The following is an 84,320-nucleotide window of genomic DNA, read 5'->3' as shown; positions in this document are numbered from 1 at the left end:
CGGGCTTGAAAACCCCAGTCGCTACCAAACTGCACGGACCGGTCTGGCTGCCTTAAAGGCCGTCAAACTTTACCGCGATGGTCGAAAGGAAGATACAAGGCGCTTCGCGCCTTCCCCCTGAGGGGGACGCACCCAGCGCGGCGGGGCGGCCCTTGCGCGGGTGCGCTGGCATGAGCCTCGCCTGTGCCAACGGCTTGGGCGGTTCTACCAGTCATTGAAATGCAAAAGGCGGCTTGGGCCGCCTTTTTCTTTGCGTGCTGCCGATCAGGCCGCCACAATCCGCCCGCGCCCGCTGACACCTGCCAGCACCTTGAGCGATTTGTCGGTGCTGGCCGTGTAGGTGCGGCTGGTGATGGTGCTGACATACACCCAGTCGGCGCGGCATTCGGTGGCGTTGGCGGTCACCAGCATGTAACCCCGGCGCGAGGTGTCGCAGTATTTGAGCGGGGCAATGAGTTGCTGGAGCGCGCCCGCCAGCATGGCCGGGTTCTCTTTGGGCAGGTATTCCTCAAAACCGGGCGACGACACCGACGAGGTGGCGAACTCCACGCCCACCGCATTGCCGCCCATGTCTGCCAGCTCGTTGGCCCAGGCGTTGTGGGTGTCGCCCGACAGCACCACCAGGTTCTTGCCCAGGCTGCGGGCCGTGCCCAGCACGGTTTCGCGCGCGGCCTGGTAGCCGTCCCATGCGTCGAGGTTGTAGGGAATGGAGGGCTGGGCGAGGATGGCTTTTTCGGCAGCGGTCAGTGTGGCGGGGGCGGTCTGTGCCTTGGCCACGATGGCGGCGTATTGCGATACCGTGACGCCAGCGCCCGGCTGGATGGTCTCGACCAGGATGGGGGCCGGAATGTTCATGCGCCCCATCAGCACCTGCTGGCCCAGCACCTGCCAGGTGGCGGTGGATGCGGCCATCTGCTGCTGCAGCCATTGCGTCTGCGTGCCGCCCATGAGTTGGCGGGCGGGTGCGCCCACGGCGGCGGTGAAACCGGCAGCGTCAAAACCGCTGGCGGTAAAGAAGCGGGTGTAGTCGGCAGGTTCGTCGCGCCCGACGACGCGGGTGTCGAGCATGTGCAGCGCCAGCAGGTTGCCAAAGTTGAAGCTGCGGTAGATCAGGTCGGGCTGGGCGTTGCGTGTGGGCATCCACTCGTGGTAGGCCTGAAGGGCTGCCGCCTTGCGCGCCGCAAAGCTGCCCTCGATGGCGCTTTGGTGGTTTTCGGCGCCGTTGGCCCAGGTGTCGTTGGCGATTTCATGGTCGTCCCACACGGCAATCATGGGTGCGGCGGCATGCAGGGCCTGCAGGTCGGGGTCGGTCTTGTACTGCGCGTGGCGCATGCGGTAGTCGGCCAGTGTGAGAATCTCGGTGGCGGGCAGCGACAGGCGGCCCAGCTGCTCGGCGTTGGCCGAGGCATAGCCACCGCGCGGGTACTCATACAGGTAGTCGCCCAGGTGCACGGTGGCATCGAGGTCGCTGCGGCGTGCGGCTTCGGCATACACGTTGAAGTAACCCGCAGGGTAATTGGCGCACGAGAACACGGCCAGCTTGACCTGTGCCACGCTGCCCGTGGGCAGCGTGCGGGTGCGTGCTGCGGCAGACTGAGCCGCGTAGGCCTTGAAGCGGTAGTGGTAGGCCGTGGCGGGTTTGAGGCCAGTGGCATCGACCTTGACGGTGAAGTCTTTGGCGGCCGTGGCGGTGGCCTGGCCTTTGGCCACCACGGTGGTGAATGCCGCGTCGCTGGCCAGCTCCCACTGCACAGGAATGTCGGCGGTGTGGCCTGCAGGCGGCGTGACGCGGGTCCACAGCATGACGCGGTCGGCGAGCGGGTCGCCACTGGCCACGCCGTGGGCAAACCGCACCTCCGGGTCGTTGTCGCTGCCACCGCAGGCGGCCAGCGGCAAGGTGCCGAGCGCAGTGGCGCCCAGGGCCAGCTGGCGCACGAAGACCCGGCGGCTTTCATCGGCGGGAGCGGCGTCGCGGATGGGGTGGGGCGTGGGACGAACGGGAGTTTTCATGGTTGTGGCGTTCCGTACAAAACCGCCAAGGCTGACAGGCGGATGTGACGGCCTCATGAACGCAGCCCCATGCAAAAAAACCGTGGCAACGTTGTGCGTTGCCACGGGTTCTGAAGAAATGAAATCTGATTGTTTTTAGCCTGTAGCGCTTATCCAATAAGCGCTAATAGCTATTATTTTGTGAGCGATTTAAACACGTCGCGTGCAATGGCGACGGTGTCGGCAATGTCCTGCTCTGTGTGGGCGGCGCTCACAAACCCTGCTTCGTAGAGTGCGGGCGCGATGTACACGCCCCGGTCCAGCAGCCCATGAAAGAGCTGGTTGAAGCGCACGCCATCCGTCTTCAGAACCTGTGCGTAATTTTGTGGCAGCTCGGGCAGCAGGAAAAAGCCGAACATGCCGCCTTCGCAGTCGGCGCTGAAAGGCACGCCCTCGGCGGCTGCGGCAGCTGCCAAGCCATCCACCAGCGAGCGGGTGCGGGCGGAGAGCGCGTCAAAGAAGCCAGGCTTCTTGATTTCGCGCAGCGTGGCCAGGCCGCAGGCTGTGGCCACAGGGTTGCCCGACAGCGTGCCAGCCTGGTACACCGCGCCCAGCGGAGCGAGGTTTTCCATGATCGCGCGCGAAGCGCCAAAAGCCGCCAGCGGCATGCCGCCGCCAATCACCTTGCCCAGCACGGTGATGTCGGGCTTGAAGCCCGGGATGCTTTTTGCATAGACGCTTTGTGCGCTGCCCAGGGCCACGCGAAAACCGGTCATCACTTCGTCCAGAACGAGCAGCGCACCATATTCGGTGCACAGCTCGCGGCAGCGGCGCATGAACGGCACGCTGGCGCGCACCAGGTTCATGTTGCCGGCGATGGGCTCGATCATCAGGCAGGCGAGTTCCTTGCCATGCAGCACGAAGGCTTCTTCGAGTTGGGGGATGTTGTTGTATTCAAGAACAATGGTGTGTTGCACCACCTCGGGCGGCACGCCCGCACTCGTGGCGTTGCCAAAGGTGGCCAGGCCCGAACCGGCCTTGACCAGCAGGGCATCGGCGTGGCCGTGGTAGCAGCCTTCAAACTTGATCAGCTTGCTGCGGCCAGTGGCGCCGCGGGCCAGGCGGATTGCGCTCATGCCGGCTTCGGTGCCCGAGCTGACCAGCCGGATCATCTCCATGGACGGCACCAGGCCCAGGATTTCTTCGGCCAGCTCGATCTCGCGCTCGGTGGGGGCGCCAAAGCTGAAGCCTTCCAGTGCAGCCTTTTGCACGGCTTCGAGCACGGCCGGGTGACCGTGGCCCAGGATCATCGGGCCCCAGGAGCCGATGTAGTCAATGAAGCGCTGGTCGTTGGCGTCCCAGAAGTAAGCTCCTTGCGCACGCTTCACAAAGCGCGGCGTGCCGCCCACGGCCTTGAAGGCCCGCACAGGCGAGTTCACGCCACCGGGGATGAGCGCCTTGGCGCGTTCGAACAGAGGGATGTTGAGGTCAGTGTTTGGTGTCATGAGGGGGCATCACAAAGCCTTCGATGGCCAGTGTTTCGTCAAGGGGTTCGTCTTCATCGTCATCTTCATCATCGGGCTGGGCCCAGAACATGCGATCGGGAATGATGTGGCCCATTCCTGGGCGGAATCCGGCATCCAGGCAGCGGTCCAGGTAACTGAGCGCCTCGCTCGTGGCTTCGCCGAGATCATTGCCGCTGGCCACCAGGGCCGTGAGGGCCGCCGAGAGCGTGTCGCCCGCGCCCGAAAAGGTGGCGTCAAACAGCTCGAACTTGACACTGCACAGCACGGTCTGGGGCGACGCCAGCACGTTTTCTACAAACTGCTCGGGCAGGGGGATGCCCGTGACCAGGGTGTATGGCACACCCATCTCTGCGGCGGCGCGGGCGATGTCGCGGGCCGTAGGGCTGCGGTCGCTTTTCCAGTCGGGAAGCAGCCAGCGCCACAACGTACTGTGGTTTCCAACCAACACCGAGGTTTGCGGCAACAGCAGCTCGCGAAAAGCGTCCAGGTACTGGTCAATCAGGTCATCCTGCCACCACGAAAGATTGGGCATGTAGGCGATGACCGGCACCTCGTCGTAATCGGTAGTGATCTCTGCAATGGCGCTGATGTTCTCGGGGCTGCCCACAAATCCGACCTTGATGGCCTGCACGGGCAGGTCTTCCAGTACCGCCCGCGCCTGCTCGGTAACGGCCTCGTCGTCAAAGCCAAAGTGGGCGAATATCTCGGCTGTGTCCCGTGCGTAGGCGCCTGTAACGACGGCAATGGGGTGCCCGCCAACCGACGCGATGGTGCTGATATCGGCGGTAAGTCCGCCGGCACCGCTGGGGTCGCTGGCGTTGAAAACCAGCACGCAGGCGGGGCTGGCTTCGTCCATGGCCTCATCGGCAATGTCCGCTATATCAGAAGAAAGGGGGGTGTTTGTTGTCATGGGCCGGATTCGGCGATAAGGGTGGCACAGAAGCTGCAGCCCCGTGAGATGACTAGATACAATCGTTGCATTCTATGTGAAGGCCCATTAAGCTGTGACCGACTCGAAAACTTGGATGTGTCTGATATGCGGTTGGATATATGACGAAGCAAAAGGTTCGCCTGAGCACGGCATTGCACCCAACACCCCATGGGACCAGGTTCCCATGAATTGGACTTGCCCAGAATGCGGCGCGCGCAAAGAAGATTTTGAGCTGGTTCAGATTTGAGGCGCTTTAGCACCCTGTGCTGATGCGTCGTTTGTTTTCTCCATTGGGAGCAGTGACAATTGACTACAACAGGCGCATCTTTCAAAGTGCTCGTGGTGGATGACAGCAATACCATTCGCCGAAGCGCCGAGATTTTTCTCAAGCAGGGAGGGCACGAAGTCCTGCTGGCAGATGACGGTTTTGATGCATTGGCTAAGGTAAACGATTACCAGCCACAGCTTATTTTCTGCGACATTCTGATGCCCAAGCTTGATGGGTATCAAACCTGCGCCATCATCAAGCGCAACGCCCGTTTTGCGGATACTCCGGTTGTCATGCTGTCGTCCAAGGATGGCGTGTTTGACAAGGCGCGCGGTCGCATGGTCGGCTGCCAGGAATATCTCACCAAACCTTTCACCAAAGACCAGTTGTTGCAGGCAGTGCAGCAATTTGGCAATTCCCAACAAGGAGCCATGTAATGCCTATCCAGAAAGTGCTGGTCGTTGACGACTCGAAGACCGAGTTGATGTTTCTGACCGACTTGCTGCAGAAAAAAGGCATGCAAGTGCGTACCGCTGAAAATGCCGAAGAGGCTTTTCGTCGGCTGGCCGAAGAAAAGCCTGATTTGATATTGATGGATGTGGTGATGCCGGGGCAAAACGGATTCCAGTTGACCCGTGCGATCACGCGTGATCCCCTCTATGCCGACGTTCCCATCATCATGTGCACCAGCAAGAATCAAGAGACAGATCGTGTCTGGGGAATGCGGCAAGGCGCACGCGGCTACATTACCAAACCGGTGGATCCGGCCGAGTTGCAGGCCAAGATAGACGCGCTGAACTAAGGCGGTTGCGCGTTCATGGCTAATCGCGAAGCACTGCGAGAACTCCAGACCCGTCTTGCCAGCCGTCTTCAGGCAGCAAGGGGTGAAGGTGTGTCTGTTTCTTCCTGGCTGGCGGTCGAAGCTGCCGGGCAGTCCTATTTATTGCCGCTGGGTCAGTCGGGTGAAATTTTCCCCTGGGTCACGGTGCAGCGGGTTCCCTACACCCAAAAATGGTTTCTGGGTGTAGCCAATCTGCGCGGTGGTCTTGTCGGTGTGGTTGACTTGGCTGGATTGCTGGGATCGACGGTCCCACGCACCGAGCAAACCCTGTCTGACGCCAGCCTGCTTGCTTTCAATGCAGCGCTGGAGGTCAATGCCGCGCTTCTGGTTGACCGGCTGGCGGGTCTGCGAGGCACTGATGCCTTTGTCTCCTCGGAGCCTCCCGCCGATGATGCCCCCGCCTTTTTTGGCACCACCTATGTGGATTCGAGCGGGGCCCGCTGGCAAGAGATCAATCTCCAGATCCTGTCCCAAACCCCTGCTTTTCTGAGTATCAGTGTTTGAGTTTTTCTGTAAGGCTGCACCATGTCCGTTGTGAATCAATTTGGAAAACTGTTCAATCGCAAGCCCGAGGAATCAGACACGGGGCTGGGTGCCGACGTGATCGGCGGTGGTCAGAATGTCCTGACAACGGGATCCATCGAGGGAAATACAATGCGTGAGTCGTATCAGACAGACGCCATGAACAGTGTTCAGGGTGATCCCGATGGCGTGTCGTCCGAGTTGTCCACCACGGACGCGGACGAAGATCTTATTTCTTTGCCATTGCTGGGCAGCAACACGGCGGCTGGCCACCAGCGGAATTTGCTCGCATTGCTGGCCATTGGCGTGGTGCTGCTGGCGCTGATTGCTGGCTGGGTGCTTCGGCAGGCGGATCGTTCCGCCCAGCAGCTGGCTGCTACCGGTCAGTCGCTGATGCAGTCGCAGCGGCTTGCCAAGTCTGTCTCACAGGCGCTGGTGGGTAGCCCGCAGGCCTTTCCCGATGTGGTGGAGAGCTCAGGGGTGCTGGCTCGCAATGTGCGTGCGCTCAACAGCGGCGACAGCGAACTGGGCGTCGAGTCCCTCGGTGAGCAGTTCAAGTCCGACCTGGAGGGTACGACCCCGCTCATGGAGAGCGCGGAACGCAACGCCGGCGTGGTCATGGGCCAGCAGAAAATCCTGATGCAGGTAGGTGACGCGCTGCGCACCATCAACCGCCAGTCGTCTGATCTGCTGGAGATCGCTGAAACCGTGTCTTCGCTCAAGCTGCAGCAGAACGCGCCAGCCGCCGAAATTTCGGCTGCCGGTCAGCTGGTGATGTTGACCCAACGTATCGGTAAATCGGCCAACGAATTCCAGACCATGGAAGGCGTGAGCCCCGAGGCCGTGTTTTTGCTGGGTAAGGACTTGAACTCGTTCAAGGAAATTGCCCAGGGCCTGCTTGATGGCAGCCCTGAGCTGCGCCTGACGGCCACCAAGGATGCGCAGACACGCGAACAGCTCGAAGCGCTGATCAAGCTCTACGAAGAGACCCGCACGCAAGCCAGCGCCATTCTGGGCAACTTGCAGGGGCTGGTTTCTGCCCGTGAAGCCCAGTCCTCGATCATTAGCGACAGCGAGCCACTGCGTCGCCAGCTGGAAGGCATGCAGGACAAGCTTTCTTCGCAAACGGGTCTGGGCGCAGGGCAATTTGCTGCCTTGGCACTGGCTGGCCTGTTCGTTCTGCTTTGCGGTATCGGAATTTCCCGCGTGCAACTGCTGGACAGCCGGGGTCGTCAGGCAGCGGCTGAAGGGCAGCAAAAGGATGCAAAGCGCCAGGAGCAGGAAGCCAAGCGCGTCAATGACGCCAATCAGGCAGCCATTTTGCGTCTGATGAACGAATTGCAATCGGTGGCTGAAGGGGATCTGACACAGGAAGCCACTGTGACGGAAGACATCACCGGCGCCATTGCCGACTCGGTGAACTACACGGTAGAAGAATTGCGCCAGCTGGTGGGAAGCGTTCAGAACACGGCGACCCGCGTGGCGCAGACGACCGCCCAGGTGGACAGCACGTCGACGGAACTCCTTGCCGCGTCCACTGAACAGCTGCGTGAAATTCGTGAAACCGGCCGGTCCGTTCTGGACATGGCAACCCGAATCAATGAAGTGTCCACACAGGCGCAAGAGTCTGCCACGGTGGCTCGCCAATCGCTGCAGGCTGCTGACTCGGGCCTGCAGGCCGTGCAGAACGCCATCGGTGGTATGAATTCGATTCGCGACCAGATTCAGGACACATCCAAGCGGATCAAGCGCCTCGGTGAATCTTCGCAGGAGATCGGTGAAATCACCGAGCTGATTTCCGACATTACCGAACAGACGAACGTGCTGGCCCTGAATGCAGCCATTCAGGCCGCTTCTGCGGGCGATGCAGGTCGAGGTTTCTCGGTGGTGGCGGAAGAAGTGCAGCGACTGGCTGAGCGATCTGCCGATGCCACACGGCAGATTTCGGCCCTGGTGAAAGCCATTCAGACTGACACCCAGGATGCTGTGGCCGCTATGGAGCGTTCCACGCAGGGTGTGGTTGAAGGAGCCCGACTGTCTGACAGTGCAGGTACTGCGCTGACCGAGATCGACCGCGTGTCGCGCCGCCTGGCCGAGCTGATTGAGCAGATTTCGTCTTCGACGTCCCGTGAAGCCGTTCTGGCCAACGAGGTGGCCGACAACATCCAGCACATTTTTGCGGTGACCGAGCAGACGGGTGAAGGTACACGCACGACAGCACAGCAGGTGCGTGAGCTTTCGCACATGGCTGAAGAACTGCGCCAATCGGTGGCACGTTTCAAGATCGCCTAACGCCGCCATCAAGCAGTCATCAACCAGCGGCTCATTTCAGCCGGGGACGAATTCATGTCATCTATTGATGTCAACAATGCACCGGCCACAGATGGAATCCCGGGCGATCAAGACCTGGGTCCTTTGGCGTGGGTGCTTGACGAGCTGCGCAAATCTCTCGATGGCGCAGTCAAGGCGATGCGCCGCTTTGTGCGCGACGCCGAACTGGCACGTGAGTCGGATTTAGCGTCCCTGGATGCGGGTGCTTTGCGCATTGCGCGGCAGCAGCTGCACCAGGCGAGCGGGGCGCTTGAAATGGTGGGCATGGGTTCGCCAGCGCTGGTCCTGCGTGCCATGGAATCGGCTGTTCAAAAATTTGTGCAACGTCCTGAGCAATGCACGGATGAAGCGGCGGCAGTCATCGAGCGTGCCAGTTTCGCGCTCATTGAATACCTTGAAAACGTACTGGGTGGCAAATCCGCGTCTGCAGTAGCCCTGTTCCCTCAGTACCGGGATGCCCAGGCACTGGCGGGTGGCGAGCGTGCTCACCCCGCAGACCTGTGGCCTGCTGAGCGTCGCTTTCGTGAGCCGGAAGACTCTGTAGCCGTTGCTCCGCTGCCCTATGGCCCCGAAGCCCGGGCGCGCCTTGATTCCGCTGTTCTAAAAATCGTCAAATCGGGCGATCTGAGCGCTGCGACCAGCATGCGTGAAACCTGTCTGGGCTTTGTTGCGGCCCAGTCAGACCGACATGCGCGTGCCTTCTGGAAGATTTGTGCCGGCTTTTTCGAAGCCCTTGGCAAGGGCATGCTGGCCCCTGATGTCTATGTGAAGCGGGTAGCGTCCCGCGTGCTGATGCAATACGCCACGCTGGCCAAAGGCGACACCGCGATTGCGGATCGCCTGGTTCAGGATCTGCTTTTCTTCTGTTCACAGGCTAGGCCAGCGGACGGTGAAGAGGACAAGGCTCCGGCGCTGCAAGCAGTGCGAAAGTCGTTTGGCCTGGAGCGGTTCAAACCGGTCGACTATGAAACCGCGCGTTTCGGACGGTTTGATCCTGCCTTGCTGGCGCAGGCCCGCAAGCGCATTGCGTCCGCCACGGAAACCTGGTCGGCGCTCGCCGGTGGTGATCGCAACAAGCTTAAGCCTGCGGCTGATCAGTTCAGCCTGGTTTGCGACTCATTGCGCAAACTGCATCCGGGAAGCGAGAGTCTCGCTGCGGGCCTGACCCGTGCTGTTGAGGCAACGACGCGATCAGGAGAGCCTCCGTCCGCAGCGCTGGCGATGGAGGTGGCGACCTCGGTGCTTTACCTTCAGGCGGCTTTTGAGGAACTGGATGCTGCCGACGACCAGATGGAGGTGCGTGCAGAACGTCTCGCGGAGCGACTGGATGCCGTGGGTGCAGGCGCAGAGCCAGAACCCCTTGAGCTGTGGATGGAAGAGCTGTACCGGCGTGTCAGCGACAACCAGACCATGGGCAGTGTGGTGGACGAGTTGCGCTCCACCCTGGGCGAGGCAGAGAAATCACTAGACCAGTTTTTCCGCAATCCGCAAGACACGGCGGTGCTCGCGGCAGTGCCGGGCCACTTGGCACAGATGCGTGGCGTGCTGTCCGTACTGGGCCTGGACCAGGCGTCGCTGGCGGTGGTGCGCATGCGCGACAACGTCGAGCGGCTGCTCATCAATGAAATTCCAGAAGAAGAGCGCCAGCCCTCATTCGAGAAACTGGGTAACAGTCTGGGTGCGCTCGGGTTCCTGATCGACATGTTGAGCTACCAGCGCACGATGGCGCGTAAGCTCTTTGTCTACGATGAAGAACTGGGTGAGCTGCGCATTCTGGTGGGCAAAGCCCGCGCGCGTGCCACAGATGATGTGGCAGAAGCACCGGAGAAATTGGAGGAGCGCGTCGCTCCGCCGCTGCCCGATGTTGTGCCGCGCTTCCCTGCGCAGGAGGTGCCCGCGTCGACACCGGCCGTTACGGCAACGCCGGCGGACGCCAGCCCTGCTGCTGCATCGGACGAGTTGGCATCCGATATTTTCTTTGACCTGCAAACACCGCAGGAGCCGTTGCCGGTAGCGTCTGACCTGCCACCTGTCGTGGTGCCCTCTGCCGTTCCCGCTTCGCAGCCGGAGGTGGACGATGAGTTGCTGGATGTGTTTCTGGAAGAAGCCCGCGAAGTCGTGGCCACTGGTCTGGCTGCCATCAACGTGCTGGTTGAAGAGCCCGCCAATCTGAGCGAGCAAACCACTTTGCGTCGTGCGTTCCATACGCTCAAGGGCAGCTCACGCATGGTGGGGCTCAATGATTTTGGTGAGGCAGCCTGGTCGATGGAGCAGGTGCTGAACGCTTGGCTGGCTGAGCAAAAACCCATGCAGCCCACTTTGCTGCAGTTGTCTTCCGATTGTTTGCAGGCATTTGACCGTTGGGCTGATGACATTGCTGCAGGGGCTGCATCGGCCTGGTCGCCGGAGGCATTCTGCAAATCTGCTGATGCTATGCGCCTTGACGGCAGCTTGCTGCCGCTCGTGGTGCCTGGGGCTGCAGTGGCATCCGTTGCACCCGATGTGGTGGAGCCGGAGATGCCGCTGGAGGCCGCGCCACGCGCAGCAGATGCGCCCGACACTGGCTTGCAGGCCGTCGAGCCATCGCTGGATGCGTTGTCTTCTGAAAAAGCCGGGGATGCGGGCGCAGTCGATGAGTTTGCGGCATTGATGGCGGATTTTGCTGAAACCGAGATGACGCCGGAATTCGCCGCGGTAGCGCCAGACGCGGTCGCGTCGGCAGCGACGGTGACCGAGGATATCGATTTCTCCGTGTTCTCCGAGGCTCTGAACGAGGCGCAAGCAACACCGGCAACGGTAAGCCAGTTGTTGCCTCTGGACCTGGAGTTGCCAGATCTGGAGCCTGCGTCTTCCGTTGCCATGGATGTCGACCGCACCGAAGCAGCGGCGATTGGTGCAATGCAGGATCAACCGGATGATCTTCCATTGATGGCGGCTGGTGAGCCTGAATTTTTGCCTGAGATTGCCCAGGCACCAGACTTCTCCGATGTGGCGGCGGCAAATTCGCCAGAGATCCTGGAACCGGTCGCGGCTGAAGCTTTTGTGCCCGAAGAAGAAGTTCCGTCTGATGAAGCGGTCAAGGTCATTGAAAGCTTGCGGATCGGTATTCCACTCTACAACGTGTACCTCAACGAGGCCGACGAATGGTCGCGGCGCTTGGTGACGTGTTTGCAGGAGTGGGCGCTGGAATTGCACGAGCCTTTGCCGGACATCGCTGTTGCCCTGGCGCATTCGCTGGCAGGCAGTTCGGCCACCGTGGGATTCACCGCACTGTCAGAGCTGGCGCGGGTGCTTGAGCATGCTCTGCAGCATGTTCAACTGCAGTCGGGCGGCACGGCAGAGCAGGCCGAAGTATTCATGGCGTCGGCAGATGACATTCGTCGTCTCTTGCACCAGTTTGCTGCCGGGTTCCTGAAGGAGCCGAGCGCGGAAGTGCTGCAGCAACTGCGTGAAATCCTGGAGACCGAGGTGGCCAACACCCTGTCGCCTCCTGAGGACGACTTCGATGAGTTCGGCGATTTCGCCGGGACCCCTGAAGCTGATCAGACCGCTGAAATTGAGCCTGAGCCCGTACCAGCCGAGGCACCCACAGTGCAAGCGGCCGAAGTGGTGGCTGCAGGCTATGTCGCGCCGGCCCTGTCTATTGTTGGGAGTGACCGTGACCAGAACATCGGCGATGCGATAGCACACGCAGTATCCGCAGGTTCAGATGTCGATGATGACATTGACGCCATCGATGTCATCGACCCTGATCTGTTCCCCATCTTTGAAGAAGAAGCCGCGGAGTTGCTGCCCCAGCTGGGCGGTGCGTTGCGACAATGGGCATCCCGTCCGGACAACCTCGGTGCACGCAACGAAGTGCTGCGTGCCCTCCACACACTCAAGGGTAGTTCGCGCCTTGCAGGCGCCATGCGCCTCGGGGAAATGTCCCACCGGCTGGAGTCTGCAATCGAGCAGCTCGACATGGAAACCGTCACCGCGGACCAGATCGAGCCGTTGCTTGCGAGTTTCGATGGTCTGCAGGCGAATCTTGAGTTCCTCCGCGTTGTTGGCGGACAAGAACCTGCCGATGCCGTGGCTGCAGTCCCTGCGGCACCAGGCGATCTGGCCGACGCTACCAAAGTGTCGGGCGCAGCAACTGCGCCGGCCGTGCCTGCATCCGCACCAACGGTTCGGCTTCCCGGGGCTTCGCAGCTGGCGCCTGTGCGTGTGGCCGCGAACCAGTCGGTGCGCGTGCGTGCGCAGTTGCTGGACCGTCTGGTGAACCAGGCGGGCGAGGTCATGATCAGCCGTTCGCGCCTCGATGTTCGTCTGGGGCAGTTCCGCAATTCTCTGTCCGACCTGTCCGGCAACCTGGATCGGTTGCGCCAGCAGCTGCGCGACATCGAAATGCAGTCCGAGTCGCAGATGCAGTCACGTCTGGCGCTTTCCAAAGACTCTGCTGCCGGGTTCGATCCGCTCGAGTTTGACCGTTTCACGCGGGTGCAGGAGCTGACGCGCATGATGGCCGAGTCTGTCAACGACGTGGCTACCGTGCAGCGCAACCTGCAGCGCGCCATGGAAGGGGCCGAAGACGATCTGATTGCGCAGGGCCGCCAGGCGCGTGAGCTGCAGCGTGATCTGCTGCGCACCCGCATGGTGGAGTTTGAAGGCATTTCCGAGCGTTTGTATGCGGTAGTGCGCCAGGCTTCCAAGGAAACCGGCAAGCAGATCAAGCTGGACATTACTGGCGGCTCCATTGAAATGGACCGTGGCGTCCTCGATCGCATGACGCCCGCTTTCGAGCATTTGCTGCGCAACTGCGTGGCGCACGGCATCGAGGCGCCCGACGCGCGGGTCGCCGCAGGAAAGCCAGCGTCTGGCACCATCACCGTGGATCTGCGCCATGAAGGCAACGACGTGTCGGTGGAATTCCGGGATGATGGTGCCGGTCTGGACCTTCAGCGTATCCGGGAAAAGGCTCTGGCGCAGGGCATTGTGCAGGCGGGCGAAGAAATCAGCGATGCCGATGCCGCCAACCTGATCTTCACGCCGGGCTTTTCCACAGCCTCCGAACTGACGGGGCTTGCCGGTCGCGGCATTGGCATGGACGTGGTGCGTTCCGAGGTCAATGCATTGGGCGGTCGAATTGAAACCTTCACCGAATCGGGCAAGGGTGCCGCCTTCCGCATGGTGCTGCCGTTGACCACTGCCGTGACGCAGGTGGTGATGCTGCGCGCTGGAGACATGTCGATTGGCGTGCCTGCCAACGTGGTCGAAATTGTGCGTCGCACCTCGGCGGCCGATCTCGAAGAAGCGTATCGCACGGGCTTCTTTGATGACGGCTTCGAGCAATTGCCTTTCTTCTGGGTGGGCGCTTTGCTGCAAGCTTCGACGCGCAGCAATGAAGCCGCAGGCAAGACCCGGCCCGTGGTGATTTTCCGCAGTGCGTCGCAACGCATCGCCATGCACGTGGATGAAGTGCTGGGCAATCAAGAAGTCGTGGTGAAGAACCTGGGGCCTCAGTTGTCGCGCCTGCCGGGCTTGGCCGGGATGTCGGTGCTTGCCTCTGGGGCCGTGGTGTTGATTTACAACCCGGTGGCCTTGTCCACGGTTTATGGCGATCAGGTACGTGCGGCCAGCGCCGGCTTGCCCGTCACGCTGGAAACCGAAGGTGCTGGCACCGGCAAGCCTGCGACGTCGATGCTTGCAGGGCCCACGCAGGTGCCTTTGGTTCTGGTGGTGGATGATTCGATTACGGTACGCCGTGTCACGCAGCGGTTGCTGCAGCGTGAGGGTTACCGGGTGGCCCTCGCTGCCGATGGGCTGCAGGCACTCGAGCGCTTGCAGGAAGAGCGCCCAACGGTCGTGCTGTCCGATATTGAAATGCCGCGCATGGACGGCTTTGACCTGGCGCGCAACATTCGCGCAGACGGTGCGCTGCGGGGCCTGCCCATCATCATGATTACCTCTCGCATTGCAGAAAAGCACCGCGAGCATGCGATGGAGCTCGGTGTGAACCATTACCTGGGCAAACCTTACTCGGATGAAGAGTTGCTCAGTCTCATCCAGCATTACGCCCGGCTGGAGGCAACCGCAGAGGCATGATTCCGGTGGGCTGGCCCGCAAGGGCCGGTCAGCCCGGGCATTCTTGCCGGCACTGCCGGTAAGATGCCTGCATGATCAGGAGGCCTCATGGATTCGCAAACACCTGCGGCAGATGGCCGCCTGCTGTCTTGCCTAGCGCTGATGGTGCGCGAAGGCGCTTCGGACCTTTTTCTTCTGGCGGGTGCACCGCCCACGCTCAAGCGCCAGGGGGCCTTCCTGCCAATCACCAAGGGGTCGGTGACTGCCGAGGACGTCCGGACGATGGTGTATTCGATCATGCGCAAGGCGCAGATCGATGAGTTTGAAGCCTCGAAGGAATGCGATTTTTCGTTCCAGTCGCAGGATCTGTCGCGCTACCGTGTCAATGTGCACCTGCAGCGCGGCAATGTGGGGGTGGTCGTCCGCCATGTCACGGCCAAGATTCCTAGCCTTGACGAACTGGGCTTGCCGCCGGTGCTCAAACAGCTCGCCTTCCTGAAAGGTGGGCTGGTGCTTACCGTCGGTTCTGCCGGGTCGGGCAAGACCACCACACTGGCCGCGATGCTGGACTATCGCAACGAGAACACGGCGGGGCATATTCTCACCGTGGAAGACCCCATCGAGTACCTGCACACCCACAAGAAATCGTTGGTGACACAGCGCGAGGTGGGGCTCGATACCGCGTCGTATGACGAGGCCTTGCGGCGTGCGATGCGGGAGGCGCCGAACGTGATCATGATTGGCGAGATACGCGACCGGGCCTCCATGCAGCATGCGCTGCATTACGCCGAATCCGGGCATCTGTGCGTGTCCACTTTGCACGCCAACAATGCCAACCAGGCGGTGCAGCGGATTGTGAATTTTTTCCCCGAGCAGGCCCATCGCCAGCTGTTGATGGACCTGTCATTGAATCTGCAGGCCGTGGTGGCCCAGCGGCTGGTCAAAAACGTGCACGGATCGGTGGTGCCAGCGATGGAGGTGATGCTGCTCACCCCCTACGTGTCGGAGCTGATTCAGAAGGGCCAGATCGACGAGATCAAGACGGCCATTGCGCGCAGTGGTGAGCAGGGCATGTGCACCTTCGATCAATCGCTGTTTGAGCTGTATGAGCGCGGTGTCATCTCGCCAGCCGAAGCTGTGGCCAATGCCGACAACCGCACCGATGTATCGTTGCGCCTGCGCCTGGCCTCGGGTGCGCCCCTGGGGGTGGATGGAATGCGCATGAGCGACCAGACTGCCGAGGACGCACCACCCGCAGCGTGAACGTCCCGCCGTCTCAACGGCCCAGGCACGATCCACGATCACCCGGCCTTGACCACGGCATAGCGCTGCAGCGTGCGCAGTCTGGCACTGTCATGGTCTACCACGGGATGCGGGTAGGTGTCGCCCAGCACCACCCCGGCCTCTTGCAGCTCCAGGGGGCGGGCACGCCAGGGGGCATGCAGGGCTGCAGTGGGCAGCTTTGCCAGCTGTGGCAGGTAACGACGGATGAATTTGCCCTCCGGGTCAAACTTTTCGCTCTGGCTAACCGGGTTGAAGATGCGAAAGTAGGGCTGGGCGTCGCACCCGCTGGAGCTGGCCCACTGCCAGCCGCCGTTGTTGGCGGCCAGATCAAAATCATTGAGGTGTGTGGCAAAGTAGGCCTCGCCCCGGCGCCAGTCGATGCCCAGATCCTTCACAAGAAAGCTGGCCACCACCATGCGCAGCCGGTTGTGCATGTAGCCCGTCTGGTTGATCTGCGCCATGGCGGCATCCACCAGCGGGTAGCCCGTACGGCCCTCGCACCAGGCGGCAAACAAGGCGTCGGCTTCGGGGCCTGATTCCCACTGAATGGCGTCATACGCCGGCTTGAAGCTGCGGTCCACCACATGGGGATGGTGGTGCAGGATCTGAAAGTAAAAATCCCGCCAGATCAGTTCGCTGAGCCAGGTGGTGGCACCCGGGTTGCCGTCCAGCATCAGCCGATGCGCTGTGCGCGCCAGCAGGCGTGGCGAGATGGTGCCAAAACGCAGGTGCACGCTCAGATAGCTGGGGCCCTTGACCGCCGGAAAGTTGCGCGTGTCGTCGTACCGTTCGATCCGGCCCAGAAAGTCGTCGAACAACTGCTGTGCACCACTGGCGCCAGTGGGCAGCCTGGGCTGTGACAGGGTGGTGGCCTCGAACCCCAGCGACGCCAGCGTGGGGACGGGGTGGCAGTGATCCAGCGGGCGGGGCGCCAGGCGGTGCGCGTGGCGCTCCACCGTATAGCCTTTGAGCTGAAAGGCATCCACCTTCTTGAGCCAGGCGTTCTTGTAGGGCGTGAACACGCTGTAGGGATTGCCGGTCTGCGTCAGCACCTCGCTGCGCTCCAGAATGGTGTGGTCCTTGAAGGTGTGAAATGCCCTTCCGGCAATGGCCAGCCGGGTGCGCACCAGGCTATCGCGCGCCAGGGCCTGGGGCTCGTCGTCGTGGTTGGCAAAAACAGCCTGGGCACCCAGGCTGTGTGCCAGTGCGGGCACCGCCTCTGTGGCCACCGCGTGCAGCACGATCAGTCCGCCGCGTGGGTGGGCGGACAGCGTTCGCAGCACCCCATCAAGCTCTTGCAACGACTCCCGGATGAACTCCACGCGCCGATCGGTCCGCGCCAGCGGGTTCAAAATTTCATGGTCAAAAACAAAGACGCAATGCACCTGCTGGCATTGGGTGAGCGCCCGGTACAGGGCTGCATGATCGGTGGCGCGCAGATCGCGGCGGAACCAGACGAGTCCGGTGGGGTAGGAAGGCTCGGAGGAGGGCGCCATGTTCACCGTTAAAATTAGCCAATGACATCCGATTCTGCGCCCATCAACCTGACGCATCATTTCCTGATCGCGATGCCCGGTCTGGAAGATGAGTCTTTTGCGCGCACTGTGGTTTACCTGTGCGAGCACAGTGAGCGTGGCGCCTTGGGCCTCATCATCAACAAGCCCTCCGACATCACGCTCAAGGGGCTTTTCGACAAGGTGGATTTGTCTTTGCGCCGTGAAGACCTCCGCTCTGAGCCCGTCTTTCAGGGCGGCCCGGTGCAGACCGAGCGCGGTTTTGTGCTGCACGAGCCCATGTTGATGAACCGCGCAGAGACCGACGAGTCTGCCTATGCATCCACCATGACGATTCCGGGCGGCTTGGAGATGACCACCTCCAAGGATGTTCTGGAGGCCCTGTCCACCGGCGCGGGCCCGCGCAGGGTGCTGATCACGCTGGGGTACTCGTCCTGGGGTGAGGGTCAGCTGGAGTCCGAGCTGGCCGAAAACGCCTGGCTTACCGTGGGTGCCGACCTGTCGGTGATCTTTGACACTCCCGTGCCCCAGCGCTACGACAAGGCGCTGGCCCTCTTGGGGCTGCAGGCCTGGATGATCTCGCCGGAAGCGGGGCACGCATGACCGGCTTGCCCGTTCAGCCCGCCGTTCCTGCGCATTTTCAGACCTTTCTTGCTTTCGATTTTGGCCTCAAGCGCACGGGTGTGGCCACGGGCAACCGCATGCTGCGCAGCGCCACGCCGCAAGCCACCATCAAGGCCGAGGGCGACGCACGCTTTGTGCAGGTAGCGCAGCGCATCAAGGAATGGCAACCCGACGCCCTGGTGATCGGCGTGCCCTACCACCCCGACGGCGCGAGCCACGAGAACACCGAGAAAGCGCTCAAATTCGGCCGCCAGCTGCGCGGGCGCTTCGGCCTGCAAGTGTTCGAGGTGGATGAGCGCTACAGCACCACTGAAGCCATCGCGGGCGGTGCCAAGGATGCCGACGCTGCGTCGGCCTGCATCATCCTGGAACAGTTTTTGAGGAATCTTCCATGAGCAACCCCTCCCATCCAGCGGCAGTCGAAGGATTTTCCGCCGGGCCGCCCCAAGGAAAATCAGCGCCCTCGGGGGGCAGCGCAGCACACGCAGTGGCAAGCGTGGGGGCTCTAGCCCTCGATGCCGAGGCGCTGTACCGTGAACTGCTGCGCGGCGTGCGCAGCATGCTCACCCCCACCACACATCTGGCGGGCATTGCCTCAGGTGGCGCCTGGTTGGCCGAGCGCCTGCAAAAGGACCTGGGCCTCGAAGGGCCTGCCGGCGTGCTCTCGTCAGTGATGCACCGCGATGACTTTGCCCAACGTGGCCTGTCGGCCGGGGCGCAGACCTCGCTGCCGTTTGATGTGAACGGCGCCGATGTGCTGGTGCTCGACGACGTGCTCTACACCGGCCGCACCATCCGCGCCGTGCTCAACGAGCTGTTCGACTATGGCCGCCCAGCCAGCGTGCGCCTGGCCGTCCTGGTGGACCGCGGCGGGCGCGAGTTGCCCGTGCAGGCCGACTTTGCGGCTGCCCGCGTGGCGCTGCCGCCCTCGCAGTCGCTTGCGCTGGCGCGCGACGAGCAGGGCCGCTTCCAATTCCAAGTCAAAGAGGTGTGACCGTGCTGCACAAGCGCAACCCCCAACTCAACCACCACGGCGAGCTGATCCACCTGCTTTCCATCGAAGGCCTGCCGCGCGACATCGTCACGCACATCCTCGACACCGCCGCCAACTTCGTCAGCGTGAACGACCGCGAGGTCAAGAAGGTGCCCCTGCTGCGTGGCAAGAGCGTTTTCAACCTGTTCTTCGAGAACAGCACGCGCACGCGCACCACGTTCGAGATCGCGGCCAAGCGCCTGTCGGCCGACGTGCTCAACCTCGACATTGCGCGCAGCTCGGCCAGCAAAGGCGAATCGCTGCTCGACACCATCGCCAACCTCTCGGCCATGGCGGCCGACCTGTTTGTGGTGCGGCACAGCGAGTCGGGTGCTCCCTATCTGATCGCCCAGCATGTGGCGCCGCACGTCCACGTCATCAACGCGGGCGACGGGCGCCATGCCCACCCCACGCAGGGGCTGCTGGATCTCTACACCATCCGGCACTACAAAAAAGACTTCAGCAGCCTCACCGTGGCCATCGTGGGCGACGTGCTGCACTCGCGCGTGGCGCGCTCCGACATCCATGGCCTGACCACGCTGGGCTGCCCCGAGGTGCGCGTGGTGGGCCCGCGCACGCTGGTGCCGTCCGACATGGCGCAGATGGGCGTGCGTGTGTGCCACACGCTCGAAGAAGGCATCAAGGACGCCGATGTGATCATCACCCTGCGCCTGCAGAACGAGCGCATGAGCGGAGCGCTGCTGCCGTCGAGCCAGGAGTATTTCAAGAGTTTCGGCCTCACCCCCGAAAAACTGCGCCTGGCCAAGCCCGACGCCATCGTGATGCATCCTGGCCCCATCAACCGTGGGGTCGAGATCGACTCAGCCGTGGTGGACGGAAAACAAAGCGTGATCCTGCCGCAGGTGACGTTTGGCATCGCGGTGCGCATGGCCGTGATGTCCATCGTCGCAGGGAATGAGGCATGACCTCCCTGAGCCGCTTCGCGTCTTCCCCCCAAGGGGGGACGCCACCCCTGGCCCGGCAAAGCCGGTTCCTCGGTGGCACTCGCATGGCATCTGTTGTGGCGCAAATGCCGTTGTGCATAGATGCGAAGGATGTGTTTGCTCCATATTTCATAGCTGCTTGCGCTTATCCAGTAAGCGCTAGCGGCCAATTTGGCTCGAAATCATGAAGATACTGATTCAGAACGGCCGTGTGATCAACCCCGCCAGCGGGTTCGATCAAACCTGCGACATTGCCCTGGCCGCGGGCCGCATCGTGGGTATCAACCGGGTGCCGCCCGACTTTGCGCCCAACCGCGTGATCGACGCGGCAGGCTGCATCGTGCTGCCCGGCCTGGTGGACCTGGCGGCGCGCCTGCGCGAGCCGGGCCACGAGCACGAAGGCATGCTCGAATCCGAAATGGCCGCCGCCGTGGCCGGTGGCGTGACCAGCCTTGTGTGCCCGCCCGATACCGACCCCGTGCTCGACGAGCCCGGCCTGGTGGAGATGCTCAAGTTTCGCGCCGAAAAGCTGCACCAGTCACGCCTGTTTCCGCTGGGCGCGCTCACGCGCGGCCTTGCGGGCGAGGTGCTCACCGAGATGGCCGAGCTCACCGAATCGGGTTGCGTGGGTTTTGGCCAGGCCGAGGTGCCGCTGGCCAGCACGCAGGTGCTGCAACGCGCGCTGCAATATGCCGCCACTTTTGGCTACACCGTGTGGCTGCGCCCGCAAGAGATGCACTTGGGGCGTGGCGTGGCGGCCAGCGGCCCGCTGGCCACGCGCCTGGGTCTTTCGGGCGTGCCCGTGGCCGCCGAAACCATTGCGCTGCACACCATTTTCGAGCTGCTCAAGACCACCGGCGCCCGCGTGCACCTGTGCCGCCTGAGCAGCGCTGCCGGCGTCGAGCTGCTGCGCCGCGCCAAGGCCGAAGGCCTCAAGGTGACGGCCGATGTAAGCATCAACTCGCTGCACCTCACCGACGTGGACATCGGCTTTTTTGACAGCCGCGCCCGCCTGTCGCCCCCGCTGCGCCAGCAGCGCGACCGCGATGCGCTCAACGCCGCGCTGGCCGACGGCACCATCGACGCGCTGGTGTCCGACCACAACCCGGTCGACGAGGACGCCAAGACCCTGCCGTTTGCCGAAGCCGAGCCCGGCGCCACCGGGCTGGAGCTGCTGCTGTCACTCGCGCTCAAGTGGTCGCAGGACAGCGGCGTCCCACTGCAGCGCGCTCTGGCCACCGTAACTTCTGAGCCCGCGCGCGTGCTGGGCAACGCCCTGGGCACGCTGCAGGCGAGTGTGGGCCAGCTGGTGGAAGGCGGCGTGGGCGATCTGTGCATCCTCGACCCGCAGGCCGCCTGGACGGTGCGGGACGATGCGCTGCGCAGCCAGGGCAAGCACACGCCGTTTTCGGGCTACGAGCTGCCGGGCCAGGTGCGTGCCACGCTGGTCGGCGGGCAAGTGGCGTTCGAGCGCGACTGACCCGTGCACCGCTGTTGTGTGCGGCACGCCCGCTGGCGTTGTGCGGGAGGCGGTGCAGCATGAACAATTTGCGCGCCTGCTGGCGCCTGCTGCGCGTGCTGGGCCACATTCTCAAGGGCCTCGCCATAGTGGCGGTGCGGTTTCCGGCGCTGTCGCCCGACCAGCAACATGCGCGCGTGCAGGCCTGGTCGATGCAGCTGCTGGCCCGTGCGGGCGTGTCGTTGCGCATCCTGGGCACGCCGCCCGTGAATGGGCCGGTGATGCTGGTCGCCAACCACATTTCGTGGCTCGATATTCCGGTCATGCACGCGGCGCGGCATTGCCGTTTTGTCTCCAAATCGGACGTGCAGGCGTGGCCCCTTGTTGGCACGCTGGCTACGGCCGCCGGCACGCTTTACATCGAACGCAACTCGCGCCGCGATGCGCTGCGCATGGTGCGATCGATGCACGAGGCACTGGAGCGCGGCGAGGTGCTGGCGGTGTTTCCTGAAGGCACCACGGGCGACGGGCGGGCCATGCTGCCGTTTCACGCCAACCTGCTGCAGGCGGCGGTGACGGCAGACGCTTTTGTGCAGCCGGTGGGCCTGCACTTTGCCGACAGGGCCACGGGCATGACCAGTTTTGCGCCCAGCTACATCGGCGACGAAACCCTGGTGGGCTCCATCTGGCGCACCCTGCGCGCGCCCGCGATCGAGGCCGTGGTGCACTACGGCGTGCCCGAGCAGGCGCAGGGCCGGGACCGCCGCGCCTGGACGCAGCATCTGCACGACACGGTGGACCGCCTGCGCCAGACGTAAACCGGATTCGCCCTCCACGCGATCACTGCGTTGCTTCGACCGCACCCGTGGCCATGTGTTGGCAGCGCCTTCGCGGCCTGTTGGTTTGCTACTATTTCGATAGCTATTGGCGCTTTGCAGTAAAGCGCTAGCGGCCGATTTTGCTTGTAAAAATCCAGTCAGACGCGCGCAAACGTGACGACATGATCCACCTGCGCACGAATGCCAATCCATTCGCCCACCGCATGGTTGTGGTGGCTGGGCACATGGGCCATCAGCGTGTGGCCGCTGGCCAGGCGCAGCGTGTATAAAAACTCCGAGCCGCGAAACGACTTGCGCAAAATTTGCGCCTGCACGGGGGCGTGGTCGTCGTGCACCACGTCATCGGCGCGCAGCAGCACATCGCATTCGCCACTCGGAAAGCTGGCGGGCAGGGGGCATTCGGCCAGATCGGTCAGGTCGCCCAGCGGGGTTTGCGCCACCACGTTGTTGCCGCGCTGCACCAGCGTGGCGGGGGCAAAAACGCCGTGGCCGATGAAGTCGGCAACAAAGCGGGTGGCCGGGCGGTGGTAGAGGGTGTAGGCATCGTCCCACTGGTGCAAATGGCCTTCGTGCATCACGCCAATCACGTCACCGATCGCAAAGGCCTCCAGCTGGTCGTGCGTGACAAACAGCGCCGTCGCTCCGGCGGCCTTCAGGATGTCGCGCACCTCGTGCGCCAGGCGCTCGCGCAGATCGACATCGAGGTTGGAAAACGGCTCGTCCAGCAGCATGAGCTGCGGGCGCGGGGCCAGCGCCCGTGCCAGCGCCACGCGCTGCTGCTGCCCGCCCGAGAGCTCGTGCGGAAAGCGTGCCTCGCTGCCTTCCAGCCCCACCAGTTGCAGGGCCTCGGCCACGCGCGCAGCCTGCTCGGCCCGGGGCAGCTGGTGGATGCCGAAAGCCACGTTGCGCTCCACGCTCAGGTGCGGAAACAGGGCGTAGTCCTGGAACACCATGCCAATGCGCCGCGATTCGGGCGGCACATTCAGCTGCGCACTGCCCACCAGCTCGCGCTTGAGGCGGATCTCGCCGGCCGACACGGGCTCGAGCCCCGCCACGGCGCGCAGCAGCGTGGTCTTGCCGCAGCCCGAGGGGCCGATCAGCACGCCGATATCGCCCGCACGCAGCCCCAGCGTGACGCCCTGCACCGCTGCCTGGGAACGGCCCGCGTAACGCACTTCGAGTTGGGAAACCTCAAGAAACATGGCCTGATTCTAGTGGGGCGGGTCTGGCAGGGCGGGTCGAATGCTTAAAATTCGCATTTGCATTCCTGGTCGCCCTGTGGGTCGGTAGTGCCCTTTCCCTATTTGCCGAGCACCCTGTCTTGCACCGCACCCGCTTTTCCTTATCCACCTTGCCCCTGATCCTGCTGGTGGGCCTGCTGGCCTTGCCCGTGCTGGCGCTGCTGGCATCGTGGCTGCCCTGGGGCGTGGTGCAGGCCGACACCGGCGCCATCCTGCGCGAGATGGCCAGCACTGTGCTGCCTGGTTACGTCTGGACCACGCTGTGGCTGGGCCTGTGGGTGGCGGTGGGCGCGGCCGTGGTGGGCACGGCCACGGCGGCGGCGGTCACGCTGTTCGAGTTTCCGGGCCGGCGCGTTTTTGAGTGGCTGCTGCTGCTGCCGCTGGCCATGCCGGCGTATGTCACGGCCTATGCCTACACCGACTTTCTGCAGTTCAGCGGGCCGCTGCAGGTAGGGCTGCGCGAGACCTTCGGGCTGGAGGGGCGCCTGCTGCCCGAGGTGCGCAGCCTGTGGGGCGCCATCTGGGTGTTTACTTTTTCGCTGTATCCCTATGTTTACCTGCTGGCGCGCACGGCGCTGGGCGAGCGCGCGGCGCACCTGATGGAGGCCGCACGCCTGCTGGGCGCGCCGCTCTCTCGGCGCATCACCTCCATCGCGCTGCCGCTGGCGCGCCCGGCCGTGGCCGCGGGCGTGGCGCTGGCGCTGATGGAAACCCTGGCCGACTTCGGCGTGACCAGCTACTTCGGCATCCAGACCTTCACCACCGGCATCCTCAAGGCCTGGCTGTCCATGGACAACCGCATTGCCGCCGCGCAGTTGTCCACCATGCTGCTGGCCCTGGTGCTGGTGCTGCTGTGGCTGGAGCACCGTGCCGAGCGGCGCATGCGCTTCACTGCCAAGGGCACCGGCCACGCGGGCGCCACCGAGGCCCAGCCCGTGCCACTGCGTGGTCTGGCGCGTGGCCTGGCCTGGGGCGTGTGTACGCTGCCCGTGTTCATGGGGTTTGTGGCGCCGGTGGCCTTCATGCTGCGCCCGCTGGCGTCGGACTGGTCGGTGCTGCCCTGGAGCCGTTTTCTCGAATGGGCCTGGAACAGCGTGCGGCTCGGTGGCATCACCGCCGGCCTGGCAGTGGCCGTGGCGCTGGCGCTGGCCTTTGCCGTGCGCCGGAGGCCCGACCTACTCACGCGCGGCGTGGTGCGGCTGGCCAGTGTGGGCTATGCCGTACCAGGCGCCGTGATCGTGGTGGGCTTGCTGCTGCCGGTGGGCTGGGTGCAGGCGCACTTTCCGCATTGGGGCGTGGGCGCGCTGGTCACCACCACGGCGGTGGGCATTGTGTGGGCGTATCTGGTGCGCTTTTGCGCAGTGGCGCTGCAATCGGTGCAAAGCGGCTATGCGCGCATTCCGGCCAGCCTGGACGACTCGGCCCGCATGCTGGGCGCGGGCAGCGCGCGCCTGATGGCCAATGTGCACTGGCCGCTGCTGCGCCGCTCTACCGCCGCCGCTGCGCTGCTGGTGTTTGTGGACGTGATGAAAGAGCTGCCCGCCACCATGGTGCTGCGCCCCTTCAACAGCGACACCCTGGCCGTGGTGGCCTACCAGCTGGCGCGCGATGAGCGACTGGGCGAGGCTGCTTTGCCTTCGCTGGCGCTGGTGGCGGTGGGGCTGGTGCCGGTGATCCTGCTCAGCCGCACGCTGCGCGGCCGCGCCTGAAACCCGCCGGGCTCTGCGGCCCGGCGCTGTTGCCCAGCGGCCGCCATGCGCCGTCGCTATGCTTGGGCACCATGCGGCTGTTTGCACTACCTCACCCCCCGCCTGGCAACGCCCGGTTCATCCGGCCTTTTGAAGCGTGCCACCCCGTTCGGGCTGGGCTTGTCGAAGCCCTTGCGCAAGCCCGGGGCGAACGTAATGCTGCCGGTGCAATCCACCGTGCCATGTCAATGGTTCGGGCAGCAGGAGCAGGCCACTGGATGTCCACCACCGGCTGTGCCACCCCGGGCGGCTCGGCCCGCCGGGCGCCGCCGTGTGGGCGCATGGCCACGCCACAAGGTGCCGCATGACCGACTTCGTGCTGCTGTCCGGCCTGGGCCACGCCATGCTGGTGGTTGCTGGCTTGCTGGTGTATGTGATGTTCACCCGCATCGACCACCAGCGCCGCCATCCCTCTGCGGCGCTGGCGTGGGTGCTGGGCATCGTGGCGTTTCCCTATGTGGCGCTGCCATTGTTTTTGCTGGTGGGCTCGCGCAAGTTTGCGCGGCCGCTGCGCACGCTGCACCGGCCCGGCACTGCGACGACGCTCAGCCACGCGGCGACGGGCGAGGGCCCCGCCTGGGCCACGCACCTGCTGGGGGGCATGGACCTGGCGCCCGCCGTGCGCAACGCCCATGTCCACTTCCACGAAGACGGCCCTGAGGCCCTTCAGGCCTTGCTGGCCCTCATCGACTCTGCCCGGCACAGCCTGGACGTGTGCACCTTTGTGTTCCACCACGACGAGGTGGGCGACCGCGTGGCCCAGGCCTTGGTGCAATGCGCCCAGCGCGGCGTGGCCACGCGGCTGCTGGTGGATGCCGTGGGCAGCCTGCACACGCCGGCTGCCGTGCTGAGCCAGCTTGCCCGCCAGGGTGTGACGGTGCGGCGCTTCATGCCCCTGCTGCACAACCCCATGCGCGGGCGCACCAACCTGCGCAACCACCGCAAGGTCGCCGTGGCCGACGGGGCACGCCTTTGGAGCGGCGGGCGCAACCTGGCCAGCGAATACTTTCTGGACCGCCCCGGCAAGCCCGCCTGGCTGGACCTGAGCTTTGATGTCGAGGGCCCACTGGCTGCGCTGGCCCAGGCGCAGTTTCGGGCCGACTGGCGCGCCGCCACCGGCCGTGTGCGCTTCACCCGCCACCTGCCGCCACCGCGCCATGCGCTGGTCGGCCCGCCCGGCGGCGCGCTGGCCCAGTGGGTGCCCAGCGGGCCCGATCAGCCCGACGACACCGTCTATGCGCTGCTGCTCACGGCGGCTTATCACGCGCAGCGCCGCATCGTGGCCATCACGCCGTATTTCGTGCCCGACGAGGCCCTGCTCGATGCCTGGTGCATTGCCTGCCGGCGCGGGGTGCAGGTGCACCTCATCGTGCCCGCCCGCTCCAACCACCGCCTGGCCGACCTGGCCCGCGAACGCGCCCTGCGCCAGCTGTCCACCGCGGGCGCACGGGTGTGGCTGGCCCCCGGCATGGTGCACGCCAAGGCGGTGGTTATCGACGACAGCATGGCGCTAACCGGTTCGGTCAACCTCGATGCGCGCAGCCTGTTCCTCAACTACGAACACATGACGGCCTTTTACGACCGCGAGCAAGTGCAATGGCTGGCCCACTGGTGCGCCCGCCACATCGCCACCGCCCAGCCCCACCACGCACGCCAGCCGTCGTGGCTGCGCGACATCGCCGAGGGCGTGGTGCGGGCGGTGGGGTTTCAGCTGTAGGGCGTGCCCGCTGCAGGCGAGGGTGCGCAGCAAGGCAAGCGCGGCGAACGCGGCCCGCGCATGGTTAAGTTAACTCCTGATTTGATAGCTGCTTGCGCTTATGAATAAAGGGCTAGAGGCCGATTTGACTCAATATCTGTCAACGGAGTGTTTTTCCCTGCCTTCGGCGTCTCTTCCCGATCAGTCATGCGCCTGTCTTCATGTCGGTTGCGGCGGAGCATTCACCACGCCTTGGAGGCGCGGCATGCGCGCTATACGGCAATGCAGGCATTTGTCCGAGGCGCGATGGGCTCATTGCAACTGGCTTCAACGCCTCGCAGCATGTTGTTGCATGGATCCAGGCCACTTCTCACAGGGGAAAAAGAAAAAGGCCGGAAGCTTGCGGAAGCTTCCGGCCTTGCATGTGGTCCCCTCGACAGGAATCGAACCTGTATCTAGCGCTTAGGAGGCACTCGTTCTATCCATTGAACTACGAGGAGGCAGCCGGCGATTGTAGAGGCTGGGCGGGGCGCCGGTTTTCGCGGTGAAATCAGTCGTAGCGCACGGTGTAGATGATGTCCACGGCGCTTTTTTCGCCTGTCTGGCCGCGCAGTGTGAGGCGGCGCGAGAGGTCGTAGAAGATGTAGAGCGTGCCCAGCGTGCCCGACAGGCTGCGCTCGTAGGTCACATACATGTCTTTGGAAAGGCGCTTGCCGAAGGTGAGCGCGGCGCTGGTGGCGTCTTCGCCGGTGCCGGGGCCCTTGAAGCCGATTTCGTCCAGGCCCAGGCGGCTGGCCACCTGGGCAGTGGGGTTGCTGCCGCCGCCGCGCCCCAGCAGGGTCAGGGCGGCTTGTTGCAGCACAGCGGCTTCGGCGCCGCCGTTGGCCGCATCGCGGCCCAGCACCACCCACGACAGTTTTTCGGCGTCGGGCATTTCGGGGTCGGAATATAGCCGCACACGGGGCGACAGGGCCGAGCCGGTGACCTGCACGCCCGCGCGCACGCTGATGTTGGGGCGCAGCGCCAGAATGTCGAGCGCAGCGTTGTTGTAGGGGCCGTTGAAGCGGATCAGGCCTGTCTCCACGTCCAGCATCTGGCCCCAGGCGCGGTAGCGGCCCGCGTCGGTGCGCACCTCACCCGTCACGCGGGGTGGGGCACCGGGCACGGTGCTGCTGCGGATGTCCAGCTCGCCGGTGAGGCGCGTGGTGATGCCCTGGCCCTGCAGCGCAAAGTCGCGGCCCAGGTTGAGGGTGATGGCAATGGCAGGTGGCCGGGGGGTTTCGGCTTGCGCTGCTTTCTGGTTGGCGCGGGCGGCCACCTGGGCCTTGGCCTGGTCTGCGCGGTCTTTGGCGGCCGAGCGCACCACCACGTCCGAGCCCAGGCTGGGCGCTGATTCGTCGGGCAGGATGATGGTGGCCCGGTCGGCGGTGAGCTTGCCGCGCACGCTGAACTGGCCCTGTTGCAGCTGCGCCTGCACCTGGCCCGACACGCTGACCTGCCGGTCGGCGCGCACCAGCACCTGCAGCGCGCGGGCCTCGGCCGTGATGTCCATGGCAATGCCCGACATGCCCTCATTGGGCTCGCCCCAGCTCAGCCGGCCCGAGCCCGTGAGAGTGCCGCCGTCTTGCGGCGCGGGCGTGCGGTTGCCGCTGAAGCCGGCAATGCGCGCGTTGCTGCCGCGCCCGCCTTGCAAGCGGAATTCGGTGATGTCGAGCTGATTGCCGCGCAGTGTGGCGCGCAGCTTGCCGCCCTGCAGGTCTACCCCATCGACGATGGAACGCACGGCCAGGCCGTCGGCACCCAGCGTGCCGGCCCAACGGGGGGCGTTGCGGGTGCCCGAAAGGGTGGCGTTGGCGTCGAGGGTGCCGCGCACGCGCCAGCCCGGTGGAGCCAGGGCCGACCACACGCCCACATCGGGAAGGCGGGCGCGCACGGTGGCGGCCAGCGGAGCATCGGGCGCCCAGGTGACACCCGCCAGTGCGTTGCCCCCCGCCGGCGAGTCGCCCAGGGTGAGGCGGGTGTTGGCGGTGGCATCCATATCACCGGCGCGGTCGCTGGCCCAGAGCAGGCGCGCGCGCAGGGCGTCGCCTTCGGCCTCCAGCGTCAGTTCGGCCTGGCGCACGCCGGCAGGGCTGCCGGGCTGCGGGGTGGTGATGGAGGTGGGGCTGCCCGCGCCGGTGCCCTGGCCAGAGCTTTGCAGCACCGTGACCGGGGCAGTTTCGCCGGTGAGGATGCGCAGGTCACCGCTGGTGCGCCGCAAGCTGGCCTGGGCGCGCAGCGTGGAACCGACATCCACGTTCCATTGGCCCTCCAACACCATGTTGCCCCCCAGGCCCAGGCGGGCCAGCAGCGGCTGGGCCGGTTTGCCAGCCACTGCGGGCGTCCCTTCCAGCCCCAGCGCATCCAGCCATGCAAAGGGCAGGCCTTCCAAGCGGCCCTGGCTTTGCAGGCGCATTGCCGTGCCGGGCCCTGCCTGGTAGCGCGTGGGTTGCCATTGCAGCGCCACGCTGCCGGGCAGCGGGCCGGTAAGGCGGGCCTGGCCCGCCGCAGCCTGCAGCGCCACCGTGCCAGGTGTGGCGGGTGGCTGGCCCAGCTGCGCCGTCAAGGCCAGGGGCTGCAACAGCTCCAGTGTCCAGGGGCCGGGGCGTTGGGTGTCTTGCGCCTGCATACGCAGCTCGTTCACCTGCGCTTTCCACAGCGCGGCGGATGCCAGCCCGCCCGCGACGCGCGTGCGCAGCGTGGTCTGCAGTGTGCCCGTGCGCAGCGTGCCGTCCAGTGCCAGCGTGGCCTGCCGCAGCGAACCCGCCAGTTCTGCCCGCAGCGATTGCAACTGCACAGCGGTCGCCGTAGATGCGTTGCCCGGCGGCAGGGTCAGGTCGAGTTGCGGTGCGGTCAGCGTGGCCTGCAGGGTGAACGGGGTTTTGTCCGCGGGCGGCGCCGTGCCTGTCCGGGCAGCCTGCAGCTGCTCTGCCAGGCTTTGCCAGCCGCCGGTCCAGCGGCTGGTCAGTTGCGCCTGGCCCTTGATCGTGGCTCCTTGCAGGGCCGTGGCCAGGCCCGGCAGGCTGGTCAGCCAGCGCTGGGTGCGGTCGGCGTCGGTCCACTGCACTTGCAGCGATCCGGCACCGGTGCGGGGGGCCATTGCACCCGTGGTCTGGGCGCTGGCGCCGGGCACTGTGAGTTGCAACTTCCCTTGTGCGGATGGGGTGCCCAGCGCCACCCGCAGGTCGGTGGCCTCCAGCCGGGCCTGCATGGCATCGACCAGCAGGCGTTCCAGTCGCACCGTGCCGCCATTTTCTTGCGCCTGCCACTGCCCCTTGGCTTGCAAGGCATTGATGCGCAGCGCAGGGGCGCGTGGCGCTCGCGGCGCTGTGGCTTTGCTGGCCTGGATGTCGGCCGTGAAAGCCATGCTGCCGTTGCCCTGGGTTTGCGCTACCACGCTACCCGAGAGCGGCGCTGCCGCCAGCGCCGTGTGCAGCGCCTCGGGGGGCAGGTTGCGCAGCTGGGCCTGTCCGTCGATGGCGCCCGTGGCGGGCGTGTAGTGGCCTTGCAGCGTGGCCGTGCCTTTGCCCACGCTGGCCGTAGCGTCGGGAATGCTCCAGCGCGTGCCATCCCAGTTGGCGCTGGCGGCAAGGGCGGTGAGCGGCAGGCGCGATTGGTCCCATGGGCCTGCCAGCTCGTTGTTGATTTGTGCCTGCACGGCCCAGCCAGGAGTGCCTTGGTCCGCGGTGGGGCCGGCCTGCAGCGTGCCGTTCAGCTGCGTGGCGGGCGCTTGGGGCCACAGCGTGGCCAGGTTGACGGCGCGCAGCGTGGCGCGGGCCTGCTGCACCGGCTGAGGCGCCCACGGGGCCAGCGTGGCCTGCAGAGCGGCCTGCATGGCTTCGGGTACGGCGGCGGCGGCGGGGGTGGATGGGGTGCGCTGCCGGGTAGGCGCAGCCATGCCGGGGGCTTGGGGCGTGGCGGCGGCGGGCTGCGCAGCCTGGGTAAGGGGGCGCAGCTGGGCATCCAGCTGCAATTGCGCGGCAGCGGTGGACAAGGTGCCTTTGAGTGTGGCGTGGGCCTGCACCTGCACGCTGGCGCTGCTGCCGGGTACGGCCTGGTGCACGCTGCCATCCACCGTGGCATCGAGCGCCATGGGAGCCTGGGCGTCCAAGGTGGCGCGGGCGGTGTATTGGCCTTGGGCCAGTGCCACATTGCCAATGGCCAGATGGTGCTGGCGCCCATCAAAGCGGTAGTCACCCGCCAGCCCCAGGGCTTCCACGGCCGGTGTGCCTGCCCATTGCAGGCGGTCAATGCGAAAGGGCAGGCCAATCTGCAGCGGCAGCACCAGCGTGTCCAGTGGCGTCAGGGGCTCGCCGCTGGGCGGGCCCAGCGGGGTGATCGTCACGGTGGCGGCATGCACCTCGCCCAGCTCCAGGCGGCGCTGCAGCAAGGGTGCCAGTTGCCAGCCCACGCTGGCATCGCTGACTTCCACGCGCAGTGTCGGGCTGCTCCAGCGCAGCCAGCCAATGCGGCCGCCGCTGCGCAGCGATCCGCTCACCTCGCGGCTGTCCAGTGTTTGCCCGGCCGGCAGATGCAGGGCGGCGCGCGCCAGCAGGGCTGCCAAAGAGCTGTCGCGGCCCGACCACCACCAGGCCAGCGTGCCGACCGCCAGCACCAGGGCGCACAGGCCCACCAGCAACCAGCCCGAGAACCGCAGGACCCGGCGTACGTGTTTGCCGCGTACGGGTGCGGCGGGCGGGGTGGCGCCGCCCGCAGAGAAATCGGCCGGGGGCGTGCGCTGGGCGGGCGTCTGGCGGCGCATCAGAAGCTGAACCCCAGGCGCAAATGCAGCCGCAGTTGCCGGGACTGCACGCCATAGGCCAGGTCGGCCTGCAGCGGGCCCACCGGGCTGCGCCAGCGCACGCCGGCACCCACGCCAACGCGGGGGTCCAGGTCGCCCACACGGTCGGCCACGGCGCCAGCATCCACAAACACGGCGCTCTCCCAGTCGGTCATGGCGCCGTTGTAAACGATGGGGCGCTGCCATTCGACGCTGGCCAGGCCCAGATAGCGGCCGCCATAAAGCAGGTTGTTTTCGGTGCGGGCGCCGATGGCCCGGTAGCCATAGCCGCGCACGGTGGTGTCGCCGCCGGTCAGAAAGAGCTGCGTTACCGGGATCTGCGCCGTCTGCCGCGCCATCACGGCGCCAGCTTCGGCCCGCAGGGCGATGCGGGCATTGCGCGCGCCACCGGTTTCGGCCTGCACGCGGCCCGCCGCAATGAACGATTGCCAGCGCACCAGCGTGCGCACAAAGGCCGCACGGTCGGGGTGCAGCGTGGTGCCTGCCCCCAGTTCCACCGCCAGCCCGTGCCCACGCGTGGGCGCCACGGTGCTATTGAAATAGCGGCCCGTCCAGCCATAGTTCACGCTGATCGCCGTGCCCGAAGGCGGGGCATTCAGGCCCTGGCTGTTGGCGTAGTCGTATTGCAGAAAATAGTTGCGATCAATGCGTGCACCGCTTTTGCTGCGGCCCGAGCGCAGGCGTGCGCTGTTGACCTGATAGTCGCCCGTGGTTTCGCGCTGCGCCTGGGCCGAGGCAAACCAGCGCCATCCGTTTTCGTCGGGCAGATCGGTCCACTCGGTGGTCGCCAGCTTGGTCTCGCGGTCCAGCAGCAGCTTGCTTACCGCGCGCCAGCCAATGCCGGGCAGCTGGTTGTGGATATGGTCCATGGAAAGGCGGGGGCCGCTGTCGGTGGAGATGCCGGCGCCAAACACCAGCTTTTGCAGCTTGGCCTCGCGCAACTGCGCCACCACGGGGGCGGCCTGCGGGTCGGTGCCTTCGGTGTCGAGGGTGAGAAACACCGCGTCGTAGTAACCGCTGCTGGCCAGGCGCAACTGCGCATCCAGCAGTTGCGCCTCGTCATAAAAAGCGCCGGTGGGCAAGCGGGCCAGGCGCCGCGCGCCATCGGGGTCATAGCGCTCGCTGCCTTGCACCTTCAGGGGGCCAAAGCGGTAAGAGGGGCCCGTGTCGTAGTTCACGCTCAGTGCCGCCTGGTGGGTGTCGGCATCCACCTCGGCGCGGCTTTGCGCAATGCGGGCGGTGGGGTAGCGGCGCACCTGAAGCTGGCGCAGGCCGTCGGCCTTGGCACTGTCCCAGGCCGACTGGGTGAAGGGCTGTCCTGGCAACAGCGACCAGTTGCGTTGCACCCGTTGCTCGCGGCGAGCGTGGCTTTCGGTGTCTTTGTCGGTGCTGTCGGCCACGGTGATCTGGGTGCTGGCAATGCGGGTTTGCGGGCCGGGCTCTACCACTACGACCACGGCACGCAAGGCGGCTTTGCTTTCGGGGGTGTCGGTCATCAGCACCGTGATGGTGGGGGCAAAGTAGCCCATGGTGCCCAGCAGTTCGCGCGCGTTAGCGTCGGCGGCGGCCAGCAGGCGCTGCAACTCGCCGTCTTGCAGATCGGGCAGTGCACGGAAACGTTGTAGTTCCAGATGGCGCTCCAGGGTCTCGCGCACGCCGTCGGGCGCGTTCACTTCAAGGGTGAACGCGGGCAAGGAGGAACTGTCGTTGACCGGGGTGGAGGCTGTGTCTGCGGTGGCGTTGCGTTCGCCTCGGGGCAACAGGCTGCAGCCTTGCAGGCACACCACGCAGAAAAACAGCAACGCCGGCCATCGGGCCGGCGTTGAAAGAGCGATGGGCATGTGCCTATTTTGACAGCAGCCGCATTGTTTCTTCGAGCCCCTTGAGTGACAAAGGGTACATGCGGTTGCCGATGAGCTGCTGGATGATGCTGATGCTCTGGCGGTATTGCCACACGCCTTGTGGCTCGGGGTTGATCCACGCGTGCTTGGGGAAGGCGTGCGTGAGCCGTTGAATCCACTCGGCGCCCGGCTCTTCGTTGTTGTATTCCACGCTGCCGCCTGGCTGCAAAATTTCATACGGGCTCATGGTGGCGTCGCCCACAAAGATCAGTTTGTAGTCCTTGTTGTACTTGCGGATGATGTCCCAGGTGGGGAATTTCTCGGCGAAGCGGCGCCGGTTGTTTTTCCACATGAAGTCGTACACGCAGTTGTGGAAGTAGTAGAACTCCAGATGCTTGAACTCGGTCTTGACAGCACTGAAGAGTTCTTCGATCCGCTGGATGTGTTCGTCCATGGTGCCGCCCACGTCCATCAGCAGCAACACCTTCACGTTGTTGTGGCGCTCGGGCACCATCTTGATGTCCAGATACCCCGCGTTGGCCGCCGTGCTGCGAATGGTGTCGGGCAGGTCCAGCTCCAGCTCGTGCCCCTCGCGCGCAAACTTGCGCAGGCGGCGCAGGGCTACCTTGATGTTGCGCGTGCCCAGCTCCTGCTGGTCGTCGTAGTCGCGGTAGGCACGCTGCTCCCACACCTTCACGGCGCTCTTGTTCTTGCTGGCACCGCCAATGCGCACGCCCTGCGGGTTGTAGCCGCCGTGGCCAAACGGGCTGGTGCCGCCGGTGCCAATCCATTTGCTGCCGCCCTCGTGGCGTTCTTTCTGCTCTTCCAGGCGCTTTTTCAGCGTCTCCATGAGCTCGTCCCAGCCCATCTTCTCGATGGCGGCTTTCTGCTCGGGCGTGAGCTCGTTTTCCAGGATCTTGCGCAGCCAGTCGGCCGGGATCTCCTTGGTGAAGTCGGCCACCATTTCCACGCCCTTGAAGTAGGCGGCGAAAGCGCGGTCGAACTTGTCGTAGTGCTTCTCGTCCTTGACCAGCACGGTGCGGCCCAGGTGGTAGAAATCGTCCAGGCTCCAGCCGTCCGCTGACTTGGGGCCCACCACGCCGGCCTGCAGGGCTTCAAGCAACGTGAGGTATTCCTTGACCGAAACCGGTAGCTTGGCCGCGCGCAGGGTGTAGAAAAAGTCAATTAACATGATATTGGCCTCAAGCGCTTATGTGACAAGCGTATGACGCTCTAAAAGGTATAGCAACTGTGCCCGGGCCTCTGGCCATTCGCCCGAGCGCATGCTGTACATCACCGTGTCGCGAATGGTGCCGTCGCGGCGCAGCGCGTGGCCGCGGATCACGCCGTCTTTTTTGGCACCCAGCCGTTCGATGGCGCGTTGCGAGGCAAAGTTGTAGTTGTCGGTGCGCCAGCCCACGACGTTGCAGCCGAGCTGGTCAAAGGCGTGGCCCATCATCAAAAGCTTGGCGATGGTGTTGACGTGGCTGCGCTGCACGCTTTTGCGGTACCAGGTCCAGCCAATCTCCACACGCTTCACGGCGGGCAGGATGTCGTGGTAGCTGGTGGTGCCCAGCACTGTGCCGGTGGCATCGTCGACCACCGCAAAAGCAAAGCGGTGGCCGTCTTCGCGCATCTTGAGCGCTGTCTCGATGTAGGCCCGTGTCTCATGCGGTTCGGGTACCGATGTGATGCGCAGCTTCCAAAGCTCGCCATCGGCAGCCGCCGCGCGCAGCCCGTCCTCGTGCCACAGCGCCAGGGGTTCCAGGCGCACGCCGTTGTGGCGCATGACCAGTGGTTGAACAAAACTCATGGCCGGGCTCCGGCAATCAACGGTTGCGTTGATTCATGAAGACGAGTTTTTCAAACAGGCTGACATCCTGTTCGTTCTTCAGTAGTGCACCCACCAGCGGTGGCACGGCCACCTTGTTGTCGGCGCTTTGCAGGGCCGACAGCGGAATGTCTTCAGCCACCAGCAACTTGAGCCAGTCGATCAGCTCGCTGGTGGAGGGCTTCTTTTTCAGGCCGGGCAGGTTGCGTACGTCGTAAAACGTCTTCATCGCCACGCCCAGCAGCTCGCTCTTGAGCGTGGGGAAGTGCACGTTCACGATCTGGCGCATGGTGTCGGCTTCGGGGAACTTGATGAAGTGAAAGAAGCAGCGGCGCAAAAAGGCGTCGGGCAGTTCCTTTTCGTTGTTCGAGGTGATGAACACCAGCGGCCGGTGCTTGGCCTTGATGAGTTCGCGCGTTTCGTAGCAGTAGAACTCCATGCGGTCGATCTCGCGCAGGAGGTCGTTCGGGAACTCGATGTCGGCCTTGTCGATTTCGTCGATCAGCAGCGCCACAGGGCGGTCGGCCGTGAAGGCCTGCCACAGCACGCCCTGGATGATGTAGTTGCGGATGTTTTTCACGCGCTCGGCGCTGTCGCCATCGTTGAGCTGGCTGTCACGCAGGCGGCTCACGGCGTCGTATTCATACAGGCCCTGCTGCGCCTTGGTGGTGGACTTGATGTGCCACTGCAGCAAGGGCATGTCGAGCGCCTGTGCCACTTCTTCGGCCAGCATGGTCTTGCCGGTGCCGGGCTCGCCCTTGACGAGCAGCGGGCGTTGCAGCGTGATGGCCGCGTTCACGGCAAGCATCAGGTCTTGGGTGGCGACGTAAGTCTGGGAACCTTGAAATTTCATGAACAAAACACCGAATCGTTGATGGATGGGCTTGACAAGCGGTGGCTATAATCGCCATCGGATCAGAGCCACGAGTTGAACCTTCATACGATTGTGCGCGCAAAATGAACAAGACGTTGACCACGATATTCGCCCTGGCTGTCGCTTGCGTGACGGCGGTGTCCCACGCCCAGGAAGCCAAGGGAGATGTCGAAGCCGGCAAGCAGAAAATTGCGATGTGCATCGGCTGCCACGGCATTCCGGGTTATCAGTCCAGCTTTCCCGAAGTGCACAAGGTGCCCATGATCTCGGGCCAGAGCGGCAAGTACATTGCTGCCGCCCTCACGGCCTACAAAAAGGGCGAGCGCAAGCACCCCACGATGCGCGGCGTGTCCGACTCCTTGACCGAGCAGGACATTGCCGACGTATCGGCCTATTACGAACAACACGGCAAGACCAGCGCCGAGCTGCCCGCCAAGTCGGGCCGCGAACCCAGCGTGCAAGTGGCCGAGTTGCTGAAAAAGGGTGCCTGCGTTTCCTGCCACGGCGACAACTTTGCCAAACCCATCGATCCGTCCTATCCCAAGATTGCGGGCCAGCACGCTGATTACCTGTTCGTGGCGCTCAAGGCCTACAAGGTGGAAAAGAACACCCATGTCGGCCGCGGCAACGCCATCATGGGCGGCATCGCCAAGCAGTTCACCAACGCGGAGTTGAAGGCAATTGCAAGCTATGTGGGCTCGCTCGAAAGCGACCTGCACACGGTGCCGCAATCGCGTTTTCGTTGAGCTGGCCGCCGGTTGGGGGCCTCGCCCCGCAAACCAGGCCATTCGCACAGAGCCCGCAGCCAGCGGGCTCTTTTGTTTCTGGCCATGCACACATGGCGCTTGCTGTCGCAGGCGCCTGCCTATCTGGCACACCGCGCAGGGGCTTGGTTGCCCTTTGGGGGAGTCGTTCGTAAAATACCCCTATGCGTTTTCTGGTTTCTCCCTCCTGTGTCCGTGCCGCCGAGTCGTCCACGACTGCTGCGCTGCCCGCACACATCGTGCAAAGGACGGGTGTTCTGAAACCAGCTTCCACGGCCGCAGATTCCTAGGCCCGGCGGTTTCTTCTTTCCCCCAAGAGCGTCATCGACCCACCGCCGGGCAGTCATGCCGGACCAGTGCGCGCGACAGCATGTCGTGCTGCAGCCATTGAGATTCCGGTTTTCATCGCTCACGTTTCGTGGTTTTCCGTTGCGTGGGCGCACTGATGGCGCCATCCAGCGCGGCGCTTTGCGCCGGCCGTTTGTACGCTTACCGGGAAGTTCCATGCACCTTCAGACCATTGTTGCCATCACCGATTTTTCTGCCGCCGCCGAGCAGGCGCTGGACCGCGCTGCCATGGTTGCAGCCGATCACCATGCGCGCTTGCGCATCCACTACGCCACCGACACGCCCGATCCCAAGTTCGCCGATCCGCACGCGCGGCTGGAACAGCGGGCGCGCCAGCTGGCCCGGCGCCATGATGTTGCCGTCGTTGCCGCAAGGCAGGGCACCGGCGACGTGGTGGCCGATGCGCTGGCCGCAACGGCGGGAGCAGATTTGCTGGTGATGGACCGGCGGGCGCATTTCAGCTGGGGGCGCCTGCTGCGGGGTTCGCCATGGGCGCGAGTCTTGCGCGGCAGTCGCTGTCCGGTGCTGATCGTGCAGAACGCACCCAAAAGTGCCTATCGTCATGTACTGGTTGCGGTGGATTTTTCCGAGACCGCAGGGGCGTTGGTGCGGTATGCCGGGGGGCTGCAAGGGGAGGCGCGACTGGAGCTTTATCACGCCATTGACCGGCGCAACGAAGCCAAACTGCGCAGCGCCGAAGCGTCGATGCAGGCCATTCAGGCCTATCGCGCCGAAATGCGCGAGCAGGCACGCCGAAAGATGCTGCCGCTTGCCACCGCTTTGGACACGCGGCGCAACCGTGTGGCCTCGGTGCTGGGAGCCGGAGACCCGGCCCGGCAGCTTGCCGTGCAACACGAAGCCTCAGGAGCCGATCTCATTGCAGTCGGGTACCAGCGCCGCCCGGCACCCGTTGATTGGTTGATGGGCAGTGTCGCGGTCCGGCTGGTGGGCCACGTGCAATGTGACGTGCTGGTGTTTCCGCGCGACTATGCGTTGCGCGAAGGCTGCACCACGGCGCGAAACTGTGCTGTTTCTGGCTTGTCGGCCTGACGCTTGCGCAGGCCCGTTCAGCGTTTGAGCGCCCAGGGGCCCAAAACCTGTGGTGGAGCTTGCGCCGCGATCAACGCAGCGTTGGCGACCGCTTCAGTCCCGGGTGGCGCGGCGCTGCACGCAGGCGATGTAGGCGTCTCCATCGGGGGGGCGGCCGGCGCGCTGGCTTTCCCACAGCATCTGGCCCAGGCAGTCCATGGTGGCGTGGTGGGCGTCGTGCAGGGAATCGAGGCGCGCGGTGAGCAGCTCTACTGCCTGGCGGATACCGCGCGGCTGGTCGATGCTGCATTGTTCGCTGATCGACAGGTGCATTGATAGGTGCAAAAACGGGTTGGTCTGCTCTGGCGTTTCGTCGTAGTTGCGCGCTACGGCGGCGTCGGCGTCGGCCAGCTCGGCGTGGTACTCGGGGTGCTCTGCAATCCACAGGCTGGCCAGCGTTTCGATGGCCTCCATGGGGGCGCCGCTCAGGGTCTTGGCGTGCACTGCGCAGAGAAAGCGGCGCACATCGGCTTGGGACGGGTTGAACATGGCCCTGAGCGTAGCACGCAGTGGCAGCGATGCCGGCGCACAACGGGTGGTGCGCCGTTGCGGTGGCGTCCTACATGCGCAGGCGCCGGGCGCGTCTACAGTGGCCGGGCACAGGCGGGGAAACCGGGGTCGCTGCTGCGCCTTTGTCCAACAGCCCCGGATTTGGGAGATATGCCATGAATGCACTGCGTCTGACCGGAGCGATCCTGATCGTATTGGGGCTGGCCGGGTTTTTTACCGGCGGTTTCAGCTTCACCAAAGAAACCACGCAGGCCAAGCTGGGTCCGCTGGAGCTCACCGTGAAAGACAAGGAATCGGTGAATGTGCCCCAGTGGCTGAGCCTGGGCGCCATTGCGCTGGGGGCCGTGGTGCTGGTGCTGGGTTTTCGCAAGAATTGAACTGCTTGGGCAGGCAGCGCGAATACGCGGTGCGCGCTGTCAGCCGTTTGCCGGCGGCTGTTCGGCCCCAAGGCCCGCACGTCAGTTGCGCTGAAGGCTCAGCAGCCGTGAAATGGTGCGCGCAGCCTGCAGCAGGGCGGGCAGCATGGTGGCCTGCATCACCTCGGCGCTGGTGCGGTTGGCCTGGCCGCTGATATTGAGGGCGGCCACGGTCTGGCCCGCGCGGTTGGTCAGCGGCGCGGCAATCGAAATCAGCCCTTCCTCCAGTTCCTGATTGATCAGGCACCAGCCCTGTGTGCGTGCCTGGCGTATGCGTTCGAGCAGCGTGGCCACGGCCACGGTGGTGTGCTGGGTAAAGCGCTGGGGGTTCAGGCCCTGCAGCCGCGCCACCAGTTCTTCGTCGGGCAGGCCCGCCAGCAGCACCCGCCCCATCGATGTCCACGGCGCGGGCAGGCGCGAACCCACGCCCAGGTTGGTGCGCATGATCTTGTGCGTGGGCAGCCGCAGCACATAGACGATATCGAGGCCGTCCAGCACGGCCGCCGAGCACGACTCGCGCACCTGCTCCACCAGCTCTTCCATCACCGGCTCGGCCAGATTCCAGATGGGCATGGAAGACAGGTAGGCAAAGCCGAGGTCAAGGATGCGCGGGGTCAGGCGAAACAGCCGACCATCACTTTCCACATAGCCCAGCGTCTGCAGCGTGAGCAGAATGCGCCGCGCGCCCGCGCGCGTCAGGCCGGTCTGCGCGGCAACCTCGCTCAGCGTCTGCTGCGGCGCGGTGGCACTGAACGAGCGGATCACTTCCAGGCCGCGCGCAAACGACTGCACGTAGCTGTCGCCCGGTTTCGGGCTGGCGGGAGGGGTATTGGTGTTCATGAAATGCCCGGTTTATAATTCTCTATGCGAACATTTGTTCATTATACGAACAAATTGGTGGCAATTTTTTGACACTTCCCGGAAGACTTTCCATGATCAACAAGATAGCGAACTCGGTGGCGCAGGCACTTGCGGGTGTGAAGGATGGCGCCACGGTGCTGATTGGCGGCTTTGGCACGGCGGGCATTCCTGACGAACTGATCGACGGCCTGATCGCCCATGGTGCGCGCGACCTCACCATCGTGAACAACAACGCCGGCAACGCCGAGCAGGGCGTGGCGGCGCTGCTCAAGGCCGGACAGGTGCGCAAGATCATTTGCAGCTTTCCGCGCCAGGCCGACAGCTATGTGTTTGACGAGCTTTACCGCAGCGGCAAGCTGGAACTGGAGCTGGTGCCGCAGGGCAACCTGGCCGAGCGCATCCGCGCCGCAGGTGCTGGCATTGGCGCCTTTTTCTGCCCCACGGCCTATGGCACCGAGCTGGCCGCGGGCAAAGAGACGCGCGAAATCAATGGCAAGCACTACGTGCTGGAGTACCCCATCTACGGCGACGTGGCCCTGATCAAGGCCGAAAAGGGCGACCGCTGGGGCAACCTGACCTATCGCATGTCGGCGCGCAACTTTGGCCCCGTGATGGCCACCGCCGCCAAGACCACGGTTGCCACGGTGCACGAAGTGGTGGAGCTCGGTGCGCTCGACCCCGAAGCCATCGTCACGCCGGGCGTCTATGTGAGCCACGTGGTGAAGATCGCCCGCGTGGCCACCCAGGCGGGTGGCATGAAGAAATCTGCATGAAATTGGCCTCTGGCGCAAAAGGAGCAAGCGTGAGTAGCTATCAAAAACGTAGTAAAGAAGAGTTGGCCAAACGGGTGGCGCAAGACATCCACGACGGCGCCTATGTCAACCTGGGCATCGGCCAGCCGACCCTGGTGGCCAACCACATTCCCGCGGGCCGCGAAGTCGTCCTGCAAAGCGAGAACGGCATCCTGGGTATGGGCCCGGCGCCCGCTGCGGGCAGCGAAGACTATGACCTCATCAACGCAGGAAAGCAGCCCGTGACCCTGCTGCCCGGCGGCGCGTATTTTCACCACGCTGACAGCTTTGCCATGATGCGCGGCGGTCACCTCGACATCTGTGTGCTGGGCGCCTTTCAGGTGTCGGCCACGGGCGACCTGGCCAACTGGAGCACGGGCGAGCCCGGCGCCATTCCTGCCGTGGGCGGCGCCATGGACCTGGCCATCGGTGCCAAGCAGACCTGGGTGATGATGGACTTGCTCACCAAGCAGGGCGCCAGCAAGGTCGTGGCGCAGTGCACCTATCCGCTCACCGGCATCGGCTGCGTCAAGCGCATTTACTCCGACCTTGCCACGCTGGCCTGCACGCCGCAGGGCCTGCAGCTCATCGACAAGGTCGAAGGGCTGGAGCACGCTGAGCTCGAACGCCTTGTCGGCCTGCCCATCCAGGCCTGAATTCACCTCAATCCCGACAAACCCCCAGGAGACACCCATGACCCAAGCTTTCATCTGTGACGCCATCCGCACCCCTTTCGGCCGCTACGGCGGTGCCTTGTCCAGCGTGCGCACCGACGACCTCGGCGCCATCCCGCTCAAGGCGCTGATGGAGCGCAATCCGGGCGTGGACTGGGCCGCCGTGACCGACGTGCTTTATGGCTGCGCCAACCAGGCCGGTGAAGACAACCGCAACGTGGCGCGCATGTCGGCCCTGCTGGCGGGCCTGCCACTGGAAGTGCCCGGCGGCACCATCAACCGCCTGTGCGGCTCGGGCCTGGATGCCGTGGGCACGGCAGCGCGCGCCATCAAGGCCGGCGAAGCCGGTCTGATGATCGCGGGCGGCGTGGAAAGCATGAGCCGCGCCCCGTTTGTCATGCCCAAGGCAGAAAGCGCCTTCAGCCGCAACAACGCCGTGTATGACACCACGATTGGCTGGCGCTTCGTCAACAAGCTGATGAAGGCGCAGTACGGCGTGGATTCGATGCCCGAAACGGCCGAAAACGTGGCCACCGACTTTGGCATCGAGCGCGAGGCGCAGGACCTGATGGCCCTGAACAGCCAGCTGCGTGCCGTGGCCGCCATCGAAGCGGGCCACCTGGCGCGCGAGATCTGCCCGGTCACCATCCCGCAGAAAAAGGGCGATGCCATCGTCGTGGACACCGACGAACACCCCCGCAAGACCAGCCTGGAAGCGCTGGCCAAGCTCAAGGGCGTGGTGCGGCCTGACGGCACCGTCACGGCCGGCAACGCCAGCGGTGTGAACGACGGCGCCTGCGCGCTGCTGCTGGCCGACGAAGCCAACGCCGCCAAGTATGGCCTGACGCCGCGTGCCCGCGTGGTCGGCATGGCCACCGCCGGCGTGGCGCCGCGCATCATGGGCTTTGGCCCCACGCCCGCCACCCTGAAGGTGCTGGCGCAAACCGGCCTCACCATTGACCACATGGACGTGATCGAGCTCAACGAAGCCTTTGCCGCGCAGGGCCTGGCCGTGCTGCGCGCCCTGGGCCTGAAAGATGACGACGCCCGTGTGAACGCCTGGGGCGGCGCCATTGCGCTGGGCCACCCGCTGGGCGCCAGCGGTGCCCGCCTGGCCACCACGGCGGTGAACCGCCTGCACGCCACCGGCGGCAAATACGCGCTGTGCACCATGTGCATTGGCGTGGGGCAGGGCATTGCCGTGATCCTCGAACGCGTCTGACCGTGCCAAAACTCACCGCGCCAACACAAGCCGTGCAGACACCAACCATCGACACCCCCGGCGGGCGCTTTCGCGTGCGCCTGGATGGGCCCGCTGATGCGCCGGTGCTGGTGTTTTCCAACTCGCTGGGCACGCCGCTGGAGATGTGGGACGCGCAGGCGCAGCACTTCGCCCAGACCCACCGCGTGCTGCGCTACGACACGCGCGGCCATGGCGGCAGCGTGGTGTCGCAAGGCCCCTACAGCCTGGAGCAACTCGGCGGTGATGTTCTGGCGCTGCTGGACGCGCTGGGCATTGCCAAGGCCAGCTTTTGCGGCATCTCCATGGGCGGCCTCACCGGGCTGTGGCTGGGCGTGCACGCGGGCGGGCGCCTGAACCACCTGGTGGTCTGCAACAGTGCCGCCAAAATTGGCACGGCCGAAGGCTGGCAAACCCGTGCTGCGCTGGTGCGCAACCAAGGCACCGCGGCCATGGCCGAGCTGGCCGCTTCGGCGCCCGGCCGCTGGTTCACCGAACCCTTCATCGCGGCCCAGCCCGCGCGGGTGGCCCTGGCGCAAGGCTGGATTGTCGGCATCGCGCCCGAGGGCTATGCCGCCTGCTGCGAGGCACTGGCCCAGGCCGACCTGCGAAATGCCATTGCCGCCATTCGCGTGCCCACGTTGCTGATTGCCGGTGCCAGTGACCCGGTGACCACCGTGGTCGATGCGAAGGCCATGCAGCGGGCCATTGCCGGTGCGCGCCTGGCCGAAGTACCGGCTTCGCACCTGTCCAACCTAGAAGCACCGGCTGCGTTTGACGACGCGCTGGCCGCCTTTTTGGCCATGGGTGCCTGAACCGTTGGCGCCCCACGCCATTCACCCGCAAAAACCATGACCCAGCCCAATACCACCCCCGAGCGCGTGCTGATCACCGGCGGCGGCGCCGGCATCGGTGCTGCCATTGCCGAGCGCTGCCGTGCCGAGGGCTACCTGCCGATCGTCATCGACCGCGTGGTGGACTCCGTGCCCGGCGCCATCCGTGCCGACCTGTCGGATGCGGCAGACACCGCGCGCGCACTGCAAGCGGCGCTGGCCAGCGGCCCCATCACCCGGCTGGTCAACAACGTGGGCGTGGTGGTGCCGGCCGATGCCGAGCACCAGACGCTGGCCGAGTTCGACCTGGCGGTGTCGTTGAACCTGCGCTGCGCTTTCCAGTGCATGCAGGCGTTGCTGCCGGGCATGAAAGCGGCGGGCTTCGGGCGCATCGTCAACATGTCCTCGCGCGCGGCGCTGGGCAAGGAGTTGCGCACCGCCTATGCCGCTACCAAGGCTGGCCTGATCGGCATGACACGCGTGTGGGCGCTGGAGCTGGGGCCGCACGGCATCACGGCCAACGCCATCGGGCCCGGCCCCATTCGCACCGAGCTGTTCGACCGCGCCAACCCGCCCGACGCACCACGCACCCGCGCCATCGTCGATGCCGTGCCCGTCAGGCGCATTGGCACGCCCGACGACGTGGCCCATGCCGCCAGCTATTTGCTGGATGCGCGCAGCGGCTTCGTCACGGGCCAGGTGCTGTATGTCTGCGGCGGCATGACCGTGGGCGTGGCGGGGGTGTGAGCGCCTTGTTCACGCCCCTTTCACCGCGCCGCCCGAACCGGCCCTCTCACCCGTCTGCTGCGTCCGGGCGCATGTTCGCCCGGCACAGCGGATTCCATTGAACCGAGAAAGACAGAGGAAACAACCATGACCACTTCCACACACCGCACCTTCCTGACCGGCCGCCGCAAGGCCCTGGCTGTTTTGGCCAGCCTGGCTGCGGGCACGGCTGCCCTGCCGGGCGCCACTTTTGCGCAGGCCGTTTATCCCGCCAAGCCTATTTCCATCGTCGTGCCCTTCTCGGCGGGCGGCACCACCGACATCCTGGCGCGCCTGGTGGGCCAATACCTCTCGACCGAGCTGGGCCAGCCGGTGGTGATTGAAAACAAGGCCGGTGCTGGCGGCAACATCGGCGGGCAATATGCCGCCAAGGCCGCGGCCGACGGCTACACCCTGTTCATGGGCACCGTGGGCACGCAGTCCATCAACGCCAGCCTGTACAAGAAGATGCCCTTTGATCCCATCAAGGACTTCGCACCGCTGACGCGCGTGGCCAATGTGCCCAACCTGCTGGTGGCCAACCCCCAGCAGCCGTTCAAAACGGTGCCCGAAATGATTGCCTATGCCAAGGCCAACCCCGGCAAGATCAACTTCGGCTCGCCCGGCAACGGCGCTTCTCCGCACCTGTCGGGTGAATTGTTCAATGCGATGGCCAAGGTCGAACTCACGCACATTCCCTACAAGGGCAGCGCACCGGCCGTGACCGACCTGCTGGGCAACCAGATCGCCATCATGTTCGACAACCTGCCTTCGGTGATTCCGCATGTGCGTTCGGGCAAGTTGCGCGCCATTGCCATCACCACCGCCAAGCGCTCGCCCGAGCTGCCCGATGTGCCGACCATCGCCGAAGCCGGTGTGCCCGGTTATGAGGCCATGTCGTGGTTCGGCCTGCTCGCGCCTGCGGCCACGCCCGCGCCCGTGCTGGCCAAGCTCAGCGGTGCTTTGGCCAAGGTGCTGGCGAACCCCGAGGTGAAGAAGAAGATCGTTGACCAGGGCGGCGAGCCCGTCAATGAAACCCCTGCCCAGTTTGCCGCCTTCATCCAGTCTGAATCGGTGAAGTGGGGCAAGGTGGTCAAGTCGTCGGGCGCAAGTCTGGACTGATCTGTAGCCGGGTTGCTTCTGAATTAATAGCTGCTGGCGCACATGGATAGTGCGCCAGCAGCTATTTTTGTTTCAAGGTACGCGGCACCGGCAGTGGGCCTTTAGAGCCTGGTCCAGGCTCTTACACCCGCCACGCAGGCAGCTGCCAGTTGCGCCACAGCGCCAGCACGCGCAGTCCGGCGGTCACCATCACGCAGGCCAGCAGCGGGGCCCAGTCGGGCGCCTGCACCTGGCGCAGCGCCACATCCACCCAGCCGCCGGCAAAGGCGCACAGGGCATAGGGGCGGTGGTCGCTGAAGGCCTGGGGCACCTCGTTGCACAGCACGTCGCGCAGCACACCGCCAAACACCCCGGTGATCACGCCCATCATCACGGCTATGAGCGCCGGCATGCCTACGGCCATGGCCACGTCCACGCCGATGGCTGCAAACAGGCCCAGACCAATCGTGTCGGGCAGCAGCATGGCACGCTCGGTGGGTTTGAAGTGGCGCTGGCGCATGAACAGCATGGCGCCCACGCACAGCGCCAGAATGCCCCACACATAGCCCGTGTGGCGCACCCAGAAAAAGGGCCGCTGGTCCAGCAGCAGGTCGCGCAAGGTGCCGCCGCCAAAGGCGGCGACGCAGGCCACCACGCACACGCCCACCGCGTCCATGCGCTGGCGTGCGGCGGCGATCATTCCCGACAAGGCAAAGGCGGCGGTGGCGGCTATTTCGAGCACAAAGCGCAGGGTGGGTATCCACGGGGTTTCAGCGAGGTCCATGGGGATGGATTGTGCAGGCGCGGCGGTGACAGCAGCCAACAGTGGCGCGCGTGCTGGTGCAGGCGGGTGGATCGCAGAAGGTGTAAAGTGCTATTGAATATATAGCTGCTAGCGCTTTCTTCGAAAGGGCTAGAGTCATATTTTGCTTGACTTTTATGCCCGCCGCAGGCCAACCCGCTTGCCATGGGCCGGATGAAGGTCCGTGGGCAGGGAGAGCACGGACTTTGGCAGGCCCGGCCTGAACGGATGCAAGGCTGGGGCTGCTGGCGCATCGCTTCAGTGGAGCCGGTTTTTGCCGCTGTTGCGTGCATCGGAAGTTCCGTTGCTAAGATGCCAGCCCTTCTCGCTTGGGGCTTTTTTATGGACTTGCAGACTTGGCTGGCTTTTTTTGCGGCGTCTTGCCTGATTGCGGTGTCGCCGGGCTCGGGGGCCGTGCTGTCGATGAGCCACGGCCTGTCGTATGGCGTGCGCAAGACCGGGGCCACCATTGCCGGGCTGCAGGCCGGGCTGCTGCTGATCTTGCTGATTGCCGGTGCGGGCGTGGGCTCGCTGCTGCTGGCTTCCGAGGTGGCTTTCAGCGTGGTCAAGGTGCTGGGCGCCTGCTATCTCATCTATGTGGGCTGGAGCCAGTGGCGCGCGGGTGCCACTTCGCCCATTCAAGGAAACGACGCGGCTCCGGCCGGCCCCTGGAAAAAGCGTTTTCTGACGGGTTTTCTGACCAACGCCACCAACCCCAAGGGCATCATCTTCATGGTGGCCGTGCTGCCCCAGTTCATGACCGAAGGCCGCCCGCTGTGGTTGCAGCTATTGGTGATGGCCGCCACCACGGTGGCCGTGGACGTGACGGTGATGCATGGCTACGCAGCGGGTGCCAGCGCCCTGCGCCGCCTGATGCGCAGTGCCCGTGCGGTGCGCACGCAAAACCGGGTGTTTGGCGGGCTGCTGATGGCGGTGGGTGCGGGGCTGTTTTTTGTCAAGCGTGGCGGGCAGCACGCGTGAGTTAAAAATGCTATTTAAATAATAGCTACTAGCGCTTGATTTATAAGCGCTAGAGGCCGATTCCATTCAAATTCTATCCAACGGGTGATTCCGGGAGGTTGTGTCATGCCAGTGGTCGTTGTTGCCAATCCCAAGGGCGGCGTGGGCAAGTCCACGCTGTCCACCAACGTGGCCGGGTATTACGCCCGCCAGGGGCATCCGGTGATCCTGGGGGACACCGATCGCCAGCAATCTGCCCGTCTGTGGCTGGGCCTGCGCCCGCCCGCCGCCCGCCCGATTGGCGCATGGGATGTCAGTGCCGACGAGATCACCAAGCCGCCCAAGGGCAGTTCGCACGCGGTGCTCGACACCCCGGCTGGCCTGCATGGACGGCGTCTGGGCGATGTGCTCAAGCTGGCCGACCGCATCATCGTGCCGCTGCAGCCCAGCGTGTTTGATATTTTTGCCACGCGTGCGTTTCTGGACCAGCTGGCCGAGCACCGCCACGCTGCGGGCGTGCAGGTGGGCATTGTGGGCATGCGGGTGGATGCGCGCACCAAGGCCGCCGAGCAGTTGCACCACTTTGTCGACAGCCTGGGTTTCCCGGTGCTGGGCTATCTGCGCGACACGCAAAACTATGTGCACCTGGCAGCGCACGGGCTCACGCTGTTCGATGTGGCGCCCGCACGCGTGGCGCGTGACCTGGAGCAGTGGCAGGGCATCTGCGCTTGGCTGGATGCCTGAAAGCCGGCAGGCCGCACGGGGTGTCGCTGTCACGCGCCTGACAGGCGCCGGGCGGGTAGCGGCGCACCATTGCCCGCATGAAAACCTTTCACTCCTACTCTGAAGTCAGCGCCTGCGTGGGCCAGGAAGTCGCCGTGACCGACTGGATCACCATCACGCAGGAACAGGTCAACCTGTTTGCCCAGGCCACGGGCGACCACCAATGGATCCATGTAGACCCCGAGCGGGCCAAGGCCGGGCCGTTTGGTGCGCCCATTGCCCATGGCTTTCTCACGCTGTCGCTGATTCCGCGATTTTTTGAGGGCGGAATGCGCATCGAAGGCGCCCGCATGGGCGTGAACTACGGCCTGAACCGGGTGCGCTTTACGGCACCCGTGCCAGTGGGCAGCCGCCTGCGCGCGCGGCTGGTGCTGCAGGCCACTGAGCCCCTGGCGCCCGACGGGTTGCAGATGACCTGGCTGGTGACGGTAGAGCGCGAGGGCAGCGACAAGCCAGCCTGCGTGGCTGAATCCGTGGCACGCAGCTACGGCGCTGCGCCATAAAGCGCGTTCAGCCCGCTGCGGTTTTAAGCGTCTCACGGGTCGCCGTGGACCCGGGTGTTTCTTGATTTTGAGAGCGAGCACTCGCAGCGCCTGGCCTCTGTGTGCCAGAGCGCCTGAAGGCGGCAGCGCCTCAGAGCAATTGCTCTACCGGCGAAGTGGCGGCCACGCCCGGTACGCCAAAGCTGTTCTGGCGCCAGGCCTCGAACACCGTCACTGCCACGGCGTTGGACAGGTTCAGGCTGCGTTGCCCGGCCACCATGGGCAGCCGCAACCGCTGTGCGGGCGGGAAGGTCTCGCGCAACTCGGGGGGCAATCCGCGCGTCTCGGCCCCGAAAACCAGCCAGTCGCCGGGGAAAAAGCAGGTGTCAAAGGCGGTCTGGGTGCCATGTGTCGTCATGGCAAACATGCGCGTGGGGTCGGGCTGGGCGTTGCGCAAAAAGGCAGTCCACCCCGGATGCCGCTGCACCTGCGTGTATTCGTGGTAGTCGAGCCCGGCGCGGCGCATCAGCCGGTCTTCCATCGAGAACCCCAGGGGTTCGATCAGGTGCAGCGTGCAGCCCGTGTTGGCTGCCAGGCGAATCACGTTGCCGGTGTTGGGTGGGATTTCGGGTTCGACCAGAACGATATGAAACATGCTCCGTATTGTCGTTCGGACATCCGGGCGTGGTGCAGCGCCGTCGTAAACAAAAGTTTCAGTCCAGTTCTGTGCGCGCCACCACCATGGCCGTGATGTGCGCAGCACCGGCCTCGCGCAGCGCGTGGGCCGCCGCATTCAGGGTGGCACCGGTGGTCATCACATCGTCCACCAGCACAATGCGCCGCCCTTGCACGGCGGCCGCGCGGGTGGGCTCGACGGCAAACGCACCCAGCAGGTTGCGCAGGCGCTGGCTGCGCGGCAGGCCGCTTTGCGCTTCGGTGGCGCGCAGCCGCAGCAGCAGGGCGGTGTCCACCCTGGGGCCGGCAATGTGGCGGGCCAGCAGGGCGGCCTGGTTGAAGCCGCGCTCTTGCAGGCGCTCGCGTGACAGGGGCACCGGCAGCACCAGGTCGGCAGACTCCAGTGCCGGCTCTACCCAGGGCGCGCTGCGCAGCAGCGTGGCCAGCGCCGAGGCCCAGCCCGGGTCTCCGCGAAACTTGAAATCGGCCATGGCGCCAGCCCATGGGTAGCCATAGTCCACCGCGGCCAGGCAAGCGTCCACCCGCGGGGGCTCGCGCAGGCAGGCGCCGCATTGCGAAACACCTTCGGGCACTGGCAGGGCGCAGCGCGCGCAGCGTGTGCGGGGCTGTGCAAACCGGGCGGCACAGCCATCGCAGACGCGCCGGGCGGGCCAGGCGTGGCACACGGCACACTGGCTCGGCAGCTGGTCGATGAGTGCTCCGATGCGTCCGGATGCCCCTGTCAGCATCTTGTAGAACATCCAGTCAATATACTCGTCTGCCCTTTTCTTTCGCCATGTCCACCGAGCACCCTCCCACCATTGATCCCGTTGCAGCCGCCCGCTGGCACGCCGCAGCCCCTGCCCAATCTCCCTGGTTGCACGAAGAGGTGGCCCGGCGCATGGACGACCGCCTGCAATGGATTCGCCAGGCCCCCGCAGCCTGGTGCCACTGGGACGCGGTGCGCGGGGGGCTGCAAGGCCACGCCCTTGTCAGTACCCGCTATCCGCAAGCGCTTTGCCTGGTGACGGAAACGTCGCCCCACTGCGTTCCGGTGGCGATGCAGGCGCTGACGCGGCCATGGTGGAGCCCCGCGCGATGGAGTGCGGGGCGCCCCCGGTTTGGTTTGCCCCAAGAGGGGGGGGTGCAGATGCTCTGGGCCAACATGGCCCTGCACATGGCAAGCGACCCGCAAGCCCTCATCGCCCAATGGCACCGGGCGCTGTCTGTGGATGGCTACCTGATGTTCTCGTGCCTTGGGCCCGACACCGCCAAGGAGCTGCATGCGGTGTATGCCGCGCTCGGCTGGCCGCCGGCCGGGCATGCGTTCACCGACATGCACGACTGGGGCGACATGCTGGTGCAGGCCGGCTTTGCCGAGCCGGTGATGGACATGGAGCGCATCCGGCTGACCTTTGCCACGCCACAGCGGCTGCTGCAGGAGCTGGCAGAGCTGGGGTGCAATCTGCACCCTCAGCGGTTCCCTGCGTTGCGTGGACGCCACTGGCGCCGCCGCCTCCACGAAGTGCTGCAGGACAAGCTCGGGGAGCCGGACGAGGGTGGACAGCTGGCCCTGACCTTTGAAATCATCTACGGACATGCCTACAAACCCAAGCCAAGGGTGCGGGTAAGCGCCAGCAGTGCGGTTTCCCTGGAGGACATGCGCGCCATGCTGCGTGAGGGTTCATCTAAGGGTTAAACCGTAGTCACTTGTCAATGATCTAGAACAAGGCGCGCTACAATTCTCGCCAGATGAGAGTGGGGTGCCTTTGCGCACTGCACAGGTGTCGTAGCGGTTTTCAAGGCGTTTGCATTGACGAGTCTGATTTTTCGTTTTGCCACGGTGTCCGGCCAGCGCATTGACTGGCAGCTGTATCGCAATGGCCCAGTGGCGCGCCCCCGGTTGTGGTTGTGTGCCGTGCCTTTGGCAACCGCCTTGATTTTTTGGCTGGCGGGGGCCCCATGGGCCATCGCCTTTGCTGCATTGGCCATCATGGTTTTGGCCGTTGGCTTGGCCAGGTTCGGCCGCCATGCGGCGGACGGCGAGAGGATTTCTCTGCAAGGCGCTCGCCTTGTGGTCGAGAGGGAGACTGCGGGCCGGCTGGAGCGCGCGGAGTTTGACCGGAGCCGGGTTCGGGTGGAGCCCAAAACCGCAGACCGTTCGCTGATCACGCTGTCGGCACAGGGCCGTTCGATTGAAGTGGGGCGCTTTGTGCGCCCCGATCTTCGCCCGGCCCTGGCATCCGAGATACGCAGGGCCTTGCGCGCTGCCTGAACCCCAGTGGGCGCGCCAGGTGATTGGTTAATTAAGGCTTAGAAGTAAGTGAGAACTATGAAGAGCATTTCCAACAAGCTGGCGTCTCTGCTGCTGACTGCTGGTGCATGGGTGGGCACCGCGGTCCATGCCGTTCAAGACCTTCCCGGCGGCCCTGCGGTCAATCAGCTCAATCTCCATCCCCCGGTGACAAAAATTGCCGAAGAGCAGCATTTCCTGCACTGGATGATGCTGATCATCTGCACGGTGATCTTCATCGCGGTGTTTGCCGTGATGTTCTATTCGATCTGGAAGCACCGCAAATCCAAAGGCGCCAAATCGGCCAATTTCCACGAGTCGGTGACGGTGGAGGTGGTCTGGACCGTTGTGCCGTTCATCATCGTGATCCTCATGGCCCTGCCAGCCACGAAGGTGCTGGTGGCCCAGAAAGACACCACCAATGCCGACCTGACTATCAAGGCCACCGGTTACCAGTGGAAGTGGGGCTACGACTACATCACGGGCGAAGGCGAGGGTCTGGCCTTCATCTCCACACTCGACAGCAGCCACCGTGCCATGTCCGACAGCGGCAATGTGAGTGAGGCGCCGGCCAACTACCTGCTCAAAGTGGACAACCCGATGGTGGTTCCCGTCAACAAGAAGGTCCGCATCATCACCACCGCCAATGACGTGATCCATGCGTTCATGGTGCCCGCGTTCGGTATCAAGCAGGATGCCATCCCCGGTTTCGTGCGCGACACCTGGTTCCGCGCCGAAAAAATTGGCGACTACTACGGTCAGTGCGCTGAACTGTGCGGCAAGGAACACGCTTACATGCCGATTCATGTGAAGGTGCTGTCGGCCGAGGATTACAGTCAGTGGGTAGCCGACCAGCAAAAGAAGGCCGCAGCCAAGCTGGACGATCCCGCCAAGGTGTGGGCGCTGGACGACATGCTCAAGCGTGGCGAGAAGGTGTATGCCGCCAACTGCGCAGCGTGCCACCAGGCCAGCGGCAAGGGCGCCGGGGCCATCAAGGCCCTCGATGGCTCTGCCATCGTGCTGGATGCCGATCACGCCAAGCAGATCCAGGTATTGCTCAAGGGCGTGAACAACGGTTCCATGCCCGCGTGGGCGCAACTGAGCGATACCGACATCGCTGCAGTGGTCACGTATACCAAGAACAACTGGTCGAACAAGACCGGACAGCTGGTCCAGCCAGCAGAAATTGTGGCCCAGCGTGGCAAGTAATCACCGCCCCACCGCATTGAGGAATTCAAAATGAGCGCAGTTCTCGACCATCACGGGCACGCACACGACAGCCACGACCACCATGCTCCCACCGGCTGGCGCCGCTGGGTGTACGCCACCAACCACAAGGACATTGGCACGCTGTATCTGCTGTTCTCGTTCACCATGCTGATGATCGGTGGCGTGCTGGCGCTGCTGATTCGCGCCGAGCTGTTTCAGCCCGGCCTGCAACTGGTCAATCCCGAGCTGTTCAATCAGCTCACCACCATGCACGGCCTGATCATGGTGTTCGGCGCCATCATGCCGGCCTTTGTGGGCTTTGCGAACTGGATGATCCCGCTGCAGATCGGCGCTTCCGACATGGCTTTCGCGCGCATGAACAATTTCAGCTTCTGGCTGATGATCCCTGCGGCACTGACCCTGGTGTCCTCGTTCTTTATGCCTGGCGGTGCGCCCGCTGCCGGCTGGACGCTGTATGCGCCGCTCACGCTGCAGATGGGCCCCTCGATGGATGCCGGCATCTTTGCCATGCACATCCTGGGTGCCAGCTCCATCATGGGTTCGATCAACATCATCGTGACCATCCTCAACATGCGCGCCCCCGGCATGACGCTGATGAAGATGCCCATGTTTGCCTGGACCTGGCTCATCACCGCCTACCTGCTGATCGCCGTGATGCCCGTGCTGGCCGGTGCCATCACCATGACGCTGACGGACCGCCACTTCGGCACCAGCTTCTTCAATCCCGCTGGTGGCGGTGACCCGGTGATGTACCAGCACATCTTCTGGTTCTTCGGCCACCCCGAGGTGTACATCATGATCTTGCCGGCCTTCGGCATCATCAGCCAGATCGTGCCCGCTTTCTCGCGCAAGAAGCTGTTTGGCTACGCCTCCATGGTCTATGCCACCTCGTCGATTGCCATCCTGTCGTTCATCGTGTGGGCCCACCACATGTTCACCACCGGCATGCCGGTCACCGGCCAGCTGTTCTTCATGTACGCCACCATGCTGATCTCGGTGCCCACGGCCGTGAAGATCTTCAACTGGGTGGCCACCATGTGGCGTGGCTCCATGACTTTTGAAACCCCGATGCTGTTTGCTGTGGGCTTCATTTTCGTGTTCACGATGGGTGGTTTCACCGGCCTGATCCTGGCCATGGCCCCGATCGATATCCAGTTGCAGGACACCTATTACGTGGTGGCGCACTTCCACTACGTGCTGGTGGCGGGTTCGCTGTTCTCCATGTTTGCCGGCGTGTACTACTGGCTCCCCAAGTGGACCGGCGTGATGTATTCGGAAACCCGCGGCCAGATCCATTTCTGGACGTCGCTGATTTTCTTCAACATCACTTTTTTCCCGATGCACTTCCTGGGCCTGGCCGGCATGCCGCGGCGCTATGCCGATTACCCCATGCAATTCGCTGATTTCAACGCGATCGCATCGGTAGGCGCCTTGGGCTTCGGTCTGGCACAGGTGTACTTCTTCCTGGCCGTGATCGTTCCGGCTATGCGTGGCAAGGGCGCAAAGGCGCCTGCCAAGCCTTGGGACGGTGCAGAGGGCCTGGAATGGGAAGTTCCATCGCCAGCGCCTTTCCATACCTTTGAAAACCCGCCCAAGCTCGATGCCACGGCAACTCGCGTGATCGGTTGAAGAACATGTCCATGACTCCTGAGCAAAAAAAGAGCAATCTGCGGATGGCGCTGATCCTGGCGTCCGTGGTTGCCGTCTTCTTCGTCGGGTTCATGGTCAAAGTCGTTCTGCTCTCCCGCTGAGCACCGCGCCATGAACATTCGCCGCGAAAACGCCAAGATGGTGGGCAAGCTGGCCGTGATCACGGTGGGCATGTTTGCATTTGGCTACGCGCTGATCCCGATCTACAAGCACATCTGCGAGCTGACTGGTATCAACATCCTGTCGCTCTCGGAGCGACAGGTGCCTGGCAACGGCGTTGCAGGCAAGGATGTGAAGGTGCCCGCGAACACGCAGGTGGACACGAGCCGCACCATCACCGTGGAGTTTGACGCCAATGCTCGGGGGCCCTGGGATTTCAAGCCTGCACAACGCTCGGTGAAAGTGCATCCCGGTGAGCTGACGACGGTGATGTACGAATTCCAGAACGTGCAAAACCGCCGCATGGCCGCGCAGGCGATTCCCAGCTACGCGCCGCGGCAGGCGGCTGCGCATTTCAACAAGCTCGAGTGCTTTTGCTTTAACCAGTACATCCTGGAGCCGGGCGAGAAGAAACAATGGCCGGTGGCATTCGTGATTGATCCGCGGTTGTCCAAGGATGTCACGACCATCACGCTGTCCTATACCTTCTTCGAGGTGGGCGGAAAAACACCGCCCGCACCCGAGTCCACGGCGGCAGCTTCCCTGCACCCCGTGAAGGAGGGGTCGTGAGCCCCGTCAATCCATCCGAATCCGTGGTGCGGCGCAAGGGGTCCCTGTTGCGCACGGTGCGTGCGGTTGCGTGGTCGTTGATCGGCCTGCGCAAAGGCAGCGAATACCAGCAAGACCTGGAAAAGATCAATCCGCTGCACATCATCGTGGTGGGGTTGATGGCCATCTTTTTGCTGGTGTTGTCGCTGATTGCGGTAGTGAACTGGGTGGTCTGACCGTTGCCGACAGGCCCGTCCAACAACAAAGATTTTGAGATTCAGGAGCTGAAATGAGTGCATCAACCCACGGTGGAACCCCGTACTACTATGTGCCCGCAGAGTCGCGCCATCCTGTGTTGGCAGCCGCAGGCCTGTTCTTTGTGATTCTGGGCGCGGCCCAGTGGATCAACGGCCACGACTGGGGCAAGTATTCCCTGGCCTTGGGACTGGTGTGGTGGCTTTTTGTGCTGTACCAGTGGTTCCGTGATGCCGCGCGCGAAAGCGAAGGGGGGCTCTACGGTCACAAGATCGACCTGTCCTACCGCTGGAGCATGAGCTGGTTCATCTTTTCGGAGGTGATGTTCTTCGGCGCTTTTTTCACTGCCCTGTGGTGGGCGCGTGCGCACTCGGTGCCCGCATTGGGCAGCCTCGAAAACGCCATGCTCTGGCCCGACTTCAAGGCCGTGTGGCCCAGCCTCGCGGCAGGCGCAACGGGTTCTCCTGCCGGTATCGTGGAGCCCTTCCAGACCGTTGGCCCCTTCTGGCTGCCCACCATCAACACGGCCCTGCTGCTGACTTCCGGGGTGACGCTGACCATTGCCCACCATGCGCTGCGTGAAAACCACCGGGGCAAGACCATCGGCTTCATGTGGGCCACCGTGCTGCTGGGCTTTGTGTTCCTGTGCGTGCAGGGGTATGAGTATTACCATCTGTACACCGATCTCAACCTCAAGCTCAGCTCGGGCGTGTTCGGCTCCACGTTCTTCATGCTCACGGGGTTTCACGGCTTCCACGTGTTTTTGGGCATGTTGATGCTGTTGGTCATCACCTTGCGCCTGCAAAAGGGCCACTTCACTGCCGACAAGCATTTTGGCTTTGAGGGGGCCGCCTGGTACTGGCACTTTGTGGACGTGGTCTGGTTGGGTCTTTACATTCTTGTGTACTGGATGTAAGCCGGCCCCGCAAAGCAAAAAAAGCGCCGCAAGGCGCTTTTTTGTTGAGAGGGCCTGGCGTCTTACCGCGTGGCAGGCAGGCCGGTGGGCTGGATATAACCCAGTTGCCATGCAATCAGAACGCAAATGAACAGGACAATCGAGAGCCCCACCCGCAGTGCCAGCGCCTTGGCCATGTGGTTCCCTTTGGCCTTGTCATCGCGTCCGTTACGCATCATGAAAAAGAGTGCAGAGGCCAGGCTGGCGAGAATGGCGAGAAACGCCACAGCGACAAGATATTTCATGGAGCACATTATCCTGTGACACCTGCTCAAAGTGCCTGGGGCCTGCGGTTCTGGTTGATCACCGTGGCGGCAGTGGCCAGCATCCTCGTTACCGCTTCACTGGGGCGATGGCAGCTGTCGCGTGCCGCGCAAAAGCAAACCCTGCAATCGCTGCTGGACCAGCGCGCCGCCTTGCCGCCGCTCGACAACCGTGCGCTGCGCGGACAGGCACTTGCCGGTGAAGGCCCTGCCCAAGACCTGACGCATCGCGCAGTGGTGCTGCAAGGGCGCTGGGTGCCAGAGCACACGGTTTATCTGGACAACCGGCAAATGCAGGGCCGGCCCGGATTTTTTGTGGCCACGCCACTGCAGCTGGAGGGCGGCGACGGGGTGGTGCTGGTTCAGCGCGGCTGGGTGCCCCGCAATTTTCAGGATCGCGAGTCGCTGCCCCCGGTGCAGACGGCGCCGGGCGTGGTGCAGCTTGCCGGGCGCATCGCGCCGCCGCCGTCGCGCCTGTATGAGTTCCAGAGTGCCGATAGTTCGCAGGGGTCTTCCCGCATCCGGCAAAATCTGGACCTTGCCGCGTTTCGCACCGAAACGGGGCTTGCACTGATGGATCTGTCGGTGCTGCAGACCGGGCCCGCCAGCGAGGGCATGCAACGGGAGTGGCCCGTCATCGGCGCCGGCGTCGACAAACACTACGGTTATGCATTTCAATGGTTCGGGCTCAGCAGCCTGATTGCACTTCTCTATGTCTGGTTCCAACTCGTCCGACGCTTACTCCGCCCGCGCCCAAAGTCCCTTGCCTGAGGCGCGCGCACACCATCCTCTGGGGCTTACGGTGCATAACCTGCCCGAGGCCGGCAACGCCGTGGCCCATGCACAGAACGCCCGCCACGGACGCTGGAAGATGCTGGCGGTGCTGCTGGTCTGCGCAGCCCCGGTCATTGCCTCGTATTTCACTTACTACGTGGTGCGCCCCGACGGCCGTCGCAACTACGGTGAGTTGATACAGCCGCAACGCACTTTGCCCGATCTGGCCACGACCGCGCTCGATGGTGCGCCCGGCAAGCTGCCCGCGCTCAAGGGCCAGTGGTTGCTGGTGAGTGTGGGGGGCGGCGCGTGTGATGCCACGTGCCAGCAGCACCTGTATCTGCAGAGGCAACTGCGGGAAAGCGTGGGCAAAGAGAAAGACCGGGTGGACTGGATCTGGCTGGTGACCGATGCCGCCCCTTTGCCGGCGGATATCTCCCCCGCGCTGCAGCAGGCCACAGTACTGCGGGTCAATGGCCCTGCGCTTGCCCAGTGGCTGGAGCCCGCCCCGGGCCGCGCGCTGTCCGAGCACCTTTACGTTGTGGACCCGATGGGCAACTGGATGATGCGATTTCCTGCCCTGATGGATGCCTCAGGCGCCGGCAAGGCCAAGCGGGATCTGGAACGCCTGCTGCGCGCCTCGTCTTCATGGGACGACGCCGGACGGCCAGGGCAACCCTGATGGACTCCCAACCGCTTTACGACCTTGTACCGCTGGCGCAAATGATGTTGCTGGGCATCGTGATCGCGCTCGGGCCTGTGGCCTGGGTGGGCTGGCGCCATCGCGGCAGCGCCCGGGGGCACCGTTTGCAGGCGCTGACGGTGCTGACCCTGTTCCTGACTTTTGATCTGGTGCTGTTCGGCGCTTTCACCCGGTTGACGGATTCCGGCCTGGGCTGCCCCGACTGGCCGGGCTGCTACGGCAGCGCCAGCCCGGTGGGCGCGCGCGCGGACATTGCGGCGGCGCAAGAAGCCATGCCCACCGGGCCGGTGACGCACGGCAAGGCCTGGGTGGAGATGATCCACCGTTACCTCGCCACGGGCGTTGGCGTGCTGATCATTGTGCTGACCGTGGCCACCTGGCTGCAATGGCGGCGTGCCCGGGCCGACAGCACGGTGTCGCCGCCCGTGATGAGCCCGTGGTGGCCCACTTTCACCCTGGTCTGGGTCTGCCTGCAGGGCGCGTTTGGCGCACTCACGGTCACCATGAAGCTGTTTCCCGCCATCGTCACGCTGCATTTGATGGGTGGCGTCGTGCTGCTGGCACTGCTGTGCGTGCAGGCCGTGCGCCATACCCAGGCAGTGCGGGGCGTGCAGCCTGCCGTGCTGGCGGCGCCGCTGCGGCTGAGGGTGCTCGTGACGGGCGCGCTGGTGGCGCTGCAGGTTGTGCTGGGAGGCTGGGTCAGCACCAATTACGCGGTGCTGGCCTGCACCACCTTTCCCACCTGTCAGGGCAGCTGGTGGCCCGTGATGGACTTTGCCCAGGGGTTTCAACTCTGGCGGCCGCTTGGGCTGCTGCAGGACGGCAGCCACATCAGCTTTGCCGGCCTGACCGCCATCCACTATGCGCACCGCCTGGTGGCCTATGGGGTGTTGCTGGCGCTGGCATGGCTGGCATGGCGCCTGCACCGCGCCACGGCGCTGCGCTTGCAGGCGCGGTGGCTTGCGGGCCTGGCGCTGCTGCAGCTGGCCACGGGCCTGAGCAACGTGGTGCTGGGTTGGCCCCTGCTCGCTGCGGTTTTGCACACGGGGGGCGCTGCCGCCCTGGTGGTGGTGCTGACCTGGGCGCTATCTTCCAGCCGCGCTGCCCTGGCGCCCCAGGGGTCTTTTGCACCATCCAGCGCACCGAGGGTTTCCGCATGAGTGTTGCTTCCACTTTCCCAGCGCCGTCGCGCTTTTCTCAGTTTTACGCGCTGACCAAGCCCCGCGTGGTGCAGCTCATCGTGTTTTGCGCGCTGATTGGCATGGTGCTGGCCGTGCCAGGCCTGCCCACGCTGGCGCAGCTGGGGCAGATGGCGCTGGCCAGCGCTGGCGTGTGGCTGGTGGCGGGCGCTGCCGCGGCGTTCAACTGCATCGTCGAGCAGGGCATTGATGCCAAGATGAAGCGCACGTCCTGGCGGCCCACTGCCAAGGGCGAGCTGTCCAACACGCAAACGCTGCTGTTCTCGGCCCTGTTGTGTGCGGCCGGCTCGGCCCTGCTGTATGTCTGGGTCAACCCGCTGACGATGTGGCTCACGTTCGCCACTTTTGTGGGCTATGCCGTCGTGTACACCGTCATCCTCAAGCCGCTGACGCCGCAAAACATCGTGATTGGCGGTGCCTCGGGCGCCATGCCCCCCGTGCTGGGCTGGGCCGCCATGACAGGCGACGTGGGCCCCGAGGCGCTGATTTTGTTCCTCATCATCTTCCTGTGGACGCCGCCGCATTTCTGGGCGCTGGCGCTGTACCGGGTGGAGGACTATCGCAAGTCGGGCCTGCCCATGCTGCCGGTTACGCACGGCAACGAGTTCACGCGCCTGCAGGTGTTTTTGTACACGCTGATCCTCTTTGCGGGGTGCCTGATGCCGTTCATTTTTGGCATGAGTTCGTGGATCTACCTTGTGGCGGCCGTGCTGCTGAGCGCCGGGTTCTGCGGCTACGGTTTTGCGTTGTGGCGCAATTACTCCGACGCCCTGGCGCGCAAGACCTTTCGTTTTTCTCTCATCCACCTGAGCGTGCTGTTTGCCGCACTGCTGGTGGACCACTATGCGATGTGAACACGATGTACAAAAGAAACGCTCTTAAAGTGATAGCTGTTGGCGCTTTATCCATAAGCGCTGCAGGCATATTAGGCGCTTGTTCTGACGAAAAGACCGAATTTCGCGGTGTGGACATCACGGGGGCCGACTACGCCCGCGATATTCCACTGACCGACCACAACGGTCAAAAGCGCAGCCTGCAGGACTTCCGCGGCAAAGTGGTGGTGGTGTTCTTTGGCTACACCCAATGCCCCGATGTCTGCCCCACCTCCATGCAGGAGCTGGTCGAGGTCAAACAGATGCTGGGCAAGGACGGCGACCGCCTGCAGGGCATTTTCGTCACCGTCGACCCCGAGCGCGACAAGCCCGAGATGCTCAAGGCCTACATGGCCAATTTCGACCCCAGCTTTTTGGCGCTGTCAGGCACCCCCGAGCAGACCGCCGCTGTGGCCAAGGACTTCAAGATCTACTACAAGAAGGTCGATGGAAAAACCCCCACCAGCTACACCATGGACCACTCTGCGGGCAGTTACGTGTATGACACGGCAGGCCGCCTGCGTGTTTACAACCGTTACGGCAGCGGCGCGCAAGCCCTGGGGGCCGATGTGCGGGCGCTGCTGCAAGAGGCAGGCTGACGCGCGCAGCGCGCGCCGGCGTTAACCCCGGTCGCGCATCGCATTGGGCTGTCCAGCGCGACGGTGAAGGCCAAGCGCTGGCGCTACCCCTGTACGACCAGCGAAGCCGCCATCGCGCACGCTGGATGGGGCAGCCGGGTCATTCGGCCTTGATCCCTTGCGAGGTGATCACCGCGCCGAGTGCGCGCGTATCCGTCTGGATGCGGTTGGCCAGACCTTCGGCGGTGGTGCCCTTGACCTGCCAACCCTGCTGAAACAGCTTGGCGCGCACTTCCGGGCTGCGGGCGATTTCGCTGAACAGCGCCGACAGGCGCGCCGCCACTGGTTTGGGCAGAGACCGGGGGGCCGCCACCGCATTCCAGATTTCGAGGTTGAAGTCTTTCACGCCCGCTTCGGCCAGGCTGGGGTATTCGGGCACCAGGGTGCTGCGTCCACTGGATGTGACGCCGATCACGCGCAGCTTGCCCGCGCGCGCCTGCGCGGCGGCCATGGCCGGAGGAAGCAGCGAGAGCTGGATCTGGCCGCCAATGATGGCGTTGATGACCTGCGGATTGCCCGGATAAGGCACATGCACCGGGTTGATGCCTGCCTTGTTTTTGAGCAGCTCCATGCCGATATGTGCCACCGTGCCCACGCCCGGCGTGCCGTAGTTCCAGCGGTCGCCGCTGGCGCGTGCCGCCGCAAAAAACTCTTGCGCGGTTGCCCCCGGCGCGTTGGCCGGTGCGGCCAGGGCCAGCGGGGCCGTGGCGATCAGGCTGATGGGAGTCAGGTCCTTGAGCGGGTCGTAGTTGATTCTGGGGTTGATGAGCCTGGCAATCGTCAGGTTGCCATTGATCATGATGCCCAGGGTGTGATCGTCTGTGGCTTTGGCCACGGCGTCCGCTGCGATGTTGCCGCCTGCGCCCACCTTGTTTTCCACAATCACCGGCTGCCCCAGGGCTTTGGCCAGCGGTTCGGCCAGCGTGCGCGCCACCAGATCGGGCGACGACCCGCCCGGAAAGCCCACCACCAGCTTCACGGGCTTGCTGGGCCAGCCGGGTGTGGCCGCGGCCGTGGTGGATTGTGCAAGTGCGGGGCTGAAAGCGGCGGCAAGGGCCAGCGCCAGCGCAGCGCGACGCAGGGGGGATGGGGTCATCAGTAAATCCTCCGGTCATGGACGGGTGCGAGGGCGGTTTTTGCCGGCACCCAAAAAAAACGCGCAACCAGGGTTGCGCGTTGAATTATCCCTGCTGCCCACACCCGTGCTTGCGGGTGCGTCAGCAGACCGGCACTGCTCAGGCGTATGCCGCCAGCGCGGTTTTCATCTTCTTCATGGCGGCTACCTCGATCTGGCGAATGCGCTCGGCGCTCACGCCATAGACGGCAGCCAGGTCGTGCAGCGTCATGCCGCCAGAGCCATCGTCGTTGACCTTGAGCCAGCGCTCTTCCACGATGCGGCGGCTGCGGTCGTCCAGGCTGGCCAGTGCGGTGGCAATGCCATCGGTGGCGAGTTCATCGCGCTGGCGCGACTCGATCATCGCGGTGGGCTCGTGCGAAGCGTCGGCCAGATAGGCAATGGGGCCAAAAGCCAGCTCGCCGTCATCGGACGGAGCCGGGTCGAGCAGCACATCGCCGCCCGACATGCGGGTTTCCATCTCGATGACTTCTTCGCGCTTCACATTGAGCTGTGCTGCCACGGAGTCGATTTCGTGGTCGGACAGGGTGTCGCGGTGCGTGGCGGCATCGGCTGCTGCCGCATCGGACTTGAAACCCTGCTTCATGGACCGCAGATTGAAGAACAGCTTGCGCTGCGCCTTGGTGGTCGCCACCTTCACCATGCGCCAGTTCTTCAGGATGTATTCGTGGATCTCGGCCTTGATCCAGTGCATGGCGTAGCTCACCAGGCGCACGCCCTGCTCGGGGTCAAAGCGCTTGACGGCCTTCATCAGGCCCACGTTGCCTTCCTGGATCAGGTCGCCGTGCGGCAGGCCGTAGCCAAGGTACTGGCGCGCAATCGACACCACAAGGCGCAGGTGCGACATCACCAGACGGCCAGCGGCGTCCACATCGTTGTGGTCCCGCAGCTGGCGGGCATAGGTTTGCTCTTCCTCGTGGGTGAGCAGGGGCAGGCGGTTGACAGCCGAAATGTAGGCGTCCAGATTGCCCAAAGGCGGCACCAGCGCCCATGGGTTGGCGGGCGCCAAAGTCGTCGCTGCGGTTCCAGATTGAAGTTTCATTCCGGGAGTCCTTTCCTCTAAGCTTTTATGTTAGCACTCTCTTTGACGGAGTGCTAAGGCCGGAGTTCCCGTGTGGTTGGGAAAGAGGTCATCCTGGCACAACATTTGCTTTTTCTCGTTGCAGGCTTTGGTATTTTCTCACCGGAGGCGGGCTTTCGGTACACCCCAACATGGGCTTAACCCATTGATTTGTAATGAAGTTATTCCAATCGGGTGGAGTCTGTCCAGCGCCGCCCGGCAGGGCGGCGCTGGTGTTTTCAGGCCTGCCCGAAACTGTCGGGCATTTGCACCGCCACCACGCTGCCGCGTGCGGTGATCACGCCCGCCACCATGACCGTGGTTTCCACCACGACCTTGCGGCCTTTGATTTCCTTCACGCGGCCGCGAATCTCCAGCGTTGCGTCCAGCGGCGTGGGTTTGAGAAAGTCCACATGCAGGGAGCCGGTGACGAAGCGAAACGGTGGCAGCGTGCCCATTTCACGGCCTTCGCTGCGGTACATGGCGGCGGCAGCCGTGCCGGTGCTGTGGCAGTCGATCAGCGAAGCAATCAACCCGCCATAGGCGTAGCCAGGTACCGAGGTGTGAAACGGCTCGGGCTTGAAACGGGTCACGGTTTCTTCGCCCTCCCAGAAAGTCTTTATCTGGTGGCCGTGGTGGTTGTTGCTGCCACAGCCGTAGCAATGCGACACGTTTTCGGGGTAGTAGTCTTGAAACGCTTTCATGGGTGGGTTCCGGGGTTGGGTCAGCAGGCAGAACGGGGGGAAACTCAAGCCTTCAGGCCGTCACGGCGCCAGGCCCAGGGCTGTGCGCAGTTGGGCTTCGGTGCTGGCGTGGCTCACCGTGCTCACGCGGCCGTCTTGCAGCGCGATCAGCGTCACCGCGCCGTCTTGGCGGGGCCAGTTTTTTAGCAGCGCCTCGTCCAGTACCACGCCCAACACAAACGGCATTTCACGCAGCGCGGGCAAGGCAAAGGTGCGGGTCACAAAGCCGGGCATGCGGCTCAGGTCTGCCAGGTAGACGGCCTGGCGCGTGGCCAAAAAACCTGCCGGCTGGTCCGCCAGCACGGTCTGCACCAGGTTGGAGGCCTTGCGGCCTGCCGCAAACAGCACCAGCTTCGTGTCGGCGCTCACTTTCCACGCCTGGTCGTGCTGGTCTTTCAGTGTCAGCTCGGGCAGTGCTTGGCCTGGTTGCAGTGGTGGGCTGGCCAGTGCCAGTGCGGGCCAGCTCAGCAGCGCGGCCAGCAGCAGTGCGGTGTGGTTCGGGCGGAGTCGGAATTTTGCGATGGGCATGGGGGTGTCCTGGTCGGGGTTCAGGTGGCGCGGCGGTGGTGGCTGCGTGCGCTGGCACCGGCGCCGGTGTTGCTGCGAGGGCGGGTGTTCATCGGTATTTCCTCAGGTAGACACCTTCAAAGAAGCGCTTGGCCCAGTGAAACAGGCGGGATGAGGGCAGGATGATCTGGCGTCGGGTGTTGCGAAACACCAGGGTGCCGTGATCGATGGCATCGATGATGCAAATGAGCTCCACCTTGAAGGTGGCTGTGGGCGTTTCGCCGCGCAGGCCTTTGAGCAGGTTGTCGGCCGCAGCGGCCGCCTGCAGGTCGGCCATGTGGGCTTGCTTGGGCATCCAGTCGGGGCCAGGAAAGCTGCCCGAATCTCCCACCACATACACATGTTGCGTGCCCTGCACGCGGCATTGCGCGTCGGCTTGGAGCAGACCACCGGCGGAGCGGGCCAGCGGCGTCTGGTCAAACCAGGCGTTGCCGGTCATTCCGGGCATGAACAGGATCAGATCGGCCGGAAACGAGCCGCCCTCGGTGACCACGCGGTCGGGCTCAAAGCGCGCCAGCTTGTGGCCAAGGCGGGTGCTGATGCCGCGGCGTGTCATCTCGGCCAGCAGGTGCTGAACCGCCTTCGGTCCGAGGCGGCTGCCCGGCTCGGTGGAGGGGTTGAAGAACACGATGTTGAACTTGTTGCGTCGGCCCTCGCGCCTGAGCTGCTCATCAATGCCGAACAGAAACTCGAACATCGGTCCCCCGCGCACGGCACTGGGCTCGTTGGGGTTGCCGGCAAAGCCCACGGCAATGGTGCCGCCGGTAATGGTACGCAGGCGGTCACGGATACGCTCGGCCGCCGCAATGCCTTCGCAAGGCGTGATGGCGTGTTCAATGCCCGGCAATTTTTTGATGAAGCGCCCACCGCTGGCAATCACCAGTGCGTCGTTGCGCAGCTCGCCAGCCGTGGTGAGCACCACCCGGCCACCGTCTCGAAGACCGGTGACCTCGGCAGCGATGTGGTTCACCTTCATGCGCGAAAAAAAGTTGGACAGCGGAACCACCAGCTGCTTGCGGGTGCGCAGCCCCGACGGAATCCAGATGATGCCCGGCAGGTAGTGCAGTTCGGCGCGTGGTGCCACCAGGGTGATGTGCGTATCGGGGTCGCGTTGGCGAATTTCCCGCACGGTGGACAGGGCGCCAAAGCCGGCGCCAATGACGGTGATGTGAGCGGCAGGTTGCATGGAGTCAGGTTCCTCACGCGGCGAAGGGAGTGGTGGGGCGCAAGTCCGCTGCGCCAGCGCGCAACGTCTGCTTGTCGCCCTTGCTGTCGTGGTGGGTGCGCAGCGGCAGTCCGTGTTTGCTCAGCATAGCCGTGCCGCATGGGCTGGCCGCGCTCCTAGGAGCCTCTCGGACGTGGAAATCGTCGGCTGCAAATCGGCCGCAGCGGTCCATTTTTGGCTCTGCCTCTATTCGAGAACACCGTGTTTTTGCCCCATAGCCGGGCTATGGGGCTGCAAATCCGGCTAGTACTGTCCTCGCTGGGGTCGATTCTCGCTTTCGACGCTCCAAGTCCGACAGGCTCCTAGCATCTTGCAGGGCGTGGGCTGCTTCGCGAAGGCGCTCATGCCTATGGCTGCGGCCTTGGTGCGCACGCTGGCGGGGCGGCTGGAACATTCCGGTCCAGCCAGTCGCTCACCTGGGCGTACAGCGCATCTTCCTCATCGAAACCATCGTGCCGCCCCGCCCGCACCAGCAGGCTGGCGTGCGGGGCGCTGGCTTGCAGGCGCTGGGCGCATCCCAGCGGAACCACCGTGTCGTCCTGGCCGTGAACCAGCAGCACCGGGGCCTGGATGTGCGCGATGCGCGACACGGGGGCGATGTCGTCAAACCGCTGGCCAATCACCCGTTCGATATAGCGGTTGACCAGCCAGCCCAGCGGCCAGAACGGAATGCGGTATTCGGCCAGCCAGCGGCGCATCACCTGCTCGGGGTGCGCAAAGGCTGAGACGCTGACGATGGCCGCCACGTCGCTGCGCTGCGAGCCGGCCAGCAACGCGGCGGCAGCGCCCAGCGAATGCCCCATCAGGACCACCGGTTGCGCGGGTTCGCCGAGCTGGCCTGGCAGCCAGTCCAGGCAGGCGTGCAGGTCTTCGGCAAACCGGGGCAGCGAGCTGTGCCCGTCGGGGTCGCTGCGACCGTGGTTGCGTGCATCGGGCAGCAGCACCGACCAGCCCCGGCGGTGCAAGGCCAGCGCCGCAGGGCGCAACTGGCTGCCGTTGCCGCCCCAGCCGTGCTGCAAGATCACCACGCCGCGCCCGGCGGGGCCGGGCAACCACTGCGCGGCCAGGTGTTTGCCGTTGGCGGTGGGCACCGAAACCCATTGCAGGCCGGTCAGCGGAGCGACCGCGCCGGGGTGTTCAAGCCGGGGCGGTGCCAGTTCGCGCCGCAACCAGCGCAGGCCCAGCCAGCCCAGCCCCCAAGCGGCGGGGGGCACCAAAAGCGCGGCCCAGGCGTTCATGCGGTTTGTGGCTCGCTGCGAGGGCTGTGTGCGTGCGCTGCGGGGCGGTGTGGGTCCATGGTCATGGGCACCATTGTGGCCGACCACCCAGGCCCCTGGCGGTCTGCCGGAATGGACCTTGCGCCCTGCGGTTCCGGGGTAGCAAGAATTATGATAAAAAGTGGCTCTAGCGCAATAACCATAAGCGCTATAAGCTATAAAAATAATAGCTTATGTGCATGCTTCATCAGACCCCACAACCAGCGCCAACCCCGCTGCGGAGCCAAAGTCCATGCCCGGCAACTCCCCTTCTGATGTTCTTGCGGCCGATGGCGTGTGCGCCGTCACCACCACCGTGGCCACCCCTGAGGAAGCCCGGCGGCTGGCGCAGGCCGTGTTGCAGCAGCGCCTGGCGGCGTGCGTGCAGGTCGAGCCCATCACCTCGCATTACCGCTGGCAGGGGGCGCTGCACGAGGAGGCTGAGTGGCGACTGGTGTGCAAGACAGTGGCCCGGAGCGTTGCGGGCCTGCTGCAGCTGTTACAGGCGCAGCACCCCTACGAACTGCCGCAGCTGCTGGTGCAGCCGCTGCAGGCAAGCGCCGCCTATGCCGACTGGGTGCGGCAGGAGACGCTGCCGGGGTAGCTTTCAGCCCAACAGCGCCTGGGCGAATTCGCGCGCATTGAAGGTTTCCAGGTCTTCCAGCTTTTCGCCCACGCCGATGAAATACACCGGAATCGGCCGCTCCTGCGCGATGGCGGCCAGCACGCCGCCCTTGGCCGTGCCATCGAGTTTGGTGACCACCAGGCCGGTGAGCTGCAGCGCGTCGTCAAACGAGCGCACCTGGGCCAGCGCGTTCTGGCCGGTGTTGCCATCAATCACCAGCAGCACTTCGTGCGGAGCCGTGGCGTCGGCCTTGGTCACCACGCGCTTGATCTTTTGCAGCTCTTGCATCAGGTGCAGCTGCGTAGGCAGGCGGCCTGCCGTGTCCACCAGCACCACGTCCTTGCCGCGTGCCTTGCCGGCGGTCACGGCGTCAAAGCTCACGGCGGCGGGGTCGCCGCCCTCCTGGCTGACGATTTCCACCGTGTTGCGGTCGGCCCATACGCCCAGCTGCTCGCGCGCTGCGGCGCGGAAGGTGTCGGCCGCCGCCAGCAGCACGCTGGCGCCTTCGTTGGCGAGGTGCTTGGTGAGTTTGCCAATCGACGTGGTCTTGCCCGCGCCGTTCACGCCCGCCACCATGATGACGGTGGGGGTGTGCTCACCAATCACCAGGGCTTTTTCGAGCGGGCGCAACAGGTCGGTCAGGGCGTCGGCCAGCAGGCCCTTGACGGCGGCGGGGTCGGTGGTTTTGGTGTCCTTGACGCGGCGCTTGAGATCGGTCAGCAGCCACTGCGTGGCCTTGACGCCGGTGTCGGCAAGCAGCAGGGCTTCTTCGAGCTCTTCGTAGAGCGCATCGTCGATCTGGGTGCCGGTGAACACGGTGGCGATGCTGGAGCCCGTCTTGCGCAGACCGGTTTTGAGGCGGTCGAGCCAGCCCTTGCGTTCAGCGGGCGTGGGCGCTTGCCCGGTCGGCACGTTAGGTGCCAATGGCGCCACTGGCGCTACTGGCGCTATTGGCACCGGGGATACCGCAGGCACCGGCGGTGCTGCCACGGCAACGGGCTCGGCCGCCACCGCCACGGCGGGCATGGGCCGGGATACCGGCGCAGAGGTCGGCACAGGTATCGGTGCAGGCACCGGCACATGCACCTGGACAGGCGGTGGTTCAACCGCTGGCGCTGCTGCAGGGGCGGGCACGGGCGGCTTGGCCGCGAAGGGGTTGCGCAGCCAGCCAAAGCCACCGCTGGCTGCCGGCTGTGCGGCCGGCGCTTGCGGGCTGGAAGCCGCAGCGCCCGCCGCCGGCGCCGCGTCGGCCACCGGGGGCAGGGCGGCCGCAGAAGAGGGCGCTGGCAACGGCGCCGCCTGCGTGGGCTGGCTGGCGGGTGCCTGCTGCGCGGGCGGCGCTATTGGCGCTGGCGCGGGCAGTGCATCCGGCACGGCGGGTGTCGCAGGGGCCGCCACAGCGGGCTGTGCGGGCGTGGGAGTGGGTTTTTTCTTGAAAAAACTGAACATTGGCAGGTACTTAGAATCACTCCATTCTATGAAACGTGCTTTCCCCCTTCTGGGCCTGCTGGCCTGCCTGAGTGCCGGGGCGCAATCCCCGGTGTCCCCAACCCCCTTTGCGACACCACCATCGGCCCTGTCCGCGCAGGCTGCCACGGCTTCGGGCGCGCAACAGTTCACGCTGGCCAATGGCATGCAGCTCATCGTGCAGCCCGACCGCCGTGCGCCCACGGCCATGCACATGGTGTGGCTGCGCGTGGGCTCCATGGACGAGGTCGATGGCACCTCGGGCGTGGCCCATGTGCTGGAGCACATGATGTTCAAGGGCACCAAGACCGTGCCGCCGGGCGAGTTTTCGCGCCGGGTGGCAGCGCTGGGTGGTCAGGAAAACGCCTTCACCAGCCGCGACTACACGGGCTATTACCAGCAGATTCCCGCGCACCGTCTGGAAGACGTGATGCGCCTGGAGTCCGACCGCTTTGCGCACAACCAGTGGCCCGACGACGAGTTCAAGCGCGAAATCGAGGTGGTCAAGGAAGAGCGCCGCCTGCGCACCGAAGACCAGCCCCGCGCCTTGATGGTCGAACAGCTTTTTGCGGCCACCTTCATGGCCTCGCCTTACCGCCGCCCGGTGGTGGGCTGGATGAGCGACCTGGACGCCCTGACGCCCGGGGACGTGCGCGCTTTTCACCGCCAGTGGTATGTGCCCGGCAACGCGGCAGTGGTGGTGGCCGGTGATGTGGATGTGGCCAAGGTGCGCGCGCTGGCCGAAAAATACTATGGCCGCCTGCCAGCCCGTGCCCTGCCGGCGCGCAAGCCGCGCACCGAGCCCGCACAGCAGGGCCTGCGCCGCATTGCCGTCAAGGCCCCGGCCGAGCAGGCCTATGTGGCCCTGGCGTTTCGCGTGCCCGGCATGAATCGGGTCGAGGCGCTGACCGATGCCGACCGCGATGCCCTGGCGCTGATGGTGTTGTCGGCCGTGCTCAGCGGCTACGACGGTGCACGCCTGGAGCGCGCGCTGAGCCAGGGCCCCGAGCGCGTGGCCGACAGCGCGGGCAGTTCGGCCATGGTGACGGGGCGCGGCCCCAGCCTGTTTTTGCTCAGCGGCGTGCCCGCCCAGGGCAAGACGGCGCAGCAGGTCGAGGACGCCCTGCGCGCCGAAGTGGCCCGCGTGGCCCGCGAGGGTGTGAGCGAGGCCGAGCTGTCGCGCGTCAAAACCCAGTGGATTGCTTCGACCGTGTACCAGCGCGACTCGGTGCACGGGCAGGCCCAGGATCTGGGCAGCAACTGGGTGCAGGGCCTGCCCCTGGATGCCGAAGAGCGCCTGCTGGCGCTGCTGCGCACCGTGACACCCGAACAGGTGCAGCAGGTGGCCGCCCGTTATTTTGGTGACGACCAGCTCACCGTGGCCACGCTGCTGCCGCAGCCGCTGGATGCCAAGGCCAAGCGCACCGCACCGGCCGCTGGCGCCACGCGCCACTGACCCCGCACCCGAGGCATAGCATGTTTACTATTAAAAAAATAGCTGTTAACGCTTTACTGATAAGCGCTGGAGCCCTTTTTGGTTCAAATTCTGCATGGGCGTTGCTGCCCATCCAGCACTGGACCGAAGCCAACGGCGCCCAAGTCTGGCTGGTGGAAAGCCCCGTCATCCCCATGGTGGATGTGCAGCTCGACTTTGACGCTGGCAGCCGCCGCGACCCGGCCGGGCAGGCCGGCCTGGCAGGTGCCGTGGCATCGATGGCGTCCAAGGGCGTTCTGGCCATGGCGGGCGAGGGCGCTGCCCCGCCGCTCGACGAAAACGCGCTGGGCGAGGCCTGGGCCGATCTGGGCGCGAGCTTCGATGCCAGCGCCGGCAGCGATGCGCTGCATTTTTCACTGCGCTCCCTGACCGACCCTGCGCTGCTGCAACGCGCCGCGCTGCTGGCTGCGCGCCAGATGGGTGAACCCAGCTGGCCGGTGGATATCTGGCAGCGCGAGCGTGCCCGCTGGAGCGCCAGCATCAAGGAGTCCCGCACGCGCCCTGCCACCGTGGCAGGCGAAGCCTTTGCCACTGCGGTGTATGGCAGCCACCCTTACGGCTACCGGGCCACCGAAGACACGCTGGCGCGCATCGAAGTGGCCGACATGCAGGCCTTTCATGCGCGCAGCATTGCCGCCTGCCGCGCGCGCGTCAGCATCGTGGGCGCCGTCAACCGCGCCCAGGCGCAGACGCTGGTGGCCACGCTGCTGTCACGCCTGCCGCAGCGCACGGGGGCAGAATGCGCCCCGCTGCCGGCGGTGCCCGAAGTGCAGGCCCTCACCGCACCGGCCGAGCAGCGCATCCCCTTTGCGTCGGCCCAGGCCCATGTGCTGATCGGCCAGCCCGGCTTTGCGCGCCGCGACCCGGATTTTCTGGCGCTGCTGGTGGGCAACCACATCCTGGGCGGCGGTGGTTTCACCGCGCGGCTGACCAACGAGGTGCGTGAAAAACGCGGCCTGAGCTACAGCGTGTACAGCGGTTTTGCGCCCGGCCTGCATGCGGGCGCCTTCACCATCGGCCTGCAGACCCGTCCCGACCAGGCCGCGCAGGCGGTGCAGGTCTCGCGCGACGTGCTCGCCCGCTTTGTGCGCGAAGGCCCCACCGAGGCCGAGCTGCGTGCCGCCAAGGACAACCTGATTGGCGGCTTTGCGCTGCGCATCGACAGCAACCGCAAATTGCTGGGCAACGTGGCCAACATCGCCTGGAACGACCTGCCGCTCGACTACCTTGACCACTGGACGAAGCGGGTCGAGGCGCTCACCGTGGCCGACATCCGCGCCGCCATGGCGCGCAAACTGCAACCTGAACGCATGGTGACCGTGGTGGTGGGGGGCCAGCCATGAGGGCCGTGCCCGGACGCCCCCGGCCCGTCTGCACCCCCACCCATTGCCTGAAAGTTTCTCCATGAGCCGATCCACCCTGCGCCCCCAATCCCTGCCCGGCGGCCGCCTGGCCCGTGCAGCCCAGGCGGCTGCCGCAGCAGCGCCCGATACCAAGCCGGGCAAAAAAACGGCTGCCCCCGCAGCCTCCAAGGGATCGGGCGAAATCCGCATCATCGGCGGCCAATGGAAGCGCACCCGCCTGGCCGTGGCCCAGCGCCCCGGCCTGCGCCCCACGCCCGATCGCGTGCGCGAAACCCTGTTCAACTGGCTGGGCCAGGACCTCACCGGCTGGCACTGCCTGGACGCGTTTGCTGGCACTGGCGCGCTGGGGCTGGAGGCGGCTTCGCGCGGCGCCGCCGCTGTGCAGCTGGTGGAAAACGACCCCGCCCTGGTGGCCCAGCTGCACAAGCTGCAGCAGCGCCTGGCGGCCACCGTGGTGCGTGTGCAGCGTGGCGACGGTGTTGCAGCGATCAAGCACGCAGCGCCAGCCAGCCTGCATCTGGTGCTGGTGGACCCCCCGTTTGACAGCGCCTTGTTCGAGCCCGCACTGCAGGCCGCCGCCCAGGCTGTGGCGGCAGATGGCTATGTGTACCTGGAGGCGCCAACGGCATGGACCGATGAGGCGCTGGCCCCGTTTGGGCTGGCCGTGCACCGCCACCTGAAGGCCGGTGCGGTGCATGCACACCTGCTTCAGCGGCGACCGAAAGACTGATATATTTGTGCTGGCTTGCTATAATAAATATAGCTAGTCGCGCTTATTGGACAAGCGCTATAGCCTTATTTGGCATCAAAGTCAGCGGGCAGGCATTGCGGCCCTTGCGTGCGCGCAGCGCGCCGCATAATGCGCCCACACGGCCCGGCAGGCTTGCCGTGGCGGCCATCAGGTCCGCAAGCCGAGGCCAACCCATCTACCCACCAGGAGATCCCAGCCCATGGCCCACAACGTGCTCGCCGTTTACCCCGGAACTTTCGACCCCATCACCCTGGGCCATGAAGACCTGGTGCGCCGTGCGGCGCAACTGTTTGACCGGGTGATAGTGGCCGTGGCCATGGCCCACCACAAAAAGACCCTTTTCAACCTGGACGAGCGCATGGACATGGCGCGCGCGGCCCTGCGCGACTGCCCACAGGTGAGCGTCGAACCCTTCGAGGGCCTGGTGACCGAGTTCACCGCGGCGCGCGGCGGCACCGCCATGCTGCGCGGCCTGCGATCGGGCACCGATTTCGACTACGAATTCCAGCTGGCGGGCATGAACCGGGCGCTGGTGCCGCACATCGAGACGGTGTTCCTCACACCCAGCAGCCAGCACCAGTTCATCAGCAGCACGCTGGTGCGCGAAATTGCCACGCTGGGCGGCGACGTGGCGCAGTTCGTTTCACCCGTGGTGCACGAGCGCCTGATGCACAAGCTCCAACGCGCAGCATCGGCCTGAGTCTCAGCCTGCGGGGGCCTGCACCAGGTCATGCACCAGGTCATGCACAAACCGCAGCTTGCCCATGGCGCCAGATGACAACGCAAAAGGGTAGGCGTCGTTTTGCCCCAGGCTGCGGTTCAGGCTGTTGAGCATCAGGGTCAGGGGCACCCACTGGCGCACCATGTCGTCAAACGACGGGCGCGGGTTGGCGAAGGGGTCGGTCACCTGGTGGCGCTGGGCAGCGTTCGGGTCGGGCACGGTCACGCTGGTCTGGTAGCTGGCCGCGGTTTCGAGCAGGTCCACCATGTGCAGGTAATGCGCCCAGGTTTCGGCCCAGTCTTCCCAGGGGTGCGACGCGGCGTAGCTGCTCACATGGTGCTGGCGCCAGTCGCTCAGGTCGTTGCCTCTGGCGTAGTGGGCGCTCAAGGCGGCGGCGTAATCAAGGCGCTCGTCGCCAAACACGCTGCGAAAGGCCTCCAGGCGGTGGCCGTCGCGCACCAGCTGGTCCCAGTAGAAGTGGCCCGATTCGTGGCGCAGGTGGCCGATGAGGGTGCGGTAGGGCTCGCCCAGCGCCACGCGCCGCTGTGCGCGCTCGCCGTCGTCGGCTTCTGCCACATTGAGGGTGATGGTGCCGCCGTGGTGGCCCGTGAGGATGGGCGGACCACCAGGCCAGTCGGCCAGAAACTCGAACACCGGCCCGGCCCGGCCCGGCGCGGGCTCCAGTCCCAGGCGTGCGAGGGTGTAGAAAAGCTGGCGCTTGGCCGATTCAATCTGCTTCCAGCGGCCCAGGTTGGCGGGCTCGGAGAGGTCGGGCAGCACCCGTGTCTGGCGGCACGATGCGCACAGCGGCGAAAAATCGTTGGCTGGCACGGCAAAGTTGCAGGCGTCGTAGGCGGTGCGGTTGCCGCACATGCGATAGAGCCTGCCGCTGTAGTCGGCACTGCCGCGGTGTCCCATCCTGCGCCACAGGTCCGGCCCGTCTTGCGAAGCGGGGGCCAGCGCCGCCATGGTGAACAGGTCGGGCACAAAGGCGAGCGTGCTGCCGCAGTGCAGGCACTGCACACTGTCAAAAAAAACCAGATGACCGCAATGGTCGCAATTGAATACCCGCATGGTGGTGCAGCTTAACCCCTGCGAACAAGCGCGGGGCGGGCCAAACAGGCAAAGATCGCAAAGAGGGAAGCGCGAGGCAGCGGGACACAAAGAAAAAGGGCACAAGCGCCGGATGTGTGTCCGGCGCTTGTGCCCTTTATCAACCTCACCGCTGCGGCAGGGCTTGCGCCGTTGCCGAGAGCGACGGGCGTCAACGCTCAGGGGCGCACAACGATGCTGTTGCGCACTTCGCGGACGTTCTTGGTGTTGCGCGCAATGGCTTCAGCCTGGTTCTTCTCGGCTTGCGATTTTGCAAAACCCGACAGCTGGACCGTGCCATTCAGCGTTTCAACGCTGATGGAAGTGGCCGACACCGTCTTGTCTTCAGCCATCTTGGCCTTGACGGCGGTGGTGATGCCTGCGTCGTCGATATAAGAGCCAGCAGTTTGCTGGTTGCGCGCAACGGCGCAGCCGGTGGCGGTGACAACGGTGATGGCGGCAGCTGCGGCAAAGGCAAGGGCACGTGCGTATTTCATGGTGTATTCCTTCATAGAGTTGGGACGCGGGTGCTAGGGAAAATCACAGTCTGCCGGTTTATTGCACCCTCCGTAACCGGCGGCCTGTTGTGGTGCTGAAAGCGGGGGCTAGGCTTCCAGCAAATCCTTGAGTTCGTCGGCATGCTCTTCTTCGTCGGCCAGTATGGCTTCGAGCATGCGTTTGGTGGTCGGGTCTTTGTCACCAATCATTGCAATCATCTGGCGGTAGGCCTCCACGGCGATCCGCTCGGCCACCAGGTTGGCTTTCACCATGGCCTTGAGGTCTGACGAGGTGTCGTAAGCGGCATGGCTACGGGCCAGCAACGTGTCGGGCGAAAAGTCCGGCTCACCGCCCAGTTGCACAATGCGCCGGGCAATCAGGTCGGCGTGGGCCGTTTCCTCATTGGCATGCACCATGAACTCCGCTGCAATGGCGGGCGACGACATTCCATGAGCGGTAAAGTGGTGGCGCTTGTAGCGCAGCACGCACACCAGCTCGGTTGCCAGGGCATCGTTGAGCAGGCGCACGATGTCATCGCGATGCTGGCGGAAAGCTGGCGTGACAGCCCCCTCGTCGAGGTGGCTCGAGCCCGCGGCCTTGAGGGCCTTCTCGTCGAGCGTCATGCCCGAGGCATGGGGGGCTAGCTGGCTGATCGTATTCATGGTGGCACCTTCAACGTGGGCAACAGCGCTGTGATGGATCAGGAGTTGCGGCGACGGGACAACGCCAGCAACGCAGCTGCCACAACGGCACCTGCAGCGGCGGCAATGGCCACCGACTTGCCCGGCTGCTGCACCACGTAACGCGTGGTGGCGTCGGCGGCATGTTGCACCTGGCGACGTGCGCGGGCGCCGGTGTCGGCGCAAAAATCGATGCTGCGCGCAGCCAGGTCCTGGGCGCGGGTGGCCAGGTCGTCGATCACCGGGCTGGCTTCGCGGCGCAGGTGGCGCACGCCGGTCTCGGCCTTGTCCAGGGATTCATTGGCAACGTCCCGCGTGCTCTGCACGGCGTCCTGGGCGCTTTGCAGCACGTTGTTTGCCAGATTGCGGGCGTTGTCTGCTACTTTGTCGGTGGTGGACTGGATACTCATGGAAATTCTCCGGAAAAAATGGGGTGTTTAGCGCATGGCGTCAAAGGAAGTGGCAGGCAGGATGGAAGGGGTCAACCCTTTTTCATCAGGCCCAGCACAAAGGTCACGATGGCCATGATCACGAACACAAAGAACAGGATCTTGGCAATGCCAACGGCGCCTGCCGCAATGCCACCAAAGCCGAACACGGCGGCGATGAGTGCGATGACCAGAAAGACAACGGCGTAATGCAGCATTTCCATCTCCTTATGGGGCCGGTGGTACCGGCAGTTGGTTGGCGCCAGAAAATTCAGCGCCTGAGATGTACTGTAGGCAACACCGCCCGCGCTGAATGCCGGTGGCTGGCGCGGCCCCGTGTCAGCGCATGGATGGCCGGCTTGTAGGACGTCACCGATGGTCCGGCCACGGTTGGAGCCCCCGCACGCATGTGCAGGGCGGGGAGTGAGCAGTTCGTTGTGCGCGGTTGGCTCAGCGCGGCTTGGGCAGAACTGCCGATATCAGCGTGCCACTGTCGGGGCTCGAAGTGATGGTCAGACGTCCGCCTGCGGCTTCTACCCGGTGGCGCATGCCGGCCAGCCCGTGTGACGTGGGGCCTACGCCCGCCGGGTCGAAGCCCGCGCCATCGTCGCGCACCTGCACCGCCGCATGGGTGGGGTAGCCGTGCACGGTCACCAGCACCTTTTTTGCCTTGGCGTATTTGCTGATGTTGGTGAGGGCCTCTTGCACCAGCCGGTAGACCGTGAGCTGGGTGGCCTCTGTCAGTTCTACAGCCTCCAGATTGGTCTCGACCTCGATACCGGCACCCTCGGCATGTTCGCGGGTCAGTATCTCAAGGGCTGCCGTCAGCCCCAGGTTGGACAGCGAGGAGGGGCGCAGGTCTTCGATGATGCGGCGCTTGAGGGCAATGCCACTGTTGAGCGTTTCGTTCAGGTGCTTGAGGCGTTCGGCAATGTCGGGCGCCTGGTGATCGATCTTGGACTTGAGCCGGGCCACGTCGAGCTTGGCAGAGGTCAGCAAGGCACCCAGTTCGTCGTGCAGCTCACGCGCAAGGTAGCCGCGCTCGTCTTCGCGCACCTGCTGCAGATGGCTGGCCAGTTCGGACAGCGACGCGGTGCGCTCGCGCACCAGGCCTTCCAGCCGCTCACGCTCATGCTCCAGCACATCCTGTTCGCGCTGGCTGATCTGTTGCAGGGTGCGTGCCTGGCGCAGGTACATGTAAAACGCCAGCAGTCCGATGGCCGTCACGGTGGCAATGCCGATGCGCGACAGCATGAGCGATTGCACAATCTGGCTTTGGTGTTCCTGGATCTTGCGGCTGCTGCGTTCGATCAGCGTGTGGGCCAGCTGGCGGATGGAGTCCATGTGTTCCCGTCCCACGTCGGTGAAGAGAATGAACTTCCATGCATCTTCGTTGCCCTGCCGGCGCAGGCGCAGGCTCAGTTCCATTTCGGCCAGCTTGCGCGATACCGCCAGTGCCAAAAGGGCAAACTGCTGCAGGTCTTCTGTTGAATGCAGATACTGGGTGTGCAACTCTTCCAGGTTGGTTTTCACCGTGATGACGGCCTTGTCGTAGGGCTCCAGATATCCTTCATTGCCAGTCAGAAGATAACCGCGCTGGCCCGTTTCTGCGTCCAGCATGCTTTGCAGCAGGCGGTTGGCTGCATTGCGGGTTTGCTGCCCGTGGCTCATGGCCTGAACAGCATCCTGGGAGCGTTTGTGCCCCACTTCGTTGATGCCAATGAGCAGCAGTGCGGCCAGCAGGGCGAATGGCAGGCTGATGGCCATCGAGCGGCTTTTGCGGAGCCAGTGCCAAGAGTGATCTTTGAGGGTCATGCGGGATATTCGGATAATGGCGGTGAACTGCTACGCTGTCGCCTGTGGTGTGCAAGGTCGGGCGGTGCAGCACAGGGCAGCGCACGCGTGTGCAAAAACAACGACCCCGGAGTGGTTTGTCCATCTCCTGAAAGAGGCTAAATGATCAAGATTGGCATTGTGGATGACCATGCGATTGTCCGTACCGGGCTGCGGCAGTTTCTGTCGGAACATGTGGACTTGCGCGTGGAGGGCGAGGCAGGCAATGGCCGCGAAGCCATCGATCTCGTGCGCAACCATGAAATTGACGTGTTGCTGATGGATCTGTCCATGCCCGGCCAGAGCGGGCTGGATGCGCTGGCCATGCTGCGTGCCAAGGCGCCTGACATGGGCATTCTGATACTGAGCGGCTATCCCGAAGAGCATTACGCCATCAACCTGATCCGCCAGGGCGCCAGTGGCTACCTCAACAAGGAGTGCGAGCCCTCCGAGATCGTCGAGGCCATTCGCACCATCGCGCTGGGGCGGCGTTATCTCACGCCTGCCGTGGCCGAGCTGCTGGCGCAGCAACTCAATCGCAAGGACGATGCGCCGCCACACGAGCAGTTGTCTGAGCGGGAATTCCAGGTGTTTTTGAAGCTGGCCAAGGGCGAAACGGCTGGCGATATCGCCAAGGCCTTGTCGCTGAGTGTGAAGACCGTCAGCACCTACCGCACGCGGCTCATGGAAAAAATGGCCCTTTCGTCCAACAGCGATCTGACCTATTACGCGCTGAAAAACCGGCTGATCGACTGACAGGCGGGGCCTGTGCCCCCGGCAGCGCTTTGGCAGCGCCTTGTCAGGGGTGCCCCGGCACAGTCTGTGCAGGGCGAGGGGCGTCACGGCGCGTCCGGTCCAGGCGTTGGGGCACAATCTGACGCCTTGCTGCTGTGCTCGATGCAATAGTCCACCAGGGCATCGATTTCATTGGATTTGTCAAAGACCGCATCGACACCCAGTTGCGCGCAGCGCATACGCACATCGGGAGTGGCGTAGTTGCTCAGCACCACCATTTTCTGGCCAGGTTCGCGTGCGCGGCAGGCAGCCAGCACGCCAAGGCCGCTGCCCTGGCGAAGAAAAAGATCCACGATCGCCAAGTCCCACTGTCCGCTGTGGGCCATCAGCCACTCCTTGCCTTCATCTTCGGTGGCGGCGACACCTACGGCTTCTACACACGCCAGTTCTTCCAGTGCGTCAATCAGATTCGCCCGGATCGTGGCGTTGTCTTCAACAATATAGGTACGGAGTTTCACAGCCTGATCCATGGGGTGCGACCGGTGCAAAGGTGCGAAGGCCGAGCCTTGAATTTAACGGGGTCGATGGGTGGATTCTGCCAGCCGTTACACGTTGTAGCCGTAGGACGTTTCTTACTTCGCGGCCGAGCACACCGGGCAATCCGGGTGCCGCTTCAGGTGCATGGTGTTCCATTCCATGGCGCGGCCATCCAGCATGAGCAGGCGGCCCGCCAGCGACGGGCCTGCGCCAGACACCCACTTCAGCGCTTCGGCTGCCTGCATGGCGCCCACCACGCCCACCAGCGGTGCAAACACCCCCATGGTTGAGCACTGCACCTCTTCGAATACCGCGTCGGGTGGGAACACGCAGGCATAGCAGGGCGACGCCGCATCGCGGGGGTCTACCACGGTGATCTGACCGTCAAAGCGGATCACCGCCCCGGCCACCAGGGGCTTGCCATGCCGCACACAGGCAGCGTTGACCGCGTGGCGCGTGGCGTAGTTGTCGCTGCAGTCGAGCACCACGGTGGCCTGGGGCACCAAGGTGTCGAGCAGTGCGGCATCGGCGCGTGCCTGCAGGGCCGTGACCTGAACCTCGGGATTGATCGCCGTGATGGCCTGCGCGGCCGACACCACCTTGGGCTGCCCCACCCGGGCGGTGGTGTGGGCGATCTGGCGCTGAAGATTGGTGAGATCGACCACATCGTTATCGACCAGTGTGATGTGTCCGACGCCCGCAGATCCCAGAAACAGTGCTGCCGGCGAGCCCAGCCCGCCCGCCCCGATGATCAGCGCATGGCTGGCCAGAATGCGCTCTTGCCCCTCGATGCCCACTTCGTCGAGCAGGATGTGGCGGGAGTAGCGCAGGAGCTGGTCGTCGGTCATGGCAGGTATGTTGGGGCGTGGCGCGTGAAAAAGGCCGGGCTTCCTGGGAAGCCCGGCCTCGGTGGGACGATCACTGTCTCAGTTTTCTTTCTTTTCTTCCTTGCGTTCAGTCAGCGTCTTGCTGACCAGCACGGGACGGCCCTTGAACTGGTTCAGGGCTTGTGTCAGCTGGAAGTCCTTGTCGGTGCCGAACTCGGGGATCTTGCGCTCAGCCATGGGCTTCTTGGCTTCTTCTTCCAGGCGCTTGCGGGCTTCTTCGCGGGCCTTTTCGCGGGCCTCGTCCTTTTTCTCCTCGCCCTGGCCGCTGCCCAGGTGCTTGTCAAGGTCGGCCTCGCGCATGCGCAGGGCGGCAAAAACATTGCCTTCTTCCGACTCGTCGATCATCACGTCGGGCACGATGCCCTTGGCCTGGATCGACTTGCCGCTGGGCGTGTAGTAGCGGGCCGTGGTGAGCTTGAGGCCGGTGTCCGGGCCCAGGGGGCGCACGGTCTGCACCGAACCCTTGCCAAACGTCTGGCTGCCCATGATGGTGGCACGCTTGTGGTCCTGCAATGCGCCGGCCACGATTTCGCTGGCCGATGCCGAGCCCTCGTTGACCAGCACAATCAGGGGCACCGTCTTGAGCGCTGCAGGCAGCCGCTTGAGCGGGTCGCCACTGCCGCGGCGCTGGTAGAACTCGGGCGCGGCCTTGTAGGTGGCCTTGCTTTCGGCCAGCTGGCCGTCGGTGCTGACCACGGTGACGTTTTCTGGCAGGAAGGCCGCTGAGATGGCGACGGCCGCATCGAGCAGGCCACCGGGATCGTTGCGCAGGTCCAGCACCAAGCCCTTGAGCTGTGGGTCCTGTTTGTAGATTTCTTCGACCTTGCGCACAAAGTCATCCACCGTGCGTTCCTGGAACTGCGACAGCCGCACCCAGCCATAGCCCGGCTCGATGAGCTTGCCCTTGACCGACTGGGTCTTGATTTCTTCGCGCGTGATGGTGACGGGGAAAGTCCGGCTTTCTTCCTTGCGCAGGATGGTCAGCGTGACCTTGGTGTTGGGCTCGCCACGCATTTTCTTGACAGCGTCGTTGAGCGACAGGCCCTTGACGGCGGTTTCGTCGATCTTGGTGATGAGGTCGTTGGTCTTGAGCCCGGCGCGGAAGGCGGGAGAGCCCTCGATGGGCGAGACGATCTTGATCAGCCCGTCTTCCTGCGTGATCTCGATGCCCACGCCGACAAACCGGCCCGAGGTGCCTTCACGAAATTCCTTGAAGGATTTCTTGTCGAAATACTGGGAGTGGGGGTCCAGGCTGGCCACCATGCCGGAAATGGCGTCGGTGATCAGCTTTTTGTCATCCACGGGTTCGACATAGTCGGTCTTGACCAGGCCAAACACGGCGGAAAGCTGCTGGATCTCTTCGAGCGGAAGAGGCGTCATGGCGCCGCGCGCCACCGTCTGCAGGGACACCGTGGTCAGCGCTCCGGCCACCACGCCAATCGATACCCACCCTGCAATTTTGAGTTTGTGGCCCATAGAACACCTTTACCGCTTCATTTCAATATACAACTTGGAAGGGCCGCGCCCGCTGCGGTTCCGCGCGGGTGCTCACTTTCGCAGGATTTTTCGGGTTTTGGCCCGGCTTTACGCCGACTTTACGCTTTACCCTGCGACGCCACGGCGGCGGCGGCACGGGCAGCAGCCTCGGCATCGCCCAGATAGTAGTGGCGGATGGGCTTGAGGTCGTCGTCGAGCTCGTATACCAGTGGAATACCGTTGGGAATATTCAGTTCCACGATGTCGTGGTCGGAGATGTTGTCCAGGTATTTGACCAGCGCCCGGATGGAATTGCCGTGGGCGGCAACCACCACCCGCTGGCCCGAGCGAATGGCAGGGGCAAGGGTGTCGTTCCAGTAGGGCAGCACGCGCGCCACGGTGTCCTTCAGGCATTCGGTCAGGGGGACGTCCTGTGGGTTCATGCCGGCATAACGCGGGTCGCCGCGTTCGCAGCGTGGGTCGGTGGCTTCCAGGGCTGGTGGCGGCGTGTCATAGCTGCGGCGCCACACCAGCACCTGTGCGTCGCCATATTGCTTGGCTGTTTCGCCCTTGTTCAGGCCCTGCAGGGCGCCATAGTGGCGCTCGTTCAGGCGCCAGCTTTTTTGCACGGGCAGCCAGGTGCGGTCCATCTCGTCAAGGCAATACCACAGCGTGTGAATGGCGCGCTTGAGCACGCTGGTGAAGGCGACGTCGAATTCGTAGCCCTCGGCCTTGAGCAGTTTGCCTGCGGACATGGCCTGCGACACCCCGGTGGGCGTGAGGTCAACGTCTGTCCAGCCGGTGAAGCGGTTTTCAAGGTTCCAGGTGGATTCGCCGTGTCGGATCAGAACGAGTTTGTGCATGGTGTCCCTAGGGAAAGCGGGTCAAAACCATACATTTTAGAATCGTGCGGTTTGCCAACCCAAGGAATCTTCGTGAAATTCGTTATCGACAACTGGTATTTGATCCTCGTGGCACTTGCATCGGGCGCCATGTTGCTGTGGCCGCTGCTCAAAAGTGCCAGTGGTGGTTCGCTCACGCCTGTGCGTGCCGTGCAGCTGATCAACCGGGAGAAAGCCGTGGTCATCGACGTGTGCGAGACCGAAGAGTTTGCTGCTGGCCATGTGGGCGGCGCCAAGAATGTGCCGCTGGGCCAGCTCGAAGAGCGCCTGCCCACGCTGGTGAAGAACAAGGCCCTGCCGCTGGTGATGGTCTGTGTCAGTGGTGCCCGCGCCAACCGCGCCGTGGCCATTGCCAAAAAGCTCGGTTACGACAACGCCCAGTCCATGGCTGGCGGCCTCAAGGCCTGGCGCGAAGCCAGCCTGCCGGTGGAAAAAGCCTGAACTGTCCCCAGCTGTTTCATAGCCGACAGGCTTATGACTGGTTTTGTTGCCCAACAGGAAGGATCGCCATGCAACCCGTGAAGATGTACACCACCGCTGTCTGCCCTTATTGCACCCGGGCCAAGCAGATACTTAAATCCAAGGGCGTGGAGCAGATCGAAGAGATCCGCATCGACACCGACCCCGCCGCTCGCAATCACATGATGGAGATCACCGGGCGCCGCACGGTGCCGCAGATCTTCATTGGTGACACCCATGTGGGTGGGCACGACGACCTGGTGGCGCTGGATGGCCGTGGCGGGCTCATGTCCCTGCTGGGCGCAGCCTGACCATCCCCGTGGGCGCTGCATAATGCAGCCCCATGTGCCCGCTGTGGGAGCTGCTCCCCGGCGGGTTTTGTTTTGCTGAAACCCCGTTTGCAAAAGAGACTTTTCAACCATGGCCGACCAAGAAAACCCCGTGTTCCAGATTCAGCGCGTCTACCTCAAGGACATGTCGCTGGAGCAGCCCAATTCGCCCGGCATCCTGCTCGAACAAGAGCAGCCCAGCGTGGACATCCAGCTCGGTGTGGAAGCCACGCCCGTGGCCGAAGGCATCTTTGAAGTGGCCGTGACCGCCACGGTGCAGACCAAGATCAAGGACAAGACCGTGTTTCTGGTCGAAGCCAAGCAGGCCGGCATTTTTGAAATCCGCAACATCCCCGAAGACCAGATGGGCGCCATCATGGGCATTGCCTGCCCGCAGATCGTCTACCCCTACCTGCGCGGCAATGTGGCCGACATCGTGAACCGCGCTGGCTTCCCGCCCGTGCACCTGGCAGAAATCAACTTCCAGGCCATGTACGAGCAGCAGCAGGCCCAGGCCGCTGGCGAACCTTCGCCCATCATCACTCAGTGATGCGGTTCAGAGGTCTTTTAGGCCTCTGGCGCTTTATCTATAAGCGCAAGCAGCTATGAAAATAGTAGTACTTGGTGCCGGTGCCTGGGGCACGGCGCTGGCCATGGGGGCCGCCCGGCAAACGGGCGGACACGCCGTCACGTTGTGGGCGCGCGATGGCCAGCAGGTGGCTGACATGCTGGCGCGGCGGCAGAACGCGCGCTACCTGCCGGGCGTTGATTTCCCGGCAGCGCTTGCGGTGTCGGGTGCAGACCCTTTGGTACTGGCGCGCGCTGCCGACCTGGTCATCGTGGCTACGCCCATGGCGGCGCTGCGCAGCATGCTGCTGGCCCTGCGCGGCTGCACGGCACCCGTGGCCTGGCTGTGCAAGGGCTTCGAGGCGGTGGCACCGGCCGATTCTGGTTCTTTTGGGCTGCTGGCGCACGAGGTGTGTGCGCAGGTAGCTCCTGATTTGATAGCTGGCGTGCTCAGCGGCCCCAGCTTTGCACAAGAAGTGGCCCGCGGCCAGCCCACGGCGCTCGTGGCGGCCAGTCGGCACGCCCTGGTGCGTGATGCCCTGGTTACCGCCTTCCACAGCCCCAGCCTGCGCGTGTACGCCAACGACGACATCGTGGGCGTGGAAGTGGGCG

The 84,320-nt window shown here is 64.5% G+C and carries 83 protein-coding genes and 1 tRNA gene (1 of these 84 running past the window's edge); 50 read left to right on the top strand and 34 right to left on the bottom strand.

Annotated elements, in window-relative coordinates; all coding sequences use genetic code 11:
• Nucleotides 1-264 precede the first annotated feature (264 nt).
• The 3 genes from B7Y64_RS03430 to B7Y64_RS03420 all read right to left on the bottom strand — a co-directional run bounded on the left by B7Y64_RS03430 (nt 265) and on the right by B7Y64_RS03420 (nt 4,425).
• Nucleotides 265-2,010, bottom strand: a complete 1,746-nt coding sequence (locus tag B7Y64_RS03430; protein ID WP_291326416.1) for an alkaline phosphatase D family protein — start codon at nt 2,008-2,010, stop codon at nt 265-267.
• A gap of 173 nt (nt 2,011-2,183) precedes the next feature.
• The gene (gene hemL, locus B7Y64_RS03425) at nt 2,184-3,494 is read right to left on the bottom strand and encodes a glutamate-1-semialdehyde 2,1-aminomutase (protein WP_024816200.1); all 1,311 of its coding nucleotides are present in this window, start codon (nt 3,492-3,494) and stop codon (nt 2,184-2,186) included.
• Entirely contained in the window at nt 3,478-4,425 is a 948-nt protein-coding gene (locus B7Y64_RS03420; RefSeq protein WP_291326418.1) for a bifunctional hydroxymethylpyrimidine kinase/phosphomethylpyrimidine kinase, read from the bottom strand. The genes hemL and B7Y64_RS03420 overlap by 17 nt, the downstream gene beginning before the upstream one ends.
• Before the next feature lie 94 nt (nt 4,426-4,519).
• Between B7Y64_RS03420 and B7Y64_RS03415 the strand changes: the two genes are divergently transcribed.
• The 7 genes from B7Y64_RS03415 (at nt 4,520) to B7Y64_RS03385 (ending at nt 15,737) form a co-directional block, all read left to right on the top strand.
• The gene (locus tag B7Y64_RS03415; protein ID WP_081739454.1) at nt 4,520-4,693 is read left to right on the top strand and encodes a rubredoxin; all 174 of its coding nucleotides are present in this window, start codon (nt 4,520-4,522) and stop codon (nt 4,691-4,693) included.
• A 59-nt stretch (nt 4,694-4,752) separates the two neighbouring features.
• Entirely contained in the window at nt 4,753-5,151 is a 399-nt protein-coding gene (locus B7Y64_RS03410; protein WP_005796099.1) for a response regulator, read from the top strand.
• On the top strand, nt 5,151-5,516 hold the full coding sequence (locus B7Y64_RS03405) for a response regulator (RefSeq protein WP_005796104.1): 366 nt from the start codon (nt 5,151-5,153) through the stop codon (nt 5,514-5,516). Before B7Y64_RS03410 ends, B7Y64_RS03405 begins: the two co-directional genes overlap by 1 nt.
• A gap of 15 nt (nt 5,517-5,531) precedes the next feature.
• Nucleotides 5,532-6,059 carry a chemotaxis protein CheW gene (locus tag B7Y64_RS03400; protein WP_024816198.1) on the top strand — a complete coding sequence of 176 codons (528 nt, stop codon included), beginning with the start codon at nt 5,532-5,534 and terminating at the stop codon, nt 6,057-6,059.
• Between the two features lie 21 nt (nt 6,060-6,080).
• Entirely contained in the window at nt 6,081-8,369 is a 2,289-nt protein-coding gene (locus B7Y64_RS03395) for a methyl-accepting chemotaxis protein (protein WP_291324870.1), read from the top strand.
• Nucleotides 8,370-8,423: 54 nt separating this feature from the next.
• Nucleotides 8,424-14,495, top strand: coding sequence for an Hpt domain-containing protein (locus tag B7Y64_RS03390; protein WP_291324871.1), 6,072 nt, complete (start codon nt 8,424-8,426; stop codon nt 14,493-14,495).
• 87 nt (nt 14,496-14,582) lie between these two features.
• Nucleotides 14,583-15,737 (top strand): PilT/PilU family type 4a pilus ATPase, encoded by a 1,155-nt coding sequence (locus B7Y64_RS03385; protein ID WP_111865678.1) that lies wholly within the window; start codon nt 14,583-14,585, stop codon nt 15,735-15,737.
• Between the two features lie 38 nt (nt 15,738-15,775).
• On the opposite strand, the gene B7Y64_RS03380 is transcribed toward B7Y64_RS03385, so the two are convergent.
• Complete coding sequence (locus B7Y64_RS03380) at nt 15,776-17,254, bottom strand: deoxyribodipyrimidine photo-lyase (RefSeq protein ID WP_291324872.1); 1,479 nt, start codon at nt 17,252-17,254, stop codon at nt 15,776-15,778.
• Between the two features lie 21 nt (nt 17,255-17,275).
• Between B7Y64_RS03380 and B7Y64_RS03375 the strand changes: the two genes are divergently transcribed.
• From B7Y64_RS03375 to B7Y64_RS03350, 6 genes are all read left to right on the top strand, one after another.
• Complete coding sequence (locus B7Y64_RS03375; RefSeq protein WP_024816193.1) at nt 17,276-17,875, top strand: YqgE/AlgH family protein; 600 nt, start codon at nt 17,276-17,278, stop codon at nt 17,873-17,875.
• Complete coding sequence (ruvX, locus tag B7Y64_RS03370; protein WP_024816192.1) at nt 17,872-18,291, top strand: Holliday junction resolvase RuvX; 420 nt, start codon at nt 17,872-17,874, stop codon at nt 18,289-18,291. Before B7Y64_RS03375 ends, ruvX begins: the two co-directional genes overlap by 4 nt.
• The gene (gene pyrR / locus B7Y64_RS03365; protein WP_024816191.1) at nt 18,288-18,890 is read left to right on the top strand and encodes a bifunctional pyr operon transcriptional regulator/uracil phosphoribosyltransferase PyrR; all 603 of its coding nucleotides are present in this window, start codon (nt 18,288-18,290) and stop codon (nt 18,888-18,890) included. The genes ruvX and pyrR overlap by 4 nt, the downstream gene beginning before the upstream one ends.
• A gap of 2 nt (nt 18,891-18,892) precedes the next feature.
• The gene (locus B7Y64_RS03360; RefSeq protein ID WP_291324873.1) at nt 18,893-19,855 is read left to right on the top strand and encodes an aspartate carbamoyltransferase catalytic subunit; all 963 of its coding nucleotides are present in this window, start codon (nt 18,893-18,895) and stop codon (nt 19,853-19,855) included.
• A 202-nt stretch (nt 19,856-20,057) separates the two neighbouring features.
• Complete coding sequence (locus B7Y64_RS03355; RefSeq protein WP_111865682.1) at nt 20,058-21,353, top strand: dihydroorotase; 1,296 nt, start codon at nt 20,058-20,060, stop codon at nt 21,351-21,353.
• Nucleotides 21,354-21,412: 59 nt separating this feature from the next.
• Nucleotides 21,413-22,150: a lysophospholipid acyltransferase family protein gene (locus B7Y64_RS03350; RefSeq protein WP_024816188.1), complete on the top strand. Its 738-nt coding sequence runs from the start codon at nt 21,413-21,415 to the stop codon at nt 22,148-22,150.
• A 158-nt stretch (nt 22,151-22,308) separates the two neighbouring features.
• On the opposite strand, the gene B7Y64_RS03345 is transcribed toward B7Y64_RS03350, so the two are convergent.
• A complete protein-coding gene (locus B7Y64_RS03345) occupies nt 22,309-23,373 on the bottom strand; it encodes an ABC transporter ATP-binding protein (protein ID WP_291324874.1) in 1,065 nt (354 codons plus the stop codon).
• A gap of 119 nt (nt 23,374-23,492) precedes the next feature.
• On the opposite strand from B7Y64_RS03345, the gene B7Y64_RS03340 reads away from it, so the two are divergent.
• Together B7Y64_RS03340 and B7Y64_RS03335 are read left to right on the top strand one after the other, a co-directional pair.
• On the top strand, nt 23,493-25,121 hold the full coding sequence (locus B7Y64_RS03340) for an iron ABC transporter permease (RefSeq protein ID WP_291324875.1): 1,629 nt from the start codon (nt 23,493-23,495) through the stop codon (nt 25,119-25,121).
• 343 nt (nt 25,122-25,464) lie between these two features.
• A complete protein-coding gene (locus B7Y64_RS03335) occupies nt 25,465-26,877 on the top strand; it encodes a phospholipase D-like domain-containing protein (protein WP_291324876.1) in 1,413 nt (470 codons plus the stop codon).
• A gap of 404 nt (nt 26,878-27,281) precedes the next feature.
• Here the strand turns inward: B7Y64_RS03335 and B7Y64_RS03330 are convergent.
• From B7Y64_RS03330 to B7Y64_RS03305, 6 genes are all read right to left on the bottom strand, one after another.
• Nucleotides 27,282-27,356: transfer RNA gene (locus tag B7Y64_RS03330), tRNA-Arg, on the bottom strand.
• Between the two features lie 50 nt (nt 27,357-27,406).
• A complete protein-coding gene (locus B7Y64_RS03325; RefSeq protein WP_291324877.1) occupies nt 27,407-31,657 on the bottom strand; it encodes a translocation/assembly module TamB domain-containing protein in 4,251 nt (1,416 codons plus the stop codon).
• Entirely contained in the window at nt 31,657-33,537 is a 1,881-nt protein-coding gene (locus tag B7Y64_RS03320; protein ID WP_291324878.1) for a BamA/TamA family outer membrane protein, read from the bottom strand. The genes B7Y64_RS03325 and B7Y64_RS03320 overlap by 1 nt, the downstream gene beginning before the upstream one ends.
• A 4-nt stretch (nt 33,538-33,541) precedes the next feature.
• Complete coding sequence (locus tag B7Y64_RS03315) at nt 33,542-34,729, bottom strand: VWA domain-containing protein (protein WP_024816182.1); 1,188 nt, start codon at nt 34,727-34,729, stop codon at nt 33,542-33,544.
• An 18-nt stretch (nt 34,730-34,747) separates the two neighbouring features.
• On the bottom strand, nt 34,748-35,350 hold the full coding sequence (locus B7Y64_RS03310; RefSeq protein WP_291328369.1) for a GNAT family protein: 603 nt from the start codon (nt 35,348-35,350) through the stop codon (nt 34,748-34,750).
• 16 nt (nt 35,351-35,366) lie between these two features.
• Complete coding sequence (locus tag B7Y64_RS03305; protein WP_291324880.1) at nt 35,367-36,221, bottom strand: MoxR family ATPase; 855 nt, start codon at nt 36,219-36,221, stop codon at nt 35,367-35,369.
• A gap of 104 nt (nt 36,222-36,325) precedes the next feature.
• Here B7Y64_RS03305 and B7Y64_RS03300 point away from each other — a divergent pair, with 104 nt between their 5' ends.
• Together B7Y64_RS03300 and B7Y64_RS03295 are read left to right on the top strand one after the other, a co-directional pair.
• Nucleotides 36,326-36,988 (top strand): c-type cytochrome, encoded by a 663-nt coding sequence (locus B7Y64_RS03300; RefSeq protein ID WP_024816179.1) that lies wholly within the window; start codon nt 36,326-36,328, stop codon nt 36,986-36,988.
• Nucleotides 36,989-37,510: 522 nt separating this feature from the next.
• The gene (locus B7Y64_RS03295; RefSeq protein ID WP_291324881.1) at nt 37,511-38,404 is read left to right on the top strand and encodes a universal stress protein; all 894 of its coding nucleotides are present in this window, start codon (nt 37,511-37,513) and stop codon (nt 38,402-38,404) included.
• 93 nt (nt 38,405-38,497) lie between these two features.
• On the opposite strand, the gene B7Y64_RS03290 is transcribed toward B7Y64_RS03295, so the two are convergent.
• Nucleotides 38,498-38,932 (bottom strand): DUF1841 family protein, encoded by a 435-nt coding sequence (locus B7Y64_RS03290; RefSeq protein WP_291324882.1) that lies wholly within the window; start codon nt 38,930-38,932, stop codon nt 38,498-38,500.
• A gap of 176 nt (nt 38,933-39,108) precedes the next feature.
• On the opposite strand from B7Y64_RS03290, the gene B7Y64_RS03285 reads away from it, so the two are divergent.
• Nucleotides 39,109-39,330, top strand: a complete 222-nt coding sequence (locus B7Y64_RS03285; protein WP_024816177.1) for a hypothetical protein — start codon at nt 39,109-39,111, stop codon at nt 39,328-39,330.
• Between the two features lie 81 nt (nt 39,331-39,411).
• On the opposite strand, the gene B7Y64_RS03280 is transcribed toward B7Y64_RS03285, so the two are convergent.
• Nucleotides 39,412-40,209, bottom strand: a complete 798-nt coding sequence (locus B7Y64_RS03280) for an IclR family transcriptional regulator C-terminal domain-containing protein (protein WP_291324883.1) — start codon at nt 40,207-40,209, stop codon at nt 39,412-39,414.
• 92 nt (nt 40,210-40,301) lie between these two features.
• On the opposite strand from B7Y64_RS03280, the gene B7Y64_RS03275 reads away from it, so the two are divergent.
• The 6 genes from B7Y64_RS03275 (at nt 40,302) to B7Y64_RS03250 (ending at nt 45,655) form a co-directional block, all read left to right on the top strand.
• Nucleotides 40,302-41,003, top strand: a complete 702-nt coding sequence (locus B7Y64_RS03275) for a 3-oxoacid CoA-transferase subunit A (protein WP_291324884.1) — start codon at nt 40,302-40,304, stop codon at nt 41,001-41,003.
• Nucleotides 41,004-41,032: 29 nt separating this feature from the next.
• A complete protein-coding gene (locus B7Y64_RS03270; RefSeq protein WP_024816174.1) occupies nt 41,033-41,677 on the top strand; it encodes a 3-oxoacid CoA-transferase subunit B in 645 nt (214 codons plus the stop codon).
• Nucleotides 41,678-41,714: 37 nt separating this feature from the next.
• Complete coding sequence (gene pcaF, locus B7Y64_RS03265) at nt 41,715-42,917, top strand: 3-oxoadipyl-CoA thiolase (RefSeq protein ID WP_024816173.1); 1,203 nt, start codon at nt 41,715-41,717, stop codon at nt 42,915-42,917.
• Between the two features lie 32 nt (nt 42,918-42,949).
• Nucleotides 42,950-43,750, top strand: a complete 801-nt coding sequence (gene pcaD, locus B7Y64_RS03260) for a 3-oxoadipate enol-lactonase (RefSeq protein WP_291324885.1) — start codon at nt 42,950-42,952, stop codon at nt 43,748-43,750.
• A 36-nt stretch (nt 43,751-43,786) separates the two neighbouring features.
• Nucleotides 43,787-44,515, top strand: coding sequence for an SDR family oxidoreductase (locus B7Y64_RS03255; protein ID WP_291328366.1), 729 nt, complete (start codon nt 43,787-43,789; stop codon nt 44,513-44,515).
• A 126-nt stretch (nt 44,516-44,641) separates the two neighbouring features.
• Complete coding sequence (locus B7Y64_RS03250; protein ID WP_291324886.1) at nt 44,642-45,655, top strand: tripartite tricarboxylate transporter substrate binding protein; 1,014 nt, start codon at nt 44,642-44,644, stop codon at nt 45,653-45,655.
• A gap of 121 nt (nt 45,656-45,776) precedes the next feature.
• Here B7Y64_RS03250 and B7Y64_RS03245 read toward each other — a convergent pair whose 3' ends face one another.
• On the bottom strand, nt 45,777-46,418 hold the full coding sequence (locus B7Y64_RS03245) for a trimeric intracellular cation channel family protein (RefSeq protein WP_291324887.1): 642 nt from the start codon (nt 46,416-46,418) through the stop codon (nt 45,777-45,779).
• 360 nt (nt 46,419-46,778) lie between these two features.
• Here B7Y64_RS03245 and B7Y64_RS03240 point away from each other — a divergent pair, with 360 nt between their 5' ends.
• The 3 genes from B7Y64_RS03240 to B7Y64_RS03230 all read left to right on the top strand — a co-directional run bounded on the left by B7Y64_RS03240 (nt 46,779) and on the right by B7Y64_RS03230 (nt 48,682).
• Nucleotides 46,779-47,417, top strand: coding sequence for a LysE family transporter (locus B7Y64_RS03240; RefSeq protein WP_024816168.1), 639 nt, complete (start codon nt 46,779-46,781; stop codon nt 47,415-47,417).
• A gap of 105 nt (nt 47,418-47,522) precedes the next feature.
• Entirely contained in the window at nt 47,523-48,140 is a 618-nt protein-coding gene (locus B7Y64_RS03235) for a ParA family protein (protein ID WP_111865709.1), read from the top strand.
• A gap of 77 nt (nt 48,141-48,217) precedes the next feature.
• Nucleotides 48,218-48,682: a MaoC family dehydratase gene (locus tag B7Y64_RS03230; RefSeq protein WP_291324888.1), complete on the top strand. Its 465-nt coding sequence runs from the start codon at nt 48,218-48,220 to the stop codon at nt 48,680-48,682.
• Nucleotides 48,683-48,812: 130 nt separating this feature from the next.
• Here the strand turns inward: B7Y64_RS03230 and B7Y64_RS03225 are convergent, their stop codons facing one another.
• Nucleotides 48,813-49,316: a tRNA (cytidine(34)-2'-O)-methyltransferase gene (locus tag B7Y64_RS03225; protein ID WP_291324889.1), complete on the bottom strand. Its 504-nt coding sequence runs from the start codon at nt 49,314-49,316 to the stop codon at nt 48,813-48,815.
• 58 nt (nt 49,317-49,374) lie between these two features.
• Nucleotides 49,375-50,097, bottom strand: coding sequence for a ComF family protein (locus tag B7Y64_RS03220; RefSeq protein WP_291324890.1), 723 nt, complete (start codon nt 50,095-50,097; stop codon nt 49,375-49,377).
• Between the two features lie 35 nt (nt 50,098-50,132).
• Between B7Y64_RS03220 and B7Y64_RS03215 the strand changes: the two genes are divergently transcribed.
• From B7Y64_RS03215 to B7Y64_RS03180, 8 genes are all read left to right on the top strand, one after another.
• Nucleotides 50,133-51,035, top strand: coding sequence for a biotin synthase (locus B7Y64_RS03215; RefSeq protein WP_291324891.1), 903 nt, complete (start codon nt 50,133-50,135; stop codon nt 51,033-51,035).
• Nucleotides 51,036-51,149: 114 nt separating this feature from the next.
• Entirely contained in the window at nt 51,150-51,611 is a 462-nt protein-coding gene (locus B7Y64_RS03210; protein WP_024816162.1) for a DUF2244 domain-containing protein, read from the top strand.
• Between the two features lie 57 nt (nt 51,612-51,668).
• Nucleotides 51,669-52,838: a cytochrome c oxidase subunit II gene (gene coxB / locus B7Y64_RS03205; RefSeq protein ID WP_024816161.1), complete on the top strand. Its 1,170-nt coding sequence runs from the start codon at nt 51,669-51,671 to the stop codon at nt 52,836-52,838.
• 30 nt (nt 52,839-52,868) lie between these two features.
• A complete protein-coding gene (gene ctaD, locus B7Y64_RS03200; RefSeq protein WP_111865715.1) occupies nt 52,869-54,488 on the top strand; it encodes a cytochrome c oxidase subunit I in 1,620 nt (539 codons plus the stop codon).
• 11 nt (nt 54,489-54,499) lie between these two features.
• The gene (locus tag B7Y64_RS03195) at nt 54,500-54,610 is read left to right on the top strand and encodes a cytochrome oxidase small assembly protein (RefSeq protein WP_208859679.1); all 111 of its coding nucleotides are present in this window, start codon (nt 54,500-54,502) and stop codon (nt 54,608-54,610) included.
• Nucleotides 54,611-54,620: 10 nt separating this feature from the next.
• On the top strand, nt 54,621-55,238 hold the full coding sequence (locus B7Y64_RS03190; protein ID WP_024816159.1) for a cytochrome c oxidase assembly protein: 618 nt from the start codon (nt 54,621-54,623) through the stop codon (nt 55,236-55,238).
• Nucleotides 55,235-55,453: a DUF2970 domain-containing protein gene (locus B7Y64_RS03185; RefSeq protein ID WP_291324892.1), complete on the top strand. Its 219-nt coding sequence runs from the start codon at nt 55,235-55,237 to the stop codon at nt 55,451-55,453. The genes B7Y64_RS03190 and B7Y64_RS03185 overlap by 4 nt, the downstream gene beginning before the upstream one ends.
• 53 nt (nt 55,454-55,506) lie before the next feature.
• Nucleotides 55,507-56,388: a cytochrome c oxidase subunit 3 gene (locus B7Y64_RS03180; protein ID WP_024816157.1), complete on the top strand. Its 882-nt coding sequence runs from the start codon at nt 55,507-55,509 to the stop codon at nt 56,386-56,388.
• Nucleotides 56,389-56,450: 62 nt separating this feature from the next.
• On the opposite strand, the gene B7Y64_RS03175 is transcribed toward B7Y64_RS03180, so the two are convergent.
• Nucleotides 56,451-56,672, bottom strand: a complete 222-nt coding sequence (locus B7Y64_RS03175) for a twin transmembrane helix small protein (RefSeq protein ID WP_024816156.1) — start codon at nt 56,670-56,672, stop codon at nt 56,451-56,453.
• Nucleotides 56,673-56,687: 15 nt separating this feature from the next.
• Between B7Y64_RS03175 and B7Y64_RS03170 the strand changes: the two genes are divergently transcribed.
• The 5 genes from B7Y64_RS03170 to B7Y64_RS03150 are packed head-to-tail and all read left to right on the top strand — an operon-like array spanning nt 56,688 to nt 60,837.
• The gene (locus B7Y64_RS03170; RefSeq protein WP_291324893.1) at nt 56,688-57,461 is read left to right on the top strand and encodes an SURF1 family protein; all 774 of its coding nucleotides are present in this window, start codon (nt 56,688-56,690) and stop codon (nt 57,459-57,461) included.
• Entirely contained in the window at nt 57,403-58,146 is a 744-nt protein-coding gene (locus B7Y64_RS03165; protein WP_291324894.1) for a hypothetical protein, read from the top strand. Before B7Y64_RS03170 ends, B7Y64_RS03165 begins: the two co-directional genes overlap by 59 nt.
• Nucleotides 58,143-59,327 carry a heme A synthase gene (locus B7Y64_RS03160; protein ID WP_291324904.1) on the top strand — a complete coding sequence of 395 codons (1,185 nt, stop codon included), beginning with the start codon at nt 58,143-58,145 and terminating at the stop codon, nt 59,325-59,327. The genes B7Y64_RS03165 and B7Y64_RS03160 overlap by 4 nt, the downstream gene beginning before the upstream one ends.
• Nucleotides 59,324-60,220, top strand: a complete 897-nt coding sequence (cyoE, locus tag B7Y64_RS03155) for a heme o synthase (protein WP_024816152.1) — start codon at nt 59,324-59,326, stop codon at nt 60,218-60,220. The genes B7Y64_RS03160 and cyoE overlap by 4 nt, the downstream gene beginning before the upstream one ends.
• A 5-nt stretch (nt 60,221-60,225) precedes the next feature.
• On the top strand, nt 60,226-60,837 hold the full coding sequence (locus B7Y64_RS03150; protein WP_291324895.1) for an SCO family protein: 612 nt from the start codon (nt 60,226-60,228) through the stop codon (nt 60,835-60,837).
• A 139-nt stretch (nt 60,838-60,976) separates the two neighbouring features.
• Here B7Y64_RS03150 and B7Y64_RS03145 read toward each other — a convergent pair whose 3' ends face one another.
• The 6 genes from B7Y64_RS03145 to B7Y64_RS03120 form a co-directional block, all read right to left on the bottom strand.
• The gene (locus B7Y64_RS03145; protein ID WP_291324896.1) at nt 60,977-61,972 is read right to left on the bottom strand and encodes a tripartite tricarboxylate transporter substrate binding protein; all 996 of its coding nucleotides are present in this window, start codon (nt 61,970-61,972) and stop codon (nt 60,977-60,979) included.
• 139 nt (nt 61,973-62,111) lie between these two features.
• Complete coding sequence (rpoH, locus tag B7Y64_RS03140; RefSeq protein WP_291324897.1) at nt 62,112-63,053, bottom strand: RNA polymerase sigma factor RpoH; 942 nt, start codon at nt 63,051-63,053, stop codon at nt 62,112-62,114.
• Nucleotides 63,054-63,310: 257 nt separating this feature from the next.
• Nucleotides 63,311-63,775 (bottom strand): PaaI family thioesterase, encoded by a 465-nt coding sequence (locus B7Y64_RS03135; protein ID WP_111865727.1) that lies wholly within the window; start codon nt 63,773-63,775, stop codon nt 63,311-63,313.
• A 60-nt stretch (nt 63,776-63,835) separates the two neighbouring features.
• Nucleotides 63,836-64,342, bottom strand: a complete 507-nt coding sequence (locus B7Y64_RS03130) for a hypothetical protein (protein ID WP_291324898.1) — start codon at nt 64,340-64,342, stop codon at nt 63,836-63,838.
• A gap of 88 nt (nt 64,343-64,430) precedes the next feature.
• Nucleotides 64,431-65,567: an FAD-dependent oxidoreductase gene (locus B7Y64_RS03125; RefSeq protein ID WP_291324899.1), complete on the bottom strand. Its 1,137-nt coding sequence runs from the start codon at nt 65,565-65,567 to the stop codon at nt 64,431-64,433.
• 386 nt (nt 65,568-65,953) lie between these two features.
• Entirely contained in the window at nt 65,954-66,844 is an 891-nt protein-coding gene (locus tag B7Y64_RS03120; protein ID WP_291324900.1) for an alpha/beta fold hydrolase, read from the bottom strand.
• Nucleotides 66,845-67,115: 271 nt separating this feature from the next.
• Between B7Y64_RS03120 and cutA the strand changes: the two genes are divergently transcribed.
• Nucleotides 67,116-67,466: a divalent-cation tolerance protein CutA gene (cutA, locus tag B7Y64_RS03115; RefSeq protein ID WP_291324901.1), complete on the top strand. Its 351-nt coding sequence runs from the start codon at nt 67,116-67,118 to the stop codon at nt 67,464-67,466.
• Between the two features lie 3 nt (nt 67,467-67,469).
• Here the strand turns inward: cutA and ftsY are convergent, their stop codons facing one another.
• On the bottom strand, nt 67,470-68,936 hold the full coding sequence (gene ftsY / locus B7Y64_RS03110) for a signal recognition particle-docking protein FtsY (protein WP_291324902.1): 1,467 nt from the start codon (nt 68,934-68,936) through the stop codon (nt 67,470-67,472).
• A 28-nt stretch (nt 68,937-68,964) separates the two neighbouring features.
• Here ftsY and B7Y64_RS03105 point away from each other — a divergent pair, with 28 nt between their 5' ends.
• The 4 genes from B7Y64_RS03105 (at nt 68,965) to coaD (ending at nt 73,264) form a co-directional block, all read left to right on the top strand.
• A complete protein-coding gene (locus B7Y64_RS03105; RefSeq protein WP_291324903.1) occupies nt 68,965-70,410 on the top strand; it encodes a pitrilysin family protein in 1,446 nt (481 codons plus the stop codon).
• Nucleotides 70,411-70,430: 20 nt separating this feature from the next.
• On the top strand, nt 70,431-71,792 hold the full coding sequence (locus tag B7Y64_RS03100) for a pitrilysin family protein (RefSeq protein ID WP_291328364.1): 1,362 nt from the start codon (nt 70,431-70,433) through the stop codon (nt 71,790-71,792).
• 61 nt (nt 71,793-71,853) lie between these two features.
• Nucleotides 71,854-72,543, top strand: coding sequence for a 16S rRNA (guanine(966)-N(2))-methyltransferase RsmD (rsmD, locus tag B7Y64_RS03095; protein WP_291324906.1), 690 nt, complete (start codon nt 71,854-71,856; stop codon nt 72,541-72,543).
• A 220-nt stretch (nt 72,544-72,763) separates the two neighbouring features.
• On the top strand, nt 72,764-73,264 hold the full coding sequence (coaD, locus tag B7Y64_RS03090) for a pantetheine-phosphate adenylyltransferase (RefSeq protein WP_024816137.1): 501 nt from the start codon (nt 72,764-72,766) through the stop codon (nt 73,262-73,264).
• Nucleotides 73,265-73,267: 3 nt separating this feature from the next.
• Here coaD and B7Y64_RS03085 read toward each other — a convergent pair whose 3' ends face one another.
• The 6 genes from B7Y64_RS03085 to B7Y64_RS03060 all read right to left on the bottom strand — a co-directional run bounded on the left by B7Y64_RS03085 (nt 73,268) and on the right by B7Y64_RS03060 (nt 77,798).
• Nucleotides 73,268-74,359, bottom strand: a complete 1,092-nt coding sequence (locus B7Y64_RS03085) for a putative zinc-binding peptidase (protein ID WP_291324907.1) — start codon at nt 74,357-74,359, stop codon at nt 73,268-73,270.
• A 197-nt stretch (nt 74,360-74,556) separates the two neighbouring features.
• Entirely contained in the window at nt 74,557-74,874 is a 318-nt protein-coding gene (locus B7Y64_RS03080; protein WP_024816135.1) for a BON domain-containing protein, read from the bottom strand.
• A 108-nt stretch (nt 74,875-74,982) separates the two neighbouring features.
• Nucleotides 74,983-75,537 (bottom strand): ferritin-like domain-containing protein, encoded by a 555-nt coding sequence (locus tag B7Y64_RS03075; protein ID WP_291324908.1) that lies wholly within the window; start codon nt 75,535-75,537, stop codon nt 74,983-74,985.
• A 38-nt stretch (nt 75,538-75,575) separates the two neighbouring features.
• Nucleotides 75,576-75,965 (bottom strand): hypothetical protein, encoded by a 390-nt coding sequence (locus B7Y64_RS03070; RefSeq protein WP_024816133.1) that lies wholly within the window; start codon nt 75,963-75,965, stop codon nt 75,576-75,578.
• A 71-nt stretch (nt 75,966-76,036) separates the two neighbouring features.
• Entirely contained in the window at nt 76,037-76,201 is a 165-nt protein-coding gene (locus tag B7Y64_RS03065) for a DUF1328 domain-containing protein (protein WP_024816132.1), read from the bottom strand.
• 232 nt (nt 76,202-76,433) lie between these two features.
• Entirely contained in the window at nt 76,434-77,798 is a 1,365-nt protein-coding gene (locus B7Y64_RS03060) for a CHASE3 domain-containing protein (protein ID WP_291324909.1), read from the bottom strand.
• 141 nt (nt 77,799-77,939) lie between these two features.
• On the opposite strand from B7Y64_RS03060, the gene B7Y64_RS03055 reads away from it, so the two are divergent.
• Nucleotides 77,940-78,572 carry a response regulator transcription factor gene (locus tag B7Y64_RS03055; RefSeq protein ID WP_024816130.1) on the top strand — a complete coding sequence of 211 codons (633 nt, stop codon included), beginning with the start codon at nt 77,940-77,942 and terminating at the stop codon, nt 78,570-78,572.
• Between the two features lie 83 nt (nt 78,573-78,655).
• Here the strand turns inward: B7Y64_RS03055 and B7Y64_RS03050 are convergent, their stop codons facing one another.
• The 4 genes from B7Y64_RS03050 to gpmA all read right to left on the bottom strand — a co-directional run bounded on the left by B7Y64_RS03050 (nt 78,656) and on the right by gpmA (nt 82,314).
• Nucleotides 78,656-79,069 (bottom strand): response regulator, encoded by a 414-nt coding sequence (locus tag B7Y64_RS03050; RefSeq protein ID WP_024816129.1) that lies wholly within the window; start codon nt 79,067-79,069, stop codon nt 78,656-78,658.
• 114 nt (nt 79,070-79,183) lie between these two features.
• Nucleotides 79,184-79,936 (bottom strand): molybdopterin-synthase adenylyltransferase MoeB, encoded by a 753-nt coding sequence (moeB, locus tag B7Y64_RS03045; protein WP_291324910.1) that lies wholly within the window; start codon nt 79,934-79,936, stop codon nt 79,184-79,186.
• Nucleotides 79,937-80,014: 78 nt separating this feature from the next.
• Complete coding sequence (locus B7Y64_RS03040) at nt 80,015-81,451, bottom strand: S41 family peptidase (protein WP_024816127.1); 1,437 nt, start codon at nt 81,449-81,451, stop codon at nt 80,015-80,017.
• Between the two features lie 119 nt (nt 81,452-81,570).
• On the bottom strand, nt 81,571-82,314 hold the full coding sequence (gene gpmA, locus B7Y64_RS03035) for a 2,3-diphosphoglycerate-dependent phosphoglycerate mutase (protein ID WP_024816126.1): 744 nt from the start codon (nt 82,312-82,314) through the stop codon (nt 81,571-81,573).
• Nucleotides 82,315-82,386: 72 nt separating this feature from the next.
• On the opposite strand from gpmA, the gene B7Y64_RS03030 reads away from it, so the two are divergent.
• The 4 genes from B7Y64_RS03030 to B7Y64_RS03015 all read left to right on the top strand — a co-directional run.
• A complete protein-coding gene (locus B7Y64_RS03030; protein ID WP_024816125.1) occupies nt 82,387-82,794 on the top strand; it encodes a rhodanese-like domain-containing protein in 408 nt (135 codons plus the stop codon).
• 68 nt (nt 82,795-82,862) lie between these two features.
• The gene (gene grxC / locus B7Y64_RS03025; RefSeq protein WP_291324911.1) at nt 82,863-83,123 is read left to right on the top strand and encodes a glutaredoxin 3; all 261 of its coding nucleotides are present in this window, start codon (nt 82,863-82,865) and stop codon (nt 83,121-83,123) included.
• 109 nt (nt 83,124-83,232) lie between these two features.
• Nucleotides 83,233-83,691 carry a protein-export chaperone SecB gene (gene secB, locus B7Y64_RS03020; RefSeq protein ID WP_024816123.1) on the top strand — a complete coding sequence of 153 codons (459 nt, stop codon included), beginning with the start codon at nt 83,233-83,235 and terminating at the stop codon, nt 83,689-83,691.
• Nucleotides 83,692-83,746: 55 nt separating this feature from the next.
• Nucleotides 83,747-84,320 carry the 5' portion of an NAD(P)H-dependent glycerol-3-phosphate dehydrogenase gene (locus tag B7Y64_RS03015; protein ID WP_291324912.1) on the top strand. Its footprint extends 440 nt past the window's final position, so only the first 574 of its 1,014 coding nucleotides appear in the window; its start codon is at nt 83,747-83,749; its stop codon lies off the right edge, out of view.

This window comes from Acidovorax sp. 35-64-16 (genome assembly GCF_002281195.1).
Classification (GTDB): Bacteria; Pseudomonadota; Gammaproteobacteria; order Burkholderiales; family Burkholderiaceae_C; genus Acidovorax; species Acidovorax defluvii.
The sequence above is the reverse complement of the archived record's forward strand: the minus strand, read 5'-3'. Positions and strand labels throughout refer to the sequence as shown.

Bases quoted from the DNA above. Each gene is read 5' to 3' on its own strand.
- B7Y64_RS03430 (WP_291326416.1), bottom strand. From the start codon at position 2,010: ATGAAAACTCCCGTTCGTCCCACGCCCCACCCCATCCGCGACGCCGCT.
- hemL (WP_024816200.1), bottom strand. From the start codon at position 3,494: ATGACACCAAACACTGACCTCAACATCCCTCTGTTCGAACGCGCCAAG.
- B7Y64_RS03420 (WP_291326418.1), bottom strand. From the start codon at position 4,425: ATGACAACAAACACCCCCCTTTCTTCTGATATAGCGGACATTGCCGAT.
- B7Y64_RS03405 (WP_005796104.1), top strand. From the start codon at position 5,151: ATGCCTATCCAGAAAGTGCTGGTCGTTGACGACTCGAAGACCGAGTTG.
- B7Y64_RS03400 (WP_024816198.1), top strand. From the start codon at position 5,532: ATGGCTAATCGCGAAGCACTGCGAGAACTCCAGACCCGTCTTGCCAGC.
- B7Y64_RS03395 (WP_291324870.1), top strand. From the start codon at position 6,081: ATGTCCGTTGTGAATCAATTTGGAAAACTGTTCAATCGCAAGCCCGAG.
- B7Y64_RS03390 (WP_291324871.1), top strand. From the start codon at position 8,424: ATGTCATCTATTGATGTCAACAATGCACCGGCCACAGATGGAATCCCG.
- B7Y64_RS03385 (WP_111865678.1), top strand. From the start codon at position 14,583: ATGGATTCGCAAACACCTGCGGCAGATGGCCGCCTGCTGTCTTGCCTA.
- B7Y64_RS03380 (WP_291324872.1), bottom strand. From the start codon at position 17,254: ATGGCGCCCTCCTCCGAGCCTTCCTACCCCACCGGACTCGTCTGGTTC.
- B7Y64_RS03375 (WP_024816193.1), top strand. From the start codon at position 17,276: ATGACATCCGATTCTGCGCCCATCAACCTGACGCATCATTTCCTGATC.
- ruvX (WP_024816192.1), top strand. From the start codon at position 17,872: ATGACCGGCTTGCCCGTTCAGCCCGCCGTTCCTGCGCATTTTCAGACC.
- pyrR (WP_024816191.1), top strand. From the start codon at position 18,288: ATGAGCAACCCCTCCCATCCAGCGGCAGTCGAAGGATTTTCCGCCGGG.
- B7Y64_RS03355 (WP_111865682.1), top strand. From the start codon at position 20,058: ATGAAGATACTGATTCAGAACGGCCGTGTGATCAACCCCGCCAGCGGG.
- B7Y64_RS03350 (WP_024816188.1), top strand. From the start codon at position 21,413: ATGAACAATTTGCGCGCCTGCTGGCGCCTGCTGCGCGTGCTGGGCCAC.
- B7Y64_RS03345 (WP_291324874.1), bottom strand. From the start codon at position 23,373: ATGTTTCTTGAGGTTTCCCAACTCGAAGTGCGTTACGCGGGCCGTTCC.
- B7Y64_RS03335 (WP_291324876.1), top strand. From the start codon at position 25,465: ATGACCGACTTCGTGCTGCTGTCCGGCCTGGGCCACGCCATGCTGGTG.
- B7Y64_RS03325 (WP_291324877.1), bottom strand. From the start codon at position 31,657: ATGCGCCGCCAGACGCCCGCCCAGCGCACGCCCCCGGCCGATTTCTCT.
- B7Y64_RS03320 (WP_291324878.1), bottom strand. From the start codon at position 33,537: ATGCCCATCGCTCTTTCAACGCCGGCCCGATGGCCGGCGTTGCTGTTT.
- B7Y64_RS03315 (WP_024816182.1), bottom strand. From the start codon at position 34,729: ATGTTAATTGACTTTTTCTACACCCTGCGCGCGGCCAAGCTACCGGTT.
- B7Y64_RS03310 (WP_291328369.1), bottom strand. From the start codon at position 35,350: ATGAGTTTTGTTCAACCACTGGTCATGCGCCACAACGGCGTGCGCCTG.
- B7Y64_RS03305 (WP_291324880.1), bottom strand. From the start codon at position 36,221: ATGAAATTTCAAGGTTCCCAGACTTACGTCGCCACCCAAGACCTGATG.
- B7Y64_RS03300 (WP_024816179.1), top strand. From the start codon at position 36,326: ATGAACAAGACGTTGACCACGATATTCGCCCTGGCTGTCGCTTGCGTG.
- B7Y64_RS03295 (WP_291324881.1), top strand. From the start codon at position 37,511: ATGCACCTTCAGACCATTGTTGCCATCACCGATTTTTCTGCCGCCGCC.
- B7Y64_RS03290 (WP_291324882.1), bottom strand. From the start codon at position 38,932: ATGTTCAACCCGTCCCAAGCCGATGTGCGCCGCTTTCTCTGCGCAGTG.
- B7Y64_RS03285 (WP_024816177.1), top strand. From the start codon at position 39,109: ATGAATGCACTGCGTCTGACCGGAGCGATCCTGATCGTATTGGGGCTG.
- B7Y64_RS03280 (WP_291324883.1), bottom strand. From the start codon at position 40,209: ATGAACACCAATACCCCTCCCGCCAGCCCGAAACCGGGCGACAGCTAC.
- B7Y64_RS03275 (WP_291324884.1), top strand. From the start codon at position 40,302: ATGATCAACAAGATAGCGAACTCGGTGGCGCAGGCACTTGCGGGTGTG.
- pcaF (WP_024816173.1), top strand. From the start codon at position 41,715: ATGACCCAAGCTTTCATCTGTGACGCCATCCGCACCCCTTTCGGCCGC.
- B7Y64_RS03255 (WP_291328366.1), top strand. From the start codon at position 43,787: ATGACCCAGCCCAATACCACCCCCGAGCGCGTGCTGATCACCGGCGGC.
- B7Y64_RS03250 (WP_291324886.1), top strand. From the start codon at position 44,642: ATGACCACTTCCACACACCGCACCTTCCTGACCGGCCGCCGCAAGGCC.
- B7Y64_RS03245 (WP_291324887.1), bottom strand. From the start codon at position 46,418: ATGGACCTCGCTGAAACCCCGTGGATACCCACCCTGCGCTTTGTGCTC.
- B7Y64_RS03240 (WP_024816168.1), top strand. From the start codon at position 46,779: ATGGACTTGCAGACTTGGCTGGCTTTTTTTGCGGCGTCTTGCCTGATT.
- B7Y64_RS03235 (WP_111865709.1), top strand. From the start codon at position 47,523: ATGCCAGTGGTCGTTGTTGCCAATCCCAAGGGCGGCGTGGGCAAGTCC.
- B7Y64_RS03230 (WP_291324888.1), top strand. From the start codon at position 48,218: ATGAAAACCTTTCACTCCTACTCTGAAGTCAGCGCCTGCGTGGGCCAG.
- B7Y64_RS03225 (WP_291324889.1), bottom strand. From the start codon at position 49,316: ATGTTTCATATCGTTCTGGTCGAACCCGAAATCCCACCCAACACCGGC.
- B7Y64_RS03220 (WP_291324890.1), bottom strand. From the start codon at position 50,097: ATGTTCTACAAGATGCTGACAGGGGCATCCGGACGCATCGGAGCACTC.
- B7Y64_RS03215 (WP_291324891.1), top strand. From the start codon at position 50,133: ATGTCCACCGAGCACCCTCCCACCATTGATCCCGTTGCAGCCGCCCGC.
- coxB (WP_024816161.1), top strand. From the start codon at position 51,669: ATGAAGAGCATTTCCAACAAGCTGGCGTCTCTGCTGCTGACTGCTGGT.
- ctaD (WP_111865715.1), top strand. From the start codon at position 52,869: ATGAGCGCAGTTCTCGACCATCACGGGCACGCACACGACAGCCACGAC.
- B7Y64_RS03195 (WP_208859679.1), top strand. From the start codon at position 54,500: ATGACTCCTGAGCAAAAAAAGAGCAATCTGCGGATGGCGCTGATCCTG.
- B7Y64_RS03190 (WP_024816159.1), top strand. From the start codon at position 54,621: ATGAACATTCGCCGCGAAAACGCCAAGATGGTGGGCAAGCTGGCCGTG.
- B7Y64_RS03180 (WP_024816157.1), top strand. From the start codon at position 55,507: ATGAGTGCATCAACCCACGGTGGAACCCCGTACTACTATGTGCCCGCA.
- B7Y64_RS03175 (WP_024816156.1), bottom strand. From the start codon at position 56,672: ATGAAATATCTTGTCGCTGTGGCGTTTCTCGCCATTCTCGCCAGCCTG.
- B7Y64_RS03165 (WP_291324894.1), top strand. From the start codon at position 57,403: ATGTCTGGTTCCAACTCGTCCGACGCTTACTCCGCCCGCGCCCAAAGT.
- cyoE (WP_024816152.1), top strand. From the start codon at position 59,324: ATGAGTGTTGCTTCCACTTTCCCAGCGCCGTCGCGCTTTTCTCAGTTT.
- B7Y64_RS03150 (WP_291324895.1), top strand. From the start codon at position 60,226: ATGTACAAAAGAAACGCTCTTAAAGTGATAGCTGTTGGCGCTTTATCC.
- B7Y64_RS03145 (WP_291324896.1), bottom strand. From the start codon at position 61,972: ATGACCCCATCCCCCCTGCGTCGCGCTGCGCTGGCGCTGGCCCTTGCC.
- rpoH (WP_291324897.1), bottom strand. From the start codon at position 63,053: ATGAAACTTCAATCTGGAACCGCAGCGACGACTTTGGCGCCCGCCAAC.
- B7Y64_RS03135 (WP_111865727.1), bottom strand. From the start codon at position 63,775: ATGAAAGCGTTTCAAGACTACTACCCCGAAAACGTGTCGCATTGCTAC.
- B7Y64_RS03130 (WP_291324898.1), bottom strand. From the start codon at position 64,342: ATGCCCATCGCAAAATTCCGACTCCGCCCGAACCACACCGCACTGCTG.
- B7Y64_RS03125 (WP_291324899.1), bottom strand. From the start codon at position 65,567: ATGCAACCTGCCGCTCACATCACCGTCATTGGCGCCGGCTTTGGCGCC.
- B7Y64_RS03120 (WP_291324900.1), bottom strand. From the start codon at position 66,844: ATGAACGCCTGGGCCGCGCTTTTGGTGCCCCCCGCCGCTTGGGGGCTG.
- cutA (WP_291324901.1), top strand. From the start codon at position 67,116: ATGCCCGGCAACTCCCCTTCTGATGTTCTTGCGGCCGATGGCGTGTGC.
- ftsY (WP_291324902.1), bottom strand. From the start codon at position 68,936: ATGTTCAGTTTTTTCAAGAAAAAACCCACTCCCACGCCCGCACAGCCC.
- B7Y64_RS03105 (WP_291324903.1), top strand. From the start codon at position 68,965: ATGAAACGTGCTTTCCCCCTTCTGGGCCTGCTGGCCTGCCTGAGTGCC.
- B7Y64_RS03100 (WP_291328364.1), top strand. From the start codon at position 70,431: ATGTTTACTATTAAAAAAATAGCTGTTAACGCTTTACTGATAAGCGCT.
- rsmD (WP_291324906.1), top strand. From the start codon at position 71,854: ATGAGCCGATCCACCCTGCGCCCCCAATCCCTGCCCGGCGGCCGCCTG.
- coaD (WP_024816137.1), top strand. From the start codon at position 72,764: ATGGCCCACAACGTGCTCGCCGTTTACCCCGGAACTTTCGACCCCATC.
- B7Y64_RS03085 (WP_291324907.1), bottom strand. From the start codon at position 74,359: ATGCGGGTATTCAATTGCGACCATTGCGGTCATCTGGTTTTTTTTGAC.
- B7Y64_RS03080 (WP_024816135.1), bottom strand. From the start codon at position 74,874: ATGAAATACGCACGTGCCCTTGCCTTTGCCGCAGCTGCCGCCATCACC.
- B7Y64_RS03075 (WP_291324908.1), bottom strand. From the start codon at position 75,537: ATGAATACGATCAGCCAGCTAGCCCCCCATGCCTCGGGCATGACGCTC.
- B7Y64_RS03070 (WP_024816133.1), bottom strand. From the start codon at position 75,965: ATGAGTATCCAGTCCACCACCGACAAAGTAGCAGACAACGCCCGCAAT.
- B7Y64_RS03065 (WP_024816132.1), bottom strand. From the start codon at position 76,201: ATGCTGCATTACGCCGTTGTCTTTCTGGTCATCGCACTCATCGCCGCC.
- B7Y64_RS03060 (WP_291324909.1), bottom strand. From the start codon at position 77,798: ATGACCCTCAAAGATCACTCTTGGCACTGGCTCCGCAAAAGCCGCTCG.
- B7Y64_RS03055 (WP_024816130.1), top strand. From the start codon at position 77,940: ATGATCAAGATTGGCATTGTGGATGACCATGCGATTGTCCGTACCGGG.
- moeB (WP_291324910.1), bottom strand. From the start codon at position 79,936: ATGACCGACGACCAGCTCCTGCGCTACTCCCGCCACATCCTGCTCGAC.
- B7Y64_RS03040 (WP_024816127.1), bottom strand. From the start codon at position 81,451: ATGGGCCACAAACTCAAAATTGCAGGGTGGGTATCGATTGGCGTGGTG.
- gpmA (WP_024816126.1), bottom strand. From the start codon at position 82,314: ATGCACAAACTCGTTCTGATCCGACACGGCGAATCCACCTGGAACCTT.
- grxC (WP_291324911.1), top strand. From the start codon at position 82,863: ATGCAACCCGTGAAGATGTACACCACCGCTGTCTGCCCTTATTGCACC.
- secB (WP_024816123.1), top strand. From the start codon at position 83,233: ATGGCCGACCAAGAAAACCCCGTGTTCCAGATTCAGCGCGTCTACCTC.